General features: G+C 63.4%; 110 protein-coding genes, 1 tRNA gene and 7 pseudogenes (1 of these 118 only partly in view). 72 read left to right on the top strand and 46 right to left on the bottom strand.

All coding sequences use genetic code 11. The features are described 5' to 3' along the window. Positions 1-252 (bottom strand): annotated as a pseudogene (locus tag IVA80_RS14050) (metallophosphoesterase); it reaches 590 nt to the left of the window's first position. A 69-nt stretch (positions 253-321) separates the two neighbouring features. Continuing rightward, positions 322-561 (bottom strand): annotated as a pseudogene (locus IVA80_RS38600) (acriflavin resistance protein); the annotation flags it as partial. Between the two features lie 160 nt (positions 562-721). Between IVA80_RS38600 and IVA80_RS14040 the strand changes: the two are divergent. Both IVA80_RS14040 and IVA80_RS14035 read left to right on the top strand, forming a co-directional pair. Beyond that, positions 722-1144, top strand: a complete 423-nt coding sequence (locus IVA80_RS14040) for an MAPEG family protein (protein ID WP_247430572.1) — start codon at positions 722-724, stop codon at positions 1142-1144. 10 nt (positions 1145-1154) lie between these two features. Next, entirely contained in the window at positions 1155-2456 is a 1302-nt protein-coding gene (locus tag IVA80_RS14035; protein WP_247430569.1) for an RsmB/NOP family class I SAM-dependent RNA methyltransferase, read from the top strand. 228 nt (positions 2457-2684) lie between these two features. Here the strand turns inward: IVA80_RS14035 and IVA80_RS14030 are convergent, their stop codons facing one another. From IVA80_RS14030 to IVA80_RS14020, 3 genes are all read right to left on the bottom strand, one after another. Continuing rightward, a complete protein-coding gene (locus tag IVA80_RS14030) occupies positions 2685-2894 on the bottom strand; it encodes a cold-shock protein (RefSeq protein WP_008141931.1) in 210 nt (69 codons plus the stop codon). Positions 2895-3154: 260 nt separating this feature from the next. After that, positions 3155-3487 carry a DHCW motif cupin fold protein gene (locus tag IVA80_RS14025; protein WP_247430566.1) on the bottom strand — a complete coding sequence of 111 codons (333 nt, stop codon included), beginning with the start codon at positions 3485-3487 and terminating at the stop codon, positions 3155-3157. A gap of 61 nt (positions 3488-3548) precedes the next feature. Further along, positions 3549-4808 carry an MFS transporter gene (locus tag IVA80_RS14020; RefSeq protein WP_247430563.1) on the bottom strand — a complete coding sequence of 420 codons (1260 nt, stop codon included), beginning with the start codon at positions 4806-4808 and terminating at the stop codon, positions 3549-3551. 94 nt (positions 4809-4902) lie between these two features. On the opposite strand from IVA80_RS14020, the gene IVA80_RS14015 reads away from it, so the two are divergent. Both IVA80_RS14015 and guaA read left to right on the top strand, forming a co-directional pair. Next, positions 4903-5355, top strand: coding sequence for a helix-turn-helix domain-containing protein (locus IVA80_RS14015; protein WP_247430560.1), 453 nt, complete (start codon positions 4903-4905; stop codon positions 5353-5355). Positions 5356-5485: 130 nt separating this feature from the next. Continuing rightward, positions 5486-7084 (top strand): glutamine-hydrolyzing GMP synthase, encoded by a 1599-nt coding sequence (gene guaA / locus IVA80_RS14010; protein ID WP_247430657.1) that lies wholly within the window; start codon positions 5486-5488, stop codon positions 7082-7084. A 328-nt stretch (positions 7085-7412) separates the two neighbouring features. Here the strand turns inward: guaA and IVA80_RS14005 are convergent, their stop codons facing one another. The 5 genes from IVA80_RS14005 to IVA80_RS13985 are packed head-to-tail and all read right to left on the bottom strand — an operon-like array spanning position 7413 to position 12020. Further along, positions 7413-7868, bottom strand: coding sequence for a VOC family protein (locus tag IVA80_RS14005; protein WP_346347999.1), 456 nt, complete (start codon positions 7866-7868; stop codon positions 7413-7415). Positions 7869-7884: 16 nt separating this feature from the next. Continuing rightward, positions 7885-9648 carry an MOSC and FAD-binding oxidoreductase domain-containing protein gene (locus IVA80_RS14000; protein ID WP_247430554.1) on the bottom strand — a complete coding sequence of 588 codons (1764 nt, stop codon included), beginning with the start codon at positions 9646-9648 and terminating at the stop codon, positions 7885-7887. A gap of 13 nt (positions 9649-9661) precedes the next feature. Then, positions 9662-10564 carry a DUF427 domain-containing protein gene (locus tag IVA80_RS13995; protein WP_247430552.1) on the bottom strand — a complete coding sequence of 301 codons (903 nt, stop codon included), beginning with the start codon at positions 10562-10564 and terminating at the stop codon, positions 9662-9664. A gap of 9 nt (positions 10565-10573) precedes the next feature. After that, positions 10574-11467, bottom strand: a complete 894-nt coding sequence (locus IVA80_RS13990) for an alpha/beta hydrolase (RefSeq protein ID WP_247430550.1) — start codon at positions 11465-11467, stop codon at positions 10574-10576. Continuing rightward, positions 11433-12020, bottom strand: a complete 588-nt coding sequence (locus IVA80_RS13985; RefSeq protein WP_247430548.1) for a TMEM175 family protein — start codon at positions 12018-12020, stop codon at positions 11433-11435. Before IVA80_RS13985 ends, IVA80_RS13990 begins: the two co-directional genes overlap by 35 nt. Positions 12021-12260: 240 nt before the next feature. Here IVA80_RS13985 and IVA80_RS13980 point away from each other — a divergent pair, with 240 nt between their 5' ends. Both IVA80_RS13980 and IVA80_RS13975 read left to right on the top strand, forming a co-directional pair. Continuing rightward, on the top strand, positions 12261-14246 hold the full coding sequence (locus IVA80_RS13980; RefSeq protein WP_247430655.1) for a BTAD domain-containing putative transcriptional regulator: 1986 nt from the start codon (positions 12261-12263) through the stop codon (positions 14244-14246). A 323-nt stretch (positions 14247-14569) separates the two neighbouring features. Beyond that, positions 14570-15067, top strand: coding sequence for a DUF417 family protein (locus IVA80_RS13975; protein ID WP_247430546.1), 498 nt, complete (start codon positions 14570-14572; stop codon positions 15065-15067). A gap of 612 nt (positions 15068-15679) precedes the next feature. Here the strand turns inward: IVA80_RS13975 and IVA80_RS13970 are convergent. Then, positions 15680-16585: a LysR family transcriptional regulator gene (locus tag IVA80_RS13970; protein WP_247430543.1), complete on the bottom strand. Its 906-nt coding sequence runs from the start codon at positions 16583-16585 to the stop codon at positions 15680-15682. A 125-nt stretch (positions 16586-16710) separates the two neighbouring features. Here IVA80_RS13970 and IVA80_RS13965 point away from each other — a divergent pair, with 125 nt between their 5' ends. From IVA80_RS13965 to IVA80_RS13945, 5 genes and pseudogenes are all read left to right on the top strand, one after another. Then, positions 16711-17133, top strand: coding sequence for a DoxX family protein (locus IVA80_RS13965; protein WP_247430541.1), 423 nt, complete (start codon positions 16711-16713; stop codon positions 17131-17133). A gap of 41 nt (positions 17134-17174) precedes the next feature. Continuing rightward, positions 17175-17615, top strand: coding sequence for an NAD(P)H-binding protein (locus tag IVA80_RS13960; protein ID WP_247430539.1), 441 nt, complete (start codon positions 17175-17177; stop codon positions 17613-17615). Between the two features lie 79 nt (positions 17616-17694). Continuing rightward, positions 17695-18048, top strand: coding sequence for a hypothetical protein (locus IVA80_RS13955; RefSeq protein WP_247430537.1), 354 nt, complete (start codon positions 17695-17697; stop codon positions 18046-18048). 16 nt (positions 18049-18064) lie between these two features. After that, positions 18065-18415 (top strand): annotated as a pseudogene (locus tag IVA80_RS13950) (HNH endonuclease); the annotation flags it as partial. Between the two features lie 106 nt (positions 18416-18521). Next, a complete protein-coding gene (locus tag IVA80_RS13945) occupies positions 18522-19250 on the top strand; it encodes a methyltransferase domain-containing protein (RefSeq protein WP_247430535.1) in 729 nt (242 codons plus the stop codon). A 68-nt stretch (positions 19251-19318) separates the two neighbouring features. On the opposite strand, the pseudogene IVA80_RS13940 reads toward IVA80_RS13945, so the two are convergent. Further along, positions 19319-19513 (bottom strand): annotated as a pseudogene (locus tag IVA80_RS13940) (LysR family transcriptional regulator); the annotation flags it as partial. A gap of 363 nt (positions 19514-19876) precedes the next feature. Between IVA80_RS13940 and IVA80_RS13930 the strand changes: the two are divergent. Beyond that, positions 19877-20140, top strand: a complete 264-nt coding sequence (locus tag IVA80_RS13930) for a DsbA family protein (RefSeq protein ID WP_247430533.1) — start codon at positions 19877-19879, stop codon at positions 20138-20140. 249 nt (positions 20141-20389) lie between these two features. On the opposite strand, the gene IVA80_RS13925 is transcribed toward IVA80_RS13930, so the two are convergent. Beyond that, complete coding sequence (locus tag IVA80_RS13925; RefSeq protein ID WP_247430531.1) at positions 20390-20989, bottom strand: NADPH-dependent F420 reductase; 600 nt, start codon at positions 20987-20989, stop codon at positions 20390-20392. A 41-nt stretch (positions 20990-21030) separates the two neighbouring features. After that, positions 21031-21765 carry an SDR family oxidoreductase gene (locus IVA80_RS13920; RefSeq protein ID WP_247430529.1) on the bottom strand — a complete coding sequence of 245 codons (735 nt, stop codon included), beginning with the start codon at positions 21763-21765 and terminating at the stop codon, positions 21031-21033. 269 nt (positions 21766-22034) lie between these two features. Between IVA80_RS13920 and IVA80_RS13915 the strand changes: the two genes are divergently transcribed. Continuing rightward, positions 22035-22931: a LysR family transcriptional regulator gene (locus tag IVA80_RS13915; protein WP_247430527.1), complete on the top strand. Its 897-nt coding sequence runs from the start codon at positions 22035-22037 to the stop codon at positions 22929-22931. A gap of 208 nt (positions 22932-23139) precedes the next feature. Here the strand turns inward: IVA80_RS13915 and IVA80_RS38595 are convergent, their stop codons facing one another. Genes IVA80_RS38595 through IVA80_RS13900 form a run of 4 tightly spaced genes read right to left on the bottom strand, consistent with a single transcriptional unit; the run spans position 23140 to position 24436 of the window. Continuing rightward, positions 23140-23334, bottom strand: coding sequence for a non-oxidative hydroxyarylic acid decarboxylases subunit D (locus IVA80_RS38595; RefSeq protein WP_346347998.1), 195 nt, complete (start codon positions 23332-23334; stop codon positions 23140-23142). Beyond that, entirely contained in the window at positions 23331-23567 is a 237-nt protein-coding gene (locus IVA80_RS13910) for a hypothetical protein (RefSeq protein WP_247430524.1), read from the bottom strand. Before IVA80_RS13910 ends, IVA80_RS38595 begins: the two co-directional genes overlap by 4 nt. Further along, positions 23557-23940: an alpha/beta hydrolase gene (locus IVA80_RS13905; protein ID WP_247430522.1), complete on the bottom strand. Its 384-nt coding sequence runs from the start codon at positions 23938-23940 to the stop codon at positions 23557-23559. Before IVA80_RS13905 ends, IVA80_RS13910 begins: the two co-directional genes overlap by 11 nt. Then, positions 23930-24436: an SRPBCC family protein gene (locus IVA80_RS13900; protein WP_247430520.1), complete on the bottom strand. Its 507-nt coding sequence runs from the start codon at positions 24434-24436 to the stop codon at positions 23930-23932. The genes IVA80_RS13905 and IVA80_RS13900 overlap by 11 nt, the downstream gene beginning before the upstream one ends. On the opposite strand from IVA80_RS13900, the gene IVA80_RS13895 reads away from it, so the two are divergent. Then, complete coding sequence (locus IVA80_RS13895) at positions 24416-25360, top strand: alpha/beta hydrolase (protein ID WP_247430517.1); 945 nt, start codon at positions 24416-24418, stop codon at positions 25358-25360. The genes IVA80_RS13900 and IVA80_RS13895 overlap by 21 nt on opposite strands. Positions 25361-25370: 10 nt before the next feature. Then, the gene (locus IVA80_RS13890; protein ID WP_247430515.1) at positions 25371-26378 is read left to right on the top strand and encodes an alpha/beta hydrolase; all 1008 of its coding nucleotides are present in this window, start codon (positions 25371-25373) and stop codon (positions 26376-26378) included. Between the two features lie 268 nt (positions 26379-26646). Here the strand turns inward: IVA80_RS13890 and IVA80_RS38590 are convergent, their stop codons facing one another. Beyond that, positions 26647-26808, bottom strand: a complete 162-nt coding sequence (locus IVA80_RS38590) for a hypothetical protein (protein ID WP_346347997.1) — start codon at positions 26806-26808, stop codon at positions 26647-26649. Between the two features lie 116 nt (positions 26809-26924). Beyond that, positions 26925-27359 (bottom strand): antitoxin Xre/MbcA/ParS toxin-binding domain-containing protein, encoded by a 435-nt coding sequence (locus IVA80_RS13885; protein ID WP_247430513.1) that lies wholly within the window; start codon positions 27357-27359, stop codon positions 26925-26927. Positions 27360-27545: 186 nt separating this feature from the next. Between IVA80_RS13885 and IVA80_RS13880 the strand changes: the two genes are divergently transcribed. Next, positions 27546-28811, top strand: a complete 1266-nt coding sequence (locus IVA80_RS13880) for a serine hydrolase (protein ID WP_247430511.1) — start codon at positions 27546-27548, stop codon at positions 28809-28811. A 185-nt stretch (positions 28812-28996) separates the two neighbouring features. Then, a complete protein-coding gene (locus IVA80_RS13875; protein WP_247430509.1) occupies positions 28997-29875 on the top strand; it encodes an AraC family transcriptional regulator in 879 nt (292 codons plus the stop codon). Between the two features lie 385 nt (positions 29876-30260). Here the strand turns inward: IVA80_RS13875 and IVA80_RS13870 are convergent. Continuing rightward, positions 30261-30548 (bottom strand): annotated as a pseudogene (locus IVA80_RS13870) (hypothetical protein); the annotation flags it as partial. A gap of 80 nt (positions 30549-30628) precedes the next feature. Next, positions 30629-31126: a peptide deformylase gene (locus IVA80_RS13865; RefSeq protein ID WP_247430507.1), complete on the bottom strand. Its 498-nt coding sequence runs from the start codon at positions 31124-31126 to the stop codon at positions 30629-30631. Between the two features lie 76 nt (positions 31127-31202). On the opposite strand from IVA80_RS13865, the gene IVA80_RS13860 reads away from it, so the two are divergent. The 3 genes from IVA80_RS13860 to IVA80_RS13850 all read left to right on the top strand — a co-directional run bounded on the left by IVA80_RS13860 (position 31203) and on the right by IVA80_RS13850 (position 34078). Next, a complete protein-coding gene (locus IVA80_RS13860; protein ID WP_247430505.1) occupies positions 31203-31787 on the top strand; it encodes a TetR/AcrR family transcriptional regulator in 585 nt (194 codons plus the stop codon). 98 nt (positions 31788-31885) lie between these two features. Continuing rightward, the gene (locus IVA80_RS13855) at positions 31886-32476 is read left to right on the top strand and encodes a DUF308 domain-containing protein (RefSeq protein WP_247430501.1); all 591 of its coding nucleotides are present in this window, start codon (positions 31886-31888) and stop codon (positions 32474-32476) included. A gap of 378 nt (positions 32477-32854) precedes the next feature. Beyond that, positions 32855-34078 carry an MFS transporter gene (locus tag IVA80_RS13850; protein WP_247430497.1) on the top strand — a complete coding sequence of 408 codons (1224 nt, stop codon included), beginning with the start codon at positions 32855-32857 and terminating at the stop codon, positions 34076-34078. Between the two features lie 81 nt (positions 34079-34159). On the opposite strand, the gene IVA80_RS13845 is transcribed toward IVA80_RS13850, so the two are convergent. Beyond that, positions 34160-35032 carry a bifunctional helix-turn-helix transcriptional regulator/GNAT family N-acetyltransferase gene (locus tag IVA80_RS13845; protein ID WP_247430494.1) on the bottom strand — a complete coding sequence of 291 codons (873 nt, stop codon included), beginning with the start codon at positions 35030-35032 and terminating at the stop codon, positions 34160-34162. 190 nt (positions 35033-35222) lie between these two features. Between IVA80_RS13845 and IVA80_RS13840 the strand changes: the two genes are divergently transcribed. The 11 genes and pseudogenes from IVA80_RS13840 to IVA80_RS13790 all read left to right on the top strand — a co-directional run bounded on the left by IVA80_RS13840 (position 35223) and on the right by IVA80_RS13790 (position 45126). Next, entirely contained in the window at positions 35223-37670 is a 2448-nt protein-coding gene (locus tag IVA80_RS13840; RefSeq protein WP_247430491.1) for a DEAD/DEAH box helicase, read from the top strand. Positions 37671-37978: 308 nt separating this feature from the next. Then, positions 37979-39643, top strand: coding sequence for an acetolactate synthase large subunit (locus IVA80_RS13835; protein ID WP_247430488.1), 1665 nt, complete (start codon positions 37979-37981; stop codon positions 39641-39643). 245 nt (positions 39644-39888) lie between these two features. Beyond that, positions 39889-40236 (top strand): Lin0512 family protein, encoded by a 348-nt coding sequence (locus IVA80_RS13830; RefSeq protein ID WP_247430485.1) that lies wholly within the window; start codon positions 39889-39891, stop codon positions 40234-40236. A gap of 7 nt (positions 40237-40243) precedes the next feature. Then, positions 40244-40937 (top strand): annotated as a pseudogene (locus tag IVA80_RS13825) (GNAT family N-acetyltransferase). A gap of 75 nt (positions 40938-41012) precedes the next feature. After that, complete coding sequence (locus IVA80_RS13820) at positions 41013-42197, top strand: serine hydrolase domain-containing protein (protein ID WP_247430482.1); 1185 nt, start codon at positions 41013-41015, stop codon at positions 42195-42197. Between the two features lie 95 nt (positions 42198-42292). Continuing rightward, complete coding sequence (locus IVA80_RS13815) at positions 42293-42502, top strand: DUF2892 domain-containing protein (RefSeq protein ID WP_247430479.1); 210 nt, start codon at positions 42293-42295, stop codon at positions 42500-42502. Next, positions 42499-43020, top strand: coding sequence for a sigma-70 family RNA polymerase sigma factor (locus tag IVA80_RS13810; RefSeq protein ID WP_247430476.1), 522 nt, complete (start codon positions 42499-42501; stop codon positions 43018-43020). The genes IVA80_RS13815 and IVA80_RS13810 overlap by 4 nt, the downstream gene beginning before the upstream one ends. Before the next feature lie 5 nt (positions 43021-43025). Further along, positions 43026-43373, top strand: coding sequence for a carboxymuconolactone decarboxylase family protein (locus IVA80_RS13805; RefSeq protein WP_247430474.1), 348 nt, complete (start codon positions 43026-43028; stop codon positions 43371-43373). Between the two features lie 28 nt (positions 43374-43401). Next, positions 43402-44067 (top strand): DUF429 domain-containing protein, encoded by a 666-nt coding sequence (locus IVA80_RS13800; protein ID WP_247430471.1) that lies wholly within the window; start codon positions 43402-43404, stop codon positions 44065-44067. A 118-nt stretch (positions 44068-44185) separates the two neighbouring features. Continuing rightward, on the top strand, positions 44186-44329 hold the full coding sequence (locus tag IVA80_RS13795) for a hypothetical protein (RefSeq protein ID WP_247430468.1): 144 nt from the start codon (positions 44186-44188) through the stop codon (positions 44327-44329). A gap of 92 nt (positions 44330-44421) precedes the next feature. Further along, positions 44422-45126, top strand: coding sequence for a glutathione S-transferase N-terminal domain-containing protein (locus IVA80_RS13790; protein WP_247430465.1), 705 nt, complete (start codon positions 44422-44424; stop codon positions 45124-45126). A 2-nt stretch (positions 45127-45128) separates the two neighbouring features. Here IVA80_RS13790 and IVA80_RS13785 read toward each other — a convergent pair whose 3' ends face one another. After that, positions 45129-45500, bottom strand: coding sequence for a tRNA-binding protein (locus tag IVA80_RS13785; protein WP_247430462.1), 372 nt, complete (start codon positions 45498-45500; stop codon positions 45129-45131). A gap of 111 nt (positions 45501-45611) precedes the next feature. Between IVA80_RS13785 and IVA80_RS13780 the strand changes: the two genes are divergently transcribed. Then, the gene (locus IVA80_RS13780; RefSeq protein ID WP_247430460.1) at positions 45612-45965 is read left to right on the top strand and encodes an ArsC family reductase; all 354 of its coding nucleotides are present in this window, start codon (positions 45612-45614) and stop codon (positions 45963-45965) included. Positions 45966-45988: 23 nt separating this feature from the next. On the opposite strand, the gene IVA80_RS13775 is transcribed toward IVA80_RS13780, so the two are convergent. Then, the gene (locus IVA80_RS13775) at positions 45989-46669 is read right to left on the bottom strand and encodes a hypothetical protein (protein ID WP_247430457.1); all 681 of its coding nucleotides are present in this window, start codon (positions 46667-46669) and stop codon (positions 45989-45991) included. A gap of 305 nt (positions 46670-46974) precedes the next feature. Between IVA80_RS13775 and IVA80_RS13770 the strand changes: the two genes are divergently transcribed. From IVA80_RS13770 to IVA80_RS13740, 7 genes are all read left to right on the top strand, one after another. Then, a complete protein-coding gene (locus tag IVA80_RS13770; protein WP_247430454.1) occupies positions 46975-47730 on the top strand; it encodes an ABC transporter ATP-binding protein in 756 nt (251 codons plus the stop codon). Further along, positions 47723-48469, top strand: a complete 747-nt coding sequence (locus IVA80_RS13765) for an ABC transporter ATP-binding protein (RefSeq protein ID WP_247430451.1) — start codon at positions 47723-47725, stop codon at positions 48467-48469. The genes IVA80_RS13770 and IVA80_RS13765 overlap by 8 nt, the downstream gene beginning before the upstream one ends. 48 nt (positions 48470-48517) lie before the next feature. After that, the gene (locus IVA80_RS13760) at positions 48518-49741 is read left to right on the top strand and encodes an ABC transporter substrate-binding protein (protein ID WP_247430447.1); all 1224 of its coding nucleotides are present in this window, start codon (positions 48518-48520) and stop codon (positions 49739-49741) included. 72 nt (positions 49742-49813) lie between these two features. Further along, positions 49814-50677, top strand: coding sequence for a branched-chain amino acid ABC transporter permease (locus IVA80_RS13755; RefSeq protein ID WP_247430442.1), 864 nt, complete (start codon positions 49814-49816; stop codon positions 50675-50677). A 1-nt stretch (position 50678) separates the two neighbouring features. Continuing rightward, positions 50679-51647 (top strand): branched-chain amino acid ABC transporter permease, encoded by a 969-nt coding sequence (locus IVA80_RS13750; protein ID WP_247430439.1) that lies wholly within the window; start codon positions 50679-50681, stop codon positions 51645-51647. 156 nt (positions 51648-51803) lie between these two features. Next, entirely contained in the window at positions 51804-52448 is a 645-nt protein-coding gene (locus IVA80_RS13745; protein ID WP_247430434.1) for a DUF47 domain-containing protein, read from the top strand. Positions 52449-52463: 15 nt separating this feature from the next. Next, positions 52464-53471, top strand: a complete 1008-nt coding sequence (locus IVA80_RS13740; RefSeq protein WP_247430431.1) for an inorganic phosphate transporter — start codon at positions 52464-52466, stop codon at positions 53469-53471. On the opposite strand, the gene sugE is transcribed toward IVA80_RS13740, so the two are convergent. Then, complete coding sequence (gene sugE / locus IVA80_RS13735; RefSeq protein ID WP_247430428.1) at positions 53464-53778, bottom strand: quaternary ammonium compound efflux SMR transporter SugE; 315 nt, start codon at positions 53776-53778, stop codon at positions 53464-53466. The genes IVA80_RS13740 and sugE overlap by 8 nt on opposite strands. A 156-nt stretch (positions 53779-53934) precedes the next feature. On the opposite strand from sugE, the gene IVA80_RS13730 reads away from it, so the two are divergent. The 8 genes from IVA80_RS13730 (at position 53935) to IVA80_RS38585 (ending at position 65081) form a co-directional block, all read left to right on the top strand. Further along, the gene (locus tag IVA80_RS13730) at positions 53935-55554 is read left to right on the top strand and encodes a peptide chain release factor 3 (RefSeq protein ID WP_247430425.1); all 1620 of its coding nucleotides are present in this window, start codon (positions 53935-53937) and stop codon (positions 55552-55554) included. 101 nt (positions 55555-55655) lie between these two features. Further along, complete coding sequence (locus tag IVA80_RS13725) at positions 55656-56234, top strand: hypothetical protein (protein WP_247430422.1); 579 nt, start codon at positions 55656-55658, stop codon at positions 56232-56234. Between the two features lie 196 nt (positions 56235-56430). Beyond that, entirely contained in the window at positions 56431-57015 is a 585-nt protein-coding gene (locus IVA80_RS13720; protein ID WP_247430419.1) for an NnrU family protein, read from the top strand. A 77-nt stretch (positions 57016-57092) separates the two neighbouring features. Further along, positions 57093-58685, top strand: coding sequence for a class I adenylate-forming enzyme family protein (locus tag IVA80_RS13715; RefSeq protein ID WP_247430652.1), 1593 nt, complete (start codon positions 57093-57095; stop codon positions 58683-58685). A 166-nt stretch (positions 58686-58851) separates the two neighbouring features. Next, on the top strand, positions 58852-59505 hold the full coding sequence (locus IVA80_RS13710) for a tetratricopeptide repeat protein (RefSeq protein ID WP_247430416.1): 654 nt from the start codon (positions 58852-58854) through the stop codon (positions 59503-59505). 32 nt (positions 59506-59537) lie between these two features. Continuing rightward, the gene (locus tag IVA80_RS13705) at positions 59538-60089 is read left to right on the top strand and encodes a hypothetical protein (protein ID WP_247430413.1); all 552 of its coding nucleotides are present in this window, start codon (positions 59538-59540) and stop codon (positions 60087-60089) included. 49 nt (positions 60090-60138) lie between these two features. Further along, positions 60139-61521 carry a ribosome biogenesis GTPase Der gene (gene der, locus IVA80_RS13700; protein ID WP_247430410.1) on the top strand — a complete coding sequence of 461 codons (1383 nt, stop codon included), beginning with the start codon at positions 60139-60141 and terminating at the stop codon, positions 61519-61521. 479 nt (positions 61522-62000) lie between these two features. Continuing rightward, entirely contained in the window at positions 62001-65081 is a 3081-nt protein-coding gene (locus IVA80_RS38585) for an autotransporter domain-containing protein (RefSeq protein WP_247430407.1), read from the top strand. A 158-nt stretch (positions 65082-65239) separates the two neighbouring features. Here IVA80_RS38585 and IVA80_RS13690 read toward each other — a convergent pair whose 3' ends face one another. The 7 genes from IVA80_RS13690 to IVA80_RS13660 form a co-directional block, all read right to left on the bottom strand. Then, positions 65240-66466 (bottom strand): ABC transporter substrate-binding protein, encoded by a 1227-nt coding sequence (locus IVA80_RS13690; protein ID WP_247430403.1) that lies wholly within the window; start codon positions 66464-66466, stop codon positions 65240-65242. A gap of 167 nt (positions 66467-66633) precedes the next feature. Continuing rightward, positions 66634-67782, bottom strand: coding sequence for a hypothetical protein (locus IVA80_RS13685; protein ID WP_247430400.1), 1149 nt, complete (start codon positions 67780-67782; stop codon positions 66634-66636). A 76-nt stretch (positions 67783-67858) separates the two neighbouring features. After that, positions 67859-68599 (bottom strand): SDR family NAD(P)-dependent oxidoreductase, encoded by a 741-nt coding sequence (locus IVA80_RS13680; protein ID WP_247430395.1) that lies wholly within the window; start codon positions 68597-68599, stop codon positions 67859-67861. Positions 68600-68725: 126 nt separating this feature from the next. Continuing rightward, a complete protein-coding gene (gene purF / locus IVA80_RS13675; RefSeq protein ID WP_247430392.1) occupies positions 68726-70249 on the bottom strand; it encodes an amidophosphoribosyltransferase in 1524 nt (507 codons plus the stop codon). 28 nt (positions 70250-70277) lie between these two features. Next, complete coding sequence (locus tag IVA80_RS13670; protein WP_247430389.1) at positions 70278-70907, bottom strand: CvpA family protein; 630 nt, start codon at positions 70905-70907, stop codon at positions 70278-70280. A gap of 166 nt (positions 70908-71073) precedes the next feature. Continuing rightward, positions 71074-72519: a DNA repair protein RadA gene (gene radA, locus IVA80_RS13665; RefSeq protein ID WP_247430386.1), complete on the bottom strand. Its 1446-nt coding sequence runs from the start codon at positions 72517-72519 to the stop codon at positions 71074-71076. A gap of 17 nt (positions 72520-72536) precedes the next feature. Further along, positions 72537-73265 (bottom strand): sulfite exporter TauE/SafE family protein, encoded by a 729-nt coding sequence (locus tag IVA80_RS13660; RefSeq protein WP_247430383.1) that lies wholly within the window; start codon positions 73263-73265, stop codon positions 72537-72539. A 471-nt stretch (positions 73266-73736) separates the two neighbouring features. On the opposite strand from IVA80_RS13660, the gene IVA80_RS13655 reads away from it, so the two are divergent. Continuing rightward, positions 73737-74051 carry a multidrug efflux SMR transporter gene (locus tag IVA80_RS13655; RefSeq protein WP_247430380.1) on the top strand — a complete coding sequence of 105 codons (315 nt, stop codon included), beginning with the start codon at positions 73737-73739 and terminating at the stop codon, positions 74049-74051. 35 nt (positions 74052-74086) lie between these two features. Here the strand turns inward: IVA80_RS13655 and IVA80_RS13650 are convergent, their stop codons facing one another. Beyond that, positions 74087-75211, bottom strand: a complete 1125-nt coding sequence (locus IVA80_RS13650; protein WP_247430378.1) for an amidinotransferase — start codon at positions 75209-75211, stop codon at positions 74087-74089. Positions 75212-75456: 245 nt separating this feature from the next. Here IVA80_RS13650 and IVA80_RS13645 point away from each other — a divergent pair, with 245 nt between their 5' ends. Next, on the top strand, positions 75457-75732 hold the full coding sequence (locus IVA80_RS13645; protein WP_247430375.1) for a hypothetical protein: 276 nt from the start codon (positions 75457-75459) through the stop codon (positions 75730-75732). 18 nt (positions 75733-75750) lie between these two features. Beyond that, on the top strand, positions 75751-76119 hold the full coding sequence (locus tag IVA80_RS13640; protein WP_247430372.1) for a GFA family protein: 369 nt from the start codon (positions 75751-75753) through the stop codon (positions 76117-76119). A gap of 6 nt (positions 76120-76125) precedes the next feature. On the opposite strand, the gene IVA80_RS13635 is transcribed toward IVA80_RS13640, so the two are convergent. Next, on the bottom strand, positions 76126-76896 hold the full coding sequence (locus tag IVA80_RS13635; protein WP_247430369.1) for an exodeoxyribonuclease III: 771 nt from the start codon (positions 76894-76896) through the stop codon (positions 76126-76128). Between the two features lie 40 nt (positions 76897-76936). Between IVA80_RS13635 and IVA80_RS13630 the strand changes: the two genes are divergently transcribed. Beyond that, the gene (locus IVA80_RS13630) at positions 76937-77155 is read left to right on the top strand and encodes a hypothetical protein (protein ID WP_247430366.1); all 219 of its coding nucleotides are present in this window, start codon (positions 76937-76939) and stop codon (positions 77153-77155) included. Between the two features lie 12 nt (positions 77156-77167). Here IVA80_RS13630 and alr read toward each other — a convergent pair whose 3' ends face one another. The 3 genes from alr to IVA80_RS13615 all read right to left on the bottom strand — a co-directional run bounded on the left by alr (position 77168) and on the right by IVA80_RS13615 (position 82004). Continuing rightward, positions 77168-78442: an alanine racemase gene (gene alr / locus IVA80_RS13625; RefSeq protein WP_247430362.1), complete on the bottom strand. Its 1275-nt coding sequence runs from the start codon at positions 78440-78442 to the stop codon at positions 77168-77170. A gap of 50 nt (positions 78443-78492) precedes the next feature. After that, the gene (locus tag IVA80_RS13620) at positions 78493-79995 is read right to left on the bottom strand and encodes a replicative DNA helicase (RefSeq protein WP_247430359.1); all 1503 of its coding nucleotides are present in this window, start codon (positions 79993-79995) and stop codon (positions 78493-78495) included. Positions 79996-80753: 758 nt separating this feature from the next. Further along, entirely contained in the window at positions 80754-82004 is a 1251-nt protein-coding gene (locus IVA80_RS13615) for a cyclopropane-fatty-acyl-phospholipid synthase family protein (RefSeq protein ID WP_247430356.1), read from the bottom strand. Positions 82005-82285: 281 nt separating this feature from the next. Here IVA80_RS13615 and IVA80_RS13610 point away from each other — a divergent pair, with 281 nt between their 5' ends. Further along, on the top strand, positions 82286-83236 hold the full coding sequence (locus tag IVA80_RS13610) for a hypothetical protein (RefSeq protein WP_247430354.1): 951 nt from the start codon (positions 82286-82288) through the stop codon (positions 83234-83236). Between the two features lie 38 nt (positions 83237-83274). Next, positions 83275-83450, top strand: a pseudogene (locus IVA80_RS13605) (PaaI family thioesterase); the annotation flags it as partial. Between the two features lie 36 nt (positions 83451-83486). Here IVA80_RS13605 and rplI read toward each other — a convergent pair. The 4 genes from rplI to rpsF form a co-directional block, all read right to left on the bottom strand. Then, a complete protein-coding gene (gene rplI, locus IVA80_RS13600) occupies positions 83487-84089 on the bottom strand; it encodes a 50S ribosomal protein L9 (RefSeq protein ID WP_247430351.1) in 603 nt (200 codons plus the stop codon). A 50-nt stretch (positions 84090-84139) separates the two neighbouring features. Continuing rightward, entirely contained in the window at positions 84140-85117 is a 978-nt protein-coding gene (locus tag IVA80_RS13595) for a DUF2232 domain-containing protein (RefSeq protein WP_247430348.1), read from the bottom strand. Between the two features lie 128 nt (positions 85118-85245). Further along, complete coding sequence (gene rpsR, locus IVA80_RS13590; RefSeq protein WP_007592020.1) at positions 85246-85485, bottom strand: 30S ribosomal protein S18; 240 nt, start codon at positions 85483-85485, stop codon at positions 85246-85248. A 5-nt stretch (positions 85486-85490) separates the two neighbouring features. Continuing rightward, complete coding sequence (rpsF, locus tag IVA80_RS13585) at positions 85491-86003, bottom strand: 30S ribosomal protein S6 (protein WP_247430345.1); 513 nt, start codon at positions 86001-86003, stop codon at positions 85491-85493. A 346-nt stretch (positions 86004-86349) separates the two neighbouring features. Here rpsF and IVA80_RS13580 point away from each other — a divergent pair, with 346 nt between their 5' ends. The 9 genes from IVA80_RS13580 to gmk all read left to right on the top strand — a co-directional run bounded on the left by IVA80_RS13580 (position 86350) and on the right by gmk (position 95036). Beyond that, positions 86350-87054 carry a TetR/AcrR family transcriptional regulator C-terminal domain-containing protein gene (locus IVA80_RS13580; RefSeq protein WP_247430342.1) on the top strand — a complete coding sequence of 235 codons (705 nt, stop codon included), beginning with the start codon at positions 86350-86352 and terminating at the stop codon, positions 87052-87054. A 3-nt stretch (positions 87055-87057) separates the two neighbouring features. Beyond that, positions 87058-88083, top strand: a complete 1026-nt coding sequence (locus tag IVA80_RS13575; RefSeq protein ID WP_247430649.1) for a fatty acid desaturase family protein — start codon at positions 87058-87060, stop codon at positions 88081-88083. A 168-nt stretch (positions 88084-88251) separates the two neighbouring features. Next, positions 88252-89211 carry an ACP S-malonyltransferase gene (gene fabD, locus IVA80_RS13570; RefSeq protein ID WP_247430338.1) on the top strand — a complete coding sequence of 320 codons (960 nt, stop codon included), beginning with the start codon at positions 88252-88254 and terminating at the stop codon, positions 89209-89211. A 102-nt stretch (positions 89212-89313) separates the two neighbouring features. Beyond that, the gene (fabG, locus tag IVA80_RS13565; RefSeq protein ID WP_247430335.1) at positions 89314-90051 is read left to right on the top strand and encodes a 3-oxoacyl-[acyl-carrier-protein] reductase; all 738 of its coding nucleotides are present in this window, start codon (positions 89314-89316) and stop codon (positions 90049-90051) included. A gap of 308 nt (positions 90052-90359) precedes the next feature. Further along, complete coding sequence (locus IVA80_RS13560) at positions 90360-90599, top strand: acyl carrier protein (RefSeq protein WP_008130699.1); 240 nt, start codon at positions 90360-90362, stop codon at positions 90597-90599. 108 nt (positions 90600-90707) lie between these two features. Continuing rightward, positions 90708-91973: a beta-ketoacyl-ACP synthase II gene (gene fabF / locus IVA80_RS13555; RefSeq protein ID WP_247430332.1), complete on the top strand. Its 1266-nt coding sequence runs from the start codon at positions 90708-90710 to the stop codon at positions 91971-91973. A 125-nt stretch (positions 91974-92098) separates the two neighbouring features. Next, positions 92099-93370 (top strand): endolytic transglycosylase MltG, encoded by a 1272-nt coding sequence (mltG, locus tag IVA80_RS13550; RefSeq protein ID WP_247430329.1) that lies wholly within the window; start codon positions 92099-92101, stop codon positions 93368-93370. 115 nt (positions 93371-93485) lie between these two features. Beyond that, positions 93486-94373 (top strand): YicC/YloC family endoribonuclease, encoded by an 888-nt coding sequence (locus tag IVA80_RS13545; protein ID WP_247430326.1) that lies wholly within the window; start codon positions 93486-93488, stop codon positions 94371-94373. A gap of 3 nt (positions 94374-94376) precedes the next feature. Beyond that, positions 94377-95036 carry a guanylate kinase gene (gene gmk / locus IVA80_RS13540; protein ID WP_247430323.1) on the top strand — a complete coding sequence of 220 codons (660 nt, stop codon included), beginning with the start codon at positions 94377-94379 and terminating at the stop codon, positions 95034-95036. Here gmk and IVA80_RS13535 read toward each other — a convergent pair. Next, on the bottom strand, positions 94969-96546 hold the full coding sequence (locus tag IVA80_RS13535) for a hypothetical protein (RefSeq protein ID WP_346347996.1): 1578 nt from the start codon (positions 96544-96546) through the stop codon (positions 94969-94971). The two genes, gmk and IVA80_RS13535, sit on opposite strands and share 68 nt — an antisense overlap. Positions 96547-97173: 627 nt before the next feature. Between IVA80_RS13535 and pdhA the strand changes: the two genes are divergently transcribed. From pdhA to IVA80_RS13510, 5 genes are all read left to right on the top strand, one after another. Then, positions 97174-98271 (top strand): pyruvate dehydrogenase (acetyl-transferring) E1 component subunit alpha, encoded by a 1098-nt coding sequence (pdhA, locus tag IVA80_RS13530; protein ID WP_247430320.1) that lies wholly within the window; start codon positions 97174-97176, stop codon positions 98269-98271. Continuing rightward, a complete protein-coding gene (locus tag IVA80_RS13525; protein ID WP_247430315.1) occupies positions 98264-99244 on the top strand; it encodes an alpha-ketoacid dehydrogenase subunit beta in 981 nt (326 codons plus the stop codon). The genes pdhA and IVA80_RS13525 overlap by 8 nt, the downstream gene beginning before the upstream one ends. Positions 99245-99293: 49 nt before the next feature. Further along, on the top strand, positions 99294-100388 hold the full coding sequence (locus tag IVA80_RS13520) for a dihydrolipoamide acetyltransferase family protein (protein ID WP_247430311.1): 1095 nt from the start codon (positions 99294-99296) through the stop codon (positions 100386-100388). A gap of 149 nt (positions 100389-100537) precedes the next feature. Continuing rightward, positions 100538-101920, top strand: a complete 1383-nt coding sequence (locus IVA80_RS13515) for a nodulation protein NfeD (RefSeq protein ID WP_247430308.1) — start codon at positions 100538-100540, stop codon at positions 101918-101920. Beyond that, positions 101917-102678 (top strand): slipin family protein, encoded by a 762-nt coding sequence (locus IVA80_RS13510; protein ID WP_247430643.1) that lies wholly within the window; start codon positions 101917-101919, stop codon positions 102676-102678. Before IVA80_RS13515 ends, IVA80_RS13510 begins: the two co-directional genes overlap by 4 nt. A 226-nt stretch (positions 102679-102904) precedes the next feature. Here IVA80_RS13510 and glnA read toward each other — a convergent pair whose 3' ends face one another. Together glnA and IVA80_RS13500 are read right to left on the bottom strand one after the other, a co-directional pair. After that, a complete protein-coding gene (gene glnA, locus IVA80_RS13505) occupies positions 102905-104314 on the bottom strand; it encodes a type I glutamate--ammonia ligase (RefSeq protein WP_247430305.1) in 1410 nt (469 codons plus the stop codon). Between the two features lie 153 nt (positions 104315-104467). Further along, positions 104468-104806 carry a P-II family nitrogen regulator gene (locus IVA80_RS13500; protein ID WP_007603495.1) on the bottom strand — a complete coding sequence of 113 codons (339 nt, stop codon included), beginning with the start codon at positions 104804-104806 and terminating at the stop codon, positions 104468-104470. A 395-nt stretch (positions 104807-105201) separates the two neighbouring features. Between IVA80_RS13500 and IVA80_RS13495 the strand changes: the two genes are divergently transcribed. Next, positions 105202-106701, top strand: coding sequence for an NAD(P)H-hydrate dehydratase (locus tag IVA80_RS13495; RefSeq protein ID WP_247430301.1), 1500 nt, complete (start codon positions 105202-105204; stop codon positions 106699-106701). A 3-nt stretch (positions 106702-106704) separates the two neighbouring features. Here the strand turns inward: IVA80_RS13495 and IVA80_RS13490 are convergent, their stop codons facing one another. Continuing rightward, complete coding sequence (locus IVA80_RS13490; protein WP_247430298.1) at positions 106705-108009, bottom strand: multicopper oxidase domain-containing protein; 1305 nt, start codon at positions 108007-108009, stop codon at positions 106705-106707. A gap of 154 nt (positions 108010-108163) precedes the next feature. Between IVA80_RS13490 and IVA80_RS13485 the strand changes: the two genes are divergently transcribed. From IVA80_RS13485 to clpX, 4 genes are all read left to right on the top strand, one after another. After that, positions 108164-108248: transfer RNA gene (locus IVA80_RS13485), tRNA-Leu, on the top strand. Positions 108249-108423: 175 nt separating this feature from the next. After that, positions 108424-109785 (top strand): trigger factor, encoded by a 1362-nt coding sequence (tig, locus tag IVA80_RS13480; protein WP_247430294.1) that lies wholly within the window; start codon positions 108424-108426, stop codon positions 109783-109785. A 284-nt stretch (positions 109786-110069) separates the two neighbouring features. Further along, positions 110070-110705, top strand: a complete 636-nt coding sequence (locus tag IVA80_RS13475) for an ATP-dependent Clp protease proteolytic subunit (protein WP_247430291.1) — start codon at positions 110070-110072, stop codon at positions 110703-110705. A gap of 447 nt (positions 110706-111152) precedes the next feature. Then, on the top strand, positions 111153-112424 hold the full coding sequence (gene clpX, locus IVA80_RS13470; protein WP_045003136.1) for an ATP-dependent Clp protease ATP-binding subunit ClpX: 1272 nt from the start codon (positions 111153-111155) through the stop codon (positions 112422-112424). The last annotated feature ends 197 nt before the right edge of the window (positions 112425-112621 follow it).

Raw genomic sequence — 112621 nt, 5'->3', positions numbered from 1 at the left:
TCGGATTGTCGCCGATGTCGTGATTGCCGGGGAGGTAGCGGCAAGCAACGGGCAGGGCATCGTGCAGGCCCTTCGCGAATTCGACATCGTCGCGGCTGGTCGGCCCGTCGAACGAGACGTCGCCGGTATTGACGACGAGATCGGGCCTATCAGTGTCGATATGCTCGCTGACGCGGTGGAAGTTGGCGATCAGGCCGGGAAAGCGCCGGCCGAGATGGTGTCGGAAATCTGCGTCAGGCGAAATTCGGACATGCGGTCATCGTACCCGCTGTCGCGCGTCGGAACGATGACGGCGCGGGCATGGATCGCAACGAACAAAGTTTAAAACACGCGGTAGCGGATCGTGTAGGCGTCCTGCGGGGCGACGCTGCCGGCCAGCGGCGAGGCAATGCGGTCGGCGAGGTGCCAGGGGCCGAACTGCTCAAAGCGAGGCGGCTCGGCGGGCAGGCGGAGGCGGAATTCCTACGTTTCCTTGCCGGGCAGGTTCACGACCAGCACGCGGTCGGCGGTGCGGTGGTTGGGCGCCACCGCGCCGCGCAGCACCGCGCGTCCGTCGCCGAGCATGGCGGTATCTCGCCCCAGGCCCAAAGCGCCAAAATCGCTTTAACCATCGACAGTTGGTCGCCTCATCGGGAACGCCGGTTCAACTCGTTGATTGTCAGGAACAGCGGTGGCGGCTAATGGACGCTTGCTGTGGTTTCTGCCGGATGGGAAAACTCCGATGTCCATTCAAATGGTTTTGCTGCCGGTCTTCGTCCAGGTCGGGCTCACCTTCGCCCTCCTGATCAGCATGGTGCTAGGGCGCCGGCAAGCGCTCGTCTCCGGCGAGACCAAGATCCGCGACATTGCGCTCGGCGAGCCGAACTGGCCCAAGGACGCCACACAAATCGCCAATTGCTACCGCAACCAGTTCGAATTGCCGGTGCTGTTCTACGCCCTGATCGCGCTGGCGCTGCCCTTGCGCCATGCCGATCTCTTCATCGTGCTGATGTCCTGGGTGTTCGTGGCGACGCGCTTTGCCCATGCCGGAATCTTCGTCTCCTCGAACGATCTCGGCCAGCGCTCGACGCTCTGGCTCGCCGGCGTGCTCGTGCTGCTCGCGATGTGGGTCTACTTCGCACTGAAAATGCTCTTGCTGATCTGAAAGATTTGAAATGACTCCCGCTGCCCGGCTGTCCGCAGCCATCGAACTGATCGACACCATCGAGAAAGACCGCGTGCCCGCCGCCAAGGCGCTGAAGGAGTGGGGCACCGCGCACCGCTTCGCCGGCTCCGGCGACCGCGCCGCGATCGCCGGCCTCGTCTGGGACGTGCTGCGCCGCTATGCCTCGAGCGCCTTCCTGATGGACGCCGATACCGCGCGGGCGCGGCTGATCGGCATGCTCCGCCTCGAACGCAACATGGACACGGCCACCATGGGCGCGCTGTTCGACGGCAGCCGGTTTGCACCGGCGCCGCTGACGGAGGCCGAGCAGGCTGCGCTGGCCTCGCGTTCCCTGAAGGACGCGCCGGCAGCGATCGCCGGCGATTATCCGGAATGGCTCGACCCGTACTTTGCAAAAGTGTTCGGCGAAGAGCGCGCCGCGGAGGCGGCCGCGATGGCGAGCCGGGCCCCGCTCGATTTGCGCGTCAACACGCTAAAATCCAATCGCGACAAGGTGCTGCGGGCGCTTGCTCATCTTCACGCGAAACCGACGCATTGGTCGGCAACCGGCCTGCGCATCGAGCTTTCGGCCGATGCGCGCAATCCCGGCATCCAGGCCGAGGAGGATTTCATCAAGGGCGGCGTTGAAGTGCAGGACGAGGGATCGCAGCTCGCAACGAGCTTCACTGCGGCAAAACCCGGCGAGCAGGTGATCGATCTCTGTGCCGGCGCCGGCGGCAAGACGCTGGCCCTCGCAGCCCTGATGCAGGGCAAGGGCCGGCTGATTGCGACCGACCGCGACAAGCGCATGCTCGCGCCGATCCATGAGCGGCTGTCGCGCGCCGGCGTCCACAATGCCGATGTCCGCACGCCCAAGGGCGAGGCCGATCCGCTGGCCGACATCAGCGGCACCGCCGACCTCGTCGTGATCGACGCACCCTGCACGGGAACCGGAACCTGGCGCCGCAATCCCGACGCCAAATGGCGCATGCGCCCGGGCGCGCTGGAGATCCGCCTGCGCGATCAGGTGGAGGTGCTGGAGCGCGCGGTTCCGCTGCTGAAGCCAGGTGGCCGGATCGCCTACATCACCTGCTCGGTGCTGGCAGAAGAGAACGGCGAGCAGGTGAGGGCGTTCACTGCCCGCCATGGCGAGTTCACGATCATGCCGCCCGAAGAGACCGCGAGCGTGCTCTGGGACAAGGCGGAGGATTTTGCAAAGGCCGCGCTGCAATCCGCCGAGGGTTGGCTGATGACGCCGCGGCGGACGGGGACGGACGGGTTCTTCGTCTCGGTGCTGAAGAAGGGTGGCTGATCTCGATCTCACCCCCGCCGTCATTCCGGAGCGCGCGTAGCGCGAACCTGGAATCCATGGAGCCGCAGAGACCGCCGCGCGACGGATTCCGGGTCGCCTTCCGGCCGCCCCGGAATGACGATCTCCGCAAAACAAAAGCCCCACGAACCGAATCCCGGTCGCGGGGCCTGTGTTCGTTAGCGCTTCCAACCGGTACGTCCGTGGTCGGAAGCGCTGGTGCGCCGGCGCTTAGCCGACGCGGAGATTGTCAGCCGACGACTTGCCGCTGCGGCGGTCGGCGACGATGTCGAACGAGACCTTCTGGCCCTCGTTGAGGGAGGAGAGGCCAGCACGCTCGACCGCGCTGATGTGCACGAACACGTCCTTCTGGCCGTCGTCCGGCTGGATGAAACCATAACCCTTTTGGGTGTTGAACCACTTCACTGTGCCCATAGCCATGGGAATTTCCTTTGTTAGAGATGGTACGCACGCGGACCGGTACGCGTCACTGCGCCCATGGTCCTGTTCAGTCGATGTTTGGAGAAGTCATCTGAAGCGTGCGCGCTCGTCTGCAACGAAGCGAAGCGGCCCAGTCGTTCGGCCAAGTATCGATGATCACAATATAGCGAGAATTTGGGGCCACTTCAAGGCATCACCCGTGGCCCGGCATATCGCGCAACTTTGCTATTTTGCGGTGCAACTGAACCGCCCGGCGTGTCTCAGTCCACAATGAAAAGCGTGGCGCCGGTGGCCGTCGAGGACCGGTGCGCGGCGTCGCCGAAATCCGAGACCTGGTAGCTCATTCCGGCCGTCAGCTTGAACTTGCGCCCGTCGCGCAGCTCGCTGTCGAGCTCGCCCTTGAGCACGTAGAGCACGTGCCCGCGGTCACACCAATGGTCGGCGAGATAGCCCGGCGAGTACTCGACCATCCGCACGCGCAGATCGCCGATGTTGAGCGTCCGCCACAGCGCCTGGCCGGTCTCGCCGGGGTGCGTGGTGGTCTCGACCTTGCTCCAGTCGGTAACGGTGAAGGGGGAGGCGGGGAGTTTCATGGCGGTGATCCTGGCTCGGCGACGGCAGTGCTGTTATTATCGGATGCTCTTGCCGTCGTCCTCATTTTTGCCAGTGCGTCAGCGCGCAGTCCGCCGTCACCGGCATCCTGCTTGCGATAATGACCCAGACCAGCAACGCGGCGGCGCTGATTGCCGCGCCGAGCACGCAGACGCCGGCCCAGCCGGCCATCGCGTACACCATCGTCGACGCAATCGCGCCAAGCGCGCTTCCGACCGAGTAGAACACCATGTAGCCGCCGACCAGTCGGCTCGCCGCATCGGGTCGCGCGGCGATGATCAGGCTTTGGCTCGTCACATGCACGGCCTGGAGCCCCAGATCCAGCATGATCACGCCGGCGACGACCAACCAGAGCGAGGTGTGCAGGCAGGCGATCGGAGCCCAGGCGCCCAGCATCAGCAGCAGCGACAGCCCGGTGGTGCGCTGGGCCCATCCGAGATCGGCAAGCCGCCCGGCATTGCGCGCCGCGAGCGCTCCGGCGAACCCGGCGACGCCGAGCAACCCGATCGTGGTGTGCGACAGCGCGAGGGGAGGTGCCGAGAGCGGCAGCACGATCGAGGTCCAGAACACGTTGAGATTGGCGAAGATCAGAAACGCAAACAGCGCACGCTCGCGCAGGATCGGCTCCTCGACAAACAGCGAGGCGGTTGAGCGCAACAGCGACAGATAGGAGGATCCGGCCAGCGCCGACTGCCGGCCGCCCGGCAACACCCGCAGCAGGAGCGCGGCCATGGCGAGCATGAGGCCGGCCGAGAGCAGGTAGACCATGCGCCAGCCGCCGACATCGGCCAGCGCGCCCGAGGCGAACCGCGCCAGCAGGATGCCGGCGACGACGCCGCTCGTGACGGTGCCGATCGCGCGGCCGCGCCCGTCCGGCGTCGCAAGCGTCGCGGCAAAGGCGACGAGGACCTGGACGACGACGGCCAGCACGCCGACCAGCGCCATTCCCGCGAGCAGAACGGCGGCATGCGACGCCGTGCCGACGATGACGAGGCCGATCGCCGACAGCACGGTCTGGCCGACGATCAGGCGGCGGCGATCCCAGAGGTCGCCGAGCGGCACGATCAGGATCAGGCCGAACGCGTAGCCGATCTGGGTGAACGTCACCACCATCCCGATCGCGGCGGGCTCGATGTCGAGATCGTGCGCCATGGCATCGAGCAGCGGCTGCGCGAAGTAGACGTTGGCGACGCTCAGGCCGCAGGTCAGCGCAAACAACACCGCTATCCCGCGCGAGAGCCCGCGCCCGGCCGTGTGGTCGGCCTTGGTCGGTCCGGCTGCCGCGATGTCGCCGTTTGTCATTGTCGTCTCCGCCACGTCAATCTAGTCTTGAAATAAGACCAGTTGCGCGCCGGCCTGTCTAGTCCTATTTTAAGACCAGTTCGGAGGACGGCGAATGAAGCGGACCGGTTTTGCCGAGGCTGACTGCCCGGTGGCGCGTGCACTCGACGCAATCGGGGACGTTTGGTCGCTTCTGATCGTGCGCGATGCCTTCGACGGGTTGCGCCGGTTCGGCGATTTCCAGAAGAATCTCGGTATCGCCAAGGGCATGCTCAGTGCGCGCCTGCACAGGCTGGTGGAGCTTGGCGTGCTCGAACCGGTTCCTGCCTCCGACGGGAGCGCCTATCGGGAATATGCGCTGACGAAGCGGGGGCGCGACCTGTTTCCAGTCGTCGTCAGCTTGCGCCAATGGGGCGAAGCGAATCTCTACGCCCGTGGCGAAGTGCATTCTGACCTGGTGGACGAGACGGGCCAGCCGGTCGGCAAACTCCTGCTCCCGTCGCGGGCCGGCCGTCCGCTGGCATGGTCCGATACCAGGGTGAGGAAGGCCGGCGCGTGCAAGCGCTGAAGTCGCCGCCGACGTCGCGCAAATTAGGTCATTAATATTTACCTATATCCGGTTGTCCATGCCCAAAGAAGAATGTGGGTGCATGCCCCGCGCGGTTGCGGGCCGGTCGCACGTCGCGTATTTGCTTGCCATGACAGCAGCACAGAACGACCGCTCCGCGTCGACGCCCTCAGTGGCCTCGGCGCATGACAAGATTCTCATCGTCGACTTCGGCAGCCAGGTGACGCAGCTGATTGCGCGCCGCGTGCGCGAGGACGGCGTCTATTGCGAGATCGTCCCGTTCAACAAGGCCGAAGCGGCCTTCAACGCGATCAAGCCGAAAGCGGTGATCCTCTCCGGCGGGCCGGAGTCGGTGCATGAGGCGGGCTCGCCCCGCGCGCCGCAAGCGATCTTCGAGTCCGGCGTGCCCGTGATGGGCATCTGCTACGGCCAGATGGTCATGGCGGCCCAGTTGGGGGGCACCGTCGAGGGCGGCCACCACCGCGAATTCGGCCGCGCCGCCGTCGAGGTGAAGGCCGGGAGCAAGCTGTTCGAGGACGTCTGGTCATCGGGCAGCAAGAACCAGGTCTGGATGAGCCACGGCGACCGCATCACAAAGATGCCGCCGGGCTTCTCCGTTGCCGGCACGTCGCCGAACGCGCCGTTCGCGATCATCCAGGACGAGACGCGCAAATATTACGGCCTGATGTTCCACCCCGAAGTGGTGCACACGCCTGACGGCGCAAAACTGATCCGCAATTTCGTCCGCAAGATCGCAGGCCTCTCCGGCGACTGGACCATGCGCGCCTTCCGCGAGGAGGAGATCGCAAAGATCCGCGCCCAGGTCGGCAAGGGCAAGGTGATCTGCGGCCTCTCCGGCGGCGTCGATTCGGCAGTCGCCGCCGTGCTGATCCACGAAGCCATCGGCGACCAGCTCACCTGTGTGTTCGTCGACCACGGCATGCTTCGTCTCGACGAGGCCAAGACGGTGGTCGATCTGTTCCGCCACCACTACAACATCCCGCTCGTGCACGTGGATGCCTCGAAACAGTTTCTGGGCGAGCTCGAAGGCGTCACCGACCCGGAAGTGAAGCGCAAGACCATCGGCCGCCTCTTCATCGAGGTGTTCGAGCAGGAGGCGAAGAAGATCGGCGGCGCCGATTTCCTGGCCCAAGGCACGCTCTACCCCGATGTGATCGAGAGCGTCTCCTTCACCGGCGGCCCCTCGGTGACCATCAAATCGCACCACAATGTCGGCGGCCTCCCTGAGCGCATGAACATGAAGCTCGTCGAGCCCCTGCGCGAGCTGTTCAAGGACGAGGTGCGCAAGTTAGGGCGCGAGCTCGGCCTGCCCGAAATCTTCGTCGGCCGCCATCCGTTCCCGGGCCCCGGCCTCGCCATCCGCTGCCCCGGCGACATCACGAAGGACAAGCTCGACATTCTGCGCAAGGCCGACGCCGTCTACATCGACCAGATCCGCAAACACGGCCTCTACGACGACATCTGGCAGGCTTTTGCCGTGCTGCTCCCCGTGAAGACGGTGGGCGTCATGGGCGACGGCCGCACCTACGATTTCGTCGTGGGCCTGCGCGCCGTCACCTCGACCGACGGCATGACCGCGGACTTCTACCAGTTCGACATGAAGTTTCTCGGCGAGACCGCCACGCGCATCATCAACGAGGTGAAGGGCGTGAACCGGGTGGTGTATGATGTGACGAGCAAGCCGCCTGGGACGATCGAGTGGGAGTAGTGGGAATGGCTGCTACCGCGTGGTTTGGCATAGATATCGGGGGAGCAGTTCTCCACTTCCTATCATCGCCGGGCACTCTCCGAAGTTGTGACTTCCACTTAACCTCATCGCGGTCAGACTTTCATCCAGCTTTCGTCAGGTGAGTATCGTGGCGCACTGCAGCCTGCAGAAAGGCCGGAGCTTGGTGGGCCCAAACCTCCGTTGAAGGAAGGCAGCTCTTGGCGCAAACCGGGAGTTCGGCCGGTCCGCGCCACAAGCTGGCGTTGTCGGGGTTCGGCAGCGTATCACTGACGGGCCAGAGGCGACTGGTTCGGGCTTCGACAATTTCCTAACAATTGCGGTAGCCCCGTTCCTGCAGCACCCAACGATTGCCATCTGCATCCGAGAAGTCAGCGAAACTTGCGTAGTCCCTGCGCGCGGGATCGAGCCCCGCCTCAAAACTACCGTTCCAAGCGTCGACGGGGAACTTGTGCCGAATCGCACTGACCTCGACACCGCATTCGAGTAGGCGCCTCCGCGCCGCCTGGAGGTCGGTCACGACAAGATAGATGTTACGTAGAGACCCGGGGAGCGCATCCGTCAGTCCCTTACCGATCTGGATCGAGCAGCCGGAGCCCGGCGGCGTGAGCTGCACCACGCGGAAAAAATCGTTCGGCACATAGTCGACATCAAGCGCAAAGCCAGCCTGATCGACGTAGAATCGCAGTGCGCGATCGATATCACTTACAGGTAATGTGATGACCTCAACTGAGAACTTTACGACGTCCGTACTGGTTGTACTCATCACGTGACCTTTCCAATCATAAATCGATAACGATGTCACCCGTCGGCCGCGAGCAGCAGATGAGCAGGTTGCCTTCCGGCGGCATGTCGAGCGGCTGCAGTCCATAGGCGACCGCGCCTGATATCAGGCCGCTTTCGCAGTTGTGGCAGACGCCGGACCGGCAGGACCAGCGCACCGGCACGTCGCAGGCCTCGGCCAGCTCCAGAATGTTATGATAGGCCGAATCGTTCCAGTGGACGGCGATGCCGCTGCGCGCGAATGAGACCATGGGGCCGGTATCGGCATCGGCGGCGGGCGGATGCGGCGCGCGTGGCGCTCTGCCGACGATGCCCGGATTGAGCGACTCCCCGCCATTGAAGAATTCGAGATGCTGCCGCTCCGGCGCCACGCCATGGGCGGCCAGCGCCGCCTTCATGTCCGCCATGAAGCGGTTCGGCCCGCAGATGTAGACTTCGGCGTCGCGCGGCAATGCGATTGCATCGAACACCGCTCGCGACAGATGGCCGGCCGCATCAAAATCCTCGCCGAGCTTATCGTGTGCGTCCGGTCTGCTGTAGCAGACATAGCTGCGCGCTTGCGGGAGCGCGCGCATCAGGCGGCGGACCTCAGTGGCAAACGGATGATGCTGCCGGTCGCGCGCGGCATGCAGCCACAGGATCGGCCGCGGCGAGCGCGCCTCCGCCAGCGCCGACAGCATCGCCAGCACCGGCGTCGCGCCGATCCCGGCGCTGAGCAGCACCACGGGCTGCTCGCCGGATTGCAGGATGAAGCTGCCGCGCGGCGAGCTGACGTCGATGACGTCGCCGGTTCGGACATGGTCGCGCAGAAAAGTGCCTGCGGCGCCATCCGGCTCGAGCTTGACGCTGATGCGACGATGTCCGGTCGAGGGTGGACCAGACAGCGAGTAGCTGCGCAACAGCGGCGGGCGATCGCCCGCCGGCCGCAGCCGCAGCACGACATACTGGCCGGGCAGGGCCGGCGGCAGCTTCCGGCCGTCCGGATCGCGCATCGTCAACGAGAGCACATCGGCGGATTCCTGTTCGATCGCGGTGATCGCGAGGCGGCGAAATCCCGGCGCAACCGGATGCGCGGCCGATGCGGGCGCGAGCCCCGCATTTCCGCTTGCGTTGCCGGTGGCCTGCCCCTTGAGCAAGGCCTCGAACGACCCGCGCCATCCCGGTGAAAGCGCTCCGATCCGCAAGGCGCGCTCGAGGCGTTCGCGCGGATGCTCGGACGAGTAGAGCAGGTCATTGATCTCGGCGACGGTCATGCGCTCGTCCGCCTCGCCGACCTTGACGATCGCGTCGCCGGCGCCGACCTCGCCCTCGGCGAGGACGCGGAAGTAGAAGCCCGGCCGTCCGCTCGAGGTCAGCAGGGACGGCATCCGCGGCTCGCCGACCCGGATGCCAACGCGATAACAGGTCACACGCGGCTGCGTAATTTCGAACAGCGCACTGCCGATCCGGTAGCGATCGCCGATGCACACGGCATCGTCCGGCAGGCCTTCGACGGTGAAGTTCTCGCCGAACTGGCCGTGGACGAAGTCGGTGCGCTGCAACTGATCTTGCCAGTGGCGATAGGCCTCGATCTGGTAGACGAACACGGCGCGCATCTCGCCGCCGTGGCCGGCGAGGTCGCCCTGGCCGTCACCGGCGAGATTGAGCCGGCCGACCTTGCAGCGGGTCTGCAGCGGATCCTTCCAGATCCCGCTGTGCACGGTGCGGCCCTTCCACGCGATGTCGCGCGGCAGTCCGACATTCACCGACAGCAGTCGCGCCATGTCCGGCTCCGCTTCAGTTGGGGGCCGCCTCGTGGCCCGCCGCGGCCACGCGCTGCGCTCGGGCGAACTCTTCGACATCGAGGTTGCGGTCGGGACCGTGCGGCACTACCGACTGACCTGGCTCGAGACGAAGCTGAACGCCATCGAGCTGGACCGTGACGACGTCAGGCTCGAACGAGACCATGTCGGAGATGCGGCGCACCTCAGGATAGGGGGCGGGGTACGACCAGGCTGCCTGCCGCGCGTCGCCGATGGAGAAGTAGCTGCACAGCCCCTTGTAGGGGCAGAAGGTCTGCAGCTTCACCGGCGCGAGCGTCGCTTCGTCGATGTCCTCGCGCGGAACGTACCAGCGCGGCGCGAAGCCGGACTCGTAGAGTACCAGCGGCCGCTTGGTGTCGGCGACGACGCGGTCGCCGTGGCGAACCACGAGATTGCGCGAGGCCTGGCGAATGTCGATGCGGTGATAGGGGTCGGCGGCATGGCCGACGATCCGCTCGTCTTCCTCGTAGAACGCATCCATTGCGCGCCAGGCGAAGGCGATGCGTCCCTGCAAGTCGCTTGCATGCGCCGGCAGGCCCGTATGCTGCCAGGCGCCCCGGGCCGCGACGTGCTCCGCGCGGGCACGGACGCTGTACCAGGAGGTGGGCCCGAGATCGGCATGCTGGGTAGTTTGCTCGGTGCGCTCCAGGATTCCCGAAGCTATATCCGCCTCCGGGAAGTAGGCGACCGGATAGCGGGCCGGCTCGAACAGCAGAAGAACGTTTTCGCTATCGGCGACCCAGGCGCCGCCGAAGCGGACGCGCATCCGCCTTCGCAGCCGCTCCACATACAGCAATCGCTTCGGCAATGGTTCGGGCACGAGAAACCGACCGGCTGCGCCCGTCGAGAGCGGACCTTGTTGCCAGGATAATCCCATGAGTGTCTCCTAATGCTCGAAGCCGTGAGACGTCTTCTGTTGACCCGCCTGGTCACCCAAGAAATCGCTGATGACTTTCGCGATTTCAGTGCAGTGCGTCTCCAGCGCGAAGTGGCCGGTGTCGAAGAAGCGAATCGTTGCCTCTGGAATGTCCCGCTTGAATGCTTGGGCGCCGGACGGAAGGAAGAACGGATCGTTCTTGCCCCACACCGCCAAAAATGGCGGCTTGTGTGTCCGGAAATATCGTTGGAATGAGGGATACAGCGCGACATTGCTTTTATAGTCGCCCAGAAGGTCGAGCTGAATTTCATCTGCTCCGGGACGAGCCAAATAGTAGTTGTCGAGGTTCCGACCGTCCGGCGACACGATCGTGGAATCGGGCACGCCGTGCGTGTACTGCCAGCTTGTCGTTTCGGGGGTGAGAAACGCGCGAAGCGCTTTTCGGTTCGCTTGCGAGGCGTCTTCCCAGTAAGCTCGGACCGGGGTCCACCCCTCACTGAGACCCTCTTCATAGGCATTACCGTTCTGCGAGATGATAGCTGTGATCCGCTCTGGATGACGAACGGCCATTCGAAAGCCCGTCGGCGCGCCGTAGTCAAAAACGTAAAGCGCGAAGCGATCGAATTCAACGATCTCCGTAAAGCGCTCGATTACCCGAGCGATGTTCTCGAATGTGTATAGGAACTTCTCTCGCGCTGGCATCTCGGATTGGCCGAAGCCGGGAAGGTCCGGCGCGATCACGTCGAACTTTTCGGCAACGAGGGGAAACAGTCCGCGGAACATATGGCTTGCGCTCGGAAAACCGTGCAAGAGAAGCAGCTTCGGCGCGCCGACGTTACGCGCTTCGCGATAGAAAATCCTGATGCCATTAACTTCGACTGTTTTGTATCTGACCGGACTCATCAGACGCTCCTACTATTCGCGCTGGACTCACGTAAACGAATAGACAAAGGCATATCAGCACCATCCCTGCGATCGGATAGCGAAGCGCTGCGATTCCTGCGGCGGCGAACACCGCCAGCGTCGCAAACGAGCGCATACGCATCATCGATCGGACTTTCGACTCGACCTTGTGAGGCGCGGACCTGTCGACAGCCTCCAGGCACAGCAGCAAATACGTCAAATTGACCAGGAAGAAATCGCCCGCATAGAAAGCGACGGCGGCTGCGCCCAATTGAGTGGTCGCGATCCATGCGGTGGCAAACGGGATCAACGAGACGGCGAACAGATGCGCAAAGTTTCCCCAAATTAAGCGTTGTGTTGCAGCATCGGGAAACCGCAAAAGGTGATGATGATTTACCCAAACGATTGCGATGAATATGTAGCTGATCGTGTAGCTGATTGCGGTCGGCCATAGTTCCAATAACGATCGAAAGCTCGCTTCCCTTGGAGGATGTAGTTCCAGCACGAGAATCGTGATGATCACGGCGAATACGCCATCGGAAAAGGCGTTCATTCTATCTGGTGTGGCTATCCCTCCATTCGTCATCGCCGCGCACCCTGGACATTACGATCACGACAGGTTGGCTGCCCTGTCCGAGGATCTGGTCGAGAACGTCTTTCGGAGCCATACGTCTGATCTCATTGAACTTTCGTCTTCTTGGAAACGCTGGAATGTGTTAATTTGCTCGGTAGCCAGAAGATATCCTACTCCCCACTTTACGCGGTCCTCGTTGGAGCCAGCGTTGGTGTGATCATGGAAATGGCGAGTCAGTTGACGGATCGGGTGCTATTGCTGGGACCGCTTCAGGTCATCCACAATGGCGCCCCGTTGAGCCAGCCGCCTTCGCGTAAAGTCCGGGCCCTCCTTGGGTATCTCGCGATGTCGCCGCGCCCTGTCACCCGCGAAAAGCTGTGCGAGTTGTTTTGGGACGTCGCGGACGACCCACGTAGCGAGTTGCGCTGGTGCCTTTCCAAGCTACGACCCCTCCTGGACCGGCCGACAAAGAAGCGAATTATCGCCGACCGCAAGCAGGTTTGGATCGATGCAGGTTCGCTTGATGTCGATGCCCAATCTGTCACGCTACGGATGCGGAAGACGCTGGCAGATGCTTCACCTGGCGAGCTTCGGTCGGTATTGGCTTTGTTCAGGGGTGACTTCCTCGAGGGTCTTTCGCTGGTTGGCGCTCCACCGATCGAAAACTGGCTTGCCGGCCAGCGGCACCGCTTCGGTCAGATGCGCCAACAGCTTCTCGAACGGCTCAGTTCGGTCCTGCCGCCGGAGAGCGACGATCGTATTGAATTCCTGCGAGAGTGCATCGAAGTAGCACCGTTCGACGAAGCGGCTCACCTCGAGCTCGTTCGCGCGCTGCTCCGGCGCGGTCTTTATGCGGAGGCTCAGCGCCAGATCAATTTATCTGTAACGAGCTTGCGGACTGAAGGCATCGATCCGGAAACGCTCGAAGCCGCTTTCGCGGCAGCGCGACGACTCACCTCGAAGCCGGACGTCGTAAGCTTGATCGTTACCGCCCATTTCGATGCTCCTTCGAGCTCATCACCGGCGGGCTCGCGAAGATCTACCGTACTTTTGCTCCCTTTCACGGCGGCGCCGGAAAGCGTTGCAGACGCCGACAGCATCAGCAGCGATATCATCTTCGGTTTTGCGAAATTGCGAAGCTTCAGCGTTATTGCCCGAGGAACGGCTTTTTCGCTGCGTACCTTGCACCCCGGAGCAGCAGCCGCCCTGGTGAATGCGGATTATGTCGTGTCCGGCCACCTGCGGCGCGAGGGGAAAGGATATGTTGTTTTAGTGGAACTGATCGACCCAAAAAGCGACCGCCTCTTTTGGGTCGACGAATTCAAATGCAACGCCGACGAGTCCTTTGCCGCGCCTCCCTTGCTGGCCGCGCGCATCATAACAGGTCTTGATGCAGAAATTCATGTCATCGAACGAAACCGCGCGCTGCTCATACCGCCAGCTTCACTCGATGCATGGCAGGCGTACCATCGAGGCCTAACCAGCATGTCTCGCTTCACAAGCGACGGTAACCGGGAGGCTCAGCACTTCTTCAACAGGGCAGTCGCCCGCGATCCGACGTTCTCGAGAAGCTATGCGGGATTATCGTTCACGCATTTTCATAACGCCTTCCATCTGAACGTACGTGAATCAAAACGCGAGATCCCTTTGGCATTGGAGACTGCCGAGCAAGCACTCTTGGCGGATCCCAGCGACCCGGCGGCACATTGCGCGATTGGTCGGGCGAAATGGCTCGCGTATTCCCACGAGGGCGCCGTCGACGGACTCAATCGATCCATTGATTTAAGTCCCAATTACGCTTTCGCTCACTACTCTCTTGCATTTGTGCAATGCCAGACGGGGGCTCCCGAGAGCGCGATAGCTGCTGCCGATACCGCGGCTCGTCTCAGCCCGCTTGATCCGATGATGTTTGGAACCCATAGGGTGCGGACCTTCGCGCTGCTTCGTCTCGGCAAAGTTCAAGAGGCCGCTCAATGTGCCAAGCTTGTTGGGCTAAATGCCGGCGATCATGTTCATGCGCATGCAGTGTCGGCGCTGACGCTTGCGGCAGCCGGACGACTAGACGAAGCTCGCGCAGAGCGTCGACGCATCAGCGATCTAAGGCCCGATTACAATTTCAGGCAATTCAAAGAGGTCCTTCACATGCTCGACGATCTTACAGATATCTATCGAAGTGCCGCAAAGTTGCTGGAGATCCCCGAGTGAGGCGCAGTCGACTCAACCCGCTGCGACGAGCAGAAAGAAACCGGCTTTCCCCTGAGACTTTCGTTTAGTATGGCCTTGGCTTGGTCTGATGGCTCTGACAGCCGACATGGAGCCGACCAGTGGAATTGGCCCCGCTGGGCCAGACGCCGCAATCTGCCCTAAAGGCTGTCGTGCGGCAGAGCGACCTAATATTCCCAACATCTCCTGCACAAAATCGTGACCCTTCATCAGCGGCGCCGCACGTAACGAGTCGATGGAACCTGCGTACAGGGTAAAGCTGGGACGCGGTAGATCGCAGCGCGCCAATTGGTTGTGAGGATCTGATGAAGGAAGTGTTCAATATAGCCGAGAGCGGCTCGGGATCTTATCGATTTCTGGCCATCTTGCGGTGGGTCATGGTCCTCATATTCGTGTCGTTCGGAATGCAGAAGTTTACGCCGCAATCGGCACAAGGCATCGCGCAGTTCATAACCAACAGCCCCTTCATTTCTTGGCTCTCGGTGCTCGGCTTGAGAGGCGAGGCATACTTCTTGGGAGTTGCGGAGTTCGTCATCGCGGCGCTCCTTGTGGGAGGCGCGTTCAACCCACTTCTTTCAGCCTTGGGCTCACTTCTTGGCGTCGTTACGTTCGCGATTACATGGTCGTTTTTCTTTACGACACCCGGCGTCGTGAAGTGGAGCCTTTCGACCGATCCGATGGCCTGGAATCTGGCAGGAGAGTTCCTGTTCAAGGATATTGTCCTGCTATGCGTCTGCGTCGTTCTGTTTCTCGCGTCATTGCCGCGAGCAGGGATTTGGTTACGCACCAGATCGTCGCCGTAGCTTCCGGATCGAGCGCAAGCGATGTTCGTTATTCCCTCAAATGGTCCGCATGGGTTAAACTGCGAATTCGATATTCAGGAAGTTGGCGTCGATACGCTAGTGGTGCAAAGCGGACTTACATGCCTTGTATGATGGTCGAGTTGGCCGTGCGTCAGCGGGCGTTTTCCTCGGCTGACGGTATCACAGATTTTCCAGTTAGACCGTGAGCGGTGGCTATTGTGCTAAGCAAGTGCGGCACGCGGTCGATTGATTCCGATACTTCCCGAAACAGCCATTCTTCCGACCCGCAAAGATCTTCCTGTGAATTCAAGATCGACAATTTTAGGCGGGCATACCGTCGGACTTTCAGCGAGTGCTTTGAGGATTGTTTCTTTCAAATCAACGTGGAAGCAGCGTCGTAAATGATTGAGTGGGAGTGACGGGGGATATTGCGGAGTAAGGCAGGACAGCAAAGCCCACTGTGTGATGTCGCCGCAGCAATCGTAGTCGATAGTTCTCGCATACCGCGTTCCTTTGTCGTGGCTGCCCCGGATATGGGCGAGATCCTGCCGACCAGTGGCCTGAAATTACTCTGCCGTTGATTTCGAGGGCCGGACGAAGATGTTCGTCTCGCTATTCCAGATACGGCGTCAACACATCTTCGATCCATTTCATGAATGCGCGGACACGGCGCGACAGATTGCCCCGATGCGCCACGACGAGGGACACGGGGAGCGCCCGGCGACGAAAATCGGGTATAATCTCCACAAGCGCTCCGCTCTGTAAATATGGGCCGATCCCCAAGAGTGGCGCCTGAATCAGACCCAGGCCGGCGACGGCAGCGGCTTCATATGTCTGCGCGCTGTTGACGCGTAGCGCACCTGGCAAGTGAAGCGTCGCGTAGGTGTCGCCGTCCGGATATTCCCATCCAATGGGTCTAGCGCCCGGCATCGTCGAAAAATGAATTGTCCGATGTTCCTGACGCTGGAGATCGTCCAGCGATCGAGGGACGCCATGGCGCGCCAGATAGGCGGGACTGGCGGCGTTGACCATGCGCAACTGGCCCAGTGGGCGGGCAATTAGCGTCTCGTCCCCTACGGGTCCAAGCCGCAACACACAGTCGAATCCCTCTTGAACCAGATCGACTTGCCGATCCGTACTCGACACCTCCAACTCCAACTCGGGGTGGGTCGCCATGAAATCCGGCAAGGCCGGCATGATCGTCGTGCGAGCCACCTCGGTCGGAAGATCGACTCGTAAACGCCCGCGGAGCGCCACGCGATCGCCTGCGAACATCGAGTGCAGGTCATCGACTTCAGCAAGCAGATCGCGGGCGCGGGCATGAAATGCGCATCCGTCCTCCGTCAACTGAACGCTGCGCGTCGTCCGGTGCAGGAGCCTGACACCGATATCTTCTTCCAGCTTCCGGACCGCTGTTGAAGCCCTTCCCTTTTGAATGCCCAGGCTATCGGCCGCGCGGGTGAAGCTCCCCATTTCCGCGACCGTCAGGAAAATGAGGATAGGCTCGAGATTCCGCATTTTCGGGCCTTTCGCATTGTTCATTCCATGGGGAACAGTGAGTTCATTTCTCCGACATTTATCACACCCGAGAGACACAGTAAGTAGAGGCCTCGAAGACAGGTGACCCTCTCGGAGAACGCCAAGTGTCGGAAACTATGAATCTTTATCAGGCGCCGGAAGCCATGAATTTGCATCGCGCTCTGTGGGCTGGCCGGATAATGAGCGCGGCTGTCGTTGTCGCTCTGGCGGCAGACGGCACTATTCAGCTTTTCGCGCCGGCACAGATCGCGAGCATGTTGCAGGAAACCGGGTTCGCGATGGACCTGACCCGTGTCGTGGGTCCGATCATACTCGCCTGCGCCATCCTTTACGCTGTCCCGGCCACCGCCGTCCTCGGCGCGATCCTGGTGACGGGCTTTCTGGGCGGCGCCATCTGCGCCCATGTCCGCATCGGTGAGTTGGGATCGCCGCCGGAACTCATTTCCCTGCTGCTGGGCGCGCTGACATGGGGCGGCCTCTACGCGCGCGATGCCCGTGTCCGGGCCCTTCTGCCGCTCATCCGCTGAACCAACCGGGGGCTCGGCCCCCCAAGATCAGGAGTAAACGCATGTTTTTGGTAATGGGAATCACGGGAAAAGTGGGCGGTGCGACGGCAGAACATCTGTTGGCGCGCGGCAAGGAAGTCCGCGCGCTGGTCCGCAATCGCGAGAAGACGTCAAGCTGGGCAAGCCAGGGCGTGGAATTGGTTGACGGTGACTGGAACGATTCGGCAGCCATCGAGCGGGCGCTCAAAGACGTCGAAGGCGCGTTTGTCATGTTGCCGGCTGTCTGGGCTCCCTCGCCCGATTTCAAGGAAGCAAAGGGCGTGATTGCGAACTATGTCGAGGCGCTCACCAGGGCAGCGCCGCCGCGGGTCGTTGCGCTTTCGTCGATGGGTGCGGACAGGACCAGCGGGCTTGGGATGATCACGGCCTTGTCGCTCATGGAGCAAGGTTTTCGCAACCTGACATCCCCAATCGCATTTGTGCGCGCAGGGGGGCTTCTTTGAAAACCTCCTCTACGGCTTGCAGGTCGCCCAGGGCGGAACGCTACCGGTCTACTACAACCCGACAAACCGGAAATCGACCATGGTCGCGACGAACGACATCGGCGCGGAGGTCGCAACCCTTTTGAGCGGTCCAGCCTGGTCAGGACAGCGCGTCGTCGAGCTTGGTTCGATGATCAGCGCGGATGAAGTCGCGAAGCAATTGGGTGAAGTCCTGAAACTCGACGTGAAAGCCTTTGCAGTTCCGCGTGCAGGGTGGGCGGAAGCGTTCGAACAATTCGGCGTCCCGAAGGGCCACACCGGACCTGCCGAAGAAATGTTTGAGGCCGTGAATGCAGGATGGATGGACCTCGGAGTCGAGGGTGCGGAGCACGTAGCGGGTACAACGTCCGCACGCGATGTATTCGAGGCAGCACAGGACGCAGCCAAGGCGTAAAGCCCGGACGGATCAGATCGTATTGCGCGCCTATGATGAGCGTTGTGCGATCACTGGGCTAAAGCTCATCAACGGGATGGGACGCGCAGAAGTCGCAGCGGCTCACATACGGCCTGTTGAGGCGAATGGGCCGGATGTCATTAGCAACGGGATCGCTCTTTCAGGTACCGCGCATTGGATGTTTGATCGCGGTCTGGTCAGTTTGGAGGATGATTTAGAGATATTGATCTCGCGCCAAACAAACGATCCAGACGGAGTGCGGTCGATCATCAACAAGACCGGTCGCGCCCGTGCACCGTATCGGATATCTGATCGGCCTCATCCCCATTTTCTAAATTGGCATCGCGAGCATTGTTTCAACCAATAGGCGAGATCGTGTTTGCCCTATGCGAATGCCGACTGAGACGCTTGGCTTGGGCGCGTCCTGCGGTATCACCTGTGCCTCGTCCGCCTTACCTTGAACGGAGCACGTCATGGCACAGAACATCTACGACAATCTCGATTTCTTTTCAGGTTACAGTCAGCTTCCACGGCAGGTGCACGGCCTTGCCGGCGCACCCGAATGGCCGACGCTGCGCGCCATGTTTCCCCACGTGGCCGGCAAGCGCGCTGTCGATCTCGGCTGCGGGTTCGGCTGGGTCTCGCGTTGGCTAGTTGAGAACGGTGCCAAGACGGTGCTGGGCGTCGACCTCTCCGAAAACATGATTTCTCGGGCACGGGAGGTTACCACCGACACGGCAATCGACTATCGAATTGCGGACATCGAGACGATCGAGCTTCCCGAAGCGGCCTTCGATTTCGCCTTCAGCTCACTGACGTTCCACTATGTCCGCGACTTCGACCGGCTCGCTCGAATGATCCATCGGTCTCTCACGACGGGTAGCCATTTCGTCTTTTCGATCGAGCATCCGATTTTCATGGCCGCCACTCGTCCCCACTGGATCGAGGATGAGGACGGGCGAAAGACATGGCCGGTCAATCGCTATGCGATCGAAGGGGAGCGTCGCACCGATTGGTTCGCGAAAGGTGTGGTGAAGTATCACCGCAAGATCGGAACTACACTTAACGTGCTGATGCGAGCCGGATTCAACATCGAGGCTGTTGATGAGTTCGCGCCGTCGGTGGAGCAAGTCAGGGAAAACCCGGCGCTAGAGGACGAACTGGAACGGCCGATGATGCTCCTTGTGTCGTCGAGTCGATAGGAGCCCGACTGACTGCTGCATCGCCCCCATAGCCTAGCCTCGCTGGCTGCACTCGAGCAGCAGGGCTAGGCGTGCTGACGTAGATCGTCGATGCGCCCCGGCCGCTTCCGCCGGCGTAGATAATGGGGCGGCCGACGACCATGAACGGGGAACGGCGGCGTCAACCGTACCGCGACCATGTCGGCGGCGATGGACTGGCCCATCCGGATGCCGGCGTCAAACCCGTCGGCCGCGAGGTCAATCAGTTCCTCGCTTGCGACGATCACCCAGGCTCGAGCCCATGTCGGTATCCGACAGCTTACTCTGGCGGGAGGGGTTACAGCGCAGTCGCCTCGGTGTCGTCCTTGCGGAGACGTTCCGCCTGGGCGCTGATTCAAGCCCTTACGACGTTGCGTCGTAGGCCAAGCGGGCGTGGTTGATCGCTGCATGGCTGCGATCGGCCCATCGAACAGGGGCAGCCAGCGGGTTCAAAATCGTCTCACCGAGGGGGGCAGACGGTACTCGACGCCGGGCGGCTTGGTCGGGAACACCTGCCGCGCGCCATGAGCGAGAAGAACGCTATGAAGCTGCGCTGCTAAGGCATGCCCGCAACCGCGGAACGCAGCACGATCTCTCGATGACCCCTGATGAACGCGAACTTCCACGAGGGCCGCAACATCTCCGATAAGGATGTCCTGACAGAGATCGCCACGCGGCATGGTTTCACGATTGAGGAAACGCAAGCCATCCTGGCCGATCTCGTAGAGCAGGCGGAAACCGAAAGGCTAACCGGCGCTTCCAGAGCCAAGGGCGTGCGCTCCGTGCCCACCTTCGATATCGGAGGGGTCGTCATGGGAGGTGGCTCGGAGGACGAGATCGCCGCGGCCATTGCGCAGGCCGGCTCACATTGACTGGGCTCAGCCTGATCGCCGCCCTTCAATATTGCAAACGCCCTTGGAACCTTATCTAGGCGGGCTCGCCATCGCCTCGGGCTACGGCCGGGCCTTAACGGGATGGGTGGGTTGCGGCCTGCCGCTGGGCGGCCTCGTGTTTTGGTTGCAGGCCCTTGCCAGTGGCCTTCAAATATTTGGTCGCGCGCTGCTCGAAGAAGTTAGCGCGCGCGACCAGTTCTCGGCGTCGATCACGCGGTCGTAGATCGATTACTGCTCCTTCCTGAACAAATCCTGGAAGATGAGCGGGCCCCAAACGCGGCCGCGTGCGTGCACCAGCGCGCCGCCCTCGTTGAGCTTGCCCAGCTTGACGGGTGCGAACCCCAGCTGTTTGGCCAGGGCCGCCACGGGAGCGATCGCGTCCTCGTCGTCACCAGACAGAAAGACGACACGGTGGCCGCCCTCGACGATCGGATCGGCGGCCAGTTTGGCCGCAATCAAATGATTGAAGCCTTTCACCAGCCTGGCGCCGGTGAACGCCTTCGCGACGAAGGCGGAGGACAGCAGACCGTCCAGCTCCTCGAGCGGAACCAACGCGTTCGTCGCGTCGATGACCGTCTTGCCTTTCCAGCTCGGCAGGGCCTTCGCAACCTCGCGATGCTCCCCGAACGGGACCGCCAGGATGATTGTGTCGGCCTCGAGCGCTTCCCGCAGCGACTTGGCGACGACCGTGGGTCCAATCGCCCGAGCCTGCGGCGCCAACGCCTCGGGCGGCCGGCGGCTCGCGACGGTCACGTCGATATTCTTACGGGCGAAGGCGCGGGCGAGGGCCTGGCCTACCGCACCGAATCCTATAATTGCGTAGCTCATAATACGTCTCCGATTCGTGTTGATATTGATTCCCCGGCTTTTCAGATGGCCGAGAAGCCGCCGTCGACAGACAACTCCACCCCATTCACGAAGCTCGAATCGTCTGAAGCAAGAAACAGCGCGACCGCCGCAATTTCCTCAGGACGTCCCATCTTTCCCCGCGGGATCAGGGATTCGAACATCTGCTTCGCCTCCTCGGTGAGAATCTGGTCCTGCATCGGTGTGGCGATCGGCCCCGGGCTCAGCACGTTCACCCGGATATTCCTGCCCTTCAGTTCGTTGAGCCAGGTGCGTGCGAATGAGCGCAACGCCGCCTTGCTCGCCGCATACACGCCGTAACCAGGAAAACCTTTCACCGAAGCAACGGACCCGGTCATGAAGATTGATCCGCCATCGCTGAACAGCGGCAACGCCTTCTGAACCGTAAACAGCGTGCCGCGCGTATTCAGGTTGAACGCCGCATCGAAATGCTGCTCGGTAATCTCGCCGAGCGGGACGGCTTCGCCGATGCCGGCGCTCGCGTACAGGACGTCGATCCTGCCCTTGTCCCGCTTGACCGTGTCGAACAGACGGTCGAGGTCGTCGAGGTTGGCCGCGTCGCCGCGCACGCCGGTTACGTTCCGGCCGATCAGCTTGACGGCCTCGTCCAGCGCCTCCTGCCTCCGGCCCGTGATGAAAACATAGGCGCCTTCTTCAACGAACCGCTTGGCGCTCGCCAGCGCCATGCCGCTCGATCCACCCGTGATGACTGCAATCTTACCTTCAAGCTTTCCCATAACTTCTCCTGTCGTGGTGTCGGGACAGCATCTGCCCCCGAGAGCCTCGACATAGGTCCGCCGGAGTCAGGCGTTGAGTGCGGAAGCGCGCACATCGGTGGTGCAAAATCGATCCGGCTGGACGGCTGACGCCAGCCGGATCGATCGGTGTGTCTGCCGTTCGGAATTGGGCTGTGCTTGTCGACAGAGGCTATGATCGCCGCCCGTACTGTTGTACGAGGCGTTAGACACGGGCTTGGAAGGCGCACCACGCGGTGCGGGATTGCACCATGATCGACTGGGATGACGTTCGCTACTTTCTTGCCGTCGCGCGCGGAGGCTCGGTGCGGGCTGCCGCCGAGGGCCTCGGTGTGAACCACGCGACCGTGCTGCGACGCATCGGCCAGCTCGAGGAACGCCTCGGCGTCCACATGTTCGAAAAGCTGCCTTCGGGCTATCGCCTGACGGCTGCGGGCGAGGAGGTCCTCGAGTTCGCGGACCAGATGGAAGCGTCGTCGCACCAGCTGGAGACGCGCGTCTTCGGCCGCGACCAGAGCGTGCGCGGGCTTTTGCGGGTGACGCTGCCGCCGCCGCTGGCGACACACCTGCTCATGCCGGACTTCGCCGATTTCGTGCGTCTGCATCCGGACATCGAGATGGAAGTCCAGTCGTCCGGCGAGCTGGCAAACCTGACCAACCGGGAGGCCGACGTCGCGATCCGCATCGTCTACGACCGCAAAACCCTGCCGCTCAATCTTCACGGCCTGAAGGGACCGGAGCTGTTCGGCGGCGTCTACATGTCCCGCGATCGACTGGCCGCGTCGCGTGCGGGCGCGCCTGATCCCATCCGGTGGATCGTCATCAGCATTCATGGAATCCCGGACTGGGCCAGCGAGGGTGAGGTTCGCACCACGGGGGTTCCATTCAGGATCACGGACGCCGGGGCGCAGATCGTTGCTGTACGGCAAGGGCTCGGGATGACGACACTGCCGTGCTTCGTCGGCGATGCCGACCCCCTGCTGGTGAGGGTGCCGGGTACCGACCTGCACATGTACGGAACGGTTTGGCTCCTCACACAGGGGGAGACACGCAAGACGAAGCGCGTGCGGCTCTTCACGGAGTTTGTATCCTGCAGGCTCGCCGCGTACGCTCCGCTTTTCGCGGGGCTGTCCATATCGCGCGACTGACGCGCGGCAGGTCGCCGGCAACGCTTGCCGTCATCCGGTCGGAAGCCGAGCTGCGATCGCTTGAAGCGGCGTCGTTCAATCCGCGAATGGTGCGCCGTAATCGCCGCTGCACCACTCGGTCTCAGTCAGGGACACGCCGCGCAGCTTCGATTAGGATCGCCTGGGTGTGATCGCGGGTATCGTGGCCAAGTTCGTTAGCGAATCCGGATCAGCCGGAACGCTTTCGGATACTTCTCCGGATCGGTGTTCTCGACGGGTTGCTCGACCGCCAAGTATAGAGGCAGGTCGTGCATTGGAATACAGTCCAGGTTCCGGCCACTGGCGATGAGGCGAGATGCGCCACCGTTTTGGAGCGGCACCGCGGGCAGATCGACGGCGTCGTCGATTGGGTCGGCGTGTTCATTTCCCAAGTTCCTTAATGAGCTCGGCGAGCTTCGCGCGCCAGGCGTCCGTGCCCTCTGGCGTGTCGAGTTCCTCGCCATAGTCGCCGCGCCGGTCGGGCGCGACGGGGGTCGTCGGGTCAATGATCATCTTGGACGAAATGCCGTTCGGCACGCCTGCGGGGTCCAGCAGGTTCTCGGGCAGATTCGGAATGGTGACGATGTCGCCCGACGGATTCGCCAGGTCATAGGGCATTTCCGTGGCGAATTGCGGTTGCGTAACCGGCCGCGGCGACAACGAGACCTGTCAGTAGGTCGGGGAACAGAGCCGCGACACCATATGCGGCGCGCGCACCCCAATCATAGCCTGCAAGCACGACATCGTTCAGGTCTAGCACGTCGAGAAACTGTGACAGATCGAGTGCAAGCGCTGCGATCGCGCCGCTACGCACCGCGGCCTCGTTCAAGAATCGCGTTGGCCCCGACCCACGCAAATAGGGCGCGTAGATTCTGAACCCCTGGTCGCCAATACGCTCGATCGTCTTGTCCCAGCAGCGGATGTCGTCCGGCCAGCCATGCACAAGGACAAGCGGGCGTCCGCGCGCCGGGCCCGACGCCTCATAGGCCACTTCCAGTTCCGTGGTGCGGCAAGTGAACAAGTGTCTTTGCAGCATGCTCCTTCGCTCCGGACAGTTGAACTGTTGCCTTGTAAACTGTTGCCTTGCCGTGCAGTGTCGCAACACTATCCAGGCCGGATCTCAAGAAGCTCCTGATCCCTTCGGTCGTCTTTGCCTCGTCCGATCGAGGTTTGAATTCCGCCGACCAGACGACGGTGCTGCTGTCGTCACCATTGTCTTCGACCTTGAGTGCGGCGACATAATCCAGAACCGGCATTTTCGTCGACTCCATGCGGTAACGATAGAAATGCCCGCCGGAATCGATCTTGAGACGTCGCTCGGTCTGCCGGCTCCCGTCCTTCGCTTGGGCCGTGCGAAGGCAGCCTTCGCGCTCACCCTCGCTGTCGATGGTCGCCAGCAGTGGATCGCATCCTTTTCTCGGATCGGGATCGGAACTCGTCGCTGCTCCTCCGACACGATCGGGTAGATGAAACGGCTGACGCCGCACTGCGTTTCATCCTTGCGACGTGTCACAATCGAACGAGCGCATGTGATTTTCGACGTATATGTGGAGCGATCGAGGACAAAGATGATGACGGCGCAATGGGCTCTGCCGGAGCGGTTCTCGTTCGAGGGACAGGCAATAGCTTGGGGCGTGATGGGTGAAGGCCCCCCAAGCGTTGTGATGCACGGCTCACCCTTCTCCTCACGCGAATGGCGCCGGATCGCACCGTGGTTCGCGCGACATCGGCGCGTCTTCTACTACGACCTTCTGGGCTACGGCCAGTCGGCCAAGCCCGACGCGGACGTCCTGCACGGGACCCAGAACAGATTATTCGCAGCTCTCATGGATCACTGGAGCATCGAACGGCCCGACATCGTCGCCCATGACTTCGGTGGTTCCGCGGCCCTGCGCGCACACCTCCTGGATCAGGTCGATTTCCGCAGTCTAGTGCTGATTGATCCCGTTGCGATTAGTCCGCAAGGCTCAGCGCTCGTCCAGGCGGCGAAAGCGCATTTGGAGGTATTCTCCGGTTTGCCCGCCTACATCCACGAGGCGATCCTGCGCGCTTACATCAGCGCCGCAGTGAAGCACAGTCTGCGCGAGGAGGAAATGCAGCCTTATCTCGAGCCTTGGCTGAGCGACGAGGGGCGAAAGGCGTTCTGGCGGCAGATCGCGCAAATGGATGACAAGTACTCGGAGGAGGTGGAAGGGCGATATGGTGAAATTCGATGCCCCGTTGTCATTCTATGGGGCGCCGAAGACACGTTCATTCCGCTGAAAGACGGGGAAGAGCTTGCCCGCCGCATTCCGGGCGCTTCGTTTACCATAATCCCCGCTGCCAAACACCTCGTCCAGGAGGACGCGCCCGAGGCGATCGTCGCCGCCGTGCTCGAGTTTTGGCGCGGGCTGGAAGAGCCGCGCCATTAAGGGGAAGCCTATGAGGTCTGCATCAAGGCGACTCTTTGCGACCGTGCTCTTTGCAATCTGTCTTGCGCTACCTGCCCAGAGAAATCTCGCGGCGGCGCAGGTCGAACCTATGTCTGCAGCGAGAGTAGGACTTCCTGCCGGTTTCAATGACGTATTTACGCATCACTTTGCCGACGCAAATGGCGCGCGCCTGCATTACGTGATCGGCGGTCCGGTAGACGGTCAGATGATCGTTCTGCTGCATGGCTGGCCGCAGACTTGGTATGCGTGGAGGTGGGTGATGCCGGCTCTCGCGAGAGCTGGATATCGTGTGGTCGCCGTTGATTATCGTGGCGCCGGCGATTCGGAAAAGTCGCGGGGCGGTTACGACAAAGCGACTATGGCGGCCGACATTCATGCGCTCGCACAGCAACTGGGCGCCAGAACCGTCGATCTTGTGGGCCGTGATATCGGCGTGATGATCGCCTATGCCTATGCGGCGCAATGGCCGGATGAGGTTACCAGGCTCGCCATGCTGGACGTGCCGGTGCCGGGTACACGCGTTTGGGATGAAGCGTTGGCGAAGCATGATCCGCAGATTTGGCACTTCGGGCTCTTTCAGCAACGCGACGTCGCCGAGATGCTGATCGGCGATCACGCGGACGCGTTCATTACCGACTTCTACAAACAGCGGGAATATGTCCCGGTAGCGGATGAAGACATCGCGGTCTACGCGCGAGCCTATGCCGCGCCAGGCGGGCTCCGGGCAGGCTTCGAACTCTACCGGGCATTTCCGGAAGACGAGAAGCGGTTCAAAGAGTTCATGAAGCGAAAGCTATCAATGCCCGTCCTGGCCCTTGCCGGTGACAAGAGCAATGGGACGACGGAGCTCGATATGGCAAGGGAGGTGGCGACAAACGTACAGGGCGGGGTTGCGCCCAACACAGGCCACTGGTTGCCCGACGAAAATCCGGATTTCCTGTCGAAGCAATTGATTGCCTTCTTTGCCGGAGGCGCGCGTGAGCGGCCCGCAAATTGATGCGTGTGGTATTCGCTAAGTGGGTTCACGCGCATTTTCGACGAAACGATTTCGCAGCCTGCTCGTTGCCACCAGAATTACGCAGAGTTACGGTGACGGTGCACAAAACTCGCAATACCGCGATTCAAGGCCGGCTTTCATTGGTCGGACATTCCGCACACAGGATCGAGCGACGCCGCTGTCTTACTTCCACCCGTAAAGCCGCTCGTCCCACCACACCGGCTCCATATGGGCGACGCCCTTGGCGTCAGGATGCGCCGGGGCACGATCAGCAACGCCGATCGCTGGTCCTCGTACCACGTCTGCGCAAACGTTTTGCAGATCGTCTCGTTGCGGGAATCCCAGCCGGGATGGGCGGCGGTCTGGAAGACCTCGTAGGAGACGCCGTTCGGAAAATCGCGGTGGAGTAGTGCTCGGAGGTGTAGATCACCGCAACCGTGCGCGTATTCCAGCGACCCAGATAGAGCCGTGCCCCTCTGCGTCATAAATCGGAAAAGCGCCGTCGGGGTCGCCGATGCGATAGCATGCGATCGCTCTTCTGCACGCTCAAACGCCGCCACCATAGGCCGCGCGCCCGAGCAAATTCACGACCGCATCGGCGCCGGGACCGGTCGCGAGGGCAAGTTCCAGCGGGACCTTGTCATCCAGCATCGGATGCGGTCGGTTGAGAAAGTCGCGCACCTTCGCTTCGTCGCGGAAAATTTCGAGGCCAAAGGCGAAGACCTTGGCAACTCGCGCCAACCGGTCGCTCTCATCGGTCGTCAGATGCTGCTTGTGCTTTCGGCGACGTTCCAGCGTCGGCTTCGGCACGATGCGATAGGCAAAGCCGCGCACGTCGAGCGGCGAGATGCGCCCGGCGAACTTGTCCGGTGCGGACACCGGCAGCCCTTTTTCCACGGAAGAGGCCAACGCAAGTGTCGTCTCGGGCGTTTTCGACTTGATGCCGAGCAGATTGGCGAGAATGGTACCTTGGCTGCTCATGAAAACCCTCGTGTCAGTTGAGGCAAATGTAGGCCTCAGATGATGCACCGCCAAGGGCGCTCAATGCCTGATCCGATGGTGGGCATTGCCCGCGCGCCTGACGACGATCCCCCCAGCGCAAGTGTCGGATGTGCGCCGCGCTGTCGCATGATACGACCACCGCATCGCCCTCCGGAGCCCATCTTCATGTCCGTCTCGCCCGCCGCCAACCACCCGCCCGCCACCGCCACCGCCGCCGAAACCGATCCCGAAACTTTTGGCTGGATGAAGGGCTTCCCACCTGCACCCGACCGCACCATAACCTTCCAGAACGGCTCGTTCCGCAGCTTCCCCGAGCTGCGCTGGGCCTGGAGCAACATCCGCCAGCTGGTGCCGACCGTGAACGTCTGGCGCGGGGCGGGGCCGACCTCAAGGCTGCCGCGCGAGGACCATGACATCGGCGCGTCGGTCTCGATCACGATGGACGGCCGGCCCATGACGTTTGCGAAGATGCTGGAGGAGACATACACCGACGGCATCGCCGTGCTGCATCGGGGCAAGCTGATCTACGAGCGTTACTTTGGCGCGTTGAAGCCGCACAAGCCGCATATCGCGATGTCGGTGACGAAATCGTTCACCGGGGTGCTCGCGGGCATGCTGGTCACCGAGGGCAGGATCGATCCGCAGGCACAGGTGGCGGACTATGTGCCTGAGCTGAAGGCCAGCGCGTTCGGCGATGCGCGCGTGCACGAGGTCATGGATATGACCACGGGCCTCGAATATACCGAAGTCTACACCGACAGGAATTCCGCGGTGTGGGGACTGCGGCGCGCCAACGGCATGGCGCCGATCGAGCCGGGCTATGAGGGGGCGACCAATATTTTCGATTTCCTCGTGGCGCAGAAGAAGCAGGGCGAGCACGGCAAGGCCTTTGCCTACAAGACCGTCAACACCGACGTGCTCGCCTGGATCTGCCGGCGCGCCAGCGGCATGACGCTGTCTGATCTGCTCTCGGAGCGCATCTGGATTCCCATGGGTGCGGAGGAGGACGCGCATTATCATGTCGATCGGATCGGCACCGAGAGCGGCGGCGGCGGCCTGTCGACCAGCTTGCGCGATCTCGCCCGTTTCGGCGAGACCATGCGCAATCACGGCCGCTTCAACGGCCGTCAGATCGTGCCTTCATCGGTTGTCGAGGACATCGCGCGCGGTGGCGATCCCGAAAAATTCAAGCCGGCCGGCTACACCACGCTGCCCGGCGCTTCCTATCGCAATCAATGGTGGGTCACGCACAATGCCCACGGCGCCTACATGGCGCGCGGCGTTCACGGTCAGGGCATCTACATCGATCCCAAAGCCGAGATGATGATCGCCCGCTACGCCTCGCATCCGGTCGCGGGCAACGCGGCGAATGATCCCGTGACGCTGCCGGCCTACATGGCGCTGGCGAAGGCGTTGCTGGCGGGCGGGTAGGGTGGCTTGTAGGATGGGTAGAGCGGAAGCGAAACCCATCATCGCTCCTCAACAAGGAACGCGATGGGTTTCGCAAGGGCTCAACCCATCCTACGGTCCACGAACTTCAGGCTGCCAAACCGCAAGATTGGTCGAGCAATTTACGGCCGTCCGCGACTATCTGGAGCTGCCACGGAGGAGGGACGATGAAGGCGGCGCTTCAAAACTATCAGGACCGGATGCGGCGGGTGCTGGACTATATCGACCGGCATCTTGACAGTGATCTGGACCTGGAAATGGTGAGCGGTGTTGCGGCCTTCTCGAAATTTCATTTCCACCGGCAGTTTACGGCGACCTTCGGGTTATCCGTGCATCGCTATGTCCAGCTTGCCCGGTTGAAGCGCGCTTCGCACCGGCTGGCCTACAGTGACGCCCAAAGCGTCACGGAGATCGCGATGGATGCCGGTTACGATGCACCCGACGCCTTCGCCCGCGCCTTTCGGCAACGGTTCGGGCAATCGCCGTCGTCGTTCCGGAAATCTCCCGACTGGGAGCCGTGGCTTGCGGCCTTCGGGCCTCTCGACAACGCGAGGAGCAAGCTCATGAAGACGTTTACCACTGACGACGTGACGATACGCGATGTGCCGCCCACGAAGGTCGCGATCATGGAGCATCGGGGCGACCCGGCGACGCTCGGCGCCACCATCCAGCGATTCATCGCCTGGCGCAGGGCCGCTGGCCTGCACCCCAGGACAAGTCCGACCTTCAATGTCTGGCGTTCCGAGCGGCGGCCTGCATCGCCTGCCGATTACAGCACGGACCTCTGCGTTGGGACCGACCAGCCGATCGAGGCAAACGGCGACGAGATCAAGGCCGGCGAGATCCCTGGCGGACGCTGCGCGGTGCTGCGCGTCGTCGGCAATACCGACAATCTGGAGCCCGCCGCGCTCTACCTTTATCGCGACTGGCTTCCGGCCAGCGGCGAGGAAGCACGCGACTTCCCGATCTATTGCCAGCGGCTAAGCCTCTTCCCGGAGGTGCCGGAGCATGAGGCGGTCGCAGAAGTTTTTCTGCCGCTGAAATAGCGCCCTCTGACGGCGGCCTGTCCCTTCCGATCGCAAGAAACGACAGGCCGCTATTCACGACCACCCAGCCATGACCGTTCATGCGAATGAGCGCGTAGGGTAGATTAGCCGAAGGCGTAATCTACCGCATCGTTTTATCAACCATGTATCGTGATGGCGGGTTACGCTTTCGCTAACCCGCCCTACGGGCTGCCGGCCTACATGGCGCTGGCCGAGGAGCTGATGGCGGGCGGGTAAGCCGTTGGAATACGACGACGGTGTAGCTGCATCAAGCGGCTCCGCGGATCGGATTGATGACCTGAAGTCCGGCGAAAGATTCCGATGGCCGCGCTTGACGACGTCGCCGATGATGTTGGTATCGAGGAGATCGCGCGTCACAGGTCGACCTTGCGCCCTTTTTACGGGCGCGGGAAAGATCGAGGCCGGCTCCTACGAGCGGCGAACGACGCAATGCGGCGAGAATCCCGCCGGGTGTGGGCGGCGCGCCCGCGATCGACTTGCTGACGGAGGCCCGAAGCTCCGAGGCCTCCAGCGTATCCTCCGACAGGCGCCTGGCGAGCGAGCGGATGAGGTCGCGGTCGGCATCCCGACCGAGCACTTCGAAGCGCGCCAAACCGCGCTGGCCGAGGCGGGACAGGTAATTCTTGATGGCGCGCTTCTGCGGATTTCCCATAGCCACATCTCGTGTATCCCCAGTAATATAGCCAGAAACCGGGATCTCGGCATGATGATCGGGACGACAACCACGTATTCTTAATCCCGCGCCATCTTTTCAAACCGCTTCACCAGCCGCTCCCGCTTCAGTCGCGACAGCCGCTGGATCCAGAACATCCCGTCGAGCTGGTCGATCTCGTGCTGGTGGCAGACGGCGCGCAAGCCTTCCGACTCCTCGGTTTGCATGGTGCCGTCGAGATCCCGATAGCTGACCCGCACACGGGCGTGGCGCTGGACCTCGTCGTTGACTCCAGGCATCGAGACGCTGCCTTCGCGGTGCAGGATCATCTCGGGCGAGGCCCACTCGATCTCTGGATTGACGTAGGTCTGCACGCCGTCCCTGGCGTCGAGCTCGAGCACGACGACGCGCAAGGGCACGCCGATATGCGGCGCCGTGATGCCGATGCCGGGCGCGGCGCGCATCGTCTCGAGCAAATCCGCCGCAAGCTCGCGCAAGGCGTCGTCGAACACGGTGACGGGACGGGCCGGGGTTGCGAGCCGGCGGTCGGGATAGCGGATAATGGGGCGGATGGTCATGCAGGCTCCTACCACTCACGGATCGTTGAAGCATCCCGTTCTTGACTGCCTACCAACTGGAAGGTAGCTAACGGCCATGACCAATGTTTCCTCGACTGCCGACGACGTCCTGGCCTGCGCGCGCACCCTGATCATCGCGGGCGGCTATAACGGCTTCAGCTACGCCGACGTGGCCGACGTCGTCGGCATACGCAAGCCGAGCATCCACCACCATTTCGCCAGCAAGGTCGACCTGGTCCGCACCCTCGTGTCGCGGTACCGCGCGGAAGCCGAGGCGGGACTGTCCGCGCTCGAACGCAATATTGCGGACCCGCGCGAGCAGCTCAAAAACTATGTCGCGTATTGGGAGGCGTGCATCAATGATGCGACGGCTCCCTTCTGCGTGTGCGCAATGCTTGCCAGTGAGCTCCCGATATTGCCGGAGGAGGTGGCGCTGGAAGTGCGCGCGCACTTCCGTTTCCTGGCTTCGTGGCTGACGTCGGTGATGGAGCGTGGCAAGCGGAAGGGGCGGCTCAAGCTCTCCGGCACAGCCCGGGTCGAGGCTGAGGGCTTCATGGCGACCATTCACGGCGCGATGCTGTCGGCGCGTGCCTATGGCGATCCAAAGATGTTCGGTGTGATCACCGGGCCGCTTCTGGATCGGCTGTCCACCCGGCACTGAAAGATATCCGCGAGAGGGCAACGACACCCGCAGGCAAGCCGGGTGAGGCGTTCTCGCCGCGCGAAATCTACCAACTAGTAGGTAAAGGAGGGGCCGCCATGGCGCATCATCAATTGGATCTCGTTCGTGCCGACCGCGAGCGATGGCTGAGGTTCTACTACTTCATCCGGGCGGCGTTCTCCGCCGCCTGGGTCGCTGCTGCGTTTGCCGTCGGGCCGTCATCTCCGGCGATCGCCGGAGCCTTGCTCGTCCTTTATCCGGCATGGGATGCCGCCGCCAACTTCGTGGACGCGTTGCGCAGCGGCGGGCTCGCTCGAAACCGCACGCAGGCCGTGAACGTTGTGGTCAGCCTGGCGACCACCATCACGGTGCTTGTTGCCTTGCAGATGAGCATGAACCGGGTGCTCGGCGTCTTCGGCGCCTGGGCGATCCTGTCCGGATTGCTCCAGCTCGGGACGGCAATCCGCCGCTGGAAGAGTTTTGGCGCGCAGTGGGCCATGGTGCTCAGCGGTGCCCAGTCGGCCTTGGCCGGCGGCCTCTTCATCTTTCAGGCCACGACGCCGATCTCTCCAACGATCGAGAATGTCTCGGGCTATGCTGCGGTCGGTGCGCTCTACTTCCTGGTTTCGGCGCTATGGCTGACCGTCGGTGCGTGGCGGCAGCGCGCCAAGCGGGCTCAGTTGGGCTGATCGACGGTGTTGGCGGGATCATGACATGATGCCGGTGTTTTGCCCGACGAGTCAAATCGCGGCTTGCCATCGCAAATTCTTGGCGTCGCGAGTTACTCGCATCGTAAGTCATTGATCCCGCTGGCGTCGGCTACTGTGCATGGGGTTGTTTTCGATGTTTTTGTTGGTGGCCGCAACTGGCGAGCGTATTGACCAGGCCGTGCGATCACCGCCCGATATGGCATCGTTCCAGCGGCATCCGAGCCTACAACGGCGAAGGGCGTCGAATTGCGACGAATTCGCGTGGTGCGGATTTTTCGGTAGGGTTCCCAGCCGACCTGTCGGTTCTGGCCGTTCCCATTCGTCTTCCAGCCAGACAGACCTGACCGGAGATCAAAGATGTTCCGTGCCAACTATCGCTGGGTGATCGTCGCCGCTGGCGGCTTGCTCGGCTGCGTCGCTATCGGCGGCATGTTCTCGCTGCCGGTGTTCCTCCAGCCGATCGCCAAGGACACCGGCTGGTCGGTGACCGGCATTTCCAGCGCGATGACGATCGGCTTCCTGGCGATGGCCTTCACCAGCATGGCCTGGGGCACGGCGACTGACAGGTTCGGGCCGCTGCCAGTGGTGCTGACGGGATCGACGGTGCTGTCGCTCAGTCTGTTCGCCGCGAGCCATGCGACCTCGCTGCTGGCGTTCCAGTTCATGTTCGGCCTGCTGGTCGGAGCCTCCTGCGCGGCGATCTTCGCGCCGATGATGGCGACGGTCACCGGCTGGTTCGACACCCATCGCAGCCTCGCCGTGTCGCTGGTGTCGGCCGGCATGGGCATGGCACCGATGACGATGGCTCCGCTGGCGGCCTGGCTCGTCTCCGGCCACGACTGGCGCACCTCGATGCAGATCGTGGCGCTGGTGGTCGGCGCCATCATGATCCCGGTCTCGTTCCTGGTGCGCCGTCCGCCGGCGCTCGCGCACGCCGTGGCCGCGCCGGCGGGCGAGGGCGCGCCGCAAGGGGAGATGTCGCTGGGCGAGGCACTGCGCTCGCCGCAATTCATGATCCTGCTCGCGACCAACTTCTTTTGCTGCGCCACCCATTCCGGCCCGATCATCCACACCGTCAGCTATGCCGTGAGCTGCGGCATCCCGCTGATCGCGGCGGTGACGATCTACAGCGTCGAGGGTTTTGCCGGCATGGGCGGCCGTATCGCCTTCGGGCTGCTCGGTGATCGCTTCGGCGCCAAGCGCGTGCTGGTGACGGGCCTGTTGTTGCAGGCGTTCGGCGCTCTCGCCTATGTCTTCGCGCAGCAGCTCGCCACGTTCTACGCGGTCGGCGCCATCTTCGGCTTCATCTATGCCGGCACCATGCCGCTCTATGCGGTGCTGGTGCGCGAAAACTTTCCGCTGCGCATGATGGGCACGGTGATCGGCGGCACGGCGATGGCCGGCAGCCTCGGTATGGCAACCGGCCCGCTCGCCGGCGGCCTGATCTACGACGCGTTCTCCAGCTACGCCTGGCTCTATATCGCCTCCTGGGCGATGGGCCTCGGCGCCTTCCTGATGGCGATGAATTTCAGGCCATTCGCGAAGCCGCAAGGAGAGGCGGCGGCGCCAGTGCCGGCATGATCCCATAGATGGGGTGAGGGAAGCGATACCCGGGACCTCAGGGTCCCGCATCGCTGCACTCATGCGGGTTACGGGCGACAGTCAGATGCGCTTTTCGAAGAACAGATCCGGGTAGGGATCGTCGTTGAAGCGCGGGATCTCGTGCCAGCCCGTGGTGCGGTAGAGCTGGCCGGCCTCGGAGAGCGCACTGTTGGTGTCGAGCCGCAGCAGCCTGATGCCGAGTTCGCGCGCCGCGTCCTCGGCCGCATCCATCAGGCGCCGGCCGAGCCGCAATCCGCGCGCGGCTGGGGCGACCCAGAGGCGCTTGATCTCGGCGTAGCCGTGATCCGTGCCCTTCAGTCCGACACAGCCGATCGGCAGCGTGTCCGACATGGCGACGATGAACGTGCCGCGCATGCGGCGCATGTCCTTGGCATCGGGATCGCGCGACAGCGAGACGTCAAAGCCCTGTTTGAAACGGCGGCCGAGCTCGGAATAGTACGCGCCGAGGCAATAACGTGCCTGTTCGCTCTTTGGGTCCATTTCGGCGAGCGCGACGCGGTCGCGCGTCAATGCCGAGGCGACCATGTCCATCGCCGCCAGCAGCGCATCGCGCTGCGAATGGCGGTCGAGGAAGCCTTCGGCCTGCGTGTTCGACAGCGCCTCATAGGCTGCGAACTCGCGCCGGCCCACGCGCGTCAACGTCGCGACACGCCGCCGCGCATCGTCCTCATGCGTCGTGGTCTCGACCAGTCCTTCGTCTTCGAGACTGCGCAACAGCCGGCTCATCAGTCCGGAATCGAGGCCGAGATAATCACGAATCTCGGCGACATCCGATCGCCCGTGCCCGATCGCGTTGAGCACGCGCGCCGCGCCTAGCGGACGGCCGCGTCCGAGGAAAGACGAATCGAGCGCGCCGACGGCAGAGGTGACGGCACGGTTGAAGCGGCGGACACGGGAAACGGGATCGAGCATATCTCTGACTTTAGTCAGAGGTGGCGGTCTGTCAATCGAGCACCGCACGAGTTTGGAAGGGAGAGCACGCGAGTGCAGTTCCTCCCTCACTTCAATGATCGTGGATTTCGGTCCAGCATCGGTTCCGCGGGAGTCGAAGCCGAGCTAGTATGGGCCGCATGGACCATCACCGACCGCCGAAAGCATGCGAATGAAACCTGTAAAGTCCCGCACCGCCCGACCGCGCAAGCAGGTCAAGCTGTCCCGCACTCACGCCCCGGTCGACCTGTCTCCGGTCGAGTGGCAGCGGGAGTTGCGTCGTCAGTTCGGACGCGAGCAGGCCTTCCTGCTGGAGAATCTGGGCGACGATCCCTTCTTCTCCACGTTCCGGGTTACCAATCCGGCGTCCAAATCGAGCTATCGCGTGGCGGTACGCGGCCCCGGTCCCGGCGGCAATTTCTGTTCCTGTCCCGATTACGCTACCAACGATCTCGGAACCTGCAAGCATCTCGAATTCACCCTCGCTCAGCTCGAGACGAAGCGCGGGGCCAAAGCGGCGTTCGCGCGCGGTTACCGGCCGCCGTTTTCCGAACTCTACCTGCGCAATCGCGGCAGACGCAGCGTGCATTTTCGCGCAGGCACCGATTGTCCGCTCGGCGTGACGAAGGCTTCCGCCGCGCTGTTCGACCTTGGGCAGGACGGAATGCTGCGGGATGATCGTCTCGGCGAGCTCGACGAATTCGTCGACATGGTCTCGAAGAGCGGTCATGAGTTGCGTGCCTACGACGATGCGCTCGACTTCGTCGCGGGATTGCGCGACTCCGATCGCCGCGCTGCGAAGCTTCGTCGGCTGTTTCCGCGAGGTGCCGCGGATCCCAGGCTGAAGAAACTGCTGAAGACGCCGCTCTATCCCTATCAGGCCGAGGGCGCGTTGTTCGCCGTGCGGGCCGGCCGTGCGCTGATCGGCGATGACATGGGGCTCGGTAAGACGATCCAGGCGATCGCCGCGACGGAGATATTGTCTCGCCACTTCGGCGTGTCGCGAGTCCTGGTGATCTGCCCGACCTCCCTCAAATACCAGTGGCAGAGCGAGATGGCGCGGTTCCTGGGCCGGCGGAACGGGCGCGGGGTGCGCGTCATCGGTGGCACTCGTGCGCAACGGCAAAAAGACTATGCGCTCGAGGACTTCTGCAAGATCACGAATTACGAGAAGCTTCAGTCCGACCTCGACTTGATCGCCGCATGGTCGCCCGACCTGGTCGTCGTCGACGAGGCCCAGCGCGTCAAGAACTGGAATACGATCGCAGCACGGGCCTTGAAGCGCATCGACAGTCCCTATGCGATCGTGCTGACGGGAACGCCGCTGGAGAACAAGCTCGAAGAACTGGTCTCCATCGTGCAGTTCATCGATCAGCACCGGCTGGGTCCGACCTGGAAGCTGCTCCACGATCATCAGGTCAAGGACGAGGGCGGCCGCGTTACCGGATATCGAGGCCTCGACAGGATCGGCCAGACCTTGGCGCCGGTCATGATCCGCCGGCGAAAGTCCGAGGTGCTCCGGCAATTGCCGAGCCGGACCGATCAGAACGTGCTCGTACCGATGACGGAACCGCAAATGGTCCTGCATAAGGAGAACGCGGACGTGGTGGCCCAGATCGTGCAGCGCTGGCGCAAGACGAAATTTCTCTCGGACAAGGATCAGCGGCGACTGACTTGCGCCCTTCAGAACATGCGGATGTCCTGCAACAGCACCTATCTGCTGGACAAGGAGACCGACCATGGTGTCAAGGCCGACGAGCTGGCCGCACTGCTGGATCAACTGTTCACGGCGCCGGAGGCCAAGGCCGTCGTGTTTTCGCAGTGGAGGCGATCGCATGATATCGTGATCCGTCGCCTTGAGGCGCGTGGCATCGGCTATGTCAGCTTCCACGGCGGCGTGCCCGCGGAGAAACGACCGGAACTGGTTCAGCGTTTTCGGGATGATCCGGCTTGCCGCGTGTTCCTGTCGACCGACGCCGGCAGCACGGGTCTGAATTTGCAACACGCATCGATACTGGTGAACATGGACCTGCCATGGAATCCTGCCGTGCTCGAGCAGCGCATCGCGCGCATCCATCGCCTCGGCCAGGCGCAGCCGGTTCAGATCGTCAACTTCGTGGCGAAAGGTGCGATCGAGGAGGGCATGCTTTCGGTCCTCGCGTTCAAGCGCTCGCTGTCCGAAGGCATTCTCGACGGCGGCAATAATGAAATCTCTCTGGGCGGTTCGCGCCTCAGCCGTTTCCTGAAGGATGTGGAGAACGTCACCGGAAGCGTGCGGCCCGGCGAGGCCGTGACCGCCGAGGAGGAGGCCGGGCAGGTCGAGGGCGCCGGCGACGCGGGACCGGTGAGCAGCGCGGCGCCGGTGGTACGGGCCGGCGAAGCATCCACGGCCGCGTCGCGGGATTCATCCTCCGATCCGTGGCAATCACTGATCGAAATGGGCTCGCAGCTCGTCGGAGCCATTGTTGCTGCCAATGGCGCCGGCGCGGTTGGCCATCCCTGGATCGAGCGTGACCCGAAGACGGGAGGACAAAATCTCAAGATACCGCTTCCGCCTCCGGAGGCCGCGAGGCGGCTGGCTGACGTGCTAGGCGCGTTGGCGGAGCGGCTGCGGGGCTGATTGCCCGCGCGCTCCGCCGCATCGTGCTGCCGAACCGGGACGTCTTCCTCGACTGGATCATCGGCATTTTTCCGAGGCGAAGCTGTGACCTAGAAATGATGCACGCCGAGCGCCGAGAACGCCCCGTCGTGGATGTCGTGGCCGTCGCTGGGCTGGCCGAGAAAGCCGAGATGCATCGTCAGCGGCGGCAGTGCCGCCATCGGCACCGCACCACGCGCGCCTCTTTGTGAGTTGTGCCTGCGCCACGAGCCGCTACCATGCGTCCGGTCCCGCGGAATGCGGGAGCTGGCACGGCGTGCGGAGGCGACATGAGCGGGCAGGAACGCAAAGTAAAAGCATCGGATCTGTTTGTCGCCGCGCTGGAGAACGAAGGCGTCGATCGCATCTTCGGCGTCCCGGGAGAGGAAAATCTCGACCTGGTCGAATCGCTGCGCACCTCCAAGATCGAGCTGGTCCTGACCCGCCACGAGCAGGCCGCCGCCTTCATGGCGGCCACGCACGGGCGGCTGACCGGCAAGCCGGGCGTGTGTCTGTCGACGCTCGGCCCCGGCGCACTCAACCTGTCCACGGGGGCGGCCTATGCCCATCTCGGCGCGATGCCGATGATTTTGATTACCGGCCAGAAGCCGATCATGAGCAGCCGGCAGGCGCGCTTCCAGATCGTGGACGTGGTTGCGACCATGAAGCCGCTGACGAAGCTGTCGCGGCAGATCATCAGTGCCTCCAGCATCCCGACCGTGGTCCGCGATGCGTTCCGCGTGGCGATGGAGGAGCGTCCGGGGCCGGTGCATCTCGAACTGCCCGAGGATATCGCGGGCGATGAAGTGCCCGCCGCCCCCGTGATCCCGGTCCATCCGATTGAAATTCCGGTCGCCCATCGCGCCGCGCTCGACCGCGCCGCCGCGATGATCCTGGCTGCAAGACGTCCATTGGTGATGATGGGTGCTGCGACCAGCCGGCCGAGCTCGACCCACGGCATCGCCAGCTTCGTGCGGCGGACCGGCATTCCGTTTTTCACGACGCAGATGGGGAAGGGCACGGTGCCCGGCGGCACCAATCTCTACATGGGCACGGCGGCGCTGTCCGAGCGCGACTACGTCCATGACGCGATCGACGCGGCCGATCTGATCGTTGCGATCGGCCATGATCCGATCGAGAAGCCGCCCTTCATCATGGGGCCGTCGGGGCCGAAGGTCATTCACGTCAGCTACACGCCGGCCAGCGTCGAACTGGTCTATTTCCCCGATGCCGAGGTCGTCGGCGACGTCGGCCCGAGCCTGGAGCTCCTGGCCGACCGGCTCGAAGGCAATCTGCCGCAGGCGGCGGCGCTTTTGCCGTTGCGCGAGGAGATCCTCAAACACATCGCCGACCGCGCCACCGAGGCGCGCTGGTCGCCGACGCCGCAGCGCATCGTGCACGACATCCGCCAGGTCATCCCGGAGAACGGCATCGTCGCGCTCGACAACGGCATGTACAAGATCTGGTTCGCGCGCAACTACCGCACCCGTGTCGCCAACACGCTCTTGCTCGACAATGCGCTGGCGACTATGGGCGCAGGCTTGCCATCGGCCATGATGGCCGCGATGCTCTATCCCGAGCGCCGCGTGCTCGCCGTCGCCGGCGACGGCGGTTTCATGATGAACAGCCAGGAGATGGAGACCGCCGTCCGCCTCGATCTCAATTTGGTCGTGCTGGTGCTCGAGGACAACGCCTATGGCATGATCCGCTGGAAGCAGGCCGTCGATCACTTTGCCGATTATGGCATGACTTTTGGCAATCCCGATTTCGTGCTTTACGCCAAGGCCTATGGCGCCAAGGGCCATCGCATCGAGAGCATCGACAGTTTTGGCCCGACGCTGGATGCCGCATTCAGGGCGGGCGGCGTGCATCTCGTCTCGATCCCGATCGACTATTCGGAGAATGTGCGGGTGCTCGTGGATGAACTGCGGGCGCATGAGAAGTCGAAGGCTTGATGCGCTTGTAATGAAGATATCGAAACAACAGTCTCGTGCCCCGGACGCAGCGCAGCGCTACTTCAGCGGTGCGCTGCAGAGCCGGGGCCCATGCATCAGCGAACTCTGTGGCCTCCTGGGTCCCGGCTCAGCGCCGCAACGCTGAGGCGTTGCAGCGCGTCCGGGACACGGGAACACCAACCGCACTTGTCTCGCGTCCCCCGATCGCCGACACTCCGTCATCTGGCAACAAACAGGACTGAAACATGACGCGCGTTCGCTGTATCACCGAGATGGGCATGGGCGTCGACGTCCACGGCAAGGACGCCACCAAGGCGGCCAAGCGTGCGGTATCGGATGCCATCCGGCATTCGAGCCTCGGCTTCTTTCGGATGATCGGGAAGACCGCGAATGACATGTTCGTGGACGTGACGATCGCGGTCCCCAATCCCGAGGCGGTCGACAAGGACGCGGTCGCGAAGGAGCTCCCTTACGGCACGGTAACGGTCAACGCGGTCAGGGGCGGGCTGGAGATTCCCTCCGCCGCTGAACAGGGCAACGATCCCATCCTCATCGCCAATGCCGCCGTCATCGTCAGCTTCGAGAAGGAGTGACGGCTCGGTGCCTGACAGCGATGTGACGCTGCTTGATCGCCCGATCTGGAGTGCGCTGATGACGAGCCACAAGCATCTGGCGGAAGGTGGCCCCCGGGCGCTGCGCTATCCCATCGACATGACGCCCTTTGCCGACATGGTCGACTTGTCGGCGGCAAGTTTTTGCAGCGCTCGGTGGGTTGCTGTCGGGCTCGCAGGTTGCCGCGCTGTTCACGCGGGAGGCCATCGACGTTCCCGCCGGCTTCAAGGTCGTGCTCGCCGGGCCCTGCGAGCAGATGATCGGATCTCCCGCCGACCGTCCGCTTCGCGATGCCGAGATCGTCGCGCTCGGCGCGGCCGACGTTCCCGCCATGATGGCGCTGACGGAGTTGACCAAGCCCGGGCCGTTCGCGTTGCGGACGCATGAGCTCGGTACGTTTCTCGGCATCCGCGCTGGCGGCGAACTCGTCGCGATGACCGGCGAGCGAATGAAGCCGGGCAATTTCACCGAAATGACGGCCGTCTGCGTCCATCCCGAGCATCGCGGGCGGGGCTACGCGCAGGCGCTGCTCGCGGCGGTCGCGCGCCAGATCGAGGCGCGCGGCGAATTTCCCTTTCTGCATGTCTTGTCGCACAATACGTCTGCGATTGCGCTGTACCAGCGGCAGGGGATGAAAATCCGCCGCCGCCTGCATGTCACCGCGCTGATGAAGCAGGGATGAGCTGCGCCGTCCGGACGAGCTTCATATCGGGCCAATTCGCGCTATATCCATCCCAACCAACTGGGGGAAACACACATGGACGCCAGAACACCGGATTTTTCCGCCGCACGGACGGCGATGCAGCGTTACGTCGATCAGGAGATCATTCCCGGCGCATCCTGGGCCGTGCTGCGCGGCCGCGATGTCGTCGATCAGCAATGCGTCGGCTTTGCCGACCGTGAGGCGAGCACTGCGCTCCGGCCCGACCACGTCTTCCGCGCGTTCTCCAACACCAAGATCTTCGTCACGTGCTCGATCATGCTGCTGGTCGAGGAGGGCCGCATCGGGCTCGACGATTTGATCGACAAATTCCTGCCGCAACTCGGCAATCGCAAGGTGCTGAAGCAGGGCGCTTTGAGCCTTGCCGATGTCGAGCCGGCGAAGAGCCCGGTCACGATCCACCAGCTTCTGACCCACACTTCGGGCCTCAGCTACGGCATCTTCGATCCCGGCACTGTGCTGTTCAAAGGCTATAACGAGGCGAGCGTGCTCAATCCGCTCACGGGGCTGACCGACATGATCGACAAGCTCGCCGATCTGCCGCTGTCCTATCATCCCGGCATGGGCTGGGAATATTCGGTCGCGACCGACGTGCTCGGCCGCGTGGTCGAGGTCGTCTCCGGCCAAGCGCTCGACGCCTTCCTCAAGGCGCGCATCTTCGATCGCCTCGGCATGGTCGATACCGGCTTCTACGTGCCCGAGGCGCAGCAGGGCAGGCTGGTTGCGCTCTACACCGGCGCCGACGTGCTCGATCCGATGAAGCCGGGCCTCACACGGGCCGACAATCTTCCGTTTCCGCAGGCCTATCGGCGGCCGTTTCCGCGGCTGTCGGGCGGCGGCGGTCTGGTTTCGACCTTGCCCGACATGCTTGCGCTGGTGCGCGCGCTGCTACCCGGTTCGGATGCGCTGCTGAAGCCCGACACGCTACGGCAGATGATGACGAACCAATTGCCCGCCGGCCAGACCATCCGGTTCGCCAATCTCGGGCCGATCCCCGGCAAGGGCTTTGGCCTCGGCGGCGCCGTCACCTTCGCGCCGACGCCGTTCGACCCCCCGAATTCGACCGGCGAATTTCAGTGGGGTGGGCTTGCCGGCACCCATTGGTGGATTTGTCCGCAGGCCAATACCGCCGGCGTGCTGATGGCTCAGCGCTATATGGGCTTCTGGAATCCGTTCTTCTTCGAGTTCAAGCGCCTCGCCTATCAGGCAGTCGGAGGCTGATCGCGAAAAAAAGGTCGGCCTCCGCGAATCCTTTTCGGTCTTTGCGCCCTCTTGATAGTCGAGGCGCTGTGCCTCGGCTCATCTCGGAGGACGTCATGGCATTTTACAGGAAGAACATTGGGGGCCTGCATCAGGCGCTGCGGATCGCCGCAGGAATCGCGGTTGCGATTGCCGCGTTCGCGTATCTTACCGGCGCCGCTGCGTGGTGGTTGGCGCTCGGTGGCGCAGGCTTCGCATTGACGGGACTCGTCGGGTATTGTCCGATGTGTGCGATGACCGGCATCGGCCGAGGAGGGGCGTCGTGAGTGCGGCGGCGATCTCGTCAAACCTGTTCGAGGCGGCGCGCCTCGGCGACCCCGAGGCGATCGCGTCGCTGCTCGCGACGGCGCAGCCGGATATCCGCCGCTACGCACGCGCCACCTGCCGGAGCTCGGCGGATGCCGAGGACGCAACCCAGGAGGCGCTGTGGATCCTGTTCCGTCATGTCGGCACGATCCGCTCGTTGGTCGCGTTTTCCGGGTGGCTGTTCAGCGTGGTCCGCCGCGAATGTCTGCGTCTGGCCCGCAAGGCGGGCCTTGCACCCGCGATCGAACTCAACGAAGCGGAGGCGCTGCTGCTGTCGCGCACCGAAACCGATCTGCGGCTCGACGTAGCGGCGGCCTTCGAGGCGCTGCCGCCGCACTACCGCGATGTCGCGCTGATGCGGGACGTCAAGGAAATGACCATCGACGAAATCGCCGCCGCGCTCGATGCATCCAGGCAGACCGTGAAGGCGCGCCTGCATCGCGCCCGCGCCCTGATGCGCGAATACCTGACGAGATGAGGGATATGACCGATTATCAAAACCCTGACGATCTGAAATCGATTCCCGCCTTCGTAGCGCTGGCGCCGGTTGAGGCCAGCGCGTTTCTGGCGTTCAACCACGCGGTCGAGCGCAAGGAGGGGTTGATCCCGCCAAAGTATCGCGAGCTGATCTCGCTCGCGGTCGTTCTGACGACGCAATGCGCCTATTGTCTCGACGTGCATACGGCGCAGGCTGCGAAGGCGGGGGCAACGCGCGAGGAAGTCGCCGAAGCCGCATTGATCGCGGCCGCCGTACGTGCTGGCGGCACGCTCGGCCATGCGTTGCTGGCACAGCGCCTGTTCGAGCGGCATCGAGGCGAGGGAGAAAAATAGGTGCCTTGCAGACATCTGGATACGTAATTTGCCGAACTACCTCGGTCTCGACGGATTTCGCCACGGCTGGGTCGTGGCCTGGATCGACGATCGCGGCGATCACGGCTTCGATTATTCGCCTGGTCTCGCGCGGCTGCTTGCGATGCCGCATGCACGTGCGATGATCGACATGCCGATCGGATTGAAGCCGAGCGGCTATCGAGCCTGCGACTTACGCGCACGCGAGCTGGTTGGCCCCGCCGTGTTTCTCGGCGCGCGCCGCGATCTCTGGACATTTACCGACATAGCGGCAGCCAATCGTCACTACTGGGAACATGAAGGAAGGGGCCGCGGCGTGTCCGCGCAGCTCTGGAATATCAGGGACAAGATCAGGGACGTCGACGAGATCATGACGCCGGCGCGGCAGGTGACGATCGGTGAAGCGCATCCGGAACTGATCTTCTGGAATCTTGCGGGACAGGTTCGGCTCGACAGCAAAACCACAGCGCGCGGCCGCGAACGGCGCATCGGGCTCCTGGTCAACCGAGGCTTCACAAAACTCCCGAAATGGCTGACGCAACGTCACGGCACCCGCATCGGACGTGACGATCTCATCGACGCCTGTGCCTGCGCGGCCGCGGCACGCGACAGCACGCAGCGCGTCGGCGGGGACGCGGTTGATCCGCGGGGACTGCGGATGGAGATCAACTATTGAGCCTGCCGGTCGACGAGTTGCGATTCGGGAAAAAGTGGCAGTTTATTTGAGGTGTGCAGGAACTGCCGATGGTCCGCCCGCGTTCCCCGTGCGAACCGACCAGAGAGAGACTCTTGCGATGAATGATGCCAGTCAGTTCGCGACCGCGATGCTCGCGCTGATATTCACCGGAGCGCTGCGCGTCACCGGGCAGCTCTTCATCAAGCATCGCGCACAGAGTGATATCGCGTACGCCACCAGCCATTTGCTGCGGCCTTTTTAGTCCGGCTTCGATGCGTGATCACTGCTCGGCCTTGCGCCGTTCGATGGCTCGCCTAGATTAGGCGGAATTTCACGAGCGAAGCCGGGGTCCCGATGTCTGATCTGTCCGCCTTTCCCATCACCAGGCGCTGGCCGGCCAAGCATCCGGAGTTGCTTCAGCTCTATTCCCTGCCGACGCCGAACGGCGTCAAGGTCTCGATCATGCTGGAAGAGATCGGGCTGCCTTACGAGGTCCACCTCGTCGACTTCGGCAAGGACGACCAGAAGACGCCGGAATTTCTCTCCCTCAATCCGAACGGCAAGATTCCCGCGATCCTCGACCCCAACGGTCCTGGCGGCCGGCCGCTGCCGCTGTTCGAGTCGGGCGCGATCCTGCAATATCTCGCGGAGAAAACCGGCAAGCTTTTGCCTGAGGATGCCGCGTCTCGCTACCAGACCATCCAGTGGGTGCATTTCCAGATGGGCGGCATCGGGCCGATGTTCGGCCAAGTCGGCTTCTTCCACAAATTCGCCGGCAAAGATTTCGAGGACAAGCGGCCACTCGAACGCTACATCAGCGAGGCCAGGCGTCTGCTCGGCGTGATGGAGACGCATCTTTCCGGCCGGCAGTGGTTCATGGACGACGACTACACCATCGCCGACATCTCCATGCTCGGCTGGGTGCGCAATCTCATCGGTTTCTATGGCGCCGGCGATCTCGTCGAATTCAGCCGGTTCAACTCGGTGGGCGCCTGGCTCGAACGCGGCCTCGCGCGTCCGGCCGTGCAGCGTGGGCTGAACATTCCGAAGCGGCCGTGAGGCTAGAACAGCCGCCCGCCATTGGGCACGGGCTTGCTTGGCTGCACCAGCACGACCTTGCCGTTGGCGTCGGGGAAGCCGAGCGTCAACACCTCCGAGACGACCGGGCCGATCTGGCGCGGCGGGAAATTGACAACAGCCGCGACCTGTTGTCCCACGAGCGTCTCAAGCGGATGGTTTTCGGTGATCTGCGCCGAGCTCTTGCGCACGCCGATCGAGGGGCCGAAGTCGATCCAGAGACGCCAGGCTGGTTTGCGCGCCTCCGGAAAAAGCTTGGCCTCGACGATGGTGCCGACACGAATATCGACCGCCAGGAAGGTGTTGAAGTCGATGGTTGGCGACGCGGCCGCAGCGGGATCGTGAGTGGCGTGCATAATGTATCCGTTCGGAGAGCGAGCTTCGTTGGCAATATTGTCGCGCGAACTGGAGTTTCGTACAACGGCCACAGCCGAAGCGTCACGCGACGCATGTCCGAGGAATGAGCATTGCCTAATATCATCTACGGCATCAAGAACTGCGACACCATGAAGAAGGCGCGCGCCTGGCTCGACACCCATGGCGTCGGGTACGAGTTCCACGACTATAAGGCGGCGGGCGTCGAGAAGGACAAGCTCAAGCAGTGGAGCGACAAGGCCGGCTGGGAGACGCTGCTCAATCGCGCCGGCACGACCTTCAAGAAGCTGCCGGATGCCGACAAGGAAGGCCTCACCGAGAAGAAGGCGCTGGCGCTGATGCTAGCGCAACCATCGATGATCAAGCGGCCGGTGCTCGAAGTCGGCGGCAAGCTCCTGGTCGGCTTTAAGCCGGACATCTATGCCAAGGAAGTCAGGACCAAGTAAGCCGGCGCCAAATCGGCTGACCGCTAGCTCAGCTCGACGATCTCGGTGGTGACCCCGGACTCATCGGCGAACTCGACCAATTCGGCCGCCGCGATGCGGCCGGGGGCGCGATGGAAGAGGTCGCGGTCGATCACCGCGCGCAGTTTCTGACGCGGCAGCGCGTCATTTCCGCGCATCAAATTTTTGATCTCGAAGCCGCCGTCCTCGCAGAACGTCTTGAGCGAGGCGATGACGTGGCAGACCTTGCCGTCGGTCTGGAAGGGCAGCAGCAGGCGTTCATAGGCAACGATGCGTCCATAGATGTCGTCGACGTCGGCAACGCTGTAGACCGGAAGCCCGCGCGCCACGCATTCATGATAGACCGGCATCACGAGCGGCACGAGTCGTGGCCCGATATAATCGTCGAGCAGAACGCCCTTGCCGGTATGTCCATAGGCGCGCGAGATGCGCGTGCCTTCGCTCTGGATGGTGAAGCGCGGCGTCGGTGCAGACATGTCCACCGTATAATAGATGAGATCGGACATCTCGTCCTCGAGCCGCGCGGGCTGATACTCCCAGATTGCCGGTGCCATCTGCTCGCGCGCATAAAGTCGCAGCCAACTGTTCAGGAGATCACGCTGCCTGATCGACTTGACGACAGAGGGAGCGGAGCTTGCAAAATCCAAGACAATATTCCCGGCGCATAAAACCCGCGCATGATCCATGCTGCGGGAAAATTTTCCATGAAGACTGGCGCAAGGGATGAAAGACCGTTAACGACGGCTTGATGACCGTGCCTTGTGAACCGGAAAGCCGGGCAGGCGCGACATCAAAAACACGTCCGACTAAGGGAGCATAAGCCTTCCGGCCGGAGACCTGATCTGCTCAGCTTTCCGCCTTGCCTAACCCCCGTCACCTCCGGCATATTCCGCGCCGGAGGCGCGCGTTCCGGGACGGGCTCCAAGGCCTCCGGAACGCCGAGGTAAACTAAGGATAGCCACGCGCGTCGCGCGGGCAGGGGGAAATCTGTTTGGCCGATGAGTTCATTCTCGAAACGGAAGGCTTGACCAAGGAGTTCGCGGGCTTCTTCGCCGTCCGCGACGTTGCGCTCAAGGTTCGCCGTGGGAGCATTCACGCGTTGATCGGCCCGAACGGCGCCGGCAAGACGACGTGCTTCAATCTGTTGACCAAGTTCCTCAAACCATCTGCCGGAAAAATCCTGTACAAGGGACAGGACATCACCGCGATGGCGCCGGCCGACGTGGCCCGCATGGGGCTGGTCCGTTCGTTCCAGATCTCGGCCGTATTTCCGCACATGACCGCGTTGGAAAATGTCCGCGTCGCGCTTCAACGCCAGCACGGCAGCTCCTTCGATTTCTGGCGCTCCAAGTCCGTGCTCAACCGCTTCAACGATCGCGCGCAGGAATTGTTGAACGATGTCGGCCTCAGCGAGTTTGCCAATACACCCGCGGTCGAGATGCCCTATGGGCGCAAGCGCGCACTTGAGATCGCAACCACGCTCGCGCTCGACCCGGAGATGATGCTGCTGGACGAGCCGATGGCCGGCATGGGCCACGAGGATATCGACAAGATCGCGGCGCTGATCAAGCGCATCTCGGCGAAGTACACCATCCTGATGGTCGAACACAATCTGAGCGTCGTCGCCAATCTCTCCGACATCATCACCGTGCTGACGCGCGGGCAGGTGCTTGCGCAGGGCCATTACAGCGAACTCACCAAGGACGAGCGCGTCAAGGAAGCCTATCTGGGAGCCGGTCATGCCTGAGACTGCAATTGCCGAGGCTCCGGCTAAGGCTGGGACCGGCGAAAAAATCCTTCAAGTTCGCAACCTGGAAGCCTGGTACGGCGAGTCGCACATCCTGCACGGGATCAACTTCGACGTGAATGCGGGCGAGGTCGTCACCCTGCTCGGGCGCAACGGCGCCGGCAAGACGACCACGCTGAAGTCGATCATGGGCATCATCGGCAAGCGCACCGGTTCGGTGCAGTTCAACAGCCAGGACATCATCCGCGCGACCTCCGACAAGATCGCGCGGATGGGCATCGCGTTCTGCCCGGAGGAACGCGGAATTTTTTCCAGTCTCGACGTGCGGGAGAACTTGTTGCTGCCGCCGGTGGTGCGTGCAGGTGGATTGCCGCTCGAACAGATCTTCGATCTGTTTCCGAACCTGAAGGAACGTCTCAACAGCCAGGGCACCAAGCTGTCCGGCGGTGAGCAGCAGATGCTCGCGATCGCGCGCATCCTGCGCACCGGCGCGAGCTTCCTGATGCTGGACGAGCCGACCGAAGGTCTTGCGCCTGTCATCATCCAGCAGATCGGTCACACCATTGCGCGGCTCAAGAAGGAGGGCTTTACCATCCTCCTGGTCGAGCAGAACTTCCGCTTCGCATCCACCGTCGCCGACCGCTATTACGTGGTCGAGCACGGCAAGATCATCGACGGATTTTCCAATTCGGAGCTTGCCGCCAACATGGACAAGCTCCACACCTATCTCGGCGTCTAGAACGGCCAAAAGTAAAACGGTCAATAGAAAATTCACAAGGGAAGTAGCATGAAGACAAAGTCGATTGCATCGTTTCTGCTCGGCACGGCGTTGGCCGTGACCACCGCTGGCGCAGCCTTCGCGCAGGACAAGACGGTCAAGATCGGTGCGCTGTCCGATCAGTCCGGCCTCTATGCCGACCTCGGCGGTCCCGGCTCGACGCTCGCCGCCCAGATGGCTGTTGAAGATTCCGGCCTTGCGGCGAAGGGCTGGAAGATCGAGATCATTTCGGGCGATCACCAGAACAAGCCCGATATCGGCACCGCGATCGCGCGGCAATGGTTCGACGTGGACAAGGTCGACGTCATCGTCGACGTGCCGAACTCCGGCGTGGCGCTCGCCGTCAACAACATCGTCAAGGAAAAGAACGGCGTCTACATCAACTCCGGCGCGGCCACCTCGGACCTCACCAACGCGCAGTGCTCGCCCAACACCGTGCACTGGACCTACGACACCTACATGCTGGCCCACACCACGGGCCAGGCGCTGGTGAAGGCGGGTGGCGACACCTGGTTTTTCCTGACTGCGGATTACGCTTTCGGCGCGGCGCTGGAGCGCGACACCACGGCGGTCATCACGGCCAATGGCGGCAAGGTGGTCGGCGGGGTCAAGCATCCGCTGAACACGCCGGACTTCTCGTCCTTCCTGCTTCAGGCCCAGGCCTCCAAGGCCAAGATCATCGGCCTCGCCAATGCCGGCGGCGACACCACCAACACGATCAAGCAGGCGGCCGAGTTCGGCATCGTCAAGGGCGGCCAGAAGCTCGCGGCGCTTCTGCTGTTCCTCACTGACGTCAAGGCGATCGGCCTCGAGACCGCGCAGGGCCTGAACTTCACCGAGACCTTCTACTGGGACATGAACGATCAGACCCGGGCGTTCTCCAAGCGCTTCTCCGAGAAGATGAAGAACAATGCACCGCCGACCATGGTGCAGGCCGGCGTCTATGCGGGCGTGCGTCACTATTTCAAGGCCTTGGAAGCGCTCGGCGGCAACCCGCATGATGGCGTGAAGGTCGTCGAGAAGATGAAGTCGCTGCCAACGGAAGACGATCTGTTCGGCAAGGGCGAGATCCAGCCCAACGGCCGCACCATCCACAGCGCCTATCTGTTCGAGGTGAAGAAGCCCTCCGAGTCCAAGGGACCGTGGGACTTCTACAAGCTGGTTGGCTCGGTCCCCGGCGATCAGGCCTTCACGCCGCTCTCCGAGAGCAAGTGCGCGCTTTTGAAGAAGTAAGACCATAGCGCCCGCCGGCAGCTAGCCGGCGGGCGGCTCTAGGGAACGCCGAAGGGACCGGGTGCGGGATCGATGCAGGCTCTTTACGCTCAGCTACTCGTGGGACTGATCAACGGCTCGTTCTACGCGCTGCTCAGTCTCGGGCTCGCCGTGATCTTCGGCATGCTCAACATCATCAATTTCGCCCATGGTGCGCTCTACATGATGGGCGCGTTCGTCGCCTATTTCCTGCTGAGCCTCGGCGGCATCAATTACTGGTGGGCGCTGCTGATCGCGCCGATCGTCGTCGGCGTCTTCGGCATGATCCTGGAACGGACCATGCTGCAATGGCTGACCGGACTCGATCACCTCTACGGCCTGCTCCTGACCTTCGGAATCGCGCTGATCGTGCAGGGCGTGTTCCAGAACTACTTTGGATCGTCCGGCCTGCCTTACGCCATTCCGGATCAGCTCAAGGGCGGCATGAACCTCGGCTTCATGTTCCTGCCGATCTATCGCGGCTGGGTCGTCGTGTTTTCGCTCGTGGTCTGCATCGCGACCTGGTTCCTGATCGAGAAGACGCGGCTCGGCGCCAATTTGCGCGCCGCGACCGAGAACCCGACGCTGGTGCGCGCCTTCGGCATCAACGTGCCGCGCATGATCACGCTGACCTACGGTCTCGGTGTCGGTCTGGCCGCGCTCGCCGGCGTGCTGTCGGCGCCGATCAACCAGGTGCGGCCGCTGATGGGGGCCGACCTCATCATCGTGGTGTTCGCGGTGGTCGTGATCGGCGGCATGGGATCGATCATGGGCTCCATTCTCACCGGTTTCGCGCTCGGCGTGATCGAGGGGCTGACCAAATATTTCTACCCCGAGGCCTCCAACACCGTCGTGTTCGTGCTGATGGTGCTGGTGCTCTTGGTGAAGCCAACGGGATTGACGGGAAGGGCGGCCTGATATGACAGCCTTGACGGACGACACGCTGCCGGTAACCCCGCGCGCCATTCGCGACGAGATGATCGTGTTCGTGGTGATGGCGCTGCTGCTGGCCGCAGTGCCATTCAGCGGCATCTACCCGTTCTTCGTGATGCAGGCGCTGTGCTTCGCGCTGCTTGCCTGTGCCTTCAATCTCCTGATCGGCTATGGCGGTCTGCTGTCGTTCGGTCACGCGATGTTCCTGGGGACCGCCGGTTATTGCAGCGCGCATGCGCTGAAGGTGTGGGCGCTGCCGCCGGAGCTCGGTATCCTCGTCGGCGTCGCCGGCGCTTTCGTGCTCTCGATCATCACCGGCTACATCTCGATCCGCCGCCAGGGCATCTATTTCTCGATGATCACGCTGGCGCTGTCGCAGCTGCTGTATTTCGTCTACCTTCAGGCGCCGTTCACCCATGGTGAGGACGGCATCCAGGGCATCCCGCAGGGCCGCATGTTCGGGGTGTTCGACCTGACCAAGCCGACCGTGCTCTACTACGTCGTGCTGGTCGGCTTCCTCGCCGGCTTCCTGCTGATCTATCGCATCATCAATTCGCCGTTCGGCGAGGTCCTGAAGTCCATTCGCGAGAACGAGCAACGCGCGATCTCGCTCGGCTACCGGACCGACCACTACAAGTTCCTGGCTTTCGTCCTGTCGGGCACGCTGGCCGGCTTCGCCGGTTCGCTGAAAGTGTTCGTGGCGCAGAATGCCTCGCTCACCGACGTACACTGGTCGATGTCCGGCGAAGTCGTGCTGATGACGCTCGTCGGCGGTCTCGGCACCATCTTCGGGCCGGTGGTCGGCGCCTTCGCGATCATTGCCATGCAGCAATATCTGGCGGGCTTCGGTCAGTGGGTGACGGTGATCCAGGGCTCGATCTTCGTGATCTGCGTGCTCACCTTCCGCCGCGGCGTCATCGGTGAAATCGCGCATTACTTGCGGCGCTCGCTCTAAACTGTTGATCTCTCTAGAGCTTATTTGATGCGTGAAAGCGGTGGATGATCCGGCTTCGCGGGCGTGAGATGACACGCGCGCGGATCGAAAATGGTCTATGACAGCTTCGTGACGGCCCGTTCGGGCCCGGCCATTTCCAACCGGTAGCCTATCCCCATGATGCGATGGTTTCGCGCTTTCCTGCCCAAGGAAGAACGGTTCTTCGACCTGTTCGACCGCCATGCCCAGACCGTGATCCAGGGCTCGATCGCACTCCGGGGCATGCTCAACGGGGGCGAGGAGACGCCGGTCTACTGCCAGCGTGTCAACCAGTTCGAGAACGACGCCGACAACATCACCCGTGAGGTGCTGACGGCAGTGCGCCGCACCTTCATCACCCCGTTCGACCGCGGCGACATCAAGAACCTGATCACCTCGATGGACGATGCCATCGACCAGATGCAGCAGACCGCCAAGGCCGTGATGCTGTTCGAGGTCCGCACCTTCGAGCCGCCGATGCGGGAGATCGGCGGGCTTTTGACCGAATGTGCCAATCTCGTCGGACGTGCGCTGCCGCTGATGCAGACCATTGGTCCGAACGTCGCCATGCTGACGGCGATCACGGAAGAGCTGGGCAAGCTGGAAGGCCGCGTCGACGATCTCCACGACATCGGGCTGAAGGAGTTGTTCCTGAAGCATCGCGACGGCAGTGCAATGAATTTCATCGTCGGTGCCGAGATCTACGATCATCTCGAAAAAGTGGCCGATCGCTTCGACGACGTTGCGAACGAGATCAACAGCATCGTCATCGAGCAAGTTTAGGGCAGGGGCCGCGCCGTGGATGCTGCGTTGGGTCTTCCCGTCCTGGTCGGACTGATTGCCGTCGCGCTGCTGTTCGACTTCCTGAACGGCCTGCACGACGCCGCCAATTCGATCGCGACCATCGTCTCGACCCGCGTGCTGCGGCCGCAATTCGCGGTGTTCTGGGCCGCGTTCTTCAACTTCGTCGCCTTCATGGTGTTCGGTCTGCACGTCGCCCAGACCATCGGCACCGGCATCATCGATCCGGCGATCGTCGATGCCCAGGTGATCTTTGCGGCCCTCGTCGGCGCCATCGTCTGGAACCTCGTCACCTGGGCGCTCGGCATCCCGTCCTCCTCGTCTCACGCATTGATCGGGGGGCTATTCGGTGCGGGCGTGGCCAAAGCGGGGCTCTCGGCGGCGGTCTGGAGCGGATTGTCCAAGACGGTGATTGCAATCGTGCTGTCTCCGCTCGTCGGCTTCCTGCTCGCAATGGTACTGGTCGCGATCGTCTCCTGGGCCTCGGTGCGCTCCACACCCTTTGCGGTGGATCGTGCCTTCCGCATCCTGCAATTTGCCTCCGCCTCGCTCTATTCGCTCGGCCATGGCGGCAACGACGCGCAGAAGACCATGGGCATCATCGCCGTACTGCTCTATTCGCAGGGCCATCTCGGCGGCGAATTCTTCGTCCCGTTCTGGGTGGTGCTATCGTGCCAGGCGGCGATGGCGATGGGAACGCTGATGGGCGGTTGGCGCATTGTGCGCACCATGGGATTGCGGATTACAAAGCTGACGCCGATGCAGGGCTTTTGCGCCGAAACCGGCGGCGCCGCGACCCTGTTCATGGCGACCTTCCTCGGGGTTCCCGTCTCGACCACCCACACCATCACCGGCGCGATCGTCGGCGTCGGTGCCGCCCGCCGCCTCTCGGCGGTGCGCTGGAACGTCGCGAGCTCAATCGTCTATGCTTGGGTGATCACGATGCCGGCCTCGGCCATCGTCGCGGCGCTGTCCTGGTGGGCGGTCAAGATTTTCGTCAGGTGACGAGCTTCAGCCCGATGATGCCGGAGACGATCAGCCCGATGCTGGCGAGGCGGAACGCAGTGGCGGGCTCGCCGAACAGGACGATGCCGAGCGCCGCGGTGCCGACCGCGCCGATGCCGGTCCAGACCGCATAGGCGGTTCCAATCGGCAGCGTCTTCAGGGCGAACCCGAGCAGGAGGATGCTGCCGGCCATGGCCGCGAGCGTGAGGACGGACGGAACGAGCTTGGTAAAGCCTTCGGTGTATTTGAGACCGATCGCCCAGGCGATTTCGAGCAGACCGGCAACGAACAGGATGCTCCAGGCCATGACGACCCTCCATTCAAGGCAGGGTCGTCCCCGCGGCTGATGTGCTGATCGGCAGGAAGGCCGTCCTTCCAAGGCCGATATGGGACTGGCCGAAGGGCTCCGCAATCACCAAATGAGGCTTGCCCGAGCCCATTTTCCCTGCCAAACGCTGCCGCAATGTCCGACATCGCCATTCCAGCCGAATCATCGGCCCGTTCCCCGCTTGCCGCTGAAGTGTCGCGGCGGCGCACCTTTGCGATCATCTCGCATCCGGATGCCGGCAAGACCACGCTGACCGAGAAGCTGCTGCTGTTCGGCGGCGCCATCAATCTGGCAGGCCAGGTCAAGGCCAAGGGCGAGCGGCGCAACACGCGCTCGGACTGGATGAAGATCGAGCGCGAGCGCGGCATCTCGGTCGTGACCTCGGTCATGACCTTCGAGTTCGAGGGCCTCGTGTTCAACCTGCTGGACACGCCGGGCCACGAAGACTTTTCGGAAGACACCTACCGCACGCTGACCGCAGTCGATTCCGCCGTCATGGTGATCGACGCCGCCAAGGGCATCGAGGCGCGCACCCGAAAACTGTTCGAGGTCTGCCGCCTTCGCGACATCCCGATCATCACCTTCATCAACAAGATGGACCGCGAGAGCCGCGACGTGTTCGAGCTGCTCGACGAGATCGAGAAGACGCTGGCGCTCGACACCACGCCAATGACCTGGCCGGTCGGCCGCGGCCGCGACTTCCTCGGCACGTATGACGTCGTCAATGGCGGCGTGCGCCTGCTCGAAGGCGGCGGCGCCAAAACCGGCGCAGCGCAGCAGATCGAGATCGCCGAGCTCGGCAAGCTCAACGCGAACCTCGACCTGTCCGCGGTGAAGGACGAGCTCGAGCTCGTCACCGAAGCCTCAAAACCATTCGAGCTCGCTGCGTTTCGCGAGGGCCATCTGACGCCGGTCTATTTCGGCAGCGCGCTGCGCAATTTCGGCGTCGGCGACCTCCTGGAAGGCCTCGGCAAATTCGCGCCCGAGCCGCGCGCGCAAGAGAGCGACCAGCGCAAGATTGAAGCGACCGATCCGCGCATGAGCGCCTTCGTGTTCAAGATCCAGGCCAACATGGATCCGAACCACCGCGACCGTATTGCCTTCGCGCGGCTGTGCTCTGGAAAACTAAGCCGCGGCATGAAGGCCAAGCTGGTGCGCACCGGCAAGAGCATGCCGCTGTCGAGCCCGCAATTCTTCTTCGCACAGGACCGTTCGGTCGCGGACGAAGCCTTCGCCGGCGACGTCGTCGGCATCCCCAATCACGGCACGCTGCGCATTGGCGATACGCTGACGGAGGGCGAGGATTTCACCTTCGTCGGCGTACCGAGCTTCGCGCCGGAAATCGTCCGCCGCGTGCGTCTTACCGACGCGATGAAGGCGAAAAAGCTGAAGGAAGCGCTTCAGCAGATGTCGGAAGAGGGCGTGGTGCAGGTGTTCCGCCCGCGCGACGGTGCGCCGGCGCTGGTCGGTGTCGTCGGCGCGCTCCAGCTTGACGTGCTGAAGGCACGGCTCGATGCTGAATATTCGCTGCCAGTGGAGTTCGAGATCAGCGAGTTCCAGCTCGCGCGCTGGGTCTCCTCGGACGACCGCAAGAAGCTCGACACCTTCATCGCAGCCAACACATCGAGCATTGCGGACGATGTCGACGGCGATCCCGTGTATCTGGCGAGGAACGAGTTCTATCTCGGCTATGCCCGGGAGCGCGCCGAGGGGATCGAGTTCACCAACGTCAAGGACGTGAAGAAGAAGGCGTAGGGGGCGCTTCGGCCGTTCGCGCGCGAGCATGTGAACGCACATGGACTTGACGCGTTCACGGACGATGCCACGTTTCTGACGTGTCAGTGCGAGCTCGCATCATGTGGCGCGGCATCCTTATTTTTCTCTTGCTGGCGATCTCGACCGTTGCCGCCGACGCGCAGCGCCGCCAGATCAATCCGATCCCGTTTGCCCACGAACCGTGCAGCGTGCTCGACAGCCGCCCCTGCACGCCGTCCTATTGCAGCGTGCTCGAACCCGGCCCCTGCATTCCAGAGATCGATTACCCCTACGGCCAGAATCTCCAGCTCACGATTGAAAGCGTGCCGGCGGAGGCCGATCGCGCCAAATATCACAAGCCCGATCGCGACCTCGACACGATCGGCGACCTCTTCGCCGAGCTGCGCAGTTGCTGGTCGCCGCCGTCAGACAACGCGCGCGCAGGCATGCAGATGGCGGTGCGCTTCAGCTTCAACAAGGCGGGTGGTCTGATCGGTCCGCCGCGCCTGACATATGCGACCGCGGGCGTCCCCGCCGATACCCGAACGACCTATCTCAACGCCATCAATTCATCGCTGAACGCCTGCCTGCCATTGAAATTCAGCACCGGTCTTGGCGGCGCTCTGGCGGGGCGTCCGATCGCGATCCGCTATGTCGATAACCGGGAGCTCAACAAGTAGTCTGCCATTGAGGGCTATCCCCTCATCCTGAGGAGCGCGCTCTTCGCGCGCGTCTCTACGGATGCAGGCCCCTCTGCTGCAGCGCGGATGCTTCGCGACGGCGCTGACGCGCCTGCTCACCACGAGGAGTGAGAGTTGCGACCGGCTGCCAATCGATGATACGCCATTGCGGGGCGCTGGTTGAGGGGAGAATGTTGTGGGTCTGCTGGTTATGATCCTGGGGCTTGCGCTGTTTTTTTCGGTGCATGTGTTCACCACCAAACGCGAGGCGCGCGCGCAGGCGATCGCAAGACTGGGCGAGGGGACCTACAAGCTCCTTTATTCGTTTGCTTCGCTTGCGGGGCTCGTGTTGATCATCTGGGGCTTCGCCCACTACCGTGCGACGGGCTGGATCGACGTCTGGTATCCGCCGAAGGCGCTGAAGCACATCACGCTCGCGCTGATGCTGCCCGCGGTCATCCTGGTGGTTGCGTCATATCTGCGCGGCCGCATCTATGCGACGCTGAAGCATCCGATGCTGGCCGGTATCAAGCTGTGGGCGGCTGCGCATCTTTTGGCCAATGGCGATCTCGGCTCCATCATCCTGTTCGGCTCCTTCCTGGGCTGGGCGGTGTATGATCGCATTACGCTGAAGCGTCGCACCGATGGCGGCGCCCCGCCGATCCCGGTGGGCGGTGTCGCCAATGATCTGATCGCGGTCGCGGTCGGCGTTGTAGCCTATCTGGCGCTGGCATTTGCGTTCCATCCTGTTGTGATCGGTGTTCCCGTGGTGGGCGTGTAACCGCAGCCGATCAGCGCAAGACAGCGCCGCGCACCCGTGCGCGGAAGGTGACAAAGCAACAAGCTCAGGGCATCCCGATGGACTGGTCGCAATCTCAGATCCCGCCGATGCGGCTCGAGGCGCGCTTTGGCAATCGTGTGGTGCCGGCCTTCTGCGACCGGCCGGCGAACCTGTGGGCGATGATCGCGGACGCTTGCGCCCGTAATGCCGATGGCGAAGCGCTGATCTCAGGCAATGTACGGCTGAGCTGGCGGCAGACGGTGGAGCAGGCTGCGCGGATCGCAGCCGGTTTTCGCAAGCTCGGCCTGCAGCGCGGCGACCGCGTGGCGATCCTGCTCGGCAACCGCATCGAATTTCCGCTGCTGTTGTTTGCCGCCGCGCATGAGGGGCTGGTGACGGTGCTGCTCGGCACACGCCAGCAGAAGCCGGAAATTGCTTATGTCCTCACCGATTGCGGCGCCAGGATCCTGATCCACGAAGCGGCGCTCGCCGAGCGGCTGCCCGATGCGCGGGATGTGCCCGATGTGATCCACCGCATCGCCATCGACAGCGATCCGGCCCTGTCGGGTTTCGCCGCGCTTGCCGACAATCCACCGGCACCGGCGCCGGTCGAGGTTGGCGAGGAGGAGACGGCGATGATCCTCTATACCTCGGGCACGACAGGCAAGCCGAAGGGCGCGATGCTGGCTCATTGCAACATCGTCCACTCCTCGATGGTGTTCGTCTCCTGCCTGCAATTGACGGAAGTGGACCGCTCGATCGCGGCGGTGCCGCTCGGCCATGTCACCGGCGTGGTCGCCAACATCACGACCATGATCCGCTGCGGCGGCGCGCTGATCATCATGCCGGAGTTCAAGGCCGCGGATTATCTCAAGCTCGCCGCGCACGAGCGCGTCACCTACACGGTGATGGTGCCGGCGATGTACAATCTCTGCCTGCTCCAGCCCGATTTCGGCAGCTACGATCTCTCGAGCTGGCGCATCGGTGGCTTCGGCGGTGCGCCGATGCCGGTGGCCATGATCGAGAAGCTCAAGGCGACGATTCCCGGCCTCAAGCTGGCAAACTGCTACGGCTCGACCGAAACGACATCGCCCTCGACGATCATGCCGGGCGAGTTGACGGCGAGCCATATCGACAGCGTCGGCTTGCCGTGCCCCGGTGCGCGCATTGTCGCGATGGGAACGGATGGGCGCGAGCTGCCGCATGGCGAGATCGGCGAGCTCTGGATCCAGAGCGCCTCCGTCATCAGGGGCTACTGGAATAACCCGAAGGCCACGGCCGAAAGTTTTACTGGCGGATTCTGGCACTCCGGCGATCTCGGCTCGGTCGATGCGGAAGGGTTTGTCCGCGTGTTCGACCGGCAGAAGGACATGATCAATCGCGGCGGACTGAAGATCTACTCGGCCGAGGTCGAATCCGTGCTGGCGGGCCATCCCGCCGTGGTCGAGAGCGCGATCATTGCCAAGGCGTGCCCGGTGCTGGGCGAGCGCGTCCACGCCGTGGTCGTGACGCGCGCGCCGGTGGCCAGCGAGGCCTTGCGGGCCTGGTGTGCGGAGCGGCTGTCCGACTACAAGGTCCCCGAAACCATGGCGATCACCGCCGAGCCGTTGCCGCGCAACGCCAATGGCAAGGTGCTGAAGCGGCAGCTGCGGGAGCTCTTCGGAGCCTGAGCCGGGCAGGCGGTCACCGGGCTCGCCCGGGTGGTTAACGCCTTGATTGGGCTCGCTTTGCCTTGCCAGCGCCATATCGTTAGGGTACCTCGCCGCGACGTGGGGACGGGATTCTTGACGCGAACGCTTTGGCGCGCGCACCCGGACGGGCATGGGATTAGCATAAGTGTCTGAATTATTTGACGAAGTCGACGAGGAAGTACGTCGCGAACAGCTCAAGAAGCTGTGGGATAAGTATTCGATCTTCTTTATCGCCTTGATGGTGCTGGTCGTGGCCGCCGTCGGTGGCTGGCGCGGCTATCAGTATCTCGAGGGCAAGAAAGCCGCCGAGGCCGGCGCCGCCTTCGAGAAGGCTGCTGAGCTGTCCGACCAGGACAAGCACGCCGAGGCCGAGGCCGCCTTCACCGAGCTCGCCGCCAAGGCTCCCTCGGGCTATCGTACCCTCGCGCGGTTGCGTGCTGCGGCCGAGGCGGCGCCCCGCGATCCCAAGGCGGCTGCCAAGATGTTTGACGACATCGCCGCTGATCGCGGCGTCGGCGGCGAGTGGCAGGATCTGGCGAAGATCCGCGCGGCCGGCTTGCTGGTCGACAGCGCGTCCTATGCCGACATGCAGCAGCGGCTGGAGTCCTCCGCTGCGCCCAAGTCCACTTTTCGTCACAGCGCCCGCGAGATGCTGGCGCTGTCGGCCTGGCGCAATAACGACATGACCGCGGCCCGCAAATGGCTCGACGCGATTGCCGAGGATGGCGAAACGCCGCCTGGTTTGCGCTCACGTGCCGAGGCACTCCAGGCCCTGCTGCCGCCCGTTGCCAAAAGCTGATGACGGCTCTCTGACGTAAACGAGACACCAAGATGCGCCGCACGCCACGCTTGATCGCAGCCGCCGTCCTGATCGCCTTCACGGGCATCCTGGGCGGCTGCTCCAGCTTCGATCCAAGCGACATGCTCGACTTCCTCGACACCAAGAAGAAGCTGCCGGGCGACCGCAAGCCGGTCTTCCCCGAGGGCGTTCCGGGCCTCGAGCAGGGCGTGCCGCGGGAGATGTACAAGGGCGCGCAGCAGCAGCCGGATCCGAACGGACCTGCCGTTGCGGCTTTGCCCGCGGAACCGCCGCCAGAGCCGGCGAAATCGGCCAAGGGGGCCAAGGCGAAGAAGTCGAAGCAGCCATCCGCTGCCGCGGTCGCTCCAGCCGAGGCGCCTGCCGGCGAAGTCGACGGCGAGGCCCAGCCGGAGGCCGCGCCGCCCACGGCCGCTCCTGCGCCCAAGCAGAAGATCGTCCGCAAGCGCACCACCGCGCCGCCACCGGATCAGCCCGTCCAGCAGACGCAACCAACCCAGACCACCCAGCAGCAATCGCAGGGAGCTTTCCCGGCGCCGATGCCGAGCGGCAGCTTCTCGCGCTGATCACTTCATTACATTGACAGGCGCGGCCTTCGCAGCGCACGAATGACCGATGTCCTTCACGATTGCTATTATCGGCCGACCCAATGTCGGCAAGTCGACGCTGTTCAACCGCCTGGTTGGGCAGAAGCTCGCGCTCGTCGATGACCTGCCGGGCGTCACCCGCGACCGCCGCGAAGGCGAGGCCAGGCTCGGCGACCTCGAATTTACCATCATCGATACCGCCGGCCTCGACGAGGGCGCCAAGGGCTCGCTGACCGCGCGCATGCAGGAGCAGACCGAGGCCGCGATCGCGCAGGCCGACGCGCTGTTCTTCGTGGTCGACGCCCGCGCCGGCCTCACGCCCACTGATCGCGCCTTCGCCGACTTCGCACGCCGCGCCAACAAGCCGGTGCTACTGGTCGCCAACAAAAGCGAGGGCAAGCACGGCGATGCCGGCGCGATGGAGGCCTTTGCGTTGGGTCTCGGCGATCCCATCCAGATCTCGGCCGAGCACGGCGAGGGCATGGGCGAGCTTTACGACGCGCTCAGCAAGCTGATGCCGGAGCCCGTCGACGAAGATGAGGACGAGGACGACGAGCCGCTGACGGAGGAGGAGGCCGCGACGCGCCCGATCCGGGTCGCCATCGTCGGTCGGCCCAATGCCGGCAAGTCGACCTTCATCAACCATCTGCTCGGCGAGGAGCGGCTGCTGACCAGCCCGGAGGCCGGCACCACGCGCGATTCCATCGCGGTCGAGCTCATCTGGAAGGGCCGTGAGTTTCGCGTGTTCGACACCGCCGGCCTGCGCCGCAGGTCTCGTATCGAGGAGAAGCTGGAAAAGCTCTCGGTTGCGGATGCGCTGCGCGCGGTGCGCTTTGCGGAAGTCGTCGTGATGATGATGGATGCGCAGAACCGCTTCGAGGAGCAGGACCTCCGCATCGCCGATTTGATCGAGCGCGAAGGCCGCGCCGTCGTGCTCGCCGTCAACAAATGGGACCTGATGGAAAGCAAGGGCGGCGGCGCGATCTCGGGCTTGCGCAGGGATGCCGACCACCTGCTCCCGCAGGTCAAGGGCGTGCCGATCGTCGCCGTCTCCGGCCTGATGGGCGAGGGCATCGATCGGCTGATGCAGGCGATCCAGGACGCCTACGCGCTGTGGAACAGGCGCGTGTCGACCTCGGCGCTGAACCGCTGGTTCGAGCAGGCGGTCCAGGCCAATCCTCCGCCCGCGGTATCGGGCCGCAGGCTGAAGCTGAACTATATCACCCAGACAAAGGCGCGGCCGCCGAGCTTCGTGCTGTTCTGCTCGCGCGCGGATGCGGTGCCGCAGTCGTATTTGCGCTATCTGATCAATTCCATGCGCGAGAACTTTGAGCTGCCGGGTACGCCGGTGCGCATCACCTTGCGCGAGAAGGCCAACCCCTTCGCCCACAAGCGCAAGCGATTGTCGTGAGCAACGATGCCGGCGAGGCGATGGCGCAGGGCGCTGCGCCGGTCCGGCGCGGTCGCCTTCATCTTCGTCACCATCCTGCTCGACATGCTCGCGCCAGACTGGTTGCCGCGTAGAGTGCGGTTTCGACTGTCGCCAATTCGCAACAGAGGTTCCGATTCGTCTGAATCGCGCCAGACTTGCGTGCATGGAGCCTTTCGGCGGAGATGCTTAGCATATTAAATAAATCCATTGCTTCTTTTTTTGCCAATTGAAAGCCGGGGCCGCCGACGTCTCGGAAGCAAGCCATTCAAATGACGCGCCCGCCGGTTCGGATATGGTGTTTTCCTCGGCTGCGCTTGGTGATTTGGCGAACCGCCGCTGCAATTGCGATCACGGCTTCCGTCACGTTGGCTCTGATGGGTCGGGCGTATGCGACCTGTTCACCGGCTGCCGACAATAGCCCCAATCCTCCGCCGGGCACGACCGTTACATGCTTGGGCGTGACGACTGATCAGAACGGGACCGCCGGTTACGGGACGGGCAATCAGACCGGCATTGCCATCAATGTTATGAGCGGTGCCGCTGTCACGGGCAGCGCGAATAGCGGAATCAATATCGGCAGCGCGACGGTCAGCAATTCGGGAACCATCACCGGCGCAACGAACGGTGTCTTCTCTCAAAATGACCTCACCGTCACCAACAATACCGGCGCCATCATCACCGGCACGGCCGTATCCGGCGTCGGCTCGAACAATGGCAGTGTGACTGTCGTCAACTCCGGCACGATCACGGGCAACGCGAACATTGGCGTATTCGCCTTTGTCAATGCCACGGTTACCAACAATGTCGGCGGCGTCATCACCGGCGATCTCGGCGTCAATTCCGGCTATTCCGCTGTCGGGAATGTCACCAATGCCGGCAACATCATCGGCGCTTCTTACGGTGTCATTGCCTACGGGGCGGGGATCGTCTCCAACGCTGCGGGCGGCCTGATTTCCGGCGGGATCACCGGTGTCCAGGCTAACCAATTGTTGAATGTCACCAACGCCGGCACGATTAACGGCACCGCCAACTATGGTCTGGAGGCAACCGGCAATATGGACGTCACCAACGCGGCCACTGGAACCATTACCGGTGCCACGGATGCCCTCCGCACCAACAGCGGATCGATCACGGCGACAAATTACGGCACAATCTCAAGCACGACCGGTATTGCAGTCTCTGCGCAAGCCAATCTGACGATGACGAACGGCGTCAGTGGAAGTGTGAGCGGTGGAATGGTGGCCGATCTGGGCTCTGCCCACGTGACCAACCTGGGGACCATTGCCGGTCTCAACTACACCGCTATCTATGCCTTTGCCGATATCAGTGTCACCAACGGCGTTGGCGCGCAGATCACGAGCCTGATCAACAACGGGATCTACGCCAGCAATGGCATCGCAACCGTCGTCAATTCCGGAAACATAAGTGTCGGTGGCTTTGGCTACGCCATTCGCGCCGAGACGAGTGCGGTGGTGACCAACAATGCCGGCGCGCAGATCAGTGGCGGCGACACAGGCGTCCGCGCCAGTCTCGGGTCCGTCTCGGTCACCAACTACGGCTCCATTTCCGGCCTTGCGGGCAACGGCATCTATGCGGGCACGGGCGGATCCACCGTGTTCAATGCGGGGACTATCACTGGAGGAACGGCCGCGATCCAGTTTGCCGGTAGCGGCAACGTTCTCACGCTCGCGCCGGGATCGGGCATATCGGGCAACGTGCTCGGTGGAGGCAGTGATACGTTCCAACTTGGGGGCAGCGGTGCGGCGACCTTCGATGTCAGCGCGTTGGGTGCGGCCGCCCAGTATCGGGGGTTCGCGACCTTCAACAAGATCGACGATTCAGTCTGGACGCTGACCGGCACCGGTTCGTTCTCGGGTGATGTCAATGTCGGCGGCGGCGCGCTGATCGTGAACGGCAGTATCGCGTCGGCCGCCAATCTCGTTGTCAATGCCAGCGGCACGTTGGGCGGCAACGGCATCGTCGGCAATACCGTCGTCAACGGCGGCATTCTGTCTCCAGGCAACTCGATCGGCGCTATCGATGTTCAGGGCAGCCTCGTGTTCACGGGCGCCGCGACCTACCTCGTGCAAGTGTCGTCGGCGGCTTCCGACCTCACCAATGTGACGGGGGCGGCGACGTTGGCCGGGACGGTTCAGGTTGCGCTCGCCAACGGCACCTTGCGGTTCAATTCGCCCTATACCATCCTGACCGCGGGTTCGCTGAACGGTTCGCGCTTTGATTCGGTGGCGACGCCGACGGGAATATCGGGTTCGCTGACCTATTCGGGCGGCACGGTGCAGCTTGTTCTGGGCTCGGGCCTTGGGGAGATTGCCGGCCTCAACATCAACCAGCGAGCCGTTGCCACCGCACTGGACAAGGCGTTGAATTCCTTCGGCAGCGTTCCTTCGGCGTTTGGCGGTATCTTCGCCGGCAATGTCCCGGCAAACCTGACACAGGCTTCAGGCGAGCTGGCGACAGGTTCGCAGCAGACAACGTTCGACGCGATGAACCTCTTCGTCAATTTGCTGGCCGATCCGTTCGCCGCGGGCCGCGACGGGACCGCACCAACGGTCGTTTCATTCGGGAAAGAGAGAGCCGCCGATAGCTGTGCCGGCGGTCGCCGCCGGCCTGGTGCCGAGCGTGACGCCTACGCCATGATCGCCAAGGCGCCGGGCGCTATCGGTTTCGGCGAACGCTGGAGCGTGTGGGGCGCGGGCTATGGGGGCTCGCAGACCACCGACGGCAATGCCGTACAGGGATCGAACACGTCCACCAGCCGCATCGCTGGCACGGCCGTCGGCGCTGACTATCGGATCTCTCCATTCACGCAGGTCGGGTTCGCCCTGGCCGGCGGCGGCTCCAACTTCGTCGTCGCCAACGGTCTCGGTTCGGGGCGCTCCGACCTGTTCCAGGCCGGCGCATTCGTTTGTCATGCGGCCGGCGCCGCGTACTTCTCCGGCGCTCTGGCCTATGGCTGGCAGGATGTCACGACGAACCGGACGGTCACGATTGCGGGCAGTGACCAGTTGCGTGCGCAGTTCAACGCCAATGCGTGGGCGGGTCGTATCGAGGGCGGCTATCGCTTCATCACCGCGTGGGCCGGCATCGGCCTTACACCCTATGCCGCCGCGCAATTCGCAACCTTCGAGCTGCCGGGCTATGCCGAACGGGCCATCGTCGGTGCTAACACGTTTGCGCTGGCCTATGCGGCCAAGACCGCTACCTCGCCGCGCTCCGAATTGGGATTCCGCACCGACCGATCGTTGGCATTGCCGGGGGTGATCCTCACGCTGCGCGGCCGCTTCGGCTGGGCACACGACTACGATATCGATCGCAGCATCGCCGCCACCTTCCAGGCGTTGCCGGGCGCATCCTTAGTCGTGGGCGGTGCATCGCCCGCGCGAGACGCCGCCCTCACTTCGGCAACTGCCGAGGCGAAATGGCTGAACGGTTTCTCGCTCGCCGGGACCTTCGAGGGTGAGTTCTCGAACGTCACCTCAAGCTACTCCGGAAAGGGCGTGGTGCGCTATGCTTGGTAAGAAGCGCGCGTCCGCGTTGTAGAGAGGCGATGTAGAGAAATGGCGCGAGCGGCGCCTTGCCCGCCGGTACGCTTGTCCCTTGTGCAGTCCCCAAAAATGAATGCCCGGGACAAAGCCCGGGCATGTCGTTGTGGAGCTTGTGCGCGACCGCTACGCGGTCACTTCTTCACCAGCGGGCACTCGCTGTCCTTGAGCGGCTTGGCTGCATCTTCCGCCGGGATGGTGGCGATCTGCTTGTAGTAGTCCCACGGGCCTTTCGATTCCTCGGGCTTCTTCACCTCGAACAGGTAGGCCGGAATGAGACGGCGTCCGTCCTCGCGCAGCGGGCCCTTGCCGAACAGCGGATCGTCGGTCGGAAGCTCCTTCATCTTGGCGACCACCTTGGCGCCGTCGTGCGGATTGCCGCCGAGCGCTTCCATCGCCTTCAGATAGTGCAGCACCATCGCGTAGTTGCCGGCCTGGGTCATCGACGGCATCGCGTTCTTGCTGGCCAGAGCCGAGAAGCGCTTCGACCAGGCGCGGGTCTGCTCGTTCATGTCCCAGTAGAAAGACTCCGTGAAGGTCAGGCCCTGCGCGGTCTTTAGCCCCAGCGAATGCACGTCGTTGATGAACAGCAGCAGCGCCGCGAGCTTCTGGCCGCCGGATACGATGCCGAATTCTGCCGCCTGCTTGATCGAGTTCGTGGTGTCGCCGCCGGCATTGGCGAGGCCGACCACCTTGGCCTTGGACGATTGCGCCTGCAGCAGGAATGACGAGAAGTCCGAGCTGTTGATCGGATGCTTGACGCTGCCCAGCACCTTTCCGCCATTCGCGGTCACGACCGCCGTGGTGTCGCGTTCCAGCGCATGGCCGAAGGCATAATCGGCGGTAAGAAAGAACCAGGTATTGCCGCCGGCCTTGGTCAGCGCCTTGCCGGTGCCATTGGCCAGCATGTAGGTGTCGTAGGTATAGGAGACCGTATTCGGCGTGCAGGCCTTGCCGGTCAAGTCGGCAGAGGCGGCACCGGAATTCAGCAGCACCGCATTCTTTTCCTTGACGAGGTTGCTGACCGCCAGCGCGACGCCGGAGTTCGGCGTATCCGCGATCGCATCGACCTTATCGTTGTCGATCCACTGCCGGGCGATATTGACGCCGACATCGGGCTTGTTCTGGTGATCGCCGCTCAACACGTCGATCTTCCAGCCCTTCTTGAGCAGGCCGGAATCCTCGACCGCCATCTTGATTGCGACCACGGAGTTCGGGCCGCCGATGTCGGCGTAAAGGCTGGACATGTCGTTGAGCACGCCGATCTTGACGGACTTGTCCTGGGCGTAGGCGGATGTTGCAAAACCGAAAGCGGCACAGGCAAGCAGGGTCGCGGAGCGGCGCGCGAACGTCGTTGTCATGAAAGGTTTCCTCCATTGTCAAATATGCGGACGGCTCTCTTGTGGAGCCTTGTTCCGGCTGATGGCTCTACCGTGTCCCACGGCCGGCGGCAATGCGCCTAAAGCCGGATGACGCTGCGTCGTAGCGTCATCCGTCGGTTAACTTTTGGGCAAAATGCGCTGAGACGCTATTTGAGCGCGTCCGACGTCAGCTTGAATTTCTGGATGCGCTTTCCGGTGTCGACCTCGGCGGTATAGACGTTACCCTTGGCGTCGATCGCCATCGCATGCACCCAGTGGAATTGCCCGGCATTGCGGCCGTTATGGCCGAAGCTGCCGACCACGCTGCCGTCGTCGCGTTTGATGACCCTGATCTCGTTGTTCTCGCCGTCGGCGCCGAGCAGCCAGGTCTGCTTCGGATCGGGCCAGATCGCGATGTCCCACACCGCGCCGTTGCCAAGGGTGTTCTTCTCGAAGAAGAACTCCTTCACGAAGGTGCCGTCTTTTTTGAACACCTGGATGCGGTTGTTGATGCGGTCGCAGACATAGACGAGACCGTCATTGGCAAGCTTCACGCAGTGGACGGGATTGGCGAATTGCTGCGCGACCGGCGCCTTGGGATCGTACGGGGCCTGCTTGCTGTCATCAGGCTTGTTGCCATAGGCGCCCCAGTGCCGCTTGTAGGCGAGCGTCGTTGCATCGAACACGATCACGCGGCGGTTGCCATAGCCGTCGGCGACGTAGATCTCGTTCGCCTCCTTGTCGATCGCGGTCTCGGCGGGCTTGCCGAGCTGCGTGGTGTCGTTGCTGCCGAGGCTCGGCGCGATCTTGCCGATCTGGGCGACGAACTTGCCGTCGAGCGTGAACTTCAGGATCGCGTTGTCGTTGTCGGCATTGCCGCCGACCCAGACGAAGCCGCGTTCGTCGACCTCGATGCCGTGCTCGCGGCCGACCCATTCGTAGCCTTCGCCCGGACCGCCCCAGGACCGCAGCAGATTGCCGTCGGTGTCGAATTCGAGCACGGGCGGCGCCGACACGCAGCATTTCGAGCGCGGCGGGTTGAGGCTTGCGCCTTTCTCGTCGTCGGTGAGCGAGCGCGGGCGATGGATCACCCAGATATGCCCCTGCCAGTCGACGGTGATGCCGCCGACCTGGCCGAGGATCCAGTTGTTCGGCAGCGGCTTTGGCCAGGATGGATCGACCGCGAAGGTCGGGACGTCGCCGGCGGTTGCCGCGCCCGGAAGCGCAAACGCGATGGCTGCGATCAGGACGGAGAAGACGTGAGAGACTCTTGCGAGCGCACGGCCAACGCCTGCGCGATCATGCCAAGGCGCCATGGCAACCTCCCTTTTTGACGTGCGGCTTGCTGCCGCTTGAGCGCGGCAGTCAATCGCGGGGAGGCCCTCAAGTCAATCAGGCAGGCGAGCGGAAGCTCATCAGGCTGCGCGTCTTGTAGTCGTAGAACTTGCCGGTCTCGGTCCAGCCCGGCGCGCACATCGGCACGATGAACTCGGCGACCTGCTCGGGTGTGTCGAGCGTTGCCGGATCCTCGCCCGGCATCAGGGTCGCGCGCATGCGGGTGCGGATCGGGCCCGGGTTGAACAGGTTGACGCGAAGCTGCGTGTTCGCGGTCTCCTGCGCCCAGGCGCGGGCGAGCGTCTCCAGCGCGGCCTTGGAGGCGGCATAGGGGCTGACATAGGCGGTGGCCTTGTTGGCGGCGCCCGAGGTGATGAACACGGCGCGGCCGGCATCGGACTGCCTCAGCAGCGGCTCCATGCAGCGGATCAGCTGGAAGTTCGCGGAGACGTTCACCGCCATCACGTCGTTGAAGGTCTTCAGCTCGATATGGCCGATCGGCGACGAGGGGCCGAGCACGCCGGCATTGCCAACGAGGATGTCGAGCTTGCCATAGCGCTCGTGCAAGCCGGCACCGAGCCGCGCGATGCCGTCGGAATCGGTGAGATTGAGTGGCACCAGCGTGGCGGTGCCGCCGTCCTTTTGGATCTCGTCGTCGAGCTCCTCGAGACCGCCCTGCGTGCGCGCGACCGCGACGATGTGCGCGCCGGCTCTGGCCAGCGCCTTGGCGGTGGCGAAGCCGATGCCGCGCGAGGCGCCGGTGACGAGAGCGATGCGGTCGGCGAGGGATTTTGTCATCGTCGAATACTTCCGTCATGCCCGGGCTTGTCCCGGGCATCCACGTTCTTTGCGGCGGGTATTACAGACGTGGATGGCCGGGACAAGCCCGGCCATGACGAAAAGGGGCCTCTGGAGGCCCCTTCGTCAGCTCGCCTCCGCCAGCAGCGACAATTGCCGCGGCTGCGGCTCGGTCTGGGCCTGGTCGGTGAGGTGGGTCGGATACGCCCCGGTGAAGCAGTGATCCGAGAACTTCGGATTGGCCGGATCGCGGCCGGGCTCGCCCATGGCGCGGTACATGCCGTCGATCGACAGGAAGGCGAGCGAGTCGGCGCCGATGACCTCGCGCATCTCCTCGAGCGAATGCGTCGCCGCGAGAAGGCCGCCGCGGTCGGGAAGATCGATGCCGTAATAGTCGGGATAGAGGATCGGGGGCGAAGCGAGACGGAAATGCACTTCCTTCGCACCGGCGTCGCGCATCATGCGCACGATCTTCCTCGATGTGGTGCCGCGCACCAGCGAATCGTCGATCAGGATGATGCGCTTGCCTTCGATCGCGGCGCGGTTGGCCGAATGCTTCATGCGCACGCCGGATTCGCGGATCGCCTGCGTCGGCTGAATGAAGGTGCGGCCGACATAGTGGTTGCGGATGATGCCGAGCTCGAATGGCACGCCGGAATGCTGGCTGTAGCCGACCGCGGCAGGCACGCCGGAATCCGGCACCGGCACCACGACGTCGATCGGCACATGGCTCTCGCGCGCGAGCTGCGCACCGAAGGCCTTGCGCACCTCGTAGACCGAGCGGCCGTGGACGATGGAATCCGGACGGGAGAAGTAGATGTATTCGAAGATGCAGGGGCGCGGCGCCATCGGCGGGAACGGCTTGTGGATGTCCTGGCCGTTCTCGTCGAACACGATGACTTCGCCCGGCTCGATGTCGCGGACGAAGCGCGCACCGATGATGTCGAGTGCGCAGGTCTCCGAGGTCAGGATTGGGCAGCCGTCGAGGTCGCCGAGCACCAGGGGGCGGATGCCGCGCGGATCGCGCGCGCCGACCAGCTTCTTGTTGGTCAGCGAGACCAGCGCATAGGCGCCTTCGATCTCACGCAGCGCGTCGACATAGCGTTCGATGAAGCGGCTGCGCCTGGAGCGCGCGACCAGATGCAGGATCACCTCGGTGTCGGTGGTCGACTGCATCATCGCGCCGTTCTTCACGAGTTCGCGGCGCAGCGTCAGGCCGTTGGTGAGATTGCCGTTATGGGCAACCGCAAGGCCGCCGGCATTGAGTTCGGCGAACAGCGGCTGCACGTTGCGCAGGATGGTGGCACCGGTGGTGGAATAGCGGACATGGCCGACCGCGACAGTGCCGGGCAGGCGGTCGATCACCTCGCGGCGGGAGAAGGTGTCGCCGACGAGGCCGAGGCGACGTTCGGAATGAAAGCGGTTGCCGTCGTAGGAGACGATGCCGGCGGCCTCCTGGCCGCGGTGCTGGAGGGCGTGGAGGCCGAGCGCCGTGATGGCGGCGGCGTCCGGGTGACCGTAGATGCCGAATACGCCGCATTCCTCGCGCAGCGTATCCCCTTCCAGATCGTCCTGAAGCTCCAGCGCGGCCGGACTCAAACCGGCCTTTGGATCGAGATCAAGCTGGGCGTCCTGGTCAGGGTGTCGCATCTCGTCCGCGCCTCTCTTTGGGGCCTAATCAACGCGCCGCAGGTTTCTCGATCAGCTTTTTGAGGCTGTCACGAGCCGGTTTACTGTATCCGTCGCCGCTGCCCGCAGGCTGTTGCTCGGAATCAGCTTGATCATCATCTGGTTTGTTTTTCTTGAATCTCTTCAAGATGGTGTTCTCGGGGTCATCCGGCAAGAGGGCCATCAGCCAATCCCCGGTTCCCTGGAGCACCACGCGGGACTTGGCCCCCGTGACCCAGTCCGGGCGCTGCTTGTCCGGCACCAGCCAGGTGAAGAACAGGAAGGCGACCACGACGATCAAAAGCCCGCGGGCCAGCCCGAACAGGAAGCCCAGGGTGCGGTCCAGCGCCCCGATCCGCGAATCCAGGATCATGTCGGAAATCCGGACCGTAATCACGGAGACCACGACCAGGGTACCCACGAACACGCCTGCGACGACGACCACGCTCGCGACAGTGTCGTTGTTGAAATAGGTCTTTGCGGTCGGCAGCAGCTTCGAGAAGGAGTACAGCGTCACGATCGCCGCCGTACCCCAGGCCGCGATCGAGAGGATTTCGCGCATGAAGCCGCGGACCATGGCGAGCAGGCCCGAGATCAGCATCACACCGAGCAGGATCAGGTCGAGGAGTGTTACTGGCATCGGCTGGTCTGGTCCGCTCGTACTTCAAAGGTGCTCAGCGAATCGGTGTTTGGCCGCCGCCCTAACTGAGGGGCAGACGGCGTTCCCGGCAAGGCCGCAACCACGCAATCCCATGCTGCTTTTGTGACGGCTGTATAGCGGTGGGGGCCGGGGACGTCACCTCCGCCTAACCCTCTCCACGGCGGAATCTTGCCGGTGTGGCATTTTTCTCCGCCGGCGCGCTCTGGTCGCCGCGGCGGGAGCCGCGGGCGGCGATCTCGGCGACCAGCGTCGTCAGGCTGTTGACCGCGTTCAGCGACAGTCCGGCATCGCCACTGGCTTCGCCTCGGGCCGATTCGGGCAGAACGGCGCGCTGAAAGCCGAGTTTTGCCGCTTCCTTCAGCCGGGCCGGGGTTTGAGCCACTGGTCGGACCACGCCGGAGAGCGAGATCTCGCCGAAATAAACGGCATCGGTAGGTAACTGCGCATTAACCAGCGAGGACACCAGTGCCGCAGCAGCCGCGAGGTCGGCCGCCGGCTCGTGGATGCGCAAGCCCCCCGCGACATTCAGATAGACGTCGTGGCCGGACAGCTTGACCCCGCAATGGGCCTCCAGCACCGCCAGCACCATCGACAGCCGGCTCGGGTCCCAGCCGACCACGGCCCGGCGCGGGGTGCCGAGCGAGGTCGGGGCCACCAAGGCCTGCAATTCGACCAGGACGGGCCTTGTGCCCTCGATGCCCGCGAAGACTGCGGTGCCGGGCGTGCCCAGGTCGCGCTCGGACAGGAACAGCTCGGAGGGGTTGGTGACTTCGCGCAGGCCGAGCCCGGTCATCTCGAAGACGCCGATCTCGTCGGTCGGGCCAAAGCGGTTCTTCACGGCGCGCAGAATGCGGAATTGCTGCGAGCCTTCGCCCTCGAACGACAACACCGCGTCGACCATGTGCTCGACCACGCGGGGGCCGGCGATCTGGCCGTCCTTGGTGACGTGGCCGACCAGGATGATGGCCGCACCGGTCTTCTTGGCGAAGCGGATCAGGGCCTGCGCCGAGGCGCGCACCTGGGTAACCGTGCCGGGCGCGGATTCCACCGTGTCGGTCCACATGGTCTGGATCGAGTCGATCACGATCAGCCGCGGGACCGCGCCTTCCGACAGAGTCGAGACGATGTCTTCGACCGAGGTCTCTGCGGCAAGTTGCACCGGCGCATCCGACAGGCCGAGCCGCTCGGCGCGCAGCCGCACCTGCGCGACCGCCTCTTCGCCGGAGATGTAGACGATGCGATGGCCGGCGCGCGCCATCAGGCTGGTCGCCTGCGTCAGCAGCGTCGACTTGCCAATGCCGGGATCGCCGCCGACCAGCAGCACCGAGCCGCGGACGAAGCCGCCACCGGTGACGCGGTCGAGCTCGCTCAGGCCTGAGGACAGGCGGGGAGCGTCCTGGGCCTTGCCCGACAGACTCTCCAGCGCAAACGTCCGTCCCTTGCGCTTGGAGCGGATCGAGACCGGCACGCTGCCGGTCGTGTCCTCCTCGGCAAGCGTATTCCACTCGCCGCAGGACTCGCACTTGCCCTGCCAGCGGTTATAGGCCGCGCCGCAGTTCTGGCAGACGAAGGAAAGGGTGGATTTGGCCATGGGGACGTCAATCGTGCTCAGGGAGAGTGCGTCGCGTTCCATAGCATGGAGAGCCCGGCCGCGACCATGATCGCGTCCATCACCAGGCGGAACATGTCGGGCTTCAAGTGCAGCACGAAGCGCTTTGCGATGAAGGCGCCCGACATCAGCGAGGCGCCCGCGATCAGCCCCTTCATGAAGACCTCGCCGGTCAGCGCGCCGAAACGCTCGAACGTCACCGATTTCGCGAAATAAAGCCCGAGCGAGGAGGCGGCCTCAGTCGCGAGGAACGCGCCCTTGGACAGGCCGTAAAACAGGAACAGCGGCACGCTGAGCGGGCCGGTCGAGACCACGATGCCGGTGAGATAGCCGATGACGGCTCCGCCGATCGCGAGATGCCAGAGATTGGCCTTGAGATCATGCCGCGCCAGCCAGTGCCGCACCGGCACCATTGCGATCAGGAAGATTCCGATGGCGAGATCAACCGCATGCGAGGGCAGCGCCAGCAGCGTACGTGCGCCCAGCACGGCGGCCGGAATGCCCGTCACCGAATAGGCCGCGCAGGCCCGCCAGTCGACCTCCCGCCACCAGGCCAGGATCCGGGAGAAATTCGCCATCACGGAGGCGACTGCCATGATCGGCACGGCTTCCTTCGGCCCATAGGCGTAGACCAGCACCGGCATCAGCATGATCGACGAGCCCGTGCCGACGATGCCTGAGATGGTGCCGGCGATGAGGCCGACGGTGAGGACGAAGACAAAGGCCAAAACAGTCTCCACGAATCGGGGAAGTTTAGCCGTGGCCAGCGATGCGGGCGATCCACGAAAGGCGAGGGAACCTTATTGTGCTCAGATCGGCCTGCCTCGATGGCCCGGCTCGGCCAATCAAGGACCAGCTGCCAACCTTGTTCAGATCCAAGATTTCACTGCGGTTGCTTGCGACACGATGCAGAGATCATGAACGCGGTCAGCCCGAAACCAATTAATCGAGCGCCCGATAACGGCCCGGGCCGGGCTCCAGCAAGTTGCCGGCAGTCATCCGGAGCGTCCCTTGTGACCCCAAGCCGACTCTTACGCCGTTAGCAGTGCAGGGTTGCAGACGACCAAGACGGTGTGGGGGCAATGCTCGATCTGCTTGAGGCGGCCTAAGCCCGATCCTACTACAAACTTTCAAGGCATGGATTTGGAGCATACCCTGAGAGAGATCGCTCGTGGTTCAGGTGGTTTAGGGGCATTCCCATGGCTTGGCTCTTCCTGCTCGTTGCTGGCCTGTGTGAAATCGCCTGGGCCATCGGGCTCAAATTCACGGAAGGCTTCGCGCGCCTTTTACCGACAATCGGCACAGTCGTCGCTATGGCGGCCAGTATTGGGTTCCTCGGAATCGCGCTTAAGTCGCTGCCGGTCGGTACGGCCTATGCGGTGTGGACGGGCATTGGTACTGTTGGCACCACGGCGCTCGGCATCTATTTATTTAACGAGCCCCTGACGTTGCTTAGGCTTACCTGTATCGGTCTTATTCTATTGGGCATGATCGGACTGAAAATCACCACTTAGGCGGAACCGTGCGACGAGGCGCATTGGAAGTCGGCTCAAAAATAGCTCCTCAACGTGCCGCGCCGTCGGACGTCGAGCGTGGCGCAATGGAAGCCGCCACCAAATGCCGCATAGTGTAAGAACTCACAGAGAATCGGCTCGAATCCCCAATTCTCCAACGCACGCGTCATTGCAGTATGATGTGGATCTACGATGACGTGCTTCTCGTCGACCATCAGTACGTTCATGTTGAGCCATTTCCCGCATAGCGAAGTGATCCTGAGCATAGGATCGATTATCGGGTCGGGCTCGGGGGCCACGAGGATGTCCCATCCTTTCAGGATGGCCGGAAGGTGGTTGACGTCTATGTATTCGGGATTGATCAGAATCTTGCCGGGCCCAAGCGGCAATATGGTGGTGTCGATGTGCATTGGATTGGGACAGCGGCTCTCAATCTCATGGATGCGATAACCGTCGCCAAGGTGGCGACGCAGCCATTCAATACCAGACGCATTGGTGACGTTGCTGCGGGTCACGAACAGGTCGCGCCCGCAGCGAAAGAAGTCGGCGGCGTCAAAGACCGGCTCGAATTCGGTGAGGATGTATGAGATCGGCTCGCCTTTGTTGGGGACGCGAAATTCTGGGTCGAACAGTTCGTCCGTCAGTTGAGGTCTGGGCGCGCTCGTCCACCGCGCGCCACGTTGGAAATAGTCCTTCAGAATCGGACGATAGGAATGCGTCTCGAAATACCGACAGGGCCAAACCATCGGGGTTTCAATGATCTCGTCGCCGATCACGAGCATGCTGTCGCGCGGGCAGGAATTGCAGAAGCCGCGCGAGGACCATTCCGGCGTGCTGAAGCGCTTCCTGTGGTCGACGGCGTCCGGCCGTCTTACGATGATACCCTGCGACTGCAGCAGCGCAACCAAACCATCAAGCTCACGCTGAGCCGGTTCGATCATGATCTTTGGGTAACGGAAGCCTGCGAACAGCGATTGGGCACGCGCCGCCATGCCCGGAATGTTGCAGGTGACAACCGGATGATCGGACGGGATAACCGCACCCTCAAGCCTTCCGACTATCACTTCCTCCAGCGTGCCCCACTCGTTGTGTGAGTTCACCGGAGAAACCTGGCCCGATGGGACGGCATCCGAACCGCGAACGCGTGTGACCATGTCCATGCATGAGGCCCTCTGTGCGCTACAACCGCCGCAGGTCCAGGGAGTTCCAGAGGTCCGACCGCGGTCGCTGGGTCGAGTCGCAAATCCTTGGTGTCGCTGTTGGCGCCCATAGCGGACGTATTCGTCGCAATAGGTGGTCGGATGATCGGCCTTAGCGGACTCTTTAGGATTCCCGGACCGCTCGCCGGCTTGCAGCGGTTTCCTGAATTGCAGGTTTGGCGCGACGCTGACGGGCGGGCGAAATATTGACGGCTTCGCTGAAAAAGTTCTCAATGCCGGCGGCGCAATGGAATTCTTCGATGGTGACATCCTGCCAGTGTTTTGCCCGACGAGTCAAACTTGAATTTCGGAATTTACGTAACTCATTGAACCAGCAGCGATCGGCTACTGTGCATGGGGTTGTTTTTGATGTTTTTGTTGAGTTGGCCCGGCAAGTCGGTGCTCGCAGCACATTGGGCAAGGCCGGCTGCGCGATGCTGACAGCAGGTTGGCAGCAGGGGCCGGCTACGACCATCTCCTGACAAAACGGAGAGCGGATCATGCCGATCGAGGCAAGCTGTCATTGCGGTGAGACGGTGTTCGAGGTGACGGAGGCGCCCTCGAGCGTGACCCGCTGCACCTGCTCGCTCTGCGCCAAGCGCGGCGCATTGTGGGCCTATTGCAAGCCGACGCAATTTCGCCTGCTGTCGCCGCCCGACAACGTCGCGACCTACCGCTGGGGCAGCCGCACGGTCAAACATCATTTCTGCGCAAGCTGCGGCTGCGGCACCTATTCGGAGTCGCCGGACTGGTCGACCGGCAAGCCCGACTTCGACAATCCCAAGGTCGGCGTCAACGCGCGCTTGTTCGACGATTTCGATCTGGAGGCGGTGCCGGTGAACGTGATCGACGGCAAGAATTTGTGGTGATGCCTGTCACCGCAGCACTACCCACGCCGGCGCATGATCGCTGGCGCCGTCCTCGCCGCGGACGCTCTTGTCGACGCCAGCTTTTGCGAGTCGTGAGACGAGGGCAGGACTAAGCAGGAGATGATCGAGCCGCAGGCCCGCATCGCGCGGCCAGCGGTTTCGCTTGTAGTCCCAGAAGGTGTAGATGCGCTGCTCCGGGTGCAGCTCACGGATCGCGTCGCGCCAGCCTTGTTCGAGGAGCGAGGCAAAAGCCGCGCGGCTCTTCGGCTGGATCAGGGCATCCTTGTCCCATGAGCGTGTCGGATAGATGTCGATCTCCGTCGGCGCAACATTGTAGTCGCCGGCGAGTACCACGGGCAGATCCTGCTGGATGAAGGTCCTGGCATGGCGCCTGAGCCGCGCGAGCCAGTCGAGCTTGTAGTCGAACTTCGGCCCCGGCTGCGGATTGCCATTCGGCAGGTAGATGCTGGTGACGATGACGCCGCGCACCGCAGCCTCGATGTAGCGGGCTTCGAGATCGCCAGGCTTTCCCGGCAAGCGATCGCGGGTGAGAATTGGCTCGGCGTTGCGGGCGAGGAGGGCGACGCCGTTCCAGGTCTTTTGTCCACACCACACGGCACCGTAGCCGGCTTTTTCGATGGCGGCCGCCGGAAATTCGCCATCACTTGCCTTCAATTCCTGAAGCGCGACGACGTCAGGCTTTGCCGCGCGCATCCATGCCAAGAGATTGGGCAGGCGGCGATTGATGTTGTTGATGTTGAATGTCGCGATCTTCATGTAGAGCTACCGGCTCCTGCCTGCCGTCACCGGAGACACAATGTCCAAGTTGAGCATTGCCGCTATTGCTTTCGTCGTCGCGTTCTCCGCGGCCGCTTCGGCACAATCGTCTGATCCGCGCGGGGCGTGCAAGGCAGACTATGACAAATTCTGCGCCGGCCTTGCGCCAGGCGGCGGCATCGTCGCCTGTCTCAACGGCAAGCGCGACCAGCTCAGCGCGACCTGCAAGACGGCGCTGGACAGCAGGAAAAAGAAGTAAGCGGCTGATGGCTCAGCTCGGCAGCGGCGGCGGGCTCGCCGGCTGCTCGATCGGCGGCGGAGCGGGCTGCTCGGCCGCCTGTGCCGCGGCTGGCTTTACCAGCGGCTCCACCACATTGCCGCACTTGTAGACGCGGGCGTAACGGTGGCCGAGGCTGGTCAGCACCTCGTAGCCGATGGTGCCGAAATGATGCGCGAGCTCGTCGACGGTGATGCCCTCGCCGAGCAGCGTCACCATATGGCCGCGCCGCGCCGCATTCGGCGGCAGGTCGGTGATGTCGATCGCGATCAGGTCCATCGAGACGCGGCCCGCGACCGGGCAGCGCTTGCCGGCGACGATGACCTCGGCGCCGCGGGTGCCGTCATTGGAGCTGGCGGCGCGGAAATAGCCGTCGGCGTAGCCGACCGCGATGATCGCGAGTTTTGTCGGCCGCCGCGCCGTCCAGGTGCCGCCATAACCGACGCCCTCGCCGCGCTCGACATTGCGGATCTGCACGATGCGCGCCTTGAGGTCGACCACCGGCTGCATCGGGTTGTCGGCCTCCGGCGTCGGGTTGACGCCGTAGAGCGCGGCGCCCGGCCGTACCATGTCGAACTGGAACGGCGCGCCGAGGAAAATGCCGGAGGAATTGGCAAGCGCGGCCGGCACGCCGGAAAATTCGCTGGCGATGCCGCGGAAGGCCGCGAGCTGCTTGGCGTTCACCGGGCTGTTGAGCTGCTCGGCCGAGACCAGATGGCTCATCACCAGCGTGATGCCGTGATCGCCGGCATTGATGCGGGGGATGATGGCTTGCGCCTCCGCGAGCGTCAGCCCGAGCCGGTTCATCCCGGTATCGATGTGGATTGCGGCGCCACCGCTCCAGCCGGTGCGGCGGCAGAACACGTCCCATTCGGCGAGTTCGTTGAGATCGCCGATCACCGGCCGGCAATTGCTCTTGGCATAGTGCTCGCCGGTGTTCTGGAAATAGCCGCCGAGCACGTAGATCGTGGCCTCCGGCACGGCTCCGCGGACGTTGCGCGCTTCTTCGATCGTGGCGACGAAGAACGTCTTGCATCCGGCCTTGTTCAGGGCGCGTGATACCTGTTCGGCGCCGCAGCCATAGGCATCGGCCTTGATCACCGCCGAGCACTCGGCCGGCACTGCCGTCTTCTCGAGCTTGCGCCAATTGGCGATGATGGCGTCGAGATCGACGGTGAGCACGCCGCCATAGGTTGCGAGCGCGGCAGCCTGATTGGCGTCCGCGGAGAGAAGGCCGGATTGCGGGATCATTTTCGGGTCGGACGCCATTGTCATGACGCCGTTTTACGCAAGAGGCCGGTGCGGTTCAACCGGGGAGCTCAATAGTCGTTGCGATCCGGCATCTGGCTTCCCTCGGCGAGATCGCCGAAACGGGTGACCATAGCATCGAATTGCAGCGCAACAGTGCCGGTCGGACCGTGACGCTGTTTACCGATGATGACTTCGGCCTTACCGAGCGCGCGATCCATCTCCTGCTGCCACTTGTGATGCTCTTCAGTGCCAGGATTCGGCTGCTTCATGGCCAGGTAGTACTCTTCGCGGTACACGAACAGCACGACGTCGGCGTCCTGCTCGATCGAACCGGATTCACGCAGGTCCGAGAGCTGCGGCCGCTTGTCCTCGCGGGATTCGACCTGGCGCGAGAGCTGCGACAGCGCGATGATGGGGACGCTGAGCTCTTTGGCGAGCGCTTTCAGGCTGGTCGTGATCTCCGTGATTTCCTGCACGCGATTTTCGCTGCGTTTGCCCGAGCCCGACAGCAGCTGGATGTAGTCGATCACGATGAGATCGAGGCCCTTTTGCCGCTTCAGGCGGCGCGCGCGCGCCATCAGCTGAGCGATCGACAGGCCGCCGGTTTCGTCGACGTAGAAAGGCAGCGACTGCAGCTCGATCGAGACATGGCGGATCTTCTCGAAATCGGCCTCCGAGATGCCGCCGCGGCGGATGTTGGAGGAGGGAATGCCTGTGCGCTCGGCCACGATACGCGTGGCGAGCTGGTCGGCCGACATTTCGCAGGAGAAGAAGCCGATGACGCCGCCATTGGCGGCCTTCATGGTGCCGTCGGCCTGGAGTTCTGGAACGTAGGCTTGCGCGACGTTGTAGGCGATGTTGGTCGCCAGCGACGTCTTGCCCATGCCGGGACGTCCCGCGACGATGATGAGGTCGGAGTGCTGCAAGCCGCCCATCTTGCTGTCGAGGTCGCGCAGGCCCGTCGAAATGCCCGACAGCTTTCCGTCGCGCTGGAACGCTTTCGCGGCGAGATCGACCGCGAGCGTCAGCGCTTGCGAGAATTTCTGGAAGCCACCGTCATAGCGGCCGGACTCGGCGAGCTCGTAGAGGCGGCGCTCGGCGTCCTCGATCTGCGCCCGCGGCGCGAAATCGACCGGGGCGTCATAGGCGACATTGACCATGTCCTCGCCGATGCCGATCAGGTCACGTCGCAACGCTAGATCATAGATGGTCCGGCCGTAGTCCTGGGCGTTGATGATGGTGGTCGCTTCCGCCGCAAGCCGCGCCAGATACTGCCCGATGGTCATGCCGCCGACGTCGGTGTCGGCGGGCAGGAACGTCTTCAACGTGACGGGCGTGGCGATCTTGCCCATCCGGATCAGACTGCCGGCGGTCTCGAAGATGGTCTGGTGCAGCGGCTCGAAGTAATGCTTCGGCTCCAGGAAATCGGAAACGCGGTAGAAGGCGTCGTTGTTGACCAGGATCGCGCCCAGAAGGCTCTGCTCCGCCTCGATATTATGCGGCGCGCTCCGATAGGCGGGAGTTCCGGCTTCCGGGGCGAGTTTGAGGACGTTCGAATCAGTCAGGGCCATGGTCGAGCGTTAGCAATTTTCTGGGGCGGATGCGGGGCCGGGATAAAGCGCCGCCTCAGGCCAAAGCGGAAGCAAAAGCTGGCCGCTATCAACCGATCATTAAAATGGTGGATGATTGGCCGCCGCAGCACGCGCCGCGCTTGACGGATTTTCGCGGAACTTGGTGCGGCGCTGGTAGCGGCCGCGACCGCGCCACGGAAAACTCCGGATGCAGTGAACCTAATGGATTGATGGGCAGACGTATCGAGAAGCGCGCAAACGACGCATGCTGGGAGCTTTCGGCTCGCCTTCAGACCAGCAGGAGGTAGACCAGCGCAACCAGGGCCGCTCCGACGCCGGTGGCGATCAGGGCGTAATCGGTGCGGAGGTCGTCCTGCACGTCGAATGAGGTTTGGGTCTGTTTGCTCATGGCGACGGTCTAGGCCAGGTCCGACCAGGCTTATGTGAAACAGATCACATCTCTCCGGATTCTTTCGGGGGTACGACCGGAACACGCAGGCGGGCAGGGGATTGTCCTTGTGTCCGCCAACAGGGAGACGAGGCAAGCGATGCGGCCAGAACGGCAGCACCAGATCTGGCGAAGCGAGGCAGGCAGCCGGCTTTGGCTGTCGGGCCTGATCGCGGCCATGGCGCGTGCCGAGCTGCCTGAAGTGCGGCGGGAGCCTGTCTCGCCGGAGACGGTCGCGGAGTTGCGGGCGCAACTGGCGTTAACGGCCTCTTTCCGGTCCGCTCCGATTTCGACTCTGCGTCACTAGGGCTCATTCACCAGCCAGCTTCAGCCTGGGCTTGCCGCCGCTTTCGATGGCCCGCAGCCGGGCTTCTTCGAACGCGATGTAGTTGCGCGTCATCGGCACCACGCCCTGACGCCGGGTGAGCTGGATCTGGAAGTTCATCATGTCCTGCTTGCGAAACGTCATCTCGGACGCCGCCAGGTAAAACTCCCACATCAGAGCGAAGCGTTCGTCATAGAGCTGCACGGCCTCCTCGCGCCGCGCCATGAAGCGCTCCCTCCACGCCTTCAGCGTCTCGGCGTAGTGCAGGCGCAGGATCTCGATATCACAGACCAGGAGGCCCGCCCGTTCGATCGCCGGCAGCACCTCGGATAGAGCGGGGATATAGCCGCCGGGAAAGATGTATTTGGCGATCCAGGGACTGGTGGAGTCCGGGCCCTGCGAACGGCCGATCGAGTGCAGCAGCATGACGCCGTCCTCGCTCAGCAGCTCGGCGCAGCGCCGGAAGTAGGTGTCGTAGAAGCGGGCGCCGACATGCTCGAACATGCCGACCGAGACGATGCGGTCGAACGGCCCGGCGATGTCGCGATAGTCCTGGAGCAGGAACTTGGCCGATCCGGTCAGGCCCTTTTCGGCTGCACGCGCGTTGGCGATCTGCAATTGCTCGGTCGACAACGTAACGCCGGTGACGTTAGCGCCTACGATCTCGGCGAGATAGAGCCCAAGTCCGCCCCAGCCCGAGCCGATGTCGAGGACCCGCTGGCCGGCCTTGACGAGCAGCTTTGCGGCGATGTGTCGCTTCTTGGCGAGCTGCGCATCGTCGAGCGTGGTCTCCGGCGTCTCGAAATAGGCGCAACTATATTGCTTGTCGGCGTCGAGGAAGAGGGAATAGAGCCTCGCGTCGAGATCGTAATGATGTGCGACGTTGCTGCGGGAGCGCGAGCGCAGATTGAACTGCTTCAGGTGCCGCGTCAGATAGCGCAGGTGCCACCAGGGTTTTGCCCACTGCGGCAACAGGTCGGGTTGACCGAGCAGGATCGCGAGGGCATCAGCTATGGTGCCGTGCTCGACGACGAACTCGCCGTCCATGTAGGCCTCGCCGAGCCCGAGCTCGGGATTGACGAGGATCTTCCGCTCTGCGTCCGCAGTGACGAGGCGCACCGCGACCGGGCGGCCTGAGCCGTCGCCGACAGTGAACTTCGATCCGCTGGCGCTGGTCACCGTCATCGACCCGCGGCGGATGAATTGAGACAGAAATCTACGCAACAAGCGGTCCATCGACGCCTTCCTCTCGGGCGAGCTCGAAGAGATCCGACCAACCCGGCGTTCAGAACCGACGTTCCGGCGCCGCAGCGGTTCCTATGCGTTTGCATCTAAATGTAGGAAGGAATGTTCCGGTCCGCTATTGCGCTATGTTCAAGGCCGATATTCGAAAAGCGCTTAATCACATCCTTGCGCGTGGAGCCTGCTTCCATTCGCGGCTCAGTCGGCTAAAAGGTGACCCGCCGCCGCGCCGCCTGCCGGCTGCACCCCACGGAATTCAATGGAGATGATGGGAAATGTCGAGCCGACCGCTCAGCCTCGCGACGGTATTGCTTCTGATCGGCTTCGGCGCGACCGACGCCGTTCTGGCGCAGGCGACGAACCTCGAGGCGGGCAAGGCCCCATCCCAGCTTTTCGCGCAGACCTGCAACGCCTGCCACAAGAGCCCGCGCGGTCTGTTGAAGACGGTGGCGCCGGGCTCGCTGCCGGGCTTCCTGCGCCAGCACTACACCACCAGCTCCGACATGGCTGGCGTGCTGGCTTCCTATCTCGTCTCCAACGGTGCCACTGACACCCGTTACCAGGCCAAGGACGGCAAGGACAAAAAGGACGGCGCCAAGGACAAGGAAGCCAATACAGCTCCGAGCCAGGCGCCGGAACATCAGGGGCGCCGCCAGCGCTCCCAGGATGCTGCCAAGCCGGAAGGCGAGGCTGCCGCTCCTGCAGCCGAGGGCGCACGTCAGAAGCGCGCGGCGCGGCCGCCCGAGGAGGGATCGAAGGACGGTGCGAAGCCCGAGGGCCAGGCAGCGCCCGAGGCACGCAAAGGTAAGCGTCGCGGCAAGCCCGGGACCGAGGAAGCACCGAAGATCGACGCCGCCGCGCCCGCTACTGAAGACAAGAAGAGCGAGCCGAAGGCCGAACCAAAGCCCGACACTGCCAAGGTTGAGCCCGGCCGTGACGAGGTGTTGCCCGACAACAAGCCGCTAGAGAAGCCTGCCGAGGCCACGCCCGAAAGTGCCAAGGTCGAGCCGCGCGGCAGCGATACTCCGGCGCTGCGGCCCGATCCGGTACCGCAGGTCGCGCCGGCTGCACCGTCTGCCGCCGAATCCAAGCCCGCGGAGGAGGCTGCTCCCAAGCCCGCCGCGAGCTCCGAACCGGCAGCCAAGCCGCAGGAGCCGGCGCCGCCCGCGAGCGCTGCGGCGCCGGCCGAGTCGTCCGGTCCGCCGGCACCGCCGATCTCGCGATGAGCAAGCCGTAGCCTCCGATCGACTTGCGAAGGCCGCACGGCGAGAAGCTGATCTGCCGGGCGAGGGTGATCAAGCCGGGCCGCCAGGTCTCGGTGGTCGCGGCCGACGTGTATTGCGTCAACGATGGTGTCGAGAAGCATACGGCAACCGCGCTGGCCTCGATCGCGATGCTGAGCGAGGCGTCGCCGCCAAAGCAAAAAGCCCGGCCGCTTGAGGCGGCCGGGCTTCGCAACCTGCGCGAACGCGAGGATTACTTTTCGGTCTCTTCCGCAGCCGGAGCCGGTTCGGCCTCGTCCTGTGCTTCCGGATCGAAGAACTCGCCGGCGGCGGCGATCGCTTCGGCGGCCGCATCCCGATCCTCGTTGCGGGTCGAGATGTCCTCGCCGCGGTTGATGCGCTCGGCCTCGTCCTGGCTGCGCGCGACGGTCACGGTGACCTCGACCTCGACTTCGGGATGAATGGCGACGGTGATGGTGTGCCTGCCGATGGTCTTGATCGGCGCGTCGAGCTGCACCTGCGGGCGCTCAAGCGCAACGCCGTCGGCTTCGAAGGCCACGACGATGTCGCGCACGGTGACCGAGCCGAACAGCTGGCCGGCTTCCGAGGCCTGACGGATCACGATGATGTTCTTGCCCTGGATCTTCTCGGCGACTTTGGACGCCTCGCCCTTGGACTGGAGGTTGCGGGCCTCGAGATCAGCCTTCATGCCGTCGTATCTGGCGCGGTTGTCGGCGGTGGCGCGCAGCGCCTTGCCGCGCTTGAGCAGGAAATTGCGGGCATAACCGTCGCGAACTTTCACGACTTCGCCCATCTGGCCGAGCTTGTTGACGCGTTCCAGCAAAATGACTTCCATATTCGTTCTCCTTTGAAGTGGTCTGTGAGTTTCAGTTTTTCGGGTTGGACTTAAGAGGTCGGCAGCGGCGGCGGCTGACGGCTGCGCAGGAACCGCTCGCGGAAGCCGAACACGGCATCCGCGAGGCCCAGGATCACCATCGCGATCACGGGCCATCCGAACACCACGACGACGGCATAGGCTGAGCCGAGCCATAAGGTGCGGCTCTTCAGCGCGAGCGTCAGCGTATGCAGCACGGCAAAACCGGTCAGTGCGTAGGCCATCATCAGCGCCGCCGTCGCAATCTGCGCGACGATCGCGAGCAGCCCGCCGGTAAAGCAGAGAGCCAGCGCGATGCAGAGCACCACGAGCGTCATCGGCGGCAATTCGGCCGTCATTAGATCCGGCCAGGGACGGCGCAGCCGGCCCGATGTCGCCGTCACCTTGGCGCTGAGCCAGAGGTTGAGGGTGAGCGTCATCATCGCGACGATGGTGGCGGCGGCCGGTGCGATGCGCACCAGTGCGTCGACGAACTGACCGGCTTCGCCTGATGTCTGCGGGTCGGTGGCGCGGAGGAGGCGCATCATGCCGCGCCGCAGCGTGCCGATGATGGTTTCGGCATCGGTGCCGAGCGTGAGCAGGGCGGCGATCGTGGTCACCGAGGCAAAGCCCGCGATCCACAGCAGGGTGCGACCGACTGGATACCATTCGAGCTCGGGTTTGGCTGGCGGCTCGGTGGCGGCGTCCGGTGCGACAGGTCCGGCCTGCCGGCTGAGCAGGACGAGATGGCCGAGCCACCACGCCGGCAGCGCGACGGTGACGGCAAAGGCGATGCAGTAGGGCAGGCCGAACAGGGCGCCGAGGCCGACCGCAGCGGCGATGCCGCCGACGCTCGCGCAAAGCGGGCCCCAGCCGATCGAGGCGACCATCAGCGGCAGCGGTGCGAGATAAAACAGGACGAGCGAGATCAGCGCGCCCGACACGATCGAGGCGAACATCAGGGCCGACGCAGCGCCGGCGATCAAGGCTATCAGTCCAAAAGCCATCATCAGCTGTCCCGCTCCCTTCGAGCGGTTAGAGGCATCTCGCCCCAACCATCGGCGACCGGACGACCCGGAAGCCTTATGAAACCAGAAAAGTGCGGCCGGCGGCGATGTCGCCGCCGGCCGAATTCGTCTTAGCGAATGACGTAGGGCAGCAGGCCCAGGAAGCGCGCGCGCTTGATGGCGCGGGCGAGCTCACGCTGCTTCTTCGCGGACACTGCGGTGATGCGGCTCGGCACGATCTTGCCGCGCTCGGAGACGTAACGCATCAGCAGCTTGGAGTCCTTGTAGTCGATCTTCGGAGCGTTTGCGCCCGTGAACGGGCAGCTCTTGCGACGACGGAAAAATGGACGGCGTGCACCAGCTTCAGCCATTGTTCTTACTCCGCATCCGTCGTGGTAGTCGGGGTTTCAGCTTCTTCGCGCGGACGGCGCGGGCCGCGGTCACCGCGGAAGCCGCCACCGTCGCGATCACCACCACGGAAACCACCCTCGCGGTCGCCACGGAATCCACCGCCTTCGCGATCGCCGCGGAAGCCGCCGCCACGGTCGTCACGCTCGCGGTCACGGTCGGCCTTGCGCATCATCGCGGACGGGCCTTCCTCGAGCTCCTCGACGCGGATGCTGAGATAGCGGATCACGTCTTCGCTGATGCGCTCCTGGCGCTCGATCTCGGCGATCGCCGCGGACGGCGCGTCGATGTTGAGCAGCACGAAGTGCGCCTTGCGATTCTTGTTCATGCGGTAGGTGAGGGAGCGTACGCCCCAATTCTCGGTTTTGGTGACCTTGCCGCCGAGGCCCTCGACGATGCCGGTCATCTGCGCAGTCAGCTCTTCGACCTGCTGCGTGCTCGCGTCCTGGCGCGCGAGAAAAACGTGCTCATAGAGAGCCATGGAAGTCCTTTCCTCATGTTGGCGCATCGCCCGGCGTCAAGCCCTTAAGAGGCCTTCGGAAAGGACTCTGGGATTAAGCTCAGAAGGCGGAAACACGGGACGACGGGCCGACTGGCCCTGCCACACCAAAATCACGAATGATTTGCTGAGACCGTCCGTTCAGCTCCCGGCCGGGGTCTGCGGATGCGCGCCTTATACGGATTTTGGCCGGCTTTGCAAGGTTGGCAGGCCGTGTTTCGCTCCGGATCATCCTGATATGGGCGCGTCCGGACCCGTCCTCCCACGCCAAGTCAGCTTGATCTATTTGTTTGTATGCCATACAATAAAATCAACAGAAATGGTCCCAATGGCGGAAAAGTCGGTTCAGGAGCAGCTTGAGGCGGCTGGCGACCCCAGGCATGCAGCGCGCGCCACGCGCTCGGCCGGCCGCAAGATGCGGTCACTGCTGCTGGATGCGGCGAGCCCGCTGTTTCGGGAACGAGGGCTGTCGGGCGCGGCGATCGCCGACATCGCGGCCGCCGCAGACGCATTCCCGAGCCAGATCACCTATTACTTCCGCACCAAGGAGGCGCTGTTCGTTGAATGCGCCTGTCGCGATCTCCTGTATCTGGCGCGCGCAACCGAGCAGGCCGCGCTGAAGGCCCGCACGCCGCGAGAGTACACCCTCGCGCTCGCCGAGACCGTGACGGCGAGCGATTTGGTCGCCTTCTTTGCCGAGGCGCTGACGCTGACGCGGCGGCGCCAGGATCTTGCTCCGCTGGTCGAGCGCACCATCGAGCGCCTGCACAGTGAAGGTGCCCGCGCCTATGCGAGCCAGGTCGCGCGGCACGGCTGGCGCTCCCTGCGCGCGCCCGACGAAAGTTCGCGGCGGTTTTGGGCCGTCGCTATCGGCGTCATTATCGAGGGTTGCGCCATGGGTCGGTCGCCGAATGAGTTATGCGCCGAAATGCTCCGCGTGCTCGGCGAGCAGGCGAAATCCGTGAGCGACACAGCACGGCTGCGTCTGGTCGACGAGCGCGACGCATCAAGCAATTCGGATGAGGAGGGTTAGGCCATCACCGCACTTCGCATGCGTGCCCGCGATTTCCTGACCGACGATCAACTCGCCGACGTGCGACAGCGCGTGACCTGGAAAGGCGTCGCGCTGATCGTCCACGCCTGGGCACTCATTGTCGCCGCGATTGCTTTGGTCGCGTGGTGGCCCAATCCGGTCACCTATATTCTCGCCGTTGCCATCATCGGTTCGCGCCAGCTCGGGCTCGCGATCCTCATGCATGACGGCGCGCATGGCTGCCTGTCCGCTGACGAGAAGACCAATCTGGCCCTGAGCCAATGGTTCTGCGCCTATCCTCTCTTCGCGGAGACGCGCAGCTATCGGCGCTACCATCTTCAGCATCATGCGCGCACCCAGCAGGAGGACGACCCCGATCTCGTGCTGTCGGCGCCGTTTCCGATCACGAAGCTGAGCTACCGCCGCAAGTTCATCCGCGACGTCACGGGACAGACGGGCTACCAGCAGCGCAAGGCGCAGCTGCTTAACGCGCTTGGGCCGAAGGACTGGCCGTGGCGCCAGCGCGCCACGCATTTCTGGGACAAGCTCGGTCCGCAATGCCTCGCCAATGCCGCGATGTTCGCAGCGCTGGCGGCGGCCGGCGTGTGGTGGGCCTATCCGTTGCTATGGCTGGTGCCGCTCCTGACCTGGATGATGGTCATCACCCGCATCCGCAACATCGCCGAGCACGCCGTCGTGTCCGACAGCAGTGATCCTTTGCGCAACACCCGCACCACGCATGCGAACTTTCTCGAGCGGCTGTTCATCGCGCCGTACTACGTGAACTATCACCTCGATCATCATCTGCTGTTTTACGTGCCGTGCTACAATTTGCCGAAGGTCCATCGCCTGCTGAGCCAGAGCCGCTACGCCGGTCGCATGGAAGTGCAGCCGGGCTACGCGGCCGTACTGAGGCTCGCGGCCGCGAAGCCCGACCGGGATGACCGTCCGGGCCAGCTGGTGAACAGCGCGCGCCGCGCACAGGCAGGGGCGGCGATCGACGCCAACCAGACCAATGGTGGATTCTAGGGGCATCCCAGTTGAATGCTGGTCGAAGTTCCTATCTTGGCTTGACATTCCGGCCCCGGACAGTGTCTACGGCCCCCTTTGGAGCATGATCCGGAACCATGGCCTAAGGCTGTGCGTAATCGGCTGCCGGTTCTCGCAGGGATCACGCCCGACAAGCAGGGAGCGCCGATGACGGCAGCATTCACATTTCCGGGGCAGGGGTCCCAGGCCGTCGGCATGGGAAAAGCCCTGGCGGAGGCTTTCCCGGCGGCGCGCGCCGTGTTCGACGAGATCGATGCCGCGCTTGGGGAGAAGCTGACAGCGATCATCTGGGATGGTCCGGCAGAAACCCTCCAGCTCACCGAAAACGCCCAGCCGGCGTTGATGGCGGTGTCTGTCGCCACCCTGCGCGTGCTGGAGGCCGAAGCTGGTTTTTCCGTCGGGCGGGACGCGGCCTTCGTCGCCGGCCACTCGCTCGGTGAATATTCGGCGCTGGCTGCGGCCGGCAGCCTGACCGTTTCCGACACTGCGCGGCTGCTTCGCACCCGCGGTCTCGCAATGCAAAAAGCCGTTCCGGTCGGCGCCGGCGCGATGGCCGCGCTGCTCGGCCTCGATTACGAGGCCGCCATGGCGGTCGCGGGCGAGGCGGCGCAGGGGCAGGTCTGCCAGGCCGCCAACGACAATGGCGGCGGGCAAGTGGTTGTCTCCGGCGACAAGGAGGCGGTCGATCGCGCCGTCGAGATCGCCAAGATCAAGGGCGCCAAGCGAGCGATGCTGCTGCCGGTGTCTGCGCCGTTCCACTGCAAGCTGATGCAGCCGGCTGCGGACGCCATGGCGGAAGCGTTGGGCAAGGTCACGATCAAGGTGCCGGCCGCGCCGCTGGTGTCAAACGTGCTGGCGAGCGCGATCACTGATCCCGACGAGATCCGCCGCCGTCTGGTCGAACAGGTCACCGGGACGGTGCGCTGGCGCGAGTCAGTCGCCTATATGGCAGGGCAGGGCGTCACCTGCTTCTTCGAGATCGGCGCCGGCAAGGTGCTGACCGGCCTCGTCAAGCGCATCGCGGACGGCGCCGTCGGAATTGCGGTCGGTGGTCCCAACGACATTGCCGCTGCCAAGGATGCATTGGCCGCTGCGAAGCAGGCCTAAGGCGCGATGATTCGCCATCGCGCTTGAGTTCTTTAGTTTACGCGCGATCCTACCGGAAAACCGCTGCGCACTTTTCCGGATCGCGCTTTGGAGGAGTTATCGATGTTCGATCTGACTGGCAAAAAGGCGCTCGTCACCGGCGCGACCGGCGGCATCGGCGGCGCGATCGCGCAGGCGCTGCACGCGCAGGGCGCCACCGTTGCGATTTCGGGAACGCGGAAGGAAGTGCTGGACGAGCTTGCCGGCAAGTTCGTCGATCGTGCTCATGTGCTGCCCTGCAATCTCTCCAAGGCCGACGAGGTCGAGGCGCTGGTGCCCGCCGCGGAAGCTGCGATGGGACAGGTTGACATCCTCATCGCCAATGCCGGCATTACCCGCGACAATCTCTTCGTGCAGCTCCGGGACGAGGACTGGGAGGAGGTCATCAACGTCAATCTGACCGCGACCTTCCGCCTGGCGCGTGCCGCCACCAAATTGATGATGCGCAAGCGCTTCGGTCGCATCATCGCCATCACCTCGGTGGTCGGCGTTACCGGCAATCCGGGGCAGGGCAACTACACTGCGTCGAAGGCGGGCTTGATCGGCATGATCAAGACGGTAGGTGCCGAATACGCCAAGCGCGGCGTCACCGCGAACTGCATCGCGCCGGGCTTCATCAAGACGCCGATGACGGATGCGCTCAACGACAAGCAGCGCGAGACGATTTTGACCAAGGTTCCGGCCGCTCGCCTGGGGACGCCCGAGGACATCGCGGCGGCCGCGGTTTACCTGAGTTCGAACGAAGCCGCCTATGTCACAGGGCAAACCATCCACGTCAACGGCGGCATGGCCATGATCTGACGTCGTTCCGTACTGCCCACTGGGGCGGTCCCAGATGCGGCAAACGGCCGTTTCCGGAGCGAAATGAGGCTTGTAGTCAAGGCAGTTGAAGTATGATAACCGGACCATCAACGGATGGGCAAAGAACGCCATTGCAGGTTTTTGAAACCCTGTATATTGGCGATGCGGAGCCTTGGCCGTCGTTCGCCGGGGTCCACATCGGTTAAGATGGGGCCAAATCAAGTTCGTAAGCAAGGCAGTCAACGACCACGACGGCTCGTATCGTCCCGGGGGGTCGGGTCTACAGGGAACAACACGAGGTTTATGCAATGAGTGACATTGGCGAGCGGGTTAAGAAGATCGTGGTCGAACACCTTGGTGTTGAACCCGAGAAGGTTGTCGACGCTGCGAGCTTCATCGACGACCTCGGCGCCGACAGTCTGGACACCGTCGAACTGGTGATGGCGTTCGAGGAAGAATTCGGTTGCGAGATTCCGGACGACGCCGCGGAAACGATTCTCACCGTCGGCGATGCCACGAAGTTTCTCGAGAAGAACGCGAAGAGCTAAGGCTCTTCATTTTCGCGGGGACAACATTGAAACCGGACGGGCCGCTGACCAGCGGTCAGCCGGTTTCTTGTTATTGGCCGTGATTCTTTCGATGCGGAGTTTTCGGATATGAGGCGGGTTGTCGTCACGGGTCTCGGCATGGTGTCGCCGCTCAGCTGTGGCGTCGAGCCGACCTGGAAACGCATCCTCAACGGCGAAAGCGGTGCGCGCAGGATCGAGAGCTTCGACGTCTCCGATCTTCAGACCAAGATCGCCTGCACCGTCGTGCGCGGCGACGGCACGAATGACACCTTCAATCCCGACAAGTGGATGGAGCCGAAGGACCAGCGCAAGGTCGACGACTTCATCATCTTCGGCATGGCCGCAGCCGGCCAGGCGCTCGATGATGCCAACTGGCATCCCGAGACCGAGGAGGACAAGTGCGCCACCGGCACCATGATCGGTTCCGGCATCGGCGGCCTCAATGGCATTGCCGACACCGCGATCCTCCTGAAGGAGCGCGGACCGCGCCGGGTGTCGCCGTTCTTCATTCCAGGCCGCCTGATCAATCTCGCTTCCGGTTACGTCTCGATCGCGCACGGCTTGAAGGGGCCGAACCATTCCGTGGTCACGGCCTGTTCGACCGGTGCGCATGCGGTTGGCGATGCCGCCCGTCTGATCGCGCTCGGCGATGCCGACGTCATGGTCGCTGGCGGCGCGGAGTCGCCGATCGGCCGCATCGGCATTGCGGGGTTCAACGCCGCGCGCGCGCTCTCCACCGGCTTCAACGAGACGCCCGAGAAGGCCTCGCGCCCTTACGACAAGGACCGCGACGGCTTCGTGATGGGCGAGGGCGCCGGCGTCCTGATCCTGGAAGAGCTCGATCACGCCAAGCGACGCGGCGCGAAGATCTATGCCGAGGTGGTCGGCTACGGTCTTTCGGGTGATGCCTATCACATCACCTCGCCGTCGCCCGACGGCAATGGCGGCTTCCGCAGCATGTCAGCGGCGCTCAAGCGCGCCGGCCTTACGGCATCGGATATCGACTACATCAACGCGCATGGCACTTCGACACCACTCGGTGACGAGATCGAGCTCGGTGCGGTCGAACGCCTGCTCGGCAACGCCGCTTCCAAGGTCGCGATGTCCTCGACCAAATCGTCGACCGGCCATCTCCTTGGTGCCGCCGGCGCGATCGAGGCGATCTTCGCTATTCTCGCAATTCGCGATAATGTCGTTCCGCCAACCATCAACCTCGACAATCCGTCGGTCGAGACTGCGATCGATCTCGTGCCACACATGGCGAGCAAGCGTGAGGTGAACGTCGCATTGTCGAATTCTTTTGGTTTTGGCGGTACCAACGCGTCGGTGATCTTCCGCCGCTTGGCCAGTTAGCTTGCGTTTGACCGAATCCACCGATTTGCCGTATTCGGCGATAGTCATACAAGTGGGCGCGTGCATGTGGCCGGACACACGATTTGTTGGGCCGCGATTGAACCGGCAGGATTCAGGTTGTTTCGATGAGTGAAAGGCCGCCCATTTCGCCCCGAAGTCCGCGGGCAGCGCTCGAGCCCGAGCAGGTCCCGCCGCCGCCGAAGCGATCGGACCGGGCGCGCAATCCGTTCGTGATCGTCGGCAACGCCATCATCACCCTCCTGCTGATCGCCATGATCGGCGCAGGCGGCGTCTATTATTACGGACGGCAGGTGCTCGAGGCAGCGGGTCCGCTGAAGGAAGACAAGATCGTCAACATTCCCCAGCGCGCCGGCAAACGCGACATCGCCGAGACGCTGAACCGGGAAGGCGTGACCGACGTCAATCCGTGGGTGTTCATCGCAAGCGTCGCTGCGCTGAAGGCGAGCTCGGACCTGAAGCCGGGTGAGTATTCGTTCCAGAAGAACGCCTCCTTGCGCGATGTCATCGCGACCATCGTCGAGGGCAAGGTGGTGCAGCACGCCGTGACTATACCGGAAGGCCTGACCTCCGAGCAGATCGTGGCGCGGCTGTCCGACAACGACATCTTCACCGGCAGCGTTCGCGAATTGCCGCGCGAAGGCACGCTGCTGCCCGAGACCTATAAGTTCCCGCGCGGGACCCCGCGTGATCAGGTGATCCAGCGCATGCAGCAGGCGCACAAGCGCGTGCTCGCCGAGATCTGGGAGCGCCGCAGCCAGGACATTCCGGTGAAATCTCCGGAGCAACTGGTGACGCTGGCCTCCATCGTCGAGAAGGAGACCGGCAAGCCCGACGAGCGCAGCCGTGTCGCTGCCGTATTCGCCAACCGGCTGAAGCAGAGGATCAAGCTGCAGTCCGATCCGACCATCATCTACGGCCTTGTCGGCGGCAAGGGTACGCTCGGCCGTCCGATCAAGCGCAGCGAGATCACGCAGCCCTCGCCCTACAACACCTATGTGATCGAGGGACTGCCGCCGGGCCCGATCTCCAACCCCGGCCGCGCCTCGCTCGAAGCCACCGCCAATCCGGCCCGCACCCGCGACCTCTATTTCGTCGCCGATGGCAGCGGCGGGCACGCTTTCACCGAGACCTACGACGCGCACCAGAAGAACGTCGCCAAGCTCCGCGCGATGGAAAAGCAGATTCAGAACGACACGGTCGAGCCGGCCGAGGATGCGCAGCCGCCGGCCGCCGCCGCGCCCGGCGCTGCCGATACGCCGACCGCGACCACGCCGGCACGGCCGAGCCAGCAGAAGAAGCCGCCGGCTCGCCCCGCGGGTCCCGCGCCGGCCCGGCAGGGCGCGGTGCAGCCATCGCCGCCGGTGGTCCAGCGCTAGGCCGGCCGCAGAGATGCCTACGGGACTTTGCGGATTCCACTTCCGGCAAAATAGTCTTAAGATTCGCGTGCCTTGATGGCCTTGCGAATCTTATCTTTCTGGAGAATCTGACCTGATGGCGCTGTCGTCCATGACCGGCTTTGCCCGAAGCCACGGCGCTAGCGGGCCGTATACGTTCGAATGGGAATTGAAGTCGGTCAACGCCAAGGGCTTTGACCTCAGGGTGCGGCTGCCGCAGGGGTTCGACGAACTCGAGGCCCATGCCAAGAAACGCGCCGGCGAGCTTTTGTCGCGCGGCACCGTCTACGCCAATCTCACCGTGAAGCGCGCCAATGCCGCGGCCTCCGTCCGCATCAATGACGACGTGCTCAACGCCGTCCTGAAGGCCGCCGCCGTGATCGCCGGCAAGGTCGACGCGGTCGCGCCGAGCGTCGACGGCCTGCTCGCCATCAAGGGCGTCGTCGAGGTTGCCGAACCCGAGGGCGACGAGGAGGAGGACAAGGCCGCGCGCGCTGCGGCCGCAGAGGCCTTCGACAAGGCGCTCGCCGATCTGGTCGAGATGCGCAAGCGCGAGGGGACGTCGCTCGGGCAGATCCTGACCCAGCGGGTTGACGAGGTCGAGGCGCTGGCGAGGAAGGCAGAGGCCGCGCCGGGCCGCAAGCCGGAGGCGATCAAGGCCCGGCTCGCCGAGCAGATCGCAACACTGCTCGACACCTCCGACCGTTTCGATTCCGACCGCCTGATGCAGGAAGCGATCCTGATCGCGACCAGGGCCGACATCCGCGAGGAACTCGACCGCATCGCCTCCCACATCGCGCAGGCGCGCGAGCTGATCGGCAAGGGCGGCCCGATCGGCCGCAAGCTCGACTTCCTCGCGCAGGAGTTTCACCGCGAGGTCAACACCTGCTGCTCGAAGTCGAACGACATCGAGCTGACCAATACCGGGCTCGCCATGAAGAACGTGGTCGAGCAGTTCCGCGAACAGGTCCAGAATCTGGAGTGATCGATGACGACGGGCGGTCACGGAACTGACGGTGTCGAGCGGCGCGGATTGATGTTCGTGCTGTCCTCGCCGTCGGGCGCGGGCAAGACGACACTGTCGCGAATGCTGATTGCAGAAACCCCGGGTCTCCAGATGTCGGTTTCCGCGACAACGCGGCCGATGCGACCGGGCGAGGTCGACGGGAAGGACTATTTCTTTGTCGATCAGAAGCGTTTTGAAACGATGGTGCAGAATGGTGAGCTGCTCGAATGGGCTCACGTCTTCGGTAATCGTTATGGCACGCCGCGTGATCCGGTTGACGCTGCGCTGGCGTCAGGAACCGATGTCTTGTTTGACATCGATTGGCAAGGAACCCAGCAACTCCGCGATCGTTCGGGAAAGGACGTCGTTAGCGTTTTTATCCTTCCTCCATCGGTTGCTGCACTCGAACAGCGGCTGCATACACGCGCGCAGGATTCGGATGAGGTCATACGCGGCCGCATGAAAAAAGCAGGCGACGAAATGAGTCACTTCGACGCTTACGACTACATCGTCGTCAACGATAATATTGGTATCGCTTTCGAAGCCGTGCGTTCGATCCTTCGCGCCGAGCAGCTTAAGCGCGAGCGCCAGGTTGGCCTTGAAGGCTTTGTGCGCGGTCTGCGTCATCAGCTTGAGAAATAGCTGACTGCGCTAGGCGCGGCCCTTCCTTCGCCAGCCGCTCCAGCATCGCCGTGATCACGTCGACATCGACGGCGTCTTCGATCTGCACACTGTCATCGCGATCGGCCGATTCTTCGTCATTGATGTCGTTCGCCGCGAGCTGGGGAGCTGACGCCTCGATCTCGAACTCTCGGTCGAACATGTCGGCCTCGGCGAGCTCTTCTGCGACTTCTTTGCGAGTCGAACGGGATTGCGCTGCGATCCTGCCGATCTCGCTGGTGAATGCGGCGAGCTGCGGGGCTTGAGGACTCGTGGCCTGGGGACGCGCGGCATCGAAATCCACCGGGAAATCCACCGGGCGCGGCTGCTGCGCGCGCGGCGCGGCAGCCGGCGTCGCGTGAAGCCAGGGCGCACTGCCATCGTGATCGTGCGGCTCCCGACTGTCCCAGTTGACGCGGCGATGGTCGGCGGTCTGGACGCGTCCGCGTCCGCCCGCGAAGCGATAGATGATGCTGGCGAGGACGCCGGCGAGCGCGAGCGCGCCGCCGATCACGAGCAGCAGCATCTGAAGCGAGCCGGTCGGTTTATCGATGGTGGCATCTGCTGCGGCAAGCGTGACCGGGGCAGGGGATTTTGACGGCTTCGTGCTCGGCGGCGCGGGCGCCGCGACAGGAGCGGGCGCCGGCTGCGGTGCGGGTGCCGTGGCCGCGATGGAGGCATCGGGCCAGCGCGTGGCGACGGCAGGCAGCTGCGCGCTTTCGGCGGAGGGGCTCGCAGCCTGTTGCATCGGCACCGGTTTCTCTGGCGCGTTCGGCGTGGTCGGCACGGCATTGCTCTGCGGCGTCAGATATTCGGCGCGTGCGTCCTGCACGGGGCGCTGCTGCGGCGCTGCGGAATCCGCTGCCGATGCGTCGGGTGAAGCTTGCGCAGTCTGCACGGCGTTTGCGCTGTCCTTGCCGCCTTCGGCGCGCATATACCAGCATTGCCGCTTGGTCGCGCGCTCGATGCGATAGTACCAATGCTGCCCCTGCGGCGCGGTGCCCTTCGGCGCGGCAAGGCAGTCGCTGGCGGCATTTGCCGTGCTCGTTGCCGTCGGCGCGTTCTGCGACACGGCGGCCAGTGGCGCGCCGGCAATGATGCTGCCGACTAGCGCGGATATGAACTTTGCGGTGCGGTTGCCCATCCTGGTCTCCCGTTTACGCCTGACGCAACTCGTTACCTTCCCTTTGTCATCAAAGACTTGGGTGGTAATGAGCCGCAAATCCGGAGAGGATGTGGCTTGAATCGGGCCTGCCCGGCGTTCGTTCCACCGCGAAATCAGGTTTTTTCGCTGCCGGGAAGGGCGCATGGCTGCACGTTCCCGCGGCAGGTTTTGCCCGAGTGTTGCCTGGGTGGACCACGGGTTGGCCGAACGCCCGGCCTTCCCTGCGCGGATGGTTTTAACGGTGTCCTTCGTGCTCTCCTCGGGGAGCGATGCACTATTGCCCCCGTCGCCCTCGCGGATCGCTGATGCGCGCGCCCGGTCGGGCAACTCACATCACCGCTGGGACTTGACGCACAGACCCCGGGCGTCAGGACCACACGACTTCTCCGTCCGCGGACGGTCCCGCCTGACTGCCGAGAGGCTTTGCGTGTGCTCGCCCCTGACATCAACAAGACCGTTGTTACAGCGCCGTGTCGTACCGCGTCGCGTGGGGACTCACGGTTGCCCGCCCTGTCCTCACGCTGATCGCGCCGACGCTGCCGCGTCCACCGCCACCCGGCCCGCATGTCGTGACGGTCGCGAACGCCCCTTTGGCAGGGCCGAGGTGAAGCGTGTATGCCATAAATCCGAAATTCGGAAAAGTAAAATATTTTTGAGGCGAGGACTTGACGAGGTGTTTTGCCCGACGGGGTGCGAGGGGCGCCTCGACCTCCACTCGTCATTCCGCGGCGCGCGTAAGCGCGAGCCCGGAATCCATGTCACCGCGGAGCATGCGGCCCGATGAATTCCGGGCCTGCGCTTCCGCCTTCGCTCTCCGAGCCTCGGCGGACAAGCCGCGCAAGCGGCGGTGCAGCAAGGATTGCCCTGGAGTAGTCCTTCGCCGGTATTGCATTGTCTGGCACAAACACCACCTGAATTCGTTGTAAAGGGCACAGTCGCTCCGGGAGTGAGAGCGTGGCCAGCCGAAGGGTAAACCAGGATCTTCCCGTCATCGCGCGCTTCGAGGTGCGTCACCGCAACTACCTCGCGCCAGATGGTTCGATTCAGCGACCGCTTCCTTCTTTCGCCTCCGATTCCAAGCTTCTGACTGAGCTTTACCGGTCAATGGTGCTGCTGCGCCTGTTTGATCGGAAGGCTGTTGCGTTGCAGCGCACTGGCCGGCTTGGGACTTACGCCGTGTCGCTCGGCCAGGAGGCCGTGTCGGTCGGGATCGCCAGTGCGATGCGGATGGAGGATGTGCTGTTGCCGTCGTATCGCGACAATGGGGCTCTGCTGTGGCGCGGCGTCAAGCTGGAGGAGATCCTCCTGTTCTGGGGCGGCGACGAACGCGGCAACCGGTTTTCAGGACCGGTTCACGATTTCCCATTCTGTGTTCCGGTCGGATCCCAGGCGCCGCATGCCGCCGGTATCGCCTATGCCCTCAAGCTGCGCAAGCAACCGCGTGTCGCGGTGTGCTTGTTCGGCGACGGTGCCACCTCGAAAGGCGACGTCTATGAAGCAATGAATTTTGCCGGCGTGCACAAATTGCCACTCGTCTTTGTCGTCGCCAACAATCAATGGGCCATATCGGTACCGTTGCGGCAGCAGACCGCATGCGAAACGCTGGCACAGAAGGCGATCGCCGCAGGCTTTATCGGCGAGCAGGTCGACGGGAGCGACGTGGTGGCGATGCGGGCCGCGAGTGAGGAGGCCATTGCCGCCGCCCGCGACGGTCATGGACCCCGGTTCATCGAGGCGGTCACGTACCGGCTCGGCGACCATACCACCTCGGACGACGCCGCACGCTACCGTTCGGCAGAGGAGGTTCAGGCGCATTGGAAGGAAGAGCCGATCGCGCGGCTGAGGGCCTATCTGGTGGCGCAGAAAATGTGGAGCAAAGCGGATGAGGAGCAGCTCGCCGCCGAGTGCCATGCCCGCGTCGAGGTGGCGGCCGAACGCTATCTGGCGACAGTGCCGCGCCGTCCCGAAACCATGTTCGATCACCTCTATGCCGATCTGCCTGAGGCCTATGCCGCGCAACGCCGCGAACTTGCGGGAGAGCCCGATGCCTGAGGCAACGTTGGTCGAAGCCATCAACCTGGCGCTCGCGCGCGCGATGGAGGATGATCCTGACGTGGTCGTGCTTGGCGAGGATGTTGGCGTCAACGGGGGCGTCTTCCGCGCGACCGCAGGCTTGCAGAAGCGGTTTGGGGCGGAGCGAGTCCTCGATACGCCGCTTGCCGAGCTCCTGATCTCCGGGCTCTGCGTCGGCATGGCCGCGCAGGGACTGAAACCGGTCGGCGAGATCCAGTTCATGGGGTTCATCTATCCCTGCCTGGATCAGCTCGTGAACCATGCGTCCCGATTGCGCAACCGGACCCAGGGCCGGCTTACCTGTCCCATGGTTCTGCGCACGCCGCACGGTGCCGGCATCCGCGCGCCCGAGCATCATTCCGAAAGCACCGAGGCAATGCTCGCCCATATTCCCGGCTTGCGCGTTGTCATGCCTTCCTCGCCCGAACGTGCCTATGGATTGTTGCTCGCCGCTATCCGCGATCCCGATCCCGTCGTGTTTCTCGAGCCGACGCGCCTGTACCGCGCTGCCAAAGGCGAGGTGGAGGACAATGGCGAAGCCTTGCCGTTGGACACCGCTTTTGTATTGAAGGAAGGTCGCGATCTCACGCTGATCAGCTGGGGAGCCATGCTGAAGGAAACCATGGCTGCGACGGAGGCACTCTCCGCCGAAGGCATCGCGGCGGAGGTCATCGATCTCGCCACGCTCAAGCCCTACGACGAAGATACCGTGCTCGGTTCGGTCGCCAAGACCGGCCGTTGCGTGATCGTGCATGAGGCCGCACGGACCGGCGGATTTGGCGCCGAGATCGCCGCTACAATTGCCGAGCGCCGCCTGTCCTCACTGCTTGCGCCCGTGACCCGCGTCACCGGCTACGACACCGTCGTTCCGATGGCGCGCCTGGAGCAATACTACATGCCTTCGGTCGAACGCATCAAGACTGCCGCCCGCACGGTCTGCCAGTTCAGCTAGCTGTCAACGGACTGGATTTTGAAGGATTTGATTTAACGGACTTGGGTCCATGCGCCAGTTCACATTGCCGGATCTTGGAGAAGGCCTCGAGGAGGCGGAGATCGTGAGCTGGTATGTCGGCGAGGGCGATCACGTCGTCACCGATCAGCCGCTCGTTTCCGTCGAGACCGACAAGGCGGTGGTTGAGATACCATCCCCGTCGAGCGGGCGCATCGCACGCGTGTTTGGCGGCAAGGGTGATATCGTCAGGGTCGGCGCGCCGCTCGTCGAATTTGCGGAGGGCGCCGAACAGGACACCGGCACCATCGTTGGCGAGCTCGGCGGCGGCGAACATCTGCCCGCTCCAGGAATGCCTTCCGAGCCCCTGACCCGACCCCAAGTGTTTCCGGCTGTGCGGGCACTTGCGCGCAAGCTCGACGTCGATCTTGAAAGCGTTCAGCACACGGGACCTGGCGGCACCGTCACACGGGCCGATGTCGAGCGGGCCGCGAAGATCGTGTTCCAAGCCGGCAGCGCCGAGCCCCTCCGAGGCACGCGGCGTGCCATGGCCCAGCGCATGACAACAGCGCATGCGCAAGTTGTTCCCGCTACGGTGACGGATGAGGCCGACATCGACGATTGGCCGACGGGCGAGGACGTGACGATCCGTCTGGTGCGGGCCATTGCTGCGGCCTGCACGGCGGAGCCCGCGCTCAATGCCTGGTACAATCACAGCGCAGGAGAACGACACCTCATGGCGCGTGTCGATCTCGGCATTGCCGTGGATACCGAGGGCGGCCTGATTGTTCCTGTGTTGCGCAATGTCGCGGAGCGCAGCGTATCGGACTTGCGGATGGGACTTGACCGGCTGCGGGCCGATGCGATCGCGCGCTCGATACCGCCTGAAGAGCTGCGTGGCGCGACGATTACCCTGTCGAACTTCGGGATGATCGGCGGCCGGTTTGCAAATCTGATCGTCGTGCCACCTCAGACGGCCATCATTGGTGCCGGACGGATTTCGCCGGGCGTCGTCCCGCATCGCGGGCAGCCTGCTGTGAGGCGCACGCTGCCGCTGTCACTCACCTTTGATCATCGCGTCGTGACGGGCGGTGAAGCTGCCCGCTTCATGGTCGCACTCAAGTCGGATCTTGAGCAGATGTCGTGAACGCTGTTTGCAACGCGCTCGCACCAAAGCCCTTCGGTTATCCAAATCCATCGCATCGCACCACGGCGCTCCATGATTTCCTTTATGCCTTATCCGGGCATTGAGGTTCCGGAACGGAACACCATATCTTCGGCAAGGGAGCCCTTGCCGTGCAGATCACAAAGGCGGCGCTCGTTGCGGCGATCGGCATCGTCGCTTTTCTTTCTTGTCTCCTTCCGGGCTCGGCGGAGGAGAAGCGCCGTGTTGCGCTCACCGTCACGATCGAGGGAGCCATTGGCCCGGCATCGGCGAGCTACGTGAAGGAGGCCTTGGTCAAGGCCGGTGAACGACGCGCCGAGATCGTGATTCTTCAAATGAATACGCCCGGCGGCCTGAATTCGAGCATGCGCGAGATCGTCGCGGACGTGCTCGGCTCGTCCGTTCCCGTCGTCGGCTACGTCGCGCCGGCTGGCGCCCATGCGGCGAGCGCCGGCACGTACATCCTCTTTGCGAGCCATATCGCGGCGATGGCGCCAGGCACGAATATCGGTGCCGCGACGCCAGTGCAGATCGGCGGACCGCTTCCGGGCCTGCCGAGCGGCACACCCGACAAGGACGGCAAAGACAAGAAGGATGAGCCCAAGGACGCGATGACGGCGAAGGTGACGAACGATGCCGTCGCCTTTATCCGCAGCCTCGCCGAACTGCGCGGCCGCAATGCCGACTGGGCCGAGAAGGCGGTCCGTGAAGCCGCCACGCTGTCCGCCAACGGCGCGTTGCAGGCGCACGCCATCGATCTCGTCGCACGCGATCCGGCCGACCTGCTCAAGCAAATCGATGGTCGCGTGGTTGAACTTGCCGGCGGCAAGACGCCGCGCCTTGCAACGCAGGACGCCGTCATCGAAAGCATCGACCCCGGATGGATCTCCCGCTTCCTGGCTGTCATCACCGATCCGAACGTGGCGTTCATCCTCCTGATGGTCGGCATCTACGGCCTGATCTTCGAATTCATGTCTCCCGGCGCAGTCGCTCCGGGAGTCGTCGGCTCGATCTGCCTGCTGCTCGGCCTCTACGCCCTCAACCTGCTGCCGATCAATTATGCCGGCCTCGGCTTGATGCTGGTCGGGATCGCGCTCCTCGCCATCGAGGCGTTCAATCCGACCGTCGTGATCGGCCTTGGAGGTGTCGTCGCCTTTGTGCTGGGCGCCGTCATGCTGATCAGGGTCGAAGCGCCGGGCTACCGGCTGTCGTGGTCGGTCATCGCGGTCGTCGCGGCGATGTTCACGGGTTTCGTTCTGGTCGTGCTCGGCGCGCTCCGGCGCGCCCGCCGCGGCCCGCTACGGGCCGGCGCGCAAGCCATGCTCGGCCTGGCCGCCGAGGTCCTCGACTGGAACGAGAACGAGGGGCACGTCTTTACGCATGGCGAACGCTGGCAAGCGCGCGGCGCCGACAGCTTCAAGCCCGGCGAGAGGGTCGAGGTCGCCAATATCGTCGACTTGACGCTGGTGGTTCGGCGTCCGACCGCTGTGAGCGGCGAGGGAGGTCAACTCTGATGATTGAATATTCGATTTATGCAGTGCTTGCTCTGATCGTCGTCATGTTTCTCAGCCAGGCCATTCGCATCCTCAGGGAATACGAGCGCGGCGTTATCTTCACGCTCGGCCGCTTCACCGGGGTGAAGGGGCCGGGCCTCATCATCCTCATTCCGATCGTGCAGCAGCTCGTCAAGGTCGATCTCAGGGTGATGGTGCAGGTCGTGCCGCCTCAGGATGTGATTTCGCGCGACAACGTCCCGGTCAAGGTCAATGCCGTTCTCTACTTCCGCATCGTCGATCCCGAGCGCGCCATCATCAAGGTCGGCGATTTCATGGCCGCGACCAGTCAGCTGGCCCAGACCACGCTGCGCTCCGTGCTCGGCAAGCACGAACTCGACGAGATGCTCGCCGAACGCGACCGGTTGAACGCCGACATCCAGGAGATCCTCGACAAGCAGACCGACATCTGGGGCATCAAGGTGACCGGTATAGAGATCAAGGACGTCGATCTCAACGAAACCATGGTGCGCGCGATCGCCAAGCAGGCGGAGGCGGAACGGTTGCGGCGCGCCAAGGTGATCAACGCGATGGGCGAGCAGCAGGCCGCCGAAAAGCTCGTCGAGGCCGGCCGGATCCTCGCGCAGGAGCCGCAGTCAATGCAGCTGCGCTACTTCGCGGCTCTGCACGACATCGCGGGCGAGCGGTCGTCGACCGTCGTGTTTCCGCTGCCAATCGGCCTGCTCGATCATTTGATGCCGCGGCGCGAGACGACGTGATGTCTCTCGGACCAAAGGTTGTTTGGCGCGATCGGGACGGATGGGGTGCGGATCGCGACGTCGAAGACGTAGAGCGGTAGGATGGGTGGAGCGAAGCGAAACCCATCGTCTTAGCAAGGGGCGAGATGATGGGTTTCGCAAGGGCTCTACCCATCCTACGACTCCTCAAACGAAAAGGCGCCCCTCGCGGAGCGCCTTTTGCTTGTCGTGTCCTGTTCGAGCCTGATCAGCCCGAATAGTACATCTCGAACTCGACCGGATGCGGGGTCATCTCGAAGCGGGCGACTTCGGTCATCTTCAGCTCGATATAGGCGTCGATGAAGTCGTCATCGAACACGCCGCCGTTCTTCAGGAAGCCGCGGTCCTTGTCGAGGTTTTCGAGCGCCTCGCGGAGCGAGCCGCAGACGGTCGGGATCTGCTTCAGCTCTTCCTTCGGCAAATCGTAGAGGTCCTTGTCCATCGCCGGACCCGGATCGACCTTGTTCTTGATGCCGTCGAGGCCGGCCATCAGCATCGCGGCGAAGCCGAGATAGGGATTGGCGAGCGGATCGGGGAAGCGCACCTCGACACGCTTGGCCTTCGGCGAAGCGGTGTAGGGGATGCGGCAGGAGGCCGAACGGTTGCGCGCGGAGTAGGCGAGCAGCACGGGGGCCTCATAGCCCGGGACCAGACGCTTGTAGGAGTTGGTCGACGGGTTGGTGAAGGCGTTGATCGCCTTGGCGTGCTTGATGATGCCGCCGATGTAGTGGAGGCAGGTCTCCGACAGGTCGGCGTACTTGTTGCCGGCGAACACCGGCTTGCCGTCCTTCCAGATCGACTGGTGGACATGCATGCCCGAGCCGTTGTCGCCGAAAACCGGCTTCGGCATGAAGGTAGCGGTCTTGCCGTAGATGTGCGCGACCTGGTGGATGCAGTACTTGTAGATCTGCATGTGGTCGGCCATCAGCGTCAGCGTGTCGAACTTCATGCCGAGCTCGTGCTGGGCGGAGGCGACTTCGTGGTGGTGCTTCTCCACCTTGACGCCCATCTTGGCCATGGCGCCGAGCATCTCGGAGCGCATGTCCTGCACCGAGTCCTGCGGCGGCACCGGGAAGTAGCCGCCCTTGGTGCGGACACGATGGCCGAGATTGCCGCCTTCATATTCGGTGTCGGAATTAGTCGGCAGCTCCGAGGAGTCGAGACGGAAGCCGGTGTTGTAGGGGTTGGCGGAGAAGCGCACGTCGTCGAACACGAAGAACTCGGCTTCGGGGCCGACGAACACGCTGTCGCCCACGCCCATCGACTTCACCATGGCTTCGGCCTTCTTGGCGATGCCGCGGGGGTCGCGGTTGTAGGGCTCGCCGGTGGTCGGCTCGAGCACGTCGCAGGTGATGACCATGGTGGTCTCCGCGAAGAACGGATCAATCGTCGCGGTCACCGGATCGGGCATCAGGCACATGTCGGACTCGTTGATCGCCTTCCAGCCGGCGATCGAGGAGCCGTCGAACATCGTCCCTTCGGCGAAAATGTCGTCGTCGATCATGCTGACGTCGAACGTCACATGCTGCCACTTGCCGCGCGGATCGGTGAAGCGCAGGTCGACGTATTTGACGTCGTTGTCCTTGATCGATTTAAGGACGTCTTTGGCGGTCTTCATGCATACCCCTTTTGGCTCTGCGGGTCGGTTTCCAGGTGAGCAAAATTATTCTCGCTTTGGGGCGAGTTTTGCGCGACCGCACAAATGAAATCAGGCCGCCGAAGCAGCCCTATTTCTTGTCAGAGTGTCGCAAAATGCGGGATAGCACCCGGCTCAGATAGCGTCCAGCCCGGATTCGCCGGTTCGGATGCGGATCGCCTCTTCGATGTTGGAGACGAAAATCTTGCCGTCGCCGATGCGCCCGGTCTGCGCGGCGCGGCGGATCGCGTCGATGGCGCGTTCGACCAGATCGTCCCCGATCACGATCTCGATCTTCACCTTGGGCAGGAAGTCGACGATGTATTCTGCCCCGCGGTAGAGTTCGGCGTGACCCTTCTGCCGGCCAAAGCCCTTGGCTTCGGTGACGGTGATGCCTTGAAGGCCGACTTCCTGAAGCGCTTCCTTCACCTCGTCGAGCTTGAATGGCTTGATGATGGCTTCGATCTTCTTCACTGCGCGCCTCCCGGCCTTTTCGATCAAATAGCAACGTCTTCTAGCAACGTCTTCGTCAGGATGCGCTTTTCTTAACGCACGATCTTGTCTTCGCTATGCCGGGATCCCTGACCAGTCCGGCAACAACGGCCGGCCACACCCTGATAGATTGCCAGTGAGCACGACGAACCGAAGCGCTTCCTCGAAAGCAGGGTCTATGCCAAGTTGCAAATGCCCTGATAATTGGAGCGTTATCAGCCTTTTAACGAGCATCTCTGATAGGTGGAGCCATCGGCTCAAAATACCTCAGGCTACGAAATAGGCAATCGGTTCAATATTTGTGCAGATTGTTGTTCCGTCGGGTGGGTCGGCACGGAACGTGCCTGTTGAAAAGGCGTTTGGACCAGGGAAGTGGCATGGAAGTTCTGACCAACGCCGAAATGCAGCGGGCTGACCAGCTCAGCATCACGGCAGGCACGCCCGGCTTCAAGCTGATGCTCAGCGCAGGCCAGGCGGTCTCCGAAGCCGCCAATGCGCTGGTGGAGGAGGGGCCGATCCTGATCGTGGCCGGTCCCGGCAACAATGGCGGTGACGGTTTTGTCGCAGCCGCCGAACTCGCCGCCCAGGGCCGCGAGGTTTCGGTGATCCTGATGTGCGAGCGCGACCAGCTCCAGGGCGATGCGGCTTCCGCCGCGCGCGGCTGGAAGCATCCAGTGCTCCCGTTCACTCCGCAGGCGATCGGAAAGCCCGCGCTGATCATCGATGCGCTGTTCGGCGCAGGCCTCAGCCGCCCGGTCGACGGCGAGGCGCGTGCGATGATCGAGGCGATCAACGCCAACGGCGCCCTGGTGCTTGCGGTCGACCTGCCGAGCGGCATCAACGGCACCAGCGCAGCCGTGCTGGGCGTGGCGGTCAACGCCACCGAGACCGTCACCTTCTTCCGCAGGAAGCCGGCACATCTGCTTCTGCCGGGGCGGATGCATTGCGGCCGGGTGCGCGTCGCCGACATCGGCATCGACCCCCAGGTGCTGGACGAGATCGCGCCGCAGATCTTCGAGAACGATCCGGATTTCTGGGGTGCCGCCTTTCCGGTGCCGCGGATCGATGGCCACAAATACGCGCGGGGCCACGTGCTGGCGGTCTCGGGCGATATGGCCGCGACCGGCGCGGCGCGGCTCGCCGCGCGCGGGGCGCTGCGCGCCGGCGCGGGCCTCGTGACGCTGGCGACCCCGCGCGATGCGCTCGCGATCAATGCCAGCGCGCTGACTGCGGTCATGGTCCATTCTGTCGACACCGCGATCGAGCTCGGCGAGCTCCTCTCCGACAAGCGCTACAACACCTGCATGATCGGCCCCGGCGCGGGCGTCGGCGATCGCACCTGCGATCTCGTTCACACGGCGCTGGCGGCGCAGCGGCATCTGGTGCTGGATGCGGATGCGCTGACGAGTTTTGCCGCAAACCCCGAGCGTCTGTTTGAATCGATCAAGTCCTCGCAGGACAAGGCAGTGGTGCTGACGCCGCACGAGGGCGAGTTTCCGCGCCTGTTCTCCGACCTTAGCAACAAACATCCGGGACGCTCGAAGCTGGAACGCGTGCGCGCCGCTGCCGAGCGCTCCGGCGCGGTCGTGCTGCTGAAGGGGCCCGACACCACGATCGCCGCGCCCGACGGCCGCGCCACCATCGCCGCCAACGCGCCGCCCTGGCTGGCCACCGCCGGCGCCGGCGACGTGCTGGCCGGCATCATCGCAGGGCTTCTGGCGCAGGGTGTGCCGGCCTTCGAAGCCGCCAGCATCGGCGTGTGGATGCATGGCGAGGCGGGGAGCGAAGCGGGGCCGGGGTTGATCGCGGAAGACCTGGCTGAGACGCTGCCGGCCGTGCACCGGCGGATTTATGCTGCGCTGGGGGTGGAGTATTAAGGCTCACTCCACCGCGTACCACCGCACCAGCCGCGGCGCGGCCCAGTCGGTCGCGACGGATTCGATCAGCCATCGTCCGGATAAGGTCACCGCGAACGCGATGCGCTGGGTCTGGCCGGGCTCGATCGCGAGTGTGTCGAGCCAGTAGGGCTTCCAGCCATCGTCGAGCTTGTCGAGCAGGCGGAAGGGGTGGCCGTGCAGGTGGAAGATGGTGACGATAGGGGCTGGGTTCTTGAGGGCCAGCACGACGGTGCGGCCGGGCTTGGCGCGGAAGGCGGGTGCGGAGGAGGTCGAGAAACTTGCAGGACGCGTCCAGCCGGTCTCGGGTGCGCCGAGCGCGACATCGAACCGCAGGGCGCCTCTCAGATCGAGCTGGTCAGGCAGGTCATTCGAAGGAAGCGGCTGTGGCGGCAGCAGCGGCGCGCGCCGCTCCAGCTTGCCAGTGACGGTGAGGCTCCCGACCTGGCGGGCCTCCTTGCCGTCATGGAGCAGGAATGGGGCCGATGTGGCCGCGTCCACAAATGCGTCGGCCCGCGCGCCGGGGGCCAGGACCAGAGCGCCGTTGCGAGCAGGAAACGGCTCGGCCGGCTGTCCATCCAGGGCCATCACGTGGACCTCGTGGCTTTCCAATTTGATTGCCACAACAGTGCGTTGCGAGCCGTTGATAAAGCGCAGCCGCAGCCGCTCATTGGCCGCGGCTGAGAGTTCGAATGAGGTCCGCCCGTTGAGGGTAAAGAGCGGTGTCGTGTCCTCCGGGTCGCGGCCGGGGGGAAGCGCGGTCCCATCCGGCCGCAGGCGCCATTCCTCGATCAACATGACCTCGTCGCGATCCACGGCGACGCGATTTGTCTCGCCGGCGATGATCGGAAGCGGGCGCGCGGGCAGCTTCAGACCGTCTTCGAAGAGACGGAAGTCGGCTGACAGAGTTCCCGCATTTGGTATTGAAACGATTGAGGTTTCAGTCGCGTCCGGCCCAGTCGGCGCCCGCCCCCGCAACGGGGCGGCCGCGGCCGGGCCATTGAGGCCGTACCAGACTGGTGCAAGCGGGACAGGCAGGTCGTTTCGAAAGACCACTTCGCAGCGGTCGCCTCGCTTGAGACGGACGTTCCCGATATGGCTTACAGCCGCCAGCTCCCAGATTGGTGTAGCCGGCTGAGTCGGCCTCAGAGCCAGGGTCGCGCGGCGGGCCTGGAGGGCGAGCTGGGCGGTTACGGGCGGGGCTGCGCCACCGGCCGTCAACCCGGCCACCGAGGCTCCAAGTCCGGCCAGAACCTCACGTCGGCTAGGGTCAAACATCCGCGTTTTCATGGCTCGATGCGGACCACGCCGCGCTGGATAAGTCCAGCCATCGTGCCTACTTGAAGTGTGCCTCCAACCGGCCATTTTTTTGCTGCGAACAGTCAGGCACATGCTATAAGCCCGGCCGCCCGCGGCATCGCGGCCGGTCTGGATGCAAACTTACGCGGGCGTGGCGGAACTGGTAGACGCGCTGGATTTAGGTTCCAGTGACGAAAGTTGTGGGGGTTCGAGTCCCTCCGCCCGCACCAAGCGCTTTCAGCGTTTGCACGGATTACCGAAGGGCGGCTTCCTGCACGGAGTGTTTCCGGCGGGAGCGGTCCGATGAACCACCGTCGTTGAGGCGTTTGCCTCGCGCCGGATCGATTAATGAGAGCGTCCCGACGCGCAACGTGCCGGGACCGAACGAGAAGAAGATTGGACGCCATGCAGGTCACAGAAACGCTCTCTGAAGGTTTGAAGCACGAGTTCAAGATCAGCGTTCCCGCGTCTGATCTCGACGCCAAGGCCGGCGCCAAACTCGTCGACCTCAAGGACAAGGTCCGCATCAACGGTTTCCGCCCCGGCAAGGTGCCTGTCACTCACCTCAAGAAGGTCTATGGCCGCTCGGTGATGGCCGAGACCATCGACCAGACCATCCGCGACACCAACACGCAGCTGTTCTCCGAGCGCGGCTTCCGCCTTGCGACCGAGCCGAAGATCACCATGCCGAGCGAGCAGGCGGAGGTCGAGGAACTGCTCAGCGGCAAAACCGATCTGACCTACACGGTTGCGATCGAGGTGGTGCCGTCGATCGCGCTCGCCGACTTCAAGAGCTTCCAGGTTGAGAAGCCAGTCGCGGACGTGTCCGATACCGATGTCGACGAGGCCATCAAGCGCATCGCCGACACCAACCGCGGCTATGCCGCAAAGGCCGAGGGCGAGAAGGCCGCCTCCGGTGACCGCGTCACCATCAGCTTCAAGGGCACCATCAATGGCGAGGCCTTCGAGGGCGGCACCGGTGAGGGCATCCAGGTCGTGATCGGGTCCAACACCTTCATCCCCGGCTTCGAGGAGCAACTCACCGGCATCGGCGCCAACGAGACGCGCACGCTGAAAGTGTCATTTCCCAAGAACTACATGAACGACAAGCTCGCCGGCCAGCCGGCCGAGTTTGAGACCACCGCGACCTCGATCGAGGCGCCGCAGGACATCGCGATCGACGACGAGTTCGCCAAGACGCTCGGCCTGGAATCGCTGGACAAGCTGAAGGAAGCCGCGCGCGAGCGTCTGGCTGCCGAGTTCGCTGGCGCGACGCGCCAGCGCGTCAAGCGCGCGCTGCTCGATCGCCTCGACGAGGCGCACCGCTTCGAAGCGCCGCCTTCGCTCGTCGACGAGGAGTTCAATCTGATGTGGAACTCGGTCAAGGCCGAGATGGACTCCGCCGGCAAGACCTTTGCCGACGAGGACACCACCGAAGACGCCGCCAAGGAAGAGTACCGCAAGATCGCCGACCGCCGCGTGCGGCTCGGCCTCGTGCTCTCCGACATCGGCGAGAAGAACAAGATCACCGTGACCGACGACGAGGTCGGCCGCGCCGTGATCGAGCGGGCGCGCTCGATGCCCGGCCGCGAGAAGGAAGTCTGGGACTTTTACCGCAACAACGCCCAGGCGTTGGCCCAGCTTCGTGCACCGATCTATGAGGACAAGGTCGTCGACTTCATCCTCGAACTCGCCAACGTGACCGAGAAGAAGGTCTCGCGCGAGGATCTGTACAAGGACGACGAGGCGGAAAAGACCGCAGCCTGAGAACTCTAGCCTTCTGTTAAGGATGATCAGCAAAGGGGTCCGGCTAGCCATGTGGCTGGCTGGGCCTCTTTGCGAGAATCAGCTTCAAGTGCCCCGTGGATTAAGCCTTAATTCGCTCCGCACTTGTCTGGCGCGAATTGGGCTATATCTGTCGGTGCAGCCCGTACCTACGCCTCTACCTCTACCAACTTTCAGCATCACGGGCGTCCATCGGCCTTCCGGCAAATCCAGCCAAACTGGCAGCCAGGACTGGCGATGTCCGCCTCCTAAAACCCAGGTGACTCATGCGCGATCCGGTTGAAACCTACATGAACCTCGTGCCCATGGTGGTCGAGCAGACCAACCGTGGCGAGCGCGCCTACGACATTTTCTCGCGCCTTCTGAAAGAGCGCATCATCTTCTTGACCGGTCCGGTCGAAGACGGCATGTCGACCCTGATCGTCGCACAGCTGCTGTTCCTTGAGGCGGAAAATCCGAAGAAGGAAATCTCGATGTACATCAACTCGCCGGGCGGCGTGGTGACGTCGGGGCTCGCGATCTACGACACCATGCAATTCATCCGTCCGCCAGTCTCGACGCTATGCACGGGGCAGGCCGCTTCGATGGGTTCGCTGCTGCTCGCCGCCGGCGAAAAGGACATGCGCTTCTCGCTGCCGAACGCGCGCATCATGGTGCATCAGCCCTCCGGCGGCTTCCAAGGCCAGGCCACCGATATCATGCTGCACGCCCAGGAAATCCTGAACCTGAAGAAGCGGCTCAACGAGATCTACGTGAAGCACACCGGCCAGACCTACAAGGCGATTGAGGACGCGCTGGAACGCGACAAGTTCCTGACCGCGAACGACGCCAAGGAGTTTGGTCTGGTCGATAGGGTCATCGACAAGCGCGCCGAAGAAGCGGCAGCCGCGAAGACCCCGTAGCATTACCGGGATTGCAACAGCGATCCCCGGCATTGCATGGGATCGTCAGGGCAGCGTTCACGTTAAGGACGCATTCGCGGGGGCAAAAAAGCCGTTTGTGCCCTGCGACAGGCGGAAAGTTCCGCTTTCGTGCCTGTTTCTGGTGGCAATCCAGCCACGCAACCGCGATTTCGATCACTTCGCCCGTGCCAAGACGTGAAATCACGGTATTGTCACGGGTAGCCGGCGACCCCTCGATTAGCGAATTCTTGATAGTCGGGTGACAGCATGGTTGGCTACGAATGATCGGCTATGATCGCGGAGAATCGAGCGACCGTGATTCGCACGGGATGTAACGCGTAGGGTCTTTTTTGGTACGGAATTTGCTCTATTTGAACTTCATGCCGGCCCTCGTGTCGGAATGGAGCGAACGAGCGGAGCGGGATCGAACCGCGGACGGAGACATGAATGAGTAAGGTCGGCACGAGCGACTCCAAGAACACGCTATATTGCTCGTTCTGCGGCAAGAGCCAGCACGAAGTCCGCAAACTGATCGCGGGTCCCACGGTCTTCATCTGCGACGAGTGCGTCGAGCTCTGCATGGACATCATCCGCGAGGAGAACAAATCCTCGCTCGTGAAGTCGCGCGACGGCATTCCGACGCCGAAGGAAATCTGCAAGGTCCTGGACGATTACGTCATCGGCCAGAGCCATGCGAAGAAGGTCCTGTCGGTCGCGGTGCACAACCACTACAAGCGCCTCAACCACCAGACCAAGCACAATGACGTCGAGCTCGCGAAGTCAAATATCCTGCTGATCGGTCCGACCGGTTCGGGCAAGACGCTGCTCGCGCAGACGCTCGCCCGCATCCTGGACGTTCCGTTCACGATGGCCGATGCAACGACGCTGACCGAGGCCGGCTATGTCGGCGAGGACGTCGAGAACATCATCCTGAAGCTGCTGCAGTCCGCCGACTACAATGTCGAGCGCGCCCAGCGCGGCATCGTCTACATCGACGAAATCGACAAGATCAGCCGCAAGTCCGACAATCCCTCGATCACGCGCGACGTGTCGGGTGAGGGCGTGCAGCAGGCGCTGCTCAAGATCATGGAAGGCACGGTGGCGTCGGTCCCGCCGCAGGGCGGCCGCAAGCATCCGCAGCAGGAATTCCTGCAGGTGGACACCACCAACATCCTGTTCATCTGCGGCGGTGCGTTCTCGGGCCTGGAGAAGATCATCTCGGCACGTGGCCGGTCGACCTCGATCGGTTTCGCCGCTCAGGTGCTGGCGCCGGAAGACCGCCGTACCGGTGAAATCTTCCGTCACGTCGAGCCCGAGGATCTCCTGAAGTACGGCCTGATCCCGGAGTTCGTCGGCCGTCTGCCCGTCGTGGCGACGCTGGAGGATCTCGACGAGGCTTCGCTCAAGAAGATTTTGGTCGAGCCGAAGAACGCGCTGGTGAAGCAGTACCAGCGGCTGTTCGAGATGGAGAACATCGAGCTGACCTTCGCCGACGAGGCGCTTGGCGCGGTTGCCCGCAGGGCGATCGAGCGCAAGACCGGCGCGCGCGGACTGCGTTCGATCCTCGAGGCGATCCTGCTCGAGACCATGTTCGACCTGCCGGGCCTGGAAGGTGTGGAAGAAGTCGTGATTTCGCGCGAAGTCGTGGAAGGCACGGCGCGTCCGCTCTACATCTATGCCGATCGCTCCGATCGTGCTGTCGAGAACGCCAGCGCCTGATTTGCGGCGCTGGAGCACTCCAATCGTCCCAACAGGTCCAATCGTCCCATCAAGTAAGGGCTGCGGAAAGTATCTCCGCAGCCGGTGTTTCGTCGCTTGCCCGCATGCGTAAGCGCCTGATGGCGCGCGTCTTTCAATGACTTGACACCCCCCCGGTCGATAGCCACCTAATGTCGGCGGCGAGCAAGAATACTGTT

Source organism: Bradyrhizobium sp. 139, assembly GCF_023074175.1.
Taxonomy (GTDB): Bacteria; Pseudomonadota; Alphaproteobacteria; order Rhizobiales; family Xanthobacteraceae; genus Bradyrhizobium.
This window is presented reverse-complemented; position numbering and strand designations above follow the sequence as displayed.

Coding starts and splice junctions, on each gene's coding strand:
- IVA80_RS13670 (WP_247430389.1), bottom strand. CDS start 70,907: ATGCCAGTAACACTCCTCGACCTGATCCTGCTCGGTGTGATGCTGATC.
- IVA80_RS13830 (WP_247430485.1), top strand. CDS start 39,889: ATGACGCGCGTTCGCTGTATCACCGAGATGGGCATGGGCGTCGACGTC.
- IVA80_RS13850 (WP_247430497.1), top strand. CDS start 32,855: ATGTTCCGTGCCAACTATCGCTGGGTGATCGTCGCCGCTGGCGGCTTG.
- IVA80_RS13785 (WP_247430462.1), bottom strand. CDS start 45,500: ATGCACGCCACTCACGATCCCGCTGCGGCCGCGTCGCCAACCATCGAC.
- IVA80_RS13895 (WP_247430517.1), top strand. CDS start 24,416: ATGAAACGGCTGACGCCGCACTGCGTTTCATCCTTGCGACGTGTCACA.
- fabF (WP_247430332.1), top strand. CDS start 90,708: ATGAGGCGGGTTGTCGTCACGGGTCTCGGCATGGTGTCGCCGCTCAGC.
- IVA80_RS14025 (WP_247430566.1), bottom strand. CDS start 3,487: ATGAAACTCCCCGCCTCCCCCTTCACCGTTACCGACTGGAGCAAGGTC.
- IVA80_RS13945 (WP_247430535.1), top strand. CDS start 18,522: ATGGCACAGAACATCTACGACAATCTCGATTTCTTTTCAGGTTACAGT.
- IVA80_RS13595 (WP_247430348.1), bottom strand. CDS start 85,117: ATGATGGCTTTTGGACTGATAGCCTTGATCGCCGGCGCTGCGTCGGCC.
- IVA80_RS13765 (WP_247430451.1), top strand. CDS start 47,723: ATGCCTGAGACTGCAATTGCCGAGGCTCCGGCTAAGGCTGGGACCGGC.
- IVA80_RS14020 (WP_247430563.1), bottom strand. CDS start 4,808: ATGACAAACGGCGACATCGCGGCAGCCGGACCGACCAAGGCCGACCAC.
- IVA80_RS13545 (WP_247430326.1), top strand. CDS start 93,486: ATGGCGCTGTCGTCCATGACCGGCTTTGCCCGAAGCCACGGCGCTAGC.
- IVA80_RS13845 (WP_247430494.1), bottom strand. CDS start 35,032: ATGCTCGATCCCGTTTCCCGTGTCCGCCGCTTCAACCGTGCCGTCACC.
- IVA80_RS13635 (WP_247430369.1), bottom strand. CDS start 76,896: ATGAAGATCGCGACATTCAACATCAACAACATCAATCGCCGCCTGCCC.
- IVA80_RS13960 (WP_247430539.1), top strand. CDS start 17,175: ATGTTTTTGGTAATGGGAATCACGGGAAAAGTGGGCGGTGCGACGGCA.
- IVA80_RS13520 (WP_247430311.1), top strand. CDS start 99,294: ATGCGCCAGTTCACATTGCCGGATCTTGGAGAAGGCCTCGAGGAGGCG.
- IVA80_RS13815 (WP_247430479.1), top strand. CDS start 42,293: ATGGCATTTTACAGGAAGAACATTGGGGGCCTGCATCAGGCGCTGCGG.
- IVA80_RS13495 (WP_247430301.1), top strand. CDS start 105,202: ATGGAAGTTCTGACCAACGCCGAAATGCAGCGGGCTGACCAGCTCAGC.
- IVA80_RS13840 (WP_247430491.1), top strand. CDS start 35,223: ATGAAACCTGTAAAGTCCCGCACCGCCCGACCGCGCAAGCAGGTCAAG.
- IVA80_RS13650 (WP_247430378.1), bottom strand. CDS start 75,211: ATGGACATGGTCACACGCGTTCGCGGTTCGGATGCCGTCCCATCGGGC.
- IVA80_RS13745 (WP_247430434.1), top strand. CDS start 51,804: ATGATGCGATGGTTTCGCGCTTTCCTGCCCAAGGAAGAACGGTTCTTC.
- alr (WP_247430362.1), bottom strand. CDS start 78,442: ATGGCGTCCGACCCGAAAATGATCCCGCAATCCGGCCTTCTCTCCGCG.
- IVA80_RS13995 (WP_247430552.1), bottom strand. CDS start 10,564: ATGGGATTATCCTGGCAACAAGGTCCGCTCTCGACGGGCGCAGCCGGT.
- IVA80_RS13805 (WP_247430474.1), top strand. CDS start 43,026: ATGACCGATTATCAAAACCCTGACGATCTGAAATCGATTCCCGCCTTC.
- IVA80_RS13990 (WP_247430550.1), bottom strand. CDS start 11,467: ATGAGTCCGGTCAGATACAAAACAGTCGAAGTTAATGGCATCAGGATT.
- IVA80_RS13750 (WP_247430439.1), top strand. CDS start 50,679: ATGACAGCCTTGACGGACGACACGCTGCCGGTAACCCCGCGCGCCATT.
- fabG (WP_247430335.1), top strand. CDS start 89,314: ATGTTCGATCTGACTGGCAAAAAGGCGCTCGTCACCGGCGCGACCGGC.
- der (WP_247430410.1), top strand. CDS start 60,139: ATGTCCTTCACGATTGCTATTATCGGCCGACCCAATGTCGGCAAGTCG.
- IVA80_RS13655 (WP_247430380.1), top strand. CDS start 73,737: ATGGCTTGGCTCTTCCTGCTCGTTGCTGGCCTGTGTGAAATCGCCTGG.
- IVA80_RS38595 (WP_346347998.1), bottom strand. CDS start 23,334: ATGAACACGCCGACCCAATCGACGACGCCGTCGATCTGCCCGCGGTGC.
- sugE (WP_247430428.1), bottom strand. CDS start 53,778: ATGGCCTGGAGCATCCTGTTCGTTGCCGGTCTGCTCGAAATCGCCTGG.
- IVA80_RS13875 (WP_247430509.1), top strand. CDS start 28,997: ATGAAGGCGGCGCTTCAAAACTATCAGGACCGGATGCGGCGGGTGCTG.
- IVA80_RS13690 (WP_247430403.1), bottom strand. CDS start 66,466: ATGACAACGACGTTCGCGCGCCGCTCCGCGACCCTGCTTGCCTGTGCC.
- radA (WP_247430386.1), bottom strand. CDS start 72,519: ATGGCCAAATCCACCCTTTCCTTCGTCTGCCAGAACTGCGGCGCGGCC.
- IVA80_RS13885 (WP_247430513.1), bottom strand. CDS start 27,359: ATGAGCAGCCAAGGTACCATTCTCGCCAATCTGCTCGGCATCAAGTCG.
- IVA80_RS14015 (WP_247430560.1), top strand. CDS start 4,903: ATGAAGCGGACCGGTTTTGCCGAGGCTGACTGCCCGGTGGCGCGTGCA.
- IVA80_RS13705 (WP_247430413.1), top strand. CDS start 59,538: ATGCGCCGCACGCCACGCTTGATCGCAGCCGCCGTCCTGATCGCCTTC.
- rpsR (WP_007592020.1), bottom strand. CDS start 85,485: ATGGCTGAAGCTGGTGCACGCCGTCCATTTTTCCGTCGTCGCAAGAGC.
- IVA80_RS13725 (WP_247430422.1), top strand. CDS start 55,656: ATGTGGCGCGGCATCCTTATTTTTCTCTTGCTGGCGATCTCGACCGTT.
- IVA80_RS13755 (WP_247430442.1), top strand. CDS start 49,814: ATGCAGGCTCTTTACGCTCAGCTACTCGTGGGACTGATCAACGGCTCG.
- IVA80_RS13980 (WP_247430655.1), top strand. CDS start 12,261: ATGGAAATGGCGAGTCAGTTGACGGATCGGGTGCTATTGCTGGGACCG.
- IVA80_RS14005 (WP_346347999.1), bottom strand. CDS start 7,868: ATGAGTACAACCAGTACGGACGTCGTAAAGTTCTCAGTTGAGGTCATC.
- IVA80_RS13775 (WP_247430457.1), bottom strand. CDS start 46,669: ATGGATCATGCGCGGGTTTTATGCGCCGGGAATATTGTCTTGGATTTT.
- gmk (WP_247430323.1), top strand. CDS start 94,377: ATGACGACGGGCGGTCACGGAACTGACGGTGTCGAGCGGCGCGGATTG.
- IVA80_RS13880 (WP_247430511.1), top strand. CDS start 27,546: ATGTCCGTCTCGCCCGCCGCCAACCACCCGCCCGCCACCGCCACCGCC.
- IVA80_RS13910 (WP_247430524.1), bottom strand. CDS start 23,567: ATGCCCTATGACCTGGCGAATCCGTCGGGCGACATCGTCACCATTCCG.
- purF (WP_247430392.1), bottom strand. CDS start 70,249: ATGCGACACCCTGACCAGGACGCCCAGCTTGATCTCGATCCAAAGGCC.
- IVA80_RS13790 (WP_247430465.1), top strand. CDS start 44,422: ATGTCTGATCTGTCCGCCTTTCCCATCACCAGGCGCTGGCCGGCCAAG.
- IVA80_RS13985 (WP_247430548.1), bottom strand. CDS start 12,020: ATGAACGCCTTTTCCGATGGCGTATTCGCCGTGATCATCACGATTCTC.
- IVA80_RS13760 (WP_247430447.1), top strand. CDS start 48,518: ATGAAGACAAAGTCGATTGCATCGTTTCTGCTCGGCACGGCGTTGGCC.
- glnA (WP_247430305.1), bottom strand. CDS start 104,314: ATGAAGACCGCCAAAGACGTCCTTAAATCGATCAAGGACAACGACGTC.
- IVA80_RS13615 (WP_247430356.1), bottom strand. CDS start 82,004: ATGGACCGCTTGTTGCGTAGATTTCTGTCTCAATTCATCCGCCGCGGG.
- IVA80_RS14000 (WP_247430554.1), bottom strand. CDS start 9,648: ATGGCGCGACTGCTGTCGGTGAATGTCGGACTGCCGCGCGACATCGCG.
- IVA80_RS13490 (WP_247430298.1), bottom strand. CDS start 108,009: ATGAAAACGCGGATGTTTGACCCTAGCCGACGTGAGGTTCTGGCCGGA.
- IVA80_RS13975 (WP_247430546.1), top strand. CDS start 14,570: ATGAAGGAAGTGTTCAATATAGCCGAGAGCGGCTCGGGATCTTATCGA.
- IVA80_RS14040 (WP_247430572.1), top strand. CDS start 722: ATGTCCATTCAAATGGTTTTGCTGCCGGTCTTCGTCCAGGTCGGGCTC.
- clpX (WP_045003136.1), top strand. CDS start 111,153: ATGAGTAAGGTCGGCACGAGCGACTCCAAGAACACGCTATATTGCTCG.
- IVA80_RS13820 (WP_247430482.1), top strand. CDS start 41,013: ATGGACGCCAGAACACCGGATTTTTCCGCCGCACGGACGGCGATGCAG.
- IVA80_RS13715 (WP_247430652.1), top strand. CDS start 57,093: ATGGACTGGTCGCAATCTCAGATCCCGCCGATGCGGCTCGAGGCGCGC.
- IVA80_RS13795 (WP_247430468.1), top strand. CDS start 44,186: ATGAATGATGCCAGTCAGTTCGCGACCGCGATGCTCGCGCTGATATTC.
- IVA80_RS13925 (WP_247430531.1), bottom strand. CDS start 20,989: ATGAGCTACGCAATTATAGGATTCGGTGCGGTAGGCCAGGCCCTCGCC.
- IVA80_RS13640 (WP_247430372.1), top strand. CDS start 75,751: ATGCCGATCGAGGCAAGCTGTCATTGCGGTGAGACGGTGTTCGAGGTG.
- rplI (WP_247430351.1), bottom strand. CDS start 84,089: ATGGAAGTCATTTTGCTGGAACGCGTCAACAAGCTCGGCCAGATGGGC.
- IVA80_RS13865 (WP_247430507.1), bottom strand. CDS start 31,126: ATGACCATCCGCCCCATTATCCGCTATCCCGACCGCCGGCTCGCAACC.
- fabD (WP_247430338.1), top strand. CDS start 88,252: ATGACGGCAGCATTCACATTTCCGGGGCAGGGGTCCCAGGCCGTCGGC.
- IVA80_RS13475 (WP_247430291.1), top strand. CDS start 110,070: ATGCGCGATCCGGTTGAAACCTACATGAACCTCGTGCCCATGGTGGTC.
- IVA80_RS13580 (WP_247430342.1), top strand. CDS start 86,350: ATGGCGGAAAAGTCGGTTCAGGAGCAGCTTGAGGCGGCTGGCGACCCC.
- rpsF (WP_247430345.1), bottom strand. CDS start 86,003: ATGGCTCTCTATGAGCACGTTTTTCTCGCGCGCCAGGACGCGAGCACG.
- IVA80_RS14035 (WP_247430569.1), top strand. CDS start 1,155: ATGACTCCCGCTGCCCGGCTGTCCGCAGCCATCGAACTGATCGACACC.
- IVA80_RS13955 (WP_247430537.1), top strand. CDS start 17,695: ATGGTCGCGACGAACGACATCGGCGCGGAGGTCGCAACCCTTTTGAGC.
- IVA80_RS13525 (WP_247430315.1), top strand. CDS start 98,264: ATGCCTGAGGCAACGTTGGTCGAAGCCATCAACCTGGCGCTCGCGCGC.
- IVA80_RS14030 (WP_008141931.1), bottom strand. CDS start 2,894: ATGGCTATGGGCACAGTGAAGTGGTTCAACACCCAAAAGGGTTATGGT.
- IVA80_RS13610 (WP_247430354.1), top strand. CDS start 82,286: ATGTCGAGCCGACCGCTCAGCCTCGCGACGGTATTGCTTCTGATCGGC.
- IVA80_RS13890 (WP_247430515.1), top strand. CDS start 25,371: ATGAGGTCTGCATCAAGGCGACTCTTTGCGACCGTGCTCTTTGCAATC.
- IVA80_RS13855 (WP_247430501.1), top strand. CDS start 31,886: ATGGCGCATCATCAATTGGATCTCGTTCGTGCCGACCGCGAGCGATGG.
- IVA80_RS13915 (WP_247430527.1), top strand. CDS start 22,035: ATGATCGACTGGGATGACGTTCGCTACTTTCTTGCCGTCGCGCGCGGA.
- IVA80_RS13685 (WP_247430400.1), bottom strand. CDS start 67,782: ATGGCGCCTTGGCATGATCGCGCAGGCGTTGGCCGTGCGCTCGCAAGA.
- IVA80_RS13560 (WP_008130699.1), top strand. CDS start 90,360: ATGAGTGACATTGGCGAGCGGGTTAAGAAGATCGTGGTCGAACACCTT.
- mltG (WP_247430329.1), top strand. CDS start 92,099: ATGAGTGAAAGGCCGCCCATTTCGCCCCGAAGTCCGCGGGCAGCGCTC.
- IVA80_RS13920 (WP_247430529.1), bottom strand. CDS start 21,765: ATGGGAAAGCTTGAAGGTAAGATTGCAGTCATCACGGGTGGATCGAGC.
- IVA80_RS13730 (WP_247430425.1), top strand. CDS start 53,935: ATGTCCGACATCGCCATTCCAGCCGAATCATCGGCCCGTTCCCCGCTT.
- IVA80_RS13930 (WP_247430533.1), top strand. CDS start 19,877: ATGAACGCGAACTTCCACGAGGGCCGCAACATCTCCGATAAGGATGTC.
- IVA80_RS13860 (WP_247430505.1), top strand. CDS start 31,203: ATGACCAATGTTTCCTCGACTGCCGACGACGTCCTGGCCTGCGCGCGC.
- IVA80_RS13970 (WP_247430543.1), bottom strand. CDS start 16,585: ATGCGGAATCTCGAGCCTATCCTCATTTTCCTGACGGTCGCGGAAATG.
- IVA80_RS13835 (WP_247430488.1), top strand. CDS start 37,979: ATGAGCGGGCAGGAACGCAAAGTAAAAGCATCGGATCTGTTTGTCGCC.
- tig (WP_247430294.1), top strand. CDS start 108,424: ATGCAGGTCACAGAAACGCTCTCTGAAGGTTTGAAGCACGAGTTCAAG.
- IVA80_RS13620 (WP_247430359.1), bottom strand. CDS start 79,995: ATGGCCCTGACTGATTCGAACGTCCTCAAACTCGCCCCGGAAGCCGGA.
- IVA80_RS13630 (WP_247430366.1), top strand. CDS start 76,937: ATGTCCAAGTTGAGCATTGCCGCTATTGCTTTCGTCGTCGCGTTCTCC.
- IVA80_RS13680 (WP_247430395.1), bottom strand. CDS start 68,599: ATGACAAAATCCCTCGCCGACCGCATCGCTCTCGTCACCGGCGCCTCG.
- guaA (WP_247430657.1), top strand. CDS start 5,486: ATGACAGCAGCACAGAACGACCGCTCCGCGTCGACGCCCTCAGTGGCC.